This is a genomic window from Streptomyces sp. NPDC020845, from assembly GCF_044334165.1.
GTDB lineage: Bacteria > Actinomycetota > Actinomycetes > Streptomycetales > Streptomycetaceae > Streptomyces.
In genome coordinates this window covers 114299-229641 of sequence record NZ_JBIRSJ010000004.1, presented here as the reverse complement: position 1 = coordinate 229641, position 115343 = coordinate 114299, and the positions used below count along the sequence as shown (strand labels likewise).

Here is a 115343-nt window from a genome sequence, read left to right as displayed (position 1 = left end):
GTGAACGGGGTGAAGCGCTCGCCGAGGCCGTACACGGTCTCGCCGACGCCGAGCGACATCTTCGCCAGCATGTGGTGGCGGTCGTCGGCGTCGGTGACAAAGCCCATGTCGCGGGGGCCGAGCGAGGTGATGACCTTGCCGTCGGAGACAAACCTGAGGTTGCAGGAGCCCTCGGTGTCGGCTTTGAGGGACAGCGCGCCCGAAACGAGCTCGACCGCCGAGCCTTCGCGTACGGTCTTCGCATGCCCACCGTCCGGGTCGGCGGTGAGGGTGAACGCCGGGGTTCGCGGGCGCCTGCCGCCGTGGTGCCACAGCCGTACGCCGATGACGCCCTCGGCGGGTGACCACGCCTCCACGGTCACCAGCGGACCGTTGAGCGTGTCGCCGCGGTGCCGGATGCGGGTGACCGGCGCGTAGAGGGTGAAACGGTCGTCGGCGACGTCCACGTCGGCGACGGAGGTGGCATAGCGGGCCGTCACGCCCGGCCGCAGCTGCCAATAGCCGTCGGTGAACTTCATTTCAGTGCTCCTGCGTGGACGCGCGGTTGACGGTGATCAGCTCACGGAACCAGTGGTAACTGTCCTTGGGCGTACGTTCCTGGGTCTCGTAGTCGACCCGTACGATCCCGAAGCGCTGACCGTAGCCCCGGGCCCACTCGAAGTTGTCAAGGAGCGACCAGCAGTAGTAGCCGCGGACGTCCACTCCCGCGTCGATGGCGGCGGACACGGCCGCCAGGTGGTCGCGCAGGTAGGCGACCCGGTCGGTGTCCCGCACGGCTCCGTCCGGCGAGACGGTGTCGGCCTCGGCGGAACCGTTTTCCGTGATGTAGACGGGTGGCAGGTTCGGGTACCGCGCGGCCAGGTCCACCAGCAACTCGGTGAAGGCCGCGGGGACGACGGGCCAGCCCATGGTGGTGTGCCGGGTGCCGTACGGGTCGCTCTCGGCGACCCGGATGTCCATCGCGGTACGCCGAGACGCGTGGGCCTCCGCGTACGGTGCGTCGGAGACGGTCAGCGGGCGGTAGAAGTTCAGCCCCACGAAATCCAGTGGTGTGCCGATGGTGTCCAGGTCACCGTCGCGCCGGTACGAGCCGTCGGCCAGCTCGCCCCAGGTTTCCGACTCACCGGTGGGATACCGGCCGTTGAACAGAGGCTCCGTCCAGACCTCGTTGTGCAGCGTCTCGGCGCGGCGCAGCGCGGCCAGGTCGGCCGGGGAGGAACTGGCCGCGTGAATACGGTCGAGATTCAGTGTGATGCCGATCTGGGAGGCGCCGGCCTCGCGCAGCACCCGCACCGCGTTCCCATGAGCGAGCAGCAGGTGGTGCGCGGCGGCCAGGGCTCCGGTGCCTTCGCGGGCGCCGGGAGCGTGCCGTCCTTCCGCGTATCCCACGAAGGCGGAGCAGAAGGGCTCGTTGAGGGTGATCCACCGGCCCACCCGGTCGCCCAGTCGCTCCACCACCAGCCGGGTGTACTCGGCGAAGGCTTCGGCGGTCTCCCGGACCCGCCAGCCACCCCGTTCCTCCAGCGCCTGCGGCAGGTCCCAGTGGTAGAGCGTGACGGCCGGGGAGACACCGGCTTCGAGGAGCGCGTCGGTGAGCCGGTCGTAGAAGTCCAGCCCCTTCGCATTGGCCGGGCCGGTGCCCCGCGGCTGGATCCGCGGCCAGGCCACGGAGAAGCGGTAGGAGTCGACACCGAGCCGGCGCAGCAGTTCGACGTCCTCCCGGTAGCGGTGGTAGTGGTCGCATGCGGTGTCACCGGTGGCACCGCCCTGGGTGCGGCCGGGAGTGTGGCTGAAGGTGTCCCAGATCGACGGTCCGCGGCCGTCCTCGTCGTGCGCGCCCTCGATCTGGTAGCTCGCGGTCGCGGTCCCGAAGACGAAGCCGGGTGGGAGGACGGGAAACCGCGCGGTGTCCGGTGCCTGAGGGGAGGTGCTGCTCATGCTGTATTGCGGACCTTCCGGGTGTTGAGAGGTGTGCGTACTACTTGACCGAACCGCCGGTGATGCCCGCGGCGACGTACTTCTGGGCCAGTATCAGCAGGATCGCCGCCGGGACGGCGGAGACGACGGCCGTGGCCATGACCGCGCCCCAGTCGCTGACGTGGGCGCCGATGTACTCGTACATGCTGAGGGTGATCGGCTTGACGTCGTCCGTCGTGTTGAGCGTCAGCGCGAACATGAAGTCGGACCAGGCGAAGAGGAAGGTGAAGAGCCCGGCCGTGATGAGCGAGTTACGGCTGATCGGGAGCACGATGCGGACGAAGGCGGTGAAGCGGTTCGCACCGTCGACCATCGCCGCTTCCACGATCTCCTTCGGGATCGACACCATGAACGCCCTCAGCAGCACGATGGAGAACGGCAGTCCGAGCGAGGCGTCGGCCAGGATCAGCCCGGGGAGCGAGTTGACCAGGTGCAGATCGACATAGGCGCTGTAGAGCGCGTTGGCGATCACGATGCCGGGCACCATCTGGGTGATCAGGGTGCCGAACACGATGGACCGGCCGCCCCGCACACCGAGCTGGGCCAGGCCGTAGGCGGCGGGCGCCGCCATCGCGAGACAGACGACTACCGCGCCGAGCGCGACGACCAGGCTGGTCACGAGCGAGCCGCCCTGGCTGTCCAGCGCCCGCTCGAAGTTCGACCAGCCGGGCGAGGTGGGGAACCAGCTGGTCGAGGCGAGACTTTCGCCCGGCTGAAGGGCGATGTTGAGCATCCAGTACAGGGGGAAGAGCAGAATGGCCAGAACGACCAGCGCGATGACGGTGTTACTCCACCGTCGCACAGTGCGGGCGGACATGGCGATCACTTCCCCTGACCGAAGTCGGACCGGTTGGCCCGGAGATAGAACACGGCGAACACCGCGCTGATGAGGATGAGGACGTTGCCGACCACGGCGCCCTGCCCGAAGTCGAGTTGTTGGAAAGACAGTTGGTAGGTGGCGGTGCCCAGAGTCTGCGTGGAGTCGGCCGGCCCGCCGCCGGTCAGCGCGAGGATCAGGTCCAGGATCTTGATCGTCGACATGAAACCGAGGACCAGGACCACCGTGATCACCGGCCGCAACTGCGGCAGCGTGATGCTGCGGAACGTACGCCAGGGACCGGCGCCGTCGAGCGAGGCGGCCTCGTACATCTCACGTGGGATCTCCTGGAGCCCACCGTAGAGGATCACCATGTTGAACGGGATGCCGACCCAGATGTTGACCAGGATCGCCGACAGCAGGGCGACGCTCGGACTGCTCAGCCAGGGCACCGGCTCCGAGGTGAGGTGCAGGTTCATCAGCAGGGTGTTGAGCACCCCGGTGTCCTGGTCGAGGAGTTTCCGCCAGACGACCGACGAGACGACCATCGGGATGAGCCACGGAAGCAGCAGCACCGCACGGGCGAAGCCGGACAGCCGGAACCGGCGGGAGAAGAACACGGCCAGCGCCAGGCCCAGCACGAACTGGCCGAACAGTGACCCCAGCGTGAAGAGGGCCGTGTGCCAGAGAGATTTGGTGAACAGCTCATTGCCGAACACCGCGGTCCAGTTGTCGAGGCCGTTGAACGGTGCCTCGCCGGTGAAGAAGGTACGCGGTGTGTAGTGCTGGAAGCTCATGACGACGTTGCGTACGAGCGGATACCCGAAGAAGGCCAGCATGTAGAGCACGGCGGGCGCCACGAAGAGCCAGCGTGTCAGCGCGGCGCGGGACGCTCGCCGGCCCGGGACCGCGGGGCTCGCCGCCGCGGACTTGGCGGGCACGGCAGTGGTGGTACTCATGAAGGCTCCTCACTCTCCGCCGGCCGTGGCCTGCGACTGGGCACGCTTCAGCGCCGCTTCGGGCGAGGAACTGCCGGTCAGAACAGACTGGAAGGCGCCCGCCAGGGCGTTGGAGACGGCCGGCCAGCGGGCGCCGACCTTGGCGGTACGGGAACGGGCGGTGGCGACTGTGTCGGCGAAGCCCGCGAGCTTCGGGTTGTCGGCCTTGTACTCGGCGGCGGCGGAGGCCCTGGTGGGGATGTTGTTCACGCCCGCACCCCAGCCCACCTGGTTCTTGCGCTCGTTGAGGCAGTTGAGGATCTTGGCCGCGGTGGCCTGGCGCCCGGTGTCGCCGGTGCGGGGCAGGGTCATCACGGTTCCGCCCATCGGCGCCACCGGAGCCTTGCCGGCCTCGGGCACCGGGATGGTGGTGACCGCCCAGTGCAGGGACTTGTGCTGGCTGAGCACGGGAACCTGCCAAGGGCCGTTGACCATCATGGCCGTCCGGCCCGCGATGAACTGATCGTTGACGTCCTGCTGGTTCCAGGTGACCACGGCACTTGACGCGGACCGGTCTTTGACCAGGTCCTTCCACAGCTGGACCGCCTTTTCGCCCTTGCCGTTGTCGATGTGGGCCTCGTCGCCGCCCGCGGACCAGAAGAAGGGAAGGAACTGGTACACCCCGTCGGCGTCGGGTGTCGCGCTGAAAGCCATCCCGAACGTCTTGCCCCGGGTGAGCTTCTTGGCCGCCACCTTCAGCTCGTCCCATGTGGTGGGCGGCGCCACCCCCGCCTCCTTCAGCACATCCGTGTTGTAGAACAGCGCCAGGGTGTTGACCGAGCGGGCGATGCCGTACGCGGTGCCCTTGAAACTCCCCATGCTCACCGCCCCTGGCGAGAGCCCGTCCACCCTCACGCCCGCTGTCTTCAGCGGGACCAGGCCACCGGTGTCGGCGAACTGCGGCAGCTCCGATCCGTCCAGCTCCAGGATGTCGGTCATCGAGTGCGACGACGCCATCCGCAGCGCCTTGGTCGCCACTTGGGCGGCGGGAACACTGGTCTGCTCGACCTTCACCCCCAGGGGTTTGGCACACCGGTCGAAGAACTTCTGCTGCTGGTCGTGTTCATGCTGGTCCGTGGCGGAGTTCAGCACCGTGATGGTGTTGGGGTCGGCCTCCTGCGCGCATCCGGTGAGGCCGGCCGAGGCCACAAGGAGGGGCAGGAGCAGGACCGGCGCCGGCGGGCGGCGGCGAAGCAATGGCATGTGGGTGTCTCTCGGTTCGGGCAGCGGCTCTGGCTCCGGCTCCGGCTCTGGTTCTGCGAGGAGACGGGGGTCGTACGAGGTCGGTGTTCCGCGGTGGCCAGTGCGCCGGAACATCGCGTCGAATCGATTCGACGAAGTGGACTGCAGTGATGTTAAGGGCAGGTATCCGATGGCGACAAGAGTCTCAGGAGAGGAAAACAGCCACGGCTGCGCCGGGCGGGCCCACGGGATCCGGCGAGGCAGGCCCGCAGGGAAGGCCTGCGGAGTTCAGCCCCGCGGGGCGGTGAGCGGCGCGTCCCCCGGCAGCAGGGCCGGGGCGATCAGCAGATGCCCGACGGCGTCGGCGAGCAGCCGGGGACCGGCCTCCGCATCCCCCGCGGCGGTCTCGTGCAGTGCCGTGGCCGCGGCCACGGCGAGCCGGGTCACCTCGCCGGCCAGCGTTTCCACCGGCAGTTCGACACGAGGCAGCCGACGGCCGGCCGGGTCTCCGGGCAGGGCACCGATCACCACGACGGTGAGATCCTCGGGTATACGGAGCCCGGCATCGGTCACGGACGTCAGGATGTGGTGATGCGCGGAGGGGTGCTGCACGATCAGCGCGGTCGGCCGCCCGCCAGCCCCGCCGTCCGCGCGCTCCGCGAGCAGCACCCGGAGCCGGCGGGCCAGCCCGGCCGGATCGTTCACCGCATGGGCCACCGTGACGGCGGCGCCGGTGCCCCGGGCGCCACGGGTCGCTCCGGCGATACCCCGGAGCGCGTAACTGCGCCTGGCAACCACTTCCGCCTTGGTGGGCGCGAGGTAGACCATCTCGCGGTGTCCCGCGGCGGCCAGCTCGGACACCACCAGGGCGGCGGCCTCCTCCCAGTCCAGGTCGGTCCACGGCAGGGCGTCCTCGTCGGCCGGCCGCCCGATGAGCGCGGCGGGAAAGGCCAGCTCCCGCACGACATCGATCCGGGCGTCCTCCATATCGACGGCCATCAGCACCGCCGCGTCGGCGAGGCCGCTCAGCGCCACCCGGCGCAGCCCCTCGGCCTTGTCCTGGGACGTGGTGAGCAGCAGGTCGTAGCCGAGTCTCACGGCCGCGTCGCTGATCTCGATCGCGAAAGGGCCGTCCACAGCGTTCCGCCGGCCGGCCGGTCGGGGCAGAGCGAGCGCGATCACATGGGTGCGGCTGGAGCGCAGGGTCCGGGCGCTGGCCCGCGGGTGATACCCGAGCGCGTCCACGGCCTCCTGCACACGTCGGCGCGTCTCATCGGAAATGGGCCGGGAGCCGTTGAACACGTAGGAGACGGTGCTCGGCGCGACCCCTGCGTGCTGGGCGACATCCCTGATGGTTGGCAACCTCGACCCCTCGGTGATGCGGGCACGACGACGAAAGGCCCGAGCGGCAAACCCCATCATATATGCGACGCCTCACCTGCATAAATGCGACGGCTGCCGACACCGCGAAGTCAGACCACTCAGACCACGGAGAGCCGCAGATCTGTCACATACCAGCGGCCTTCCCTGACGCCAACCTCGATCCTGACAACGACCTCGTCCTCCTCCACTCCGGTGGAGTTCGACAGGACGATGGCCTTCAGCGTCTGACCGTCCACGGTGATCTGCTCACCGTCGACCGTCGCCTTCTTGTCCGTGACCGGGACCTCGGCGACCTTCACCGTCGGGGGATTCTTCGGCTGGTCGGGGGTGAACGCGGTGTGCACGCGGTGGACTTGTTCCTTCATCTCCTTTGCCTCCTCCCCGTTGCCCGAGCACATCTCCGCGGTGTTGGGCGTCGGGGGAGCCCCGTCCATGCCCGGGTTCGCCATGGCCAGGCATGCCTCCTTGGCACGGTCCTGGACGACCGCGGTGACCCACGTGGCCACCGCCCCCCGCGCCGAGGACTGATCGCCGGCACCGGACTGCCCCTTCTGGGACGGGGTGGCATCGGCGGTCGAGGCCGAGCCCTTGGTGTCCGTTGCCTTCGTCGAGTCCGTCTTCGTCGAGTCCGTCGAACACCCCGTGAGGACTGACACCGCGGCCATCACACAAAAGCCGGCGATCCAGCCGACAGCAGTCTTCTTCGACCTGATCATTTTCACTGCGCTCATGCTTCCCTAACCCTGGGGATTCAGCGGAATGGCGGCGGATCTGATGCTCCGACATCAGAAAGACGCCGTTGACCTGCGAGGATGCGAGTGTCTACATCGAATCCGTTACAGAGGGCAGGCCTTGCTGGTGGTCGAGAGTAACAGGGTGGGACCGTCGGCTGTCCGCGGTGGCCGACGGGACGATGCCGGTCGGGCTCATATCCGCGATCGGGCTGCTGTAGGACCTCTCACCTGCACTTATTGCTTCGACACTGTCCGGTGACGCTCATATTCCACAACATTGACGCTGTGGTTCAAGCGTGCGCCGCGCCACCCTCCTTAGGCTGCGCCGAGACCCGTAGTAACGGGGGTTGCCGGGAGTAACGGGGGTTGCTCCGGGCCCCTCGCATACCTCGCCTGACAGCCGCCACCACAAGGAACACCTGATGAAGCACGTCTCTCCGCCAAGATCCACAGTGGGCCCCTTCCCCCGCGAAGAGGCAGTTCGTCTCCATGACGGTGCCCGCTTCGCTGCCCGCCATCGGCGGTGACAGCGATCCAGGCCCCGCCGCGCAACCTGGGCGAGCCGTACTCCGGCCGCCCGTCAGTACATCGGGGGGTACCTCGGCAGCCGTTCGCGGTGTGCCAGGAGGTGAGCGAACAGCATGAATTCAAGTCACGAACAGACCAGGCGATACGCCATACTCGGTCCGGTCGAGGTCCTGCACGGTGAGACGCCGCTGGATCTGGGGCCACGGCAGCGCCGGGTACTGCTCACGCGCTTGCTGATCGAGGACGGTCGGCCCATCTCGCTGCCACAGCTGTGCCGGGATCTGTGGCAGGGAGACCAGCCTGCGGCGGCGGCCTCCTCCGTACGCGCGCACATCAGCAGGCTGCGCTCGGTACTCGACCCGGTGCGCCAGGGCCGGTCCACCGTGCTGGTGAACGGACCGGCCGGCTACGCCCTGAAGGTGCCCCGTGAGGCCCAGGACACCGTACTCTTCGAACAGTCCCTGGCCAGGGCTCGCGAGTTGCTGCGAAGCAATCAGTTCGCCTCGGCTCACACGGAGTTGGAATCCGCGCTCGGACTGTGGCGTGGTGATGCCCTCGGTGAGTCCGCCGAGTATGCCTTCGCGGCGCGTGAGGCGGCACGGCTCGCCGCCGCCCACCACGATGCCAGAGAGCTGCAGGCTGCCATCCTCATCGAACTGGGCGATCTGGAGCGGGCGGTCGGCATCGCCGAAGATCTCGTCGTCAAGGCCCCGCTCCGCGAGGCATCCTGGGCGCTGCTGATGCGCTCGCTGTACAAGATGGGCCGGTCGGTCGAGGCGCTGCATCAGTACGGGCGGTTCCGCACCTTGCTGGCCAAGAAACTCGGTCTGGACCCCAGCCCCGGGCTGAACGACCTGCACACCGCCATCCTGCGGCATGACACCGCGGTCCTCGGTAGCCCCCGTCACTCCCGCTCCGCCACCACCCTGTCCCCTGGTCCTGGCGTCACCGCGGAACCGCTGGTGGGCCGGACGGCGGAGACCGCCCATCTGACCGCCGTCCTCCAGACCGCGGCGGCGGGCCGCACCCAGTGGGTCGTACTCTCCGGTGAGCCGGGGTCCGGAAAGACCCGGCTGCTGGACGAGATGTCGGCGCAGGCGGAGGCCGCCGGGTTCACCGTCACCCGGGCCGTCGGGGGACAGACGCTGAGCGAGAGCGAGGAGATCTCGGTGGTGTGCCCCGCCACTCAACTCCTGGACGGCCTGCGCCAGGAAGGTGCCGGAACACCGACGCACGACGGTACCGGCGGGGGGCAGCTCACCGCGCTCCTGCGGGAGCTGAAGCAACAGCCCACCGTGTGTGTGATCGATGATCTGGACTGGGCCACACCGGACTTCCACGCCCTGCTGCGCCGGCTCGCCATCGTACTGCGGGGCGCCCGCGTCGCCGTCGTCTGCGCCCTGAGGAACGCCGATGACCCCATGGCCAGCGGGCTGCTCGCGGAGCTGGCCCGGCACGGCGCCACCAGGCTGCATCTGGAGCCGCTGTCGGTGGCCGACGTGGCCGAACTGCTCACCACCCGCGGGGAAAGCGCCTCGCCCGATGAGGCATCGCCGTTGCACCGGCGCAGCGAGGGCAATCCCTTCACCCTCGGCGAGCTGTTGAAGCTCCCGCCCGACCGGCGCAGCGGACCCTCGGCGCGGGTACCGGCCTCGGTGCGCAGCGTCGTACAGGCACGGCTGGCGGAACTGCCGGCCGCGGCCAGAACCATGCTCACCTACGCCGCAGCCGACGGCGAAACGCTGGACATCGGTCTGCTCGCCGATGTGCGGGGCATGGCACGGGACCGGCTGCTGCCGCTGGCCGACGCCGCCGTCACCGCCCGCGTCCTGGTCTGGGACGCCGGCCCCGATGAGCACTCCACGGGCCGTTACCGCTTTCCCGAACTGCCCCGGGAGGTGGTGCTGTCCACTCTCACGCCCTCTTCCAGACATCTGCTGCACGCCGCGCTCGCCCATGAGCTGGCCGGCAGGGGCGGTGCCGACCCGGTGCGGGTGGCCCGCCATCTGCGCGCGGCGGGCCCGATGGCCCAGGTTGCGCAACCCGGCCGGGACCGCAGTCCGGCGCCGGACCAAGGGTGCTGACGCGTTCCCTCATCCCGTCACCAACCCCACCCCCGCCGCCGGACCCGTGTCCGTGGCCAGAGGAGAAGTACATGTCCGATCCGCACAAGGCCACCGGTGAGCCCGCCACCACCGGCGAAGGGTCCGCCACCGCCTCCGGCGACGCCGCGAGCGTCGAGGCACATCTCACCGGCAACGACGCCCCCACCGTTCACCTCGCCGGATCCGCGTCCGGGTCCGCTCGGCCCGGGACCGGCAGGACCACCGACCGGGACGCGTCCGCCAACGAGGAGGTGAGGATCGCGAGCGCCGTCGAGGAAGTCACCGCCATCCCGCGGGGGGCCCCGCGAAGCGGCCTGGCCGCCCGTCCCACCTCCAGGCCGAGGACCGCTGTCGACAGCGACGGCGTGCAGACGCCGAGGACATCCGAGACCTCGGCGGCCCAGAGCGACGGCGAGGCCGAAGCCGCGACCAGCGCGGAACCGGCGGGCGACGCACGGGCCAGTGGCGGCATCCGCGGCTGGGCGTCCCGCCTGGGCAGGGACTCGGTGGCGACGGCGGCCGCCGATGGGAGGGCGGACGGTGTCGGCGCGACGGCCACCGCCGCGGCGGGTTCCGGTCCCGATTTCCCCGACCCGGACGGGGATTCCCCTGGCCGCCCCAAGAAGCCCGTGCTCGCCGGTGCGGCCATGGCGGGGGCCATCCTCATCGCCGTACCGCTGCTGGTCATGGCCACCGGCAAGGACGATGACGACAAGAGCGAGAAGGTGAACTCCGCCCGCTCCGCCGACACCGTTCTGGACGATGACGGCTCCAAGTCGGGTGCGTTCGTCGCCGAGTCACCGACTCCTTCGCCCAAGAAGTCAAAGTCCGGCAAGGAGAAGGAGACACCGAAGAAGACCGCCTCCCCCGCGGCGGAGAAGGCGGCCGCGAAACCAACCCCCAGCCCCTCGCACTCGGCGAAGGCCACGAAGAAGAAGCACACGGCGTCCAAGAAGGCGACAGCCGCCGGCAACCTCCCGTCCGTGCTGACCCGTGTGCTGATCAAGAACAACACCAACGGCACCTGCGTCGACATCCCCGGCTTGGGCAGTGGCCCCGTCAACGGCCCCGTCCACCAGTCGGACTGCACCAACAGTTCCGCCGACAACCAGGTGTGGAACCTGGAGAAGAAGTACGACAGCGCCGGTCCCGGCGGGGCGCCCCTCTTCCTGATCCGCAATAACGTGGACTCCCACTGCCTGGATCTGCCCGGGTACGGCAGCGTCGGCAACGCCACGAAGGTGCAGGAGTCCATCTGCGACGGCACGACCGCCGACAACCAGCTGTGGTGGCTGGACGAGCGGGCGGAGGGCAAGTTCTGGATCCGCAACCTCGCCAATGACAACCAGTGCCTGGACTCGTACGAGCGGGACAGCGACATCCGTGACCTGATCATCTGGCCCTGCGCACAGGAAAACCTGAACAACCACGAGTGGATCTTCACCCGCGGGTGAACCGCCACCAGTGAGCTCGCTCTTATGGCCCCGGCGGTTTCTTCCGCCGGGGCCACTGCCGTGACATCAGGTAACTTTCCCCAGCCCGAAGCCGCCCCCGCCCGCCGCCTCGAACCGCTCCAGATCGGCCTTGCTCGACCGCAGCGCACTCACCTCGACAAGCTGCGCCACCGGCGCGGAGGAGCTGAGGAACAGCACCTCCTTCCCCTCAGGCATCCGGTCCAGGAGATCGGGCACCGACATGACCTCGTGTGGGGGCAGCTTGTCCTCCTCCAGCTCCGGTGACGCCGAGAAGACCGGCACCGCGGATGTTCCATCAGGCGCCTCGGTGACGGCCGGCTCGCCCTTCTCGTCGAGGCAGACGGCCACTTCGGCGTCCGCGAGCGCCAGCGCAAACTGGTCCTCCGAGCCGTAGCCGGTGGCGACCAGCTGCACGGCGGCGTCCGCCGGGCTGACCGGCCGGGCCCAGCCGTAGGCGTCGGGTGAGGGACGGTACTCCCCTGGAGCCGATCCCGGTCGGTGCCCACGGCCCCGTCGGTGGTGGGATCGGCCGAGCCCAGCTCCGCCCACCGGCCCGCTGCCACGGCCCGATCCCAGACCTCGCGCGCCATCACCCCAAGCTGCTCGTTGGCGGCTCGGTGGTCGCCCAGGTACCGCCCGAGCCGTTCATCGAAGCGCTTCGCCTCTTCCTTGTACCGGATGCGGGCCAGGGCCCAGCCCGGCGCCCGTCGCTCCCCGAGCCGGCGCCGTACGGACAACGGCGCGGAGGACACCGCATCCACCACCCTGCGCAATCGCTCCTGGCTCTGGCCGGTGGTGTCGCCCGGCCCGTGCGGAGGTCCGGCGAGGTAGCGGTCACCATCGCGGACGAGAAGGGCGGACACCGCGCCCTCGGCTTCTGTGCCCTCGGCCGGGCCACCGTGGAACGCCGTCTCCCCGTCCGGACCCACCACGGCCACCCGCGCGCCGAGCCCGGAGGCGGCCGTCGCCACGAGCAGGTCCATCGGCAGCTCCGCGTCCTCGGTCGCGACGAGAACTACAGCACCGACGAACTGCTCACCATCATGGAACGGCACGCCGAGGAGTCCGGCTACACCTGCCCGGCGGCCACCTCAAAGGCGCTGCACACCCACATCGACGCCATTCCGCGCGACCGCTCCTTCGGTAACGCGCGGCTGGCCCGGCAGCTGCTGGAGACGATGATCACCCACCAGGCCCGGCGGCTGACGGCGCTGCGCCAACCGAGCGTGGACGATCTGCGGACGCTGCTGCCGGAGGACCTGCCGACTGCCGGGCCGGGCCTGCGCGGATGAGGAGGACGAGGGCCAGGGCGAGGCGGGGCAGCTCTGGCCCCACGGTCAGGGATGCCGGAGGCGAGTTGACGCCATAGACGCGCGACGACAGGATTGTTGACCGGTCAAGCAGTGACAGCCGACAGTGTCGTCGTTATCGACGACGACGGCGGTCCGTGAAGCGCCCTATGGCGAGGGCGCCTCCGTACTCACACGACAACACGAGCCGAAAAGCGGTGTCGGAGCGATGCATGGAGGTGGATCGGAAGGTGATGGACGGCGCCGGCGCGGAGACTGACGGCTCGTACGGGGCGTTCGCCCTGGACTCCACCATCCCCGGCGCTGTACCGGAAGGATACGACGCCTTCCGGCGCGAGTGGGAGACGCAGATAGGCGCGGCCTTCCCTGTGTCGAAGTTCAGTCCGGCCACGACCGGTGACCTCCGGGCCAGGACCCGCGTGGCCAAACTGCGCGACGTGGTGGTCACCGATATCCACAGCGTGTCCTCCCTCCGGACCGCGACTCCTCCGGGTGGCGTCGAGGATCAGGTGTTGCTGTACGTGGTGGGGGGCGGTGCGTGGACGCTGGGTGAGCTGCCCGACCGAAGCGACCACACCGTATCGGCCGGGCAGTTCCTCCTCCGCCACGTGGGCCGGCCCCTGCACTTCCGGACTGCCCCGCACACCACGACGGAGATCCTGGTCCTTCCCTCCGCGACGTTCGCACCGCTCCTCGGGAACCGGCGCATCACCGGGTCGACGGACACGGCCGAGGTACGCCTGCTCACGGCCCACGCGAACATGATCCACGCAACCATCGCCGACCTCAGCCCGGCCGGTGTCCACGCCGCCCACAGCGCCCTGATCGAACTGGCCAAGGCCGTGGCCAGACGCCGTTTCGACGACGTGGAGCCTCTTCTGGCTCCCGCGCTCGCCCAGGCCGCGAGGGACCTCGCCAACAGCCATCTCACCGATCCCGAACTCTCTCCCACGATGCTGGCGCGCGAGCTCGACGTCTCCATCCGCACCCTCCAGCGGGCCTTCGCCGCGACGGGAGAGTCGCTGACCGCCTACATCCGCCACCGGCGGCTGGAAGAGGCCCGGCTCGCTCTCACCGCGCCGTCCGCCCGGCTGACCGTCTCAGAGCTCGCCGCTCACCTGCAGTTCGCGGACACCAGCCACTTCACCCGGGCCTTCAAGAAGCGTTACGGCCAGACTCCCACCGAATACGCCCGCTCGGTCGCTTCAGAATCTCGTGCAACGGCCGTTCCTCGGTCCACGTTCGTGGTGCCGTGGCCGACGTCGTCACCGTCGAGGCCGGGCGCGAGGACGTCGAGCCGGGCGTACACACCGCAGCAGCCGGAGAAGGACTCGAACCGCAGCCGGTCGCCGTCGGCCGTCACCACCGGGTCGAGCGAGGCGCCGGCGCTCGGCCGGTAGTAGCGGGCGGCAGCCACGTCGGCGACCGCGAGCAGCGCCGTCGCCGCGGCGGCCGGCGCGGTCAGGAACCCGCTGAAGAAACGGGGGTTGGCCGCCTCCCCGGCCGGGGTGGCACCGCCGGAGGTCTCCAGCGCGAGATTGCGCCCGGCCGGGGAATCGTGCACGGCCGAGGGGCGTAAATAGGAGTAGATCTGCATGAGTTGGGGCACCCTCACAGGCTATGGCCGAGGACCGACACCGGGGCCGCAGGGGCACCGCACACCGCCGGGGCCCCTGCTGCGGCGAGGCACTGGTTTGCCGCCACAGCCCCGCCGCGGCGCACCCACGACGGCCCCGCCGGGCAAAGAGGCCGCGCGGTTCCGTCACCCTGCGCCCTTGCTACGGTCGGCACATGTCAGGTCGTCGCTACCACTCGCCCCGCCGCGCGGAGGCCGCTGCCGCGACCCGGCAGTCGATTCTGGACGCCGCCAAGGAGCTCTTCGCCACCCACGGTTACGTGGCCACCACGGTCACCCGGATCGCCGCCGCGGCCCGGGTGGGCACCAACACCGTCTACAGCAGCATCGGCGGCAAGCCGCAGATTCTGATCGACCTGGTCACCGCGGGCGTCGAGGACCCCGTCGCCGACCGAACCCTCGCGCGGATCGCGGCGGCCGACGACGCCCGTGACATCGTCGTATACGCCGTCGAGGGGGTCCGCCGCGACAGCGAGAAACACGCGGATGTCATCGAGATCCTTCTCGATGCGGCCTCGGTCGACGCGCACGCCGCCGAGGTGCTGCGCCTCGCCCAGGAGCGTTTCCGTGACGCGCTGCGTGCCACCGCCGACCGGCTCGCCGCGCTGGGCGCCCTGCGGGAGGGGCTCGACGCGGCGGACGCGACGGATGTGCTCTGGTACTACCTCGGCCTGTCGTCCTGGCGCGTGCTGGTGCGGGAGAACGGCTGGGACTGGGACACCGCCGAGCGGTGGCTGCGTAACCGGACCGTGGCCGCCCTGCTCACCGGGTGAGCGTGGCCTCCAAGATCGCGAACGGGCTGTCCACCGGCCCTGGGACGCGCCGGTCGAGGGTGAATCCGGCCCCGGCGAACAGCGCCGCGAACTCCGTCTCCCGGCGCTCGCGGCCCGACACCATGCCGAGCATGGTCAAGTCGAGCAGCTTGCTCGGATGCGGCTCGTCGCCCTCCGAGAGCACCGTCTCCAGCACCACCAGTCGGGCACCGTGGGGCGCCGCCTCCGCGATCCGGCCCAGGATGCGCGCACACGACACGTCGTCCCAGTCGTGCAGCACCGTGGACAGCAGATAGACATCCGCGGCCGGCACGCTCTCGAAGAAGTCACCGGCCTGCACCTCCATACGGTCGGCCATCCCCTCACCGGCCAGCCGCGCGTGTGCGGTGGGCACCACCTGCTCCAGGTCGAAGACGATGCCGCGTCGACCGGGTTCGTCGGCCAGCAGCCGGGCCAGCACGGAGCCGTCGGCGCCGCCGATATCGGCAACCACCTCGCCGGGCGGGAGCCGGTAGCCGGCCAGTGCGGCGTCCTTGGGGCCGTACGTCAGGTTCGCCATCGCCGACGCCATGACGGGTATGTGCTCCGGGTGGGCGCCCAGCCACTCCGCGAAGGGCTGCCCGAAGTGCGCCGTGGCCGCCGGGACGCCCGTGCGGATGGTGGTGCGCAGCTCGGAGAAGGGCGCGTAGTGCGTCTCCATCCACATGATCGCCATGTCACGCACCGAACCGGGCACATCCGCCACCAGTGTGGAGCCGAGCGGGGTGAGCGCGAACGCGTCCGCACCGTGATGGGCCACCACCCCCATACCGGAGAGAACATGCAGCAGCCGCCCCAGCGCGTCGGCGTCCGTCCCCGTGGTCTTCGCCAGCTCCGCGACCGTCATCGGACCGCCGTGCAGCGCCGTGGCCACATCGAACTTGGCCAGCGCGTACAGCGCCTGGGACTGCTGGAAACCGGACAGCAGACGCAGCATCTCCATGGATTGCTCGGACGAGGGAGTGGGCGCGGGGGGCATGGGCCTCTCCAGAGTGTGCAGAAATTCGCGGTAATACGACTACCGCGAAACGCTATCGCACCCTGCTTGCAGTAATGTTGTCAACTTGCTGGCAGGCTGGGGAGGTTGGGATGCTCCGGAGTCCGGCGAGGCTGGGTGCCGACCGAGCGGGCGTATTCGGTGGGTGTCCGGCCATAGCGCTTCTTGAAGGCCCGGGTGAAGTGGCTGGTGTCCGCGAACTGCAGATGGGCGGCGAGCTCCGAGACGCTCAGCCGACCGGACGGCGCGATGAGAGCGAGCCGGGCCTCCTCCAGCCGCCGGTGGCGGATGTAGGCCGTCACCGACTCGCCCACCACGGCGAACGCCCGCTGGAGGGTGCGTACGGAAACATTGAGCTCACGCGCCAGCATCCGCGGAGAGAGCTCGGAATCGGCGAGGTGACTGTTGGCGAGGTCCTTCGCGGCCTGGGTGAGCGCGGGAGCCAGTAAGGGTTCCACATCGTCGAAACGACGCCTGGCCACCGCCTTGGCCAGTTCGATCAGGGCGCTGTGGGCGGCGTGGACACCCGCCGGGCTGAGGTCGGCGATGGCTGTGTGGATCATGTTCGCGTGGGCCGTGAGCAGGCGTACCTCGGCCGTGTCCGTCGGCCCGATGATGATCCGGTTTCCCAGGAGTGGCCTGAACAGCGGGGCCGGAAGGACCAAGAGCTCCGCCGTGGTGTGCGGGGCCGTCTCGAAGTGCAGCGGCTGCCCGACGTGGCGGAAGAGGAACTGCCCCGCCGATACGGTGTGTTCACCGCGATCGGACGGCTCACCCAGCCTCCATGCACCGCGCCCCACCGCATACAGCAATACCTGATCCTCACCGCCACCCGGAGGAGTCGCAGTCCGGAGGGGGGACGCGAGGTGGATATCGGTGATCACCGCGTCACGCAGCTTGGCGACGCGGGTCTTGGCCCGGAGGTCACCCGCCGTGGCCGGACTGAAGTTCGGCAGCGGGAAGGCAGCCCCTACCTGTGTCTCCCACTCGTACCGGAAGGTGTCGACACCTCGCGGTACGGCGCCTGGGATGGTGGAGTCCAGGGAGAACATCCCGCGCGAGCCGTCAGTCCCCGCTCCAGCGCCGTCCATCATCTTCCGGTCCACCTCCATGCGTTCGATGCGTGTCTGGTCGTCATGCTTCTTGAAGGTCCGGATGAAGTGGCTTGTGTCCACGGACTGCGGACTGCCGGTGGGCAGCGAGTTCCGAGACGCTCAGCCGACCGGACGGGTGGTAAGAGCAAGCCGGGCCGCTACGGGTTGCCGACGACTGTTGTAGTTCAGTAACTCTCCCGCCGGGCAGTGCGAAAGGAAGGAATTCAGGTGGCGCTGGAGCTGGTCGTGGCACGAGCGTAGGCTTCGATCAGGGCGAGCGTGACGTCGGGCTGCTCGATGTGGGGCAGGTGACCGGCTTCGGGGATGACTTCGAGGTGGGCGTCGGCGAAGGCCGCGGCGTAGGCAGCGCCGTAGGCCGGTGTGACCACGCGGTCGCTCTCCCCCCACAGCAGCAGTGCCGGTATGTTCACACGGCTCAGCCGGCGCAGCAGTTTCGCGTCGTGCATGTACGGCTCGCCCGCGAGGACGCGCATGGTGGCCATGTTGGCCTGCCGGGTGGCGCGTTGGCCGGCCGGTATGGCGGCGGGGTCCACGTAGTAACGGTCCGGGTCGTGCCAGGAATGCTCCGCCACACCGCGGGCGTCGAGGGCGAAGAAGTTCGTGATCGGCTCGTCCGCGATGTGCACGCCTACCGCGTCGATCAGGACGAGGCCGCTGATAACACCCGCCGTGTCACGTACCGCCATCTCGGCTGCGATCCAGCCGCCGAGCGAGGAGCCGATGACCAAGACGTCGCGCAGGCCGCGGCCGTGCAGGAGCTGCAGGTAGGCCATGGCCAGATCGTCCACGCCGGTCAGCCAGCCGGGGCGAGGAGTCCCCTCCCAGCCGGGATGCACGGGTGTGAGGGTGTGCGTGGTGGACGAGAGATGTGCGGCGATGCCGGCGACCGTGGCGGGCCCACCACCTCCGTGCAGGACGAGCACCGGGCGGCCGGTGCCCGCCTCGGACAGGGTGAGGTCGAGGTCGTCGTACGAGGCGTCAGGAGCAAGGGAATTGATGTCCGTTGTCATGCCCCACACTCTAACTAAGCTTCTTTAATTAAGCTAGTTTCAATGCGGGTAGACTTGCAGCATGGATGCTGATCTGCAGGTTTTGGGGCGCGCGGTCAAACAGGCGCAGTACCGGCAGCACCGAGCGCTGGACAGTGCGCTGAGCGAAGTCGGTACGACGTTGGCGCAGTGGGATGCGTTGCGCGCCGTCAGCCGCCGACCCGGAGCGTCGGCGCGCGAGCTGGCCGCCGTGACGTTCCAGAGCGAGCAGGCGTTCGGAGCGCTCGTGGGCCGTCTGGCCGCCCAGGGACTGGTGAAGCGCACACCGGGCCACGGACGCCGCGTCGAACATCACCTCACGCCCGCCGGTGAACAGACTCTGGCCGCCGGCCACCGGGTCAGCGACAAGGTCCTGGAGGAGTGTTTCTCGCCTCTCCCGTCCGCGGACCGGGCAACTCTGCTCGGCCTGCTACGACAGCTCAACGGCGAGGGCCCTGATCAACTCGACCTCCAGAACGCATAGTTGACGTCGAGGGCAGCGGCCGGCCGACGGGTCAGCGGGCGTCGATGATCATGAGGGCGGTGTGCAGCGAGGTCCGTGACTCGGCAGACTCCAGCGAGACGTCAAGGATGCGTTCGATGGTCCGCAGGCGGCTGTAGAGGGTGGGGCGGCTCAGGCCGGTCAGCCGGGCGGTTTGCGTCTTGGAGCCCGCGCAGTCGAGGTGGGTGCGCAGCAGGGTCAAGAGGTTGTCGCCCGTGCGGGCGTCGTGGTCGAGGAGGCGGCCCAGTTCGGTCTCGGCGAACGCCTGGACGCGGTGGTCGTTGCGGAGGAGGGCGACGAGCCCGCGCAGGCGTACGTCGGTCGAGCGGTAGAGGCGGTTGGTCTCCGGCATGGTCAGCCCCACGTCGGCCACGTGTTCCGCCTCGGTGATGCCCTGGGCCGCCGCGATGAGACTCGGGGAGGCGGGTGCGGTACCGGCAGCCCAGCCGTCCGTGCCGCCTCGTCCGGTCAGCCGCTCGCGCAGCCCGCCGCATACGGCGCTCAGCGCGCTGTCGGCGCCCTTGGGGGGGCACGACAGGATCGCCGAGACGGTTCCTTCCCGGCGGATGGAGACGATCGCGCTCTGCCCGGCGGCGGCGACCGCCTGACGCACGGCGGTCAGCAGGCGGCGGTCGACTTCGCCCTGGGTCAGCGCGTCGGTGTCGGGCCGCCCGGGGACCCGTACGGACAGCGGTACGTAGTGTGTGCTCGGGGTGAGGCCGAGGGCGCTCGCCCGTGCCAGGGCCTCGGCGCCGTCGTTGATCCGGCCGCCCCGCAGATCGTCCAGGAGGCCGCCGTGCGCGTGGACGACGAGGGCGTCGCGCTCCTGCTGGATCATCCGGTGCAGTTGCAGGGACTGCGCGGCGCGTTCGAGGACCATGCGTGCGCGGGACGCGTTCGGTGTGCGGGCGGGCAGCACGAGTCGGCCCCATCGTTCGGAGCCGACGCCCACTGGGACGGCCGACCAGGCCGAACCGGTGGCGGAACCGGTGGCGGATCCGCTGGTGGGGGTGTCCGCCGAGGCGTGGAGGCGTGATCGTTCGGCCCACTGGTACAAAAGTTGCGCCGTCGGGGTGTCCACCGCGCAGAAGGCCAGCACATGCCGGCTGAGGTCTTCCAGCACCAGGGGGGCGCCCAGGGTCTGTGCCGCGCGGGTGACGATGTCCGTGGTGGAGGCGCGGGCGATGTTGAGCGAGGTGAAGACCTCGTGGGTGGTCCGGGCGAATTCCACCTCGTCGTACTGGTCCGCCACGATCAGCCGGTGTACCTGCTGGGTGACCTCGATGAAGCGGATCGTGGCGGACAGGACCGCCACCGGGAGACGGAGCGAGTCGGCCAGGGTCCCCAGATAGTCGGGCGCCGCCTTGAGGTGGGTGCCCAGTTCGATGACGAGTCCCGCCACGTCCTGCTCGGCCAGCATGGTCAGGTAGGCGGACGCCTGGCGGGCACCGCCGGACAGGGGCAGACCGGTGGTCAGGACGAGTTCACCGCCCTCGAGCAGATCGGTGAGGTCGGTGAGATCGCTGATGTGGACCCAGCGGACCGGTCGGTCGAGGTGATCCCGGCCGCCGATGACACGCGGGCGGCCCGCAGCCATGACGGGCAGCGCGAGGACTTCCCGGATCGTCAGCTGCATGGCCGAAGTGTAAACAGCCGGGCGGATATTTTTACAGTCTGTCGGCCCGGGCTCTGGCAGCCTCACAGCAAGCAGGCCGGCGGCCCTTCCCCGGCGCCGGGCCGGCAGCGTCGTGAACGAATCGAGCGAGGGCGAGGAATCAGTGGCGACCAGCGATCTTTCACGTATCGGCCATTGGGCGAACAACAAAGCTTTCCCCGGTACGAGCGGCCGTACCGCCGCCGTGACCAATCCCGCGACCGGTGCGGTGACGGGCGAGGTGGCCCTGGCCCATGTGGAGGACTGCCATGCGGTGATCGAGGCGGCCGCGGCCGCCTTCCCCGCCTGGCGTGACACCTCGCTGGCCAGGCGCACCGCGATCATGTTCCGGTTCCGTGAACTGCTCAACGAGCGCAAGGGCGAGCTCGCCGAGATCATCACCAGTGAGCACGGCAAGGTCCTGTCCGACGCGCTGGGCGAGGTCACCCGCGGCCAGGAGGTCGTGGAGTTCGCCTGCGGCATCCCGCATCTGCTCAAGGGCGGGTTCAGCGAGAACGCTTCGACCGGCGTGGACGTGACCTCGATCCGGCAGCCGCTCGGAGTGGTCGGCATCATCTCGCCGTTCAACTTCCCCGCCATGGTGCCCATGTGGTTCTTCCCGGTGGCCATCGCGGCCGGCAACACCGTGGTGCTCAAGCCGAGCGAGAAGGATCCCTCGGCCGCCCTGTGGCTGGCCGAGCTGTGGGCCGAGGCCGGACTGCCTGCCGGCGTGTTCAACGTACTGCAGGGTGACAAGGTCGCGGTCGACGAGCTGCTGTCCCACCGGGCGGTCAAGGCCATCAGCTTCGTGGGCTCCACGCCGGTCGCCCAGTACGTGTACGCCGCGGGAACCGCCGAGGGGAAGCGGGTCCAGGCGCTGGGTGGGGCGAAGAACCACGCCGTCGTGCTGCCCGACGCCGATCTGGACCTCGCCGCCGACGCCATGGTCAACGCCGGATTCGGGTCGGCCGGGGAGCGCTGCATGGCGATCTCCGCGGTCGTGGCGGTCGGGGCCATCGCCGACGAACTGGTCGCGAAGATCGCCGAGCGCACCCGTCTCGTCAAGACCGGCGACGGCACCCGGGACAGTGACATGGGGCCGCTGGTGACGGCCGCGCACCGGGACCGGGTCGCCTCCTACATCGACGGGGCCGAGCGGGAGGGCGCGGCCATCGTCGTGGACGGACGGCAGGTCGTGGCCGACGGCGGCCGGGACGGATTCTGGCTCGGCCCCACCCTGGTCGACCGCGTCACCACCACCATGAGCTGCTACACCGACGAGATCTTCGGACCGGTCCTGTCCGTCCTGCGGGTCGACTCCTACGACGAGGCCCTGGAGCTGATCAACGCCAACCCGTACGGCAACGGCACGGCGATCTTCACCAATGACGGCGGGGCCGCGCGCCGCTTCCACAACGAGGTCGAGGTCGGCATGGTCGGCATCAACGTACCGATTCCCGTGCCGATGGCCTACTACAGCTTCGGCGGCTGGAAGAGCTCCCTGTTCGGGGACACCCATGCGCACGGCACCGAGGGCGTGCACTTCTTCACCCGCGGCAAGGTCGTCACCACCCGCTGGCGCGGCCCCGACCAGGGCGGCCTCAACCTCGGCTTCCCGCAGACCGCCTGAGATCGCCTGAGCCCGCCTGAAGGAGAATGAAGGAGACACCCGTCATGACTCTCGTCCACCCCGAGCTCAACCGGCAGGCCGTCGCCCGGACCTACGAGCTCGACCGCCGCCATGTCTTCCACTCCTGGTCCGCCCAGGCCGAACTCACCCCCATGGTCATCACCCGCGCCGAGGGTTCCTACATCTGGGACGGCGAAGGCAACCGGCTGCTCGACTTCTCCTCCCAGCTGGTGAACACCAACATCGGCCACCAGCACCCCTACGTCGTGGAAGCGATCGCCGACCAGGCCCGCACCCTGGCCACCGTCGCCCCGCAGCACGCCAACGACCAGCGCTCCGAGGCGGCCCGCCTGATCTGCGAACGCGCCCCCGGCGATCTGAACCGGGTGTTCTTCACCAATGGCGGCGCCGACGCCAACGAACACGCCGTGCGCATGGCCCGGCTCACCACCGGCCGGCCCAAGGTACTGAGCCGCTACCGCTCGTACCACGGCGGAACGCAGACCGCGATCAACCTGACCGGGGACCCGCGCCGCTGGCCCAACGACGAAGGGACCTCCGGCGTGGTCCACTTCTTCGGCCCGTACCTCTACCGCAGCCACTTCGACGCGACGACCGAAGAAGAGGAGTGCCGGCGGGCGCTGGCACACCTCGAGCAGGTCATCGAACTCGAGGGGCCGCAGACCATCGCCGCGATCCTGCTGGAGGCCATCCCCGGGACGGCCGGCATCATGCTGCCCCCGCCGGGCTATCTGGCGGGCGTAAGGGCGCTGTGCGACCAGTACGGCATCGTGTTCATCGTCGACGAGGTGATGACCGGCTTCGGCCGCACCGGCGCGTGGTTCGTCTGCGACGACGAAGGCGTGGTCCCCGACCTGCTGACCTTCGCCAAGGGTGTCAACTCCGGATACGTCCCGCTGGGCGGTGTCGTCATCTCGGACCGGATCGCCGAGCACTTCGCACACCGTCCCTACCCCGGCGGGCTCACCTACTCCGGGCACCCGCTGGCGTGTGCGGCGGCCGTCGCCGCGATCACCGTCATGGAACGCGACGGCATCATCGACAACGCCCGCCGCATCGGCACCGACGTGTTCGGCCCCGAACTCGTCCGGCTCGCCGCACGGCACCCCAGCGTCGGCGAAGTCCGCGGACGCGGTGTCTTCTGGGCCATCGAGCTCGTCACCGACCGGCACACCCGCCAACCTGTCGCGCCGACCGGGGGCAGCAGCCCGGTGATGGCCGAGGCCGTCCGCGCTTCGAAGGAGCTCGGGCTGCTGCCGTTCACCAATTCGGGCCGCATCCACCTCGTACCGCCGTGCACCATCACCGAATCCGAGGCCCGCGAGGGGCTGCACATCATCGACCAGGTGCTGAGCCGGGTCGACACGCTGGTAGCCCAGAGCTGAAACATCAGCGGTGCAGCACCATCAGGTCCGGCCGCTCGAGAAACCGGGCGATGTCGCGCAGGACTTGCGAGCCGAGCTCGCCGTCGACGAGGCGGTGGTCGAACGACATGGTGAGGGTCGTGGTATCGCGCAGCCGTATGCGGCCCTTGTGTTCCCATGGCGTTCGCCGCACCTGGCCGAAGCAGAGGATCGCGGCTTCGCCGGGGTTGAGGATCGGTGTTCCGCCGTCGATGCCGAACACACCGATGTTGGTGATCGTGAACGTCCCGTTTCTCATCCGCTCGGGTGGCGTCCTGCCGGCGCGGGCCTGATCGATGAGATCGGTGAGCGCCACGGCGATCTCCCGCAGGGAGAGCCGCTGGGCCGCGGCGATGTTGGGGACGATGAGCCCCCTGGGCGTCGCCGCGGCTATGCCGAGATTGACGTCGGCGTACTGGACGATCTCACCGGCCGCGGCATCCCACTTCGCGTTGATCTCGGGATGCCGTGCGATGGCGGTCAGCGCGGCCTTGATGACCAGACACAGCGGTGTCAGGCGCACACCGCCGAACGCCTTGTCGGCGCGCGCCCTCGCCAGCAGTTTGAGGGACCGCGTCATATCGACGGTGACCCACTCCGTGACGTGCGGAGCGGTGAAGGCGCTGGTGACCATGGCCTCCGCGGTGTGCTTGCGCACTCCGCGGATCGGCGTGCGCACCACGTCGCCGCGGAGGGCATCGGGGGTGTTCGGCGCGGTTTCCCGCTGCTCGGCGAGGCGGTACACATCCTCGCGGGTGATGCGTCCCGACGGGCCGGTGGCGGTGGCGAGGCTCAGGTCGACTCCGAGGTCGCGGGCGAGCTTGCGCACCGGCGGGGTGGCCAGGGATGTGCGGGCGGCGGGTGTGGCGGCCGGTGGCCCGGGCTTTGTCTTGCGCGGGCGGCGCGCTGTCCGCGCGTGTGCCGGACCGTAGCCGACCAGGACGGGCGCGCGGGCGGGGGCGGAGGGCTCCTCGACCTCGAACGCGATGATCGGCGCGCCGACGGCCACCGCCTCGCCGGCGGCGCAGAGGACTTCGGTGACGGTCCCGGCGTACGGGCTGGGCAGCTCCACCGCTGCCTTCGCCGTCTCGATCTCCACGATGATGTCGTTGACGCCGACCGGGTCGCCGGGTCCCACGCGCCACTCGAGGATTTCGGCCTCGGTCAGGCCCTCGCCGACATCGGGGAGGTGGAAGTGCTTGGTTACGGGCATCGTGTCCTCCAGATGAGATTCGCCGGACGGTTCAGGGGGCGCACACCCGGTCGACGGCGTCGAGAACTCGATCGAGATCGGGCAGGTAGTCGTCTTCGGCCCGGGCCGGCGGATAGGGGACGTTGTAGCCACCGACCCGTGCCACGGGGGCCTCGAGGTCGTAGAAGCAGTGCTCCATGACCGTCGCGGCGATTTCAGCGCCCAGGCCGACGTTGACGGGCGCCTCGTGTACGACCACGACGCGTCCCGTCTTCGCTGCCGAGCGGGTCAGTGCGGTGGTGTCCAGGGGCGACAGCGAGCGGAGGTCCAGGACTTCCAGCGAACGGCCTTCGGTGGCGGCGACCTCGGCCGCGTTGAGTGCGACGGCGACCGTGGGCCCGTACGCGACCACGGTGACGTCGGTGCCCTCGCGCAGGACCCGGGCGCGCCCCAGCGTGTCGCCGTCCACGGGGCGGCCGAGGTCGAGCTCGGCCCGGTCCCAGTACCGGCGCTTCGGCTCGTAGAAGATGACGGGGTCGTCGCAGGCGATCGCGGCGCGGAGCATGTCGTACGCATCCTGGGGATGGGCGCAGGCCACGACGCGCAGTCCGGCCGTGTGGCAGAAGTACGCCTCGTTCGACTCGCTGTGGTGCTCGACCGCGCCGATCCCGCCGCCCACCGGGATCCGGATGGTGACGGGAAGCCGCAGCAGCCCGCCCGACCGGGCGCGCATCTTCGCCAGTTGGCTGACGATCTGGTCGAAGGCGGGGTAGACGAACCCGTCGAACTGGATCTCGCACACCGGTCGGTACCCCCGCAGGGCCAGGCCGATCGCCGTCCCGATGATTCCCGATTCGGCCAGCGGGGTGTCCATGACGCGGTCGCCGAACTCGTCGGCGAGGCCGTCGGTCACCCGGAACACCCCGCCCAGGGACGCGATGTCCTCACCGAGCAGAATCACCCGCTCGTCGTCGCGCATGGCCTGGCGCAGGCCCTCGTTCAGTGCGCGTCCGAGCGTGGCCGTGGCCGCCGTGGTGGCTGTGGCGTTGGTGGTCACAGGAAGGACTCCCGATACGTCTCGAAGCCTTCGCGTTCGCGTCGCAGGGCCTCGGTCTCCTCACACAGGGTGTTGCGGAAGGTGTCGCTCAGGGACGGCTCCGGAAGCGCCCGGCAGGCCTCGCGCGTCCGCAGCGCAAGCTCCTCTGCTTCGGAGGCGACCGTGGCGAAGTAGTCCTCGTCGGCCCAGCCGCGCGCGGTGAGCAGCAGGCGTACGCGCTCCACGGGGTCGTGGGCCTGCCACCGGGCGAGTTCGGCGCTGTCGCGATAGCGCTTGGGGTCGTCGGATGTGCTGTGTCCGGACATGCGATACGTGTGCGCCTCGATGAACCCGGGCGCCCCACCACCGCGGACCCGCTCGGCCATGCGCTGGGTGGCGGCGTAGACGGCCAGTACGTCGTTGCCGTCCACGGACACCGCGTCGAGCCCGAATCCCCGCGCGCGTTCCCTCAGCGGGCCGGCGTACTGCTTGCTCGCGGGTGTCGAGATCGCCCATCCGTTGTTCTGGCAGAAGAACACGATGGGTGCCGATGTCACCGCGGCCCAGTTCAGCGCCTCGTTGGCGTCCCCCTGGCTGGACGCGCCGTCACCGAAGTAGGTGAACACGACGCTGTCGGCGGCGTCGTACCGTACGCCCATCGCATAGCCGACCGCGTGCAGTGTCTGCGTCGCCAGCGCGAGGCTGTATATGTGGAAGTGGTAGCGCTCGGGGTCCCATGAGCCATGGCTCGCGCCACGCCACTGTGACAGCAGCTCCGCCGGTGAGATTCCGCGGCACAGGGCTGCCACGTGTTCGCGGTAGGACGGGAAGACCCGGTCGTCCGTCCGGAGGGCGCGGATCGACCCGGCTTGTGCCGCCTCCTGCCCGAGGGACATCAGCCAGAGCCCGAGCTCGCCCTGGCGTTGCAGGGAGTACGCCTCCTGGTCGAAGCGGCGCCCGAGCACCATGTCGCGGTACAGCGTGCGTACCAGGTCATCGGTTACGTCGAGGATGCCCGCGGCCGTCTGTTCGTTCAGCGTCCCGGCGGGATCGACCAACTGCAACACGTCATCGGCCCGGGCCATGCGGTTCGTACTCATGACGGCCCCCAGGTCCGCGCGCGGTCCACGGCGGTGTATCGCGGCCGGGGCGGGCACGAGATCCGCAGCGGCGGCGCCGTCACGAGCTCCCGGATGGTGAAGCCGGAGAGCGCTTTGACGAGGGCGTCGACACGGGCGGGCTCCGCCGCGGCGAAGACGGTGCAGCGCGTCCGTTCGGCTTCCACGATCTCGGCGGAGAACGCCCGCGCGATGGCGAGGGCTTCGGGGAGTCGGCCTTCGGGGAAGGCGACCGTCACAAATGCCCCACGCCGGTGGTGCGACCTGTCGTCGGAGAGGCGGACGACCTTGACGACCTCGGGTGACCGGTTCAGGAACTTGACGAGCTGCTGCAACTTGATCTCGTCTGCCGTGTCCACCTCGATGGTGATCCTCCGCAGCCCGTCGACGGGCGCGGCGACGTCCATGGTGATCACGTCGAACTGGCGGTGCGCCAAGATCGACGCGACCCGGGCGACCGCCAAGGGCATGGCGACGACATCGAGTTGCAGCACGGCACCACCGGGGTGCGGGCCTGGTTTCACGGCTTCGGAGGGGGCAGCGCGGGTTGCTGATTGTGTCGCGGCTGACATGAGGGACACCGTGGCAAGGGCGCGATGGCGTCCACAACGAAAGTGCGCACAGCGATGCGAAGCACGCTCCTCCCGAGCAGTCCGCCTGGGGCGAAAGTGAGCGTTGCGGTAAGTGCTGCTTACACTTGGGGCATGTCGGCACCCGTACATCTCGACTCGGTCGATCTGCAGATCCTGGAGTTGCTGCGAGCCGACGGGCGGCGCACCGTGCGCGATATCGCACGTCTGGTGAAGCTTTCGCCGGCGCCGGTCCGCCGGCGCATCACACGCCTCGAGGAGTCGGGGGTCATCACCGGCTACACGATCACCACGGATCAGGCCAGGCTCGGTCAGGGCCTTCAGGCGGTCACCGAGTTGCGTTTCACGGGCGACACGGACATCCATGACATCGTGGAGTTCGCGTCGACCCTGCCCGAGGTCGACGAGGTGCTGACGCTCACCGGCGATGTGGACGCCTTGGTCAGGTTGCATGTGGACAACGTCGATGACCTGCAGAAAGTGGTCAATCGTCTGCGTCGTAAGGGGGTCGGTGTGCTGCAGACGAAGACACTGATCGTCATCGCCTCCTGGCAGCGTGGAGCACCCGTGCCCTGAGGTCGCAGGGACTCGGCGGTGTATATGTGATCAGTCGGGCCAGGAACAGCAGCCACGGTCGGAGGAGCGATGTCAGGTGCGTGTTGCGCCCCCGCCTCAGGGGGCGACCGGGGGCTCCCCGAGCCCTCCGCCGTTCGGCTCCAGGCCTCGGAGCGGGACCGGGCGCAGGGGCTGCGCGCCATGCTGCGCATCCCCGGAGGGACGTTTTCGATGGGGGGCGATGACGCCGACGCTTTTCCCGAGGACGGTGAGGGCCCGGTCCGGGCGGTGCGGCTGTCACCGTTCCTCATCGACGCCACGGCTGTCACCAACAGGCAGTTCGCGGCGTTCGTGCGCGGCAGCGGCTATCGGACCGATGCCGAGCGCTACGGCTGGTCCTATGTGTTCTACGCGCTCGTCCACCCCGAGGCCCGGCACCTGGTGCGCGACAAGGTGGCGCAGGCGCCCTGGTGGCTCGCGGTGGAGGGGGCGTGCTGGCAGGCCCCGTACGGGCCGGGGTCGTCATGGACCGAACTGTCGAACCACCCCGTCGTCCATGTCTCCTGGCGCGACGCGTCCGCGTATGCGGCCTGGGCGGGCAAGCGCCTGCCCACGGAGGCGGAGTGGGAGCGGGCGGCGCGTGGCGGTCTGGAGCGCTCCCGCTTCCCCTGGGGGGACGAACTGCTGCCCCGCGGGCAGCACCGCTGCAATATCTGGCAGGGGCGATTTCCGCAGGTCAACACGGGTGAGGATGGGTATCTGGGCACCGCGCCGGTCAAGACCTACCGGCCCAACAACTTCGGCCTGTACAACACCTCGGGCAATGTGTGGGAATGGTGCTCCGACTGGTGGAGCACCACATGGCATGCGGCCGACCGCCCGGAGACCCGCCAGGACCCGGCCGGGCCTCCCGCCGGGGAGGCGAAGGTGATCCGCGGCGGCTCGTATCTGTGCCATGCGTCGTACTGCAACCGCTACCGCGTCGCCGCGCGCACCTCCAACACACCGGACAGCAGCACCGGACACATGGGGTTCCGTTGCGCGGCTGACCTGCCCCGGACGGTTCGGTAGGCGAACCGCCGCCGCAGCGGGCCGGCTGGGGTGGCGATGGTTGACACCGCAACAGGTGCGGGCGAAACTTACTGCCCAGACTACTGGTAAGACCAGTTAACCTGAGCCTCCCTTGGTCAAAGGAGCGTCCTGGATGACCATCGCCTCCCCGCATCCGCCGTCCGAGAGCGGCACTTTCCAAGGCAAGATCGGCACCACCTACGAGGAGTCGACTCCCTGGTGGCCGGAGCCGCAGACGCTCCCCGAGGACACGCCGAATGTCGTGGTCATCGTGCTCGACGATGTCGGCTTCTCGGACCTGGGCTGTTTCGGCTCGGACATCGACACCCCGGCCATGGACGCCCTCGCCACCGATGGCCTTCGCTACGCGAACTTCCACACCACCACACTGTGTTCGCCCACCCGTGCCTCCCTGCTGACCGGCCGCAACCACCACTCCGTCGGCATGCGCATGCTGTCCAACTTCGACACCGGCTTCCCCAGCGGCCGCGGACGGATCACCAAGGCCGCCGCGACCCTGCCCGAGGTGCTGCGCGACAGCGGCTTCAACACCATGGCCGTGGGCAAGTGGCATCTGGCGCCGATGGAGCAGACCACCGCCTCCGGGCCGTACACCCAGTGGCCGCTGTCCCGCGGGTTCGAGCGCTACTACGGATTCCTGGAGGCCGAGACGGACAGCTTCTATCCGGAGCTGTTCTACGACAACCACGCCGTGGACCCGCCGAAGAGCCCGGAAGAGGGCTATCACCTCAGCGAGGACCTGGCCGACCGGGCGATCCAGTTCATTACGGACCAGACGTCGGTCACCCCGGACAAGCCCTTCTTCATGTATCTGGCGTTCGGCGCGGCACACGCCCCGCACCAGGCTCCCCAGGAGTACCTGGAGAAGTACCGGGGCCGGTTCGACCACGGCTGGGACGCCGAGCGCGCCACCCGCCACGCCCGCCAGATCGAACGGGGCATCCTGCCGCCCGGCACCGAACTGGCGCCGCGCAACCCAGGGGTCGTTCCCTTCGACGAGCTGTCGGACGACGAGAAGAAGCTGTCCGTACGCCTCCAGGAGGCCTACGCGGCGATGCTCGACCACACCGACCACCAGATCGGCCGGGTGATGGAGTTCCTGGAGCGGATAGGCCGGCTGGAGAACACCATCACCATCCTGCTCTCGGACAACGGGGCCAGTCAGGAAGGCGGGCAGAAGGGTTCGCTCAACCCCACCGCGTTCCAGAACGGCATCGCCGAGGACCTGGAGGAGATGGTCGCGCGGATCGACGACATCGGCACCACCCGCGCCCATGCCAACTACCCCTGGGGCTGGGCACAGGCGGGAAACACACCGTTCAAGCGCTACAAGCAGAACACCCACGAAGGCGGCGTCCGCTGCCCGCTCATTGTGCGGTGGCCGCGGGGACTGCCGCGCACCGGCGAGATCAGGCAGCAGTTCCACCATGTCACGGACATCGTCCCGACCCTTTTCGAACTGCTGGGTGTGCAGTCCCCCTCGGTCTACAACGGCATTCCGCAACTGCCGATCCACGGTGTGAGCATGGCCTACACCTTCGGCTCGCCGACCGCGCCGACACGCAAAGAAGCCCAGTACTTCGAGATGTTCGGACACCGCGCGATCTGGCACGACGGCTGGAAGGCAGTCTCCTTCCACCAGCGCGGTACGTCCTTCGACGCGGACCAGTGGGAGCTCTACCACCACGACACCGACTTCTCTGAGTGCGACGACCTGGCGCAGAAACGGCCCGAGCAGCTTCAGAAGATGATTTCCCGCTTCTGGGTGGAGGCGGGAAAGTACGATGTGCTGCCCCTGGACGACCAGGGGTTCGCCTACCGGGCGAAGATTCCGCGCCCCGGCTCTCCGCGGATGCGCACCACCTTCACCTACTACCCCGGTATGGCCCATCTGCCCATCGCCGCGGTCCCACCGGTGATGAACCGCGGACACCGCATCACCGCGTTCGTCGACCGGGCCGCCGCGTCGGACGAGGGTGTCCTGGTGTCCCTGGGCAATATCAGCAGCGGATACGTTCTGTACGTCAAGGACAACCGGCTGATCTACGAGTACAACTTCCTCGGCACCCGGTACACGGTGACCTCCACGGAAGAACTCCCGCTCGGCCCGGCGGAGCTGACCTTCGAATTCGTCAAGACCGGTGATATGCGGGGCACCGGACATCTGTATGTGTCGGGAAGGCCGGTCGGCTCCGAGCCCATTCCGCGGGTGCTCCCGCACTTCCTGGGCTGGCAGGGCCTCGACATCGGCCGGGACACCCTGTCGCCCTCTTCTTCCAGCTACGAGGGCGAATTCGCGTTCACGGGAGGGTTCGAGAAGGTGGTGTTCACGGTCGCTCCGGACGAGGAGGACACGGAGCCCTTCGAGCGAATCGACTGACCCCCGCCGCCATACGACTGGGAGCGACGCGGAGCCCTTCGGGGCCCGCGTCGCTCCCAGTTGGTCCATCCGGTCAGGTGGGCGGTGTGAAGCGCCCGTCGATCGCCGTCCAGCCACCGTCCACGAAGAGCTGGCTCCCCGTGACGAAGGACGACGCGTCCGACGCCAGGTAGACGACGGCGCCGGCCAGCTCGTCGGGGCGGGACCAGCGGCCCAGTGCGCTCTTCGTCGCGTAGGCCTCCGACCACTCGGGCACGGCCTTGATCTGCGTGGTCAGCGGGGTGTCCACGATACCGGGGGCGATGGTGTTCACCCGTACGCCCGACGGGCCCAGTTCGGCCGCCGCGGTCCGTACCAGCTGGACCAGGCCCGCCTTCGTGGCCGCGTACACCCCCTGTCCCGGCTCGACGGCCACCGCGCGGATCGAGCTGAAGCCGATGATGCTTCCCCTGCCGCGTTCGGCCATGCCACGGCCGAACGCGCGCACCAGGTCGAAGGACGCGCGCAGGTTGAGCGCCACGACCCGCTCGAATTCCTCCGCCGTGTAATCGAGCAGGCGCTTGCGCACGTTCGTCGCGGCGGTGAAAACGAGCACGTCGACGGGGCCGAGCTCCTCGGCGGCGCGCGCCACCGCCTCGCCGTCGAGCACATCGAGGGCGTACGGGACAAGGCCCGGCCCCATCGACGCCGACGCCGTGGCCGCCGTCAGATCACGGTCGGCGCACACCACCGAGGCGCCGTGCGCGGCCAGCGCCAGGGCGCTCTCGCGGCCGATCCCGCTGCCCGCGCCCACCACGACGGCCTTGCGGCCGTCGAGCCTGAACAGGCGGGAGTAGGCGTCCACCGCATCGGTGCGGTCCTTAGCTTGCATGGTCCTCACGGCTTCTTTGTCGTCGGAGTTGTCGTCGGACGGATCACTGCCATACGGGTGACGGTGAGCTCTTCGATGGCGAACCTCGGGCCCTCCCGTCCGGCCCCGGAGTCCTTCACGCCGCCGTACGGCATGACGTCGGAACGGAAACCGGGCACCTCGTTGACCACCACTCCGCCCACCTCCAGGCGGTCGAGAGCGGCGAACGCGGTGTCGAGGGAGCTGGTGTAGACGCTCGCGTGCAGTCCGTAGCGCGAGTCGTTGACCAGGTCGAAGGCCGTCTCCAGATTGGGGACGGACCGCACCGCGACCACCGGGCCGAAGATTTCCTCGCCCCAGACGGGCAAGGCGCGGTCCACGTCGAGCAGCACGGTGGGCTCGATCACCCCGTCGGTGACCTTGCCCCCGGCCACCAGCGACGCCCCCGCCGCCACCGCTTCGTCCAGCCATCCGCGGACCCGCTCGGTCGACCGCTGGTCGATGAGTGCCGAAACCCTCGTGTCCGGATCGCGGGGATCGCCCACGACCACCTGGGCCACCCGCTCCGCCAGACGGGCCAGGAACTCCTCGCGCACCGCGTCCACCACGATGACCCGCTGCACGCTGATGCACGCCTGACCCGACGCGTAATACCCGCCGCGCACCACCGCGTCGGCGGCGGCGTCGAGGTCGGCGTCGGCGGCGACCACCAGGGCGGCGTTGGAGCCGAGTTCGAGCAGCACCTTGGTGGGTGCCGCGTCCCGGGCGATCTGGTGGCCCACGGCGGCGGAGCCCGTGAAGGACACCGCCCCGATCCGGCGGTCGGTGGTCAGCGCCACGCCCACCTCGGGGCCCCCGGTCACCAGTTGCACCGCGGCCTGCGGCGCGCCGGCGGCGCGCAGGGCCTCGCGGAGGAGGTGCACCAGCCACAGGGTGGCCAGCGGCGTCTGCGGGGCCGGCTTGACGACGACCGGGCAACCTGCGGCCAGCGACGGCGCGACCTTGTGCGCGGCGAGCAGCAGCGGGTAGTTGAAGCCCGCGATGCCCACCACCACGCCGATCGGCTTACGGGTCCAGAAGCCGAGCAGCCCCTCCCCCGACGGCAGCAGGTCCAGCGGCACCGTCTCCCCGTGCAGCCGGGCCACTTCCTCGGCCGCCGTCAGCAGGGTCAGCAGGGTGCGGTCCACCTCGACACGGCAGTCGACCAGCGGTTTGCCGGTCTCCAGGACCAGGAGCCGTTCGAAGTCCGCGCGCTTGGAGGTGATCGCCTCGTGCGTGGCGAGCAGGGCCGCCCTGCGGGTGTGCGAGGGGAGCCGGCCGACCTGTTCGCGGACCGCGACGGCCGCGTCCACCGCGCGGCGCGCGAGGTCGGTGTCCCCGACCGGGGCCCGCGCGACGAGCGTCCCGTCGTAGGGGAAGCGGACGTCTTCAGCGGCGGGTGCCGCCACCCAGTGGTCGCCGATGGGCAACCCCGTCGGGAACTGGTGGAACTCCAACACCTGGGCGCTTTCGCCACCGGCGGGTTCGACGTGGGTAGTCACGGTCAGTACTCCCGGTTGAGGTCGGCCGCCGACACTCCGGACAGTGCCTTGCCCAGAGTCGGTACGGCGGCGATCAGCCTGCGTGTGTAGGAATGCTGCGGATCCTCGTACACCTGCTCCGTGGGCCCGGTCTCCACGATCTGTCCGCCGTTCATGACCGCGACCCGGTCGCACACATGGCGGACCACGGACAGGTCGTGGGAGACGAAGACCAGCGTGAGGGACAGCTCCTCGACGAGGTCGGCGATGAGGTTGAGCACTTGGGCCCGTACGGACACATCCAGGGCGCTCACCGGCTCGTCGGCCACGATGATCTTCGGGCGGGGGGCGAGGGCGCGCGCGATCGAGATGCGCTGCCGCTGGCCGCCGGAGAACTGGTGCGGATACCGGTCCGCCGCGTCGGCCCGCAGGCCGACGGCCTCGAGCAACTCGGCCACCCGCTCCCGGCGGTTCGGGTGCCCCTGTGCGACCAGCGGCTCGGCCACGATGTCACCGACGCGCATCCGCGGGTCCAGCGAACTCATCGGGTCCTGGAACACGAGTTGCAGCCGTTCGCGGACGAACCCGAGCTGTCTTTCCCTGAGCCCGGTGATGTCGCGGCCGTCGATCGCGACGCTACCGCTGGTGGGGCGGTCGAGCCCGGCCAGAATCCGCAGCAGGGTCGACTTGCCGCACCCCGACTCCCCCACGATGCCGAACCGCTGCCCCTGGGGGACGGTGAAGCTGACACCGCGCAGGGCGTGCACCGGGGGGCTGGGGTGGCGCAGCGAGGTACGAGGACGGTGGTAGACGCGCGTGATGTCGCGGACGCTGATGGCGGTCGGCTGCTCAGCCACGGCCGGCCTCCTGGTTCATCGGTGTGCCCTTCACATGTGCGCCACTTTCGGCTGCCGGACTCGCAGCCGCAGTTGCCGGGCTCTCGGATGCCGGGTGGAAGCAGGCGTAGCCGGAGTCCGGCCCGGTCGGGACCCATTCCGGCCTGGTGGCGCACACCTCGGTCGCATGGGCGCATCTGTTTCTGAAGACACATCCGGCGGGGAACTGGCCCGCCGGCGGCACCGATCCGGGGATCGTGGCCAGCCGGCCGCGGTCGTCGACCACCGTCAGGTCCGACGCGCCGATCAGGCCCTGGGTGTAGCGGTGCCGAGGACGGGTGAACACCTCCTGGACCGGTCCGGACTCGACCAGCCGCCCGCCGTACATGACCATGACCCGCTCACAGGCGGTGGCCACCACGGCCAGGTCGTGGGTGATGAACAGCATGGCCGACCTGCGGTCCTGGACACCTCGCACGATCAGGTCGAGCACCCGCGCCTGCACCGTGACATCGAGCGCGGTGGTGGGTTCGTCGCAGACCAGGAGCGCGGGGTCGTTCGCGAGGGCGATGGCCAGCACCACCCGCTGCCGCTGGCCTCCGGAGAACTGGTGCGGGTAGGCCTGCGCGGCGGCCGCGGGGTCGGGGAGCCCCACCTGGGCGAGCAGTTCCACGGCGGCGGCTCGCGCGGAGGCCCGGTCGGGCCTGGTCCGGTGGATCAGCAGCACCTCGGCGATCTGCCGCCCGATCCTCATCGTGGGGTTCAGAGCGGTCATGGGCTCCTGGAAGACCATGGCGATCTCCTTGCCCCGTACCCGGGACATCCGCGCCTCGTCGGCACCGACCAGGTCGTGGTCGACTCCGGCGAGCCGCACCGAACCCGTGGCCCGGAGCCCTTCGGGGAGCAGACCCATGACGCTCAGCGCGGTCAGCGACTTGCCCGACCCCGACTCGCCGATCAGGCCGACCCGCTCGCCGGCCCGGATGGTGAAGTCGACATCTTCGACGAGCTTGCGGCCGCCCACCGTTACGTCGAGGTTCCGCACGGCCAATACATCCTTGGTCATCGGCGGTCCTCCAGCTTGGGGTCGAAACGGTCGCGCAGGCCGTCACCGAGCAGGTTGAATCCGAGCACCGCCACCGCGATCGCGATGCCCGGGAACACGGCGAGCCGGGGGGCGGACGACAGCATCTCCTGGCTCTCCTGCAGCATCCGGCCCCAGGACGGAGTGGGGGGCGGGGTGCCGAAGCCCAGGAAGGACAGTGCGGCTTCGGCGAGTACGGCGATGGCGAAGCCGACCGACGCCTGCACGATGACGAGACTGCTGACATTGGGCAGAACATGCCGCACGGCGATCGCGAACGGGCCGCGGCCCGCCGCACGCGCGGCGGTGACGTACTCGGTCTTCATGACCTGCAGCGTGCCGCCGCGGATCAGCCGGGCGAAATTGGGGATGGACGCGATGCCGATGGCGACCATCGCGACCAGCGTGCTGGCGCCGTACACGGCGGCGAACATGATGGCCAGCAGGAGCGCCGGGAAGGCGAGCAGCAGGTCGTTGGCGCGCATCAGCAGCTCGCCGAGCCAGCGGGGCGCCATTCCGGCGGCGATGCCGAGGGGCACCCCGACCAGGGCGGCGACCCCCACCGCCACAAAGCCGACGAACAGCGTGGTGCGCGAGCCCACCAGGATCTGGCTGAACACATCACGGCCGAACTTGTCCGTGCCGAACCAGTACTCCAGCGACGGCTTCTCCAGCCGCGCCGAGGCGTTCACCAGAGTCGGGTCGTGCGGCGTCCATACGAAGGACAGCAGCGCCATGCCGAACACGACTGCGACGATGAGACCGCCCACCAGCAGGCTGCCCGTCACCGGGCGGCGCCGACGGCGGACGTCGGACACAGCGGACGCGGCAGCCTTGATGTCCGGAGCGGACTTGGTGTCCGGAGCGCTCATGACGCACCCGCCCCCCTGAGCCGCGGGTCGATCACCAGATACATGATGTCCACCAGGAAGTTCACCAGCAGCACCGCCATTGCGATGATCATGACCACGTCCTGCACCATGATGAGGTCCCGGTTGGAGACGCTGTCCAGCAGCAGGCTCCCGAGCCCGGGGATGACGAAGACCCGTTCAATGACGACGGCGCCCACCAGCAGCGTGGCGAGATGCAACGCCAGGACGGTGACCACGGGCACCGCCGCGTTCCGCAGGCCGTGCCGCAGCAGCGCCCGGGTCGGGCGGAGTCCCTTGGCACGGGCGGTGCGCAGATAGTCCTCCCGGAGGACATCGAGCACGGCGCTGCGGACATAGCGGGTGAGCATGGCCCCCTGCACCAGTCCGAGGGACAGCGCGGGCAGCACCAACTGCTTGAGGAACATGACCGGATCCTGCGCCGGGGGTGTCCAGCCGTTCGCCGGCAGCCACCCGAGCCCCACCGCGAACACGGTGACCAGGAGGATGCCCGCGAGGAAGGCCGGGACGGCCACGCCGACCTGGGACAGGGCCGAGAGAATGAGCCCGGACGGCTTGCGGTGCCGCACCGCCATGAGCGTGCCCATGGGGATCGCCAGGATGCAGGCGAGCGCCATCCCGGCGCCGACGAGCCACATGGTGACCTGGAGGCGGTCGGCGATCTGCGGGCCGATCGCCGTCTGTGAGATATAGGAGTTGCCCGGATCGAAGGTCACCAGTCCCTTGACCCAGCTGAAGTACTGGACCACAAGCGGCCGGTCGAGCCCGAACTGCTCGCGCAGTTGCGCCACCGCCGAGTCCGACGCGCTGACACCGAGGGCGACGCGGGCCGGGTCCCCTGGCAGCACCGCCATGAACGCGAACACCAATACGGAGCTCACGACAAGGCTGGCCAGGAGGATCCCGATCCGCTGCACCAGACGGACGATCATCGGTTGAGTCCGCCTTTCACGACCGGCCCAGGCCGGTGAGATCCAGCGACTCGGAGACGTTGTCCACGGGCAGGCCGGTGATGTCCTTGTCCGCCACCATCAGGTTCGGCAGCAGGAACAGCCAGTCGGCCGCGGCGTCCTTGGACAGCAGCCGGGCGGCCTCCCGCATGGCGGTGATCTGCTCCTTCTGGGTGCCCCGGTCCGCCTTCTTCAGCAACGCGCGGAATTCGGGGTTGTCGTAGTGGGTGTAGTAGCTCTTGTCCCCGAACACCGTCTGCATATCGCGGGGTTCCAGGTGACTGATGATGGACATGTCGTAGTCGCCGTTCTTGAACACGGTGCTCAGCCAGGCGGCGGGGAACTCCAGCTGATCGAGCTTGACCTTGAACCCGGCCTGTTCGAGCTGGCTCTTGACCACGGTGCCGCACGCGGTGGCATAGGGCAGCGTCGGAATCCGCAGCCGCAGCGTACTGCCGGCCTCACCGGACTCCTTGAGGAGCTTCTTCGCCTTGTCGCGGTCGTACGGATACTGGTTCGAGAGGTCCTGGTACCACGGGTCGGTCGGCGGGACCATGCTGCCGATGAGCTTGCCGCGCCCTGCCCAGCAGGTGTCCAGCAGGGCCTTGTGGTCGATGGCGTAACGGACGGCCTGGCGGGCCTTCAGATTCTTCAGCGGGCCCGAGCCGTTGTTGAAGGAGAGAAGCACCTCGCCGTTGGTCGTGCCCTCGATGACCTTGTACGTCGAGTTGTTCGCGAACCGGTCCAGAGAATCCGGGGTCTGCATCGTGCCGATCACGTTGATGGTGCCCGTGAGCAGCGCGTTGTTCATGGCCGTCGGGTCCTTGAAGTACTTGAGGGTGACCGACGCGAAATGCGGTTCGCTCCCCCAGTAGCCATCACGGCGGGCCAGGGTGATCGAGTCGCCGCGGGTCCACTTCTTGACCTCGTACGGGCCGGTGCCCACCGGCGCGGTGGCCAGCTTGCTCACACCGGTCCGGCTGAACATCACGCCGACGCGGGTGGTCATCCGGTACAGCCAGTCGTTGCTCGGCTCCTTCAGGGTGACCTTGAGTTCGGTCGGTGACACCGCCTGCACCGTGTCGACGACGTCCATCTGGGACTTCTGCGCGATCGTCCAGTCGGACTTGACGCGTTCGATGGAGAACTTCGCGTCCTCGGCGGTGAACGGCGCGCCACTGCTGAACTTGGCATCCTTCACCAACTGGAACGTGTACGTCTTACGGTCCTTGGACAGGCTCCACGACTTGGCCAGTTGGGGCTGGATCTTCCCCGACTGGTCCACCTTCACCAGGTTCTCGTAGACGTTGTAGAGCAGCGCCTGGGGAATGGCGGCGCCCGCGGTCTTGGTGATGTCGAGGTTGGCCGGCTCGGCGTTGAGGCCGATCTTCAGGGCGTCGTCGGTCTTCCCGGACTTGCCGCCGCCACCTCCGTCTGCCGTGGACCCGGCCGAGCAGGCAGCCAGCAGTAGGGATGCGAGCGTGGCCGCGACCACCCCGGTGTGCCGCGTCAGCTGCTTGTTGTCTCTCATAGGTGCTACCCCTGGCTTTCCATGGTGTGCAGGACAGCGGATGACACATCCGCTGTGGTGGCGTTTCCGCCGAGGTCGGCCGTGTGGTGCCGGGCATCTCGCAAGGTGCCCGCCACCGCGTCACGGATGCGGCCGGCCGCGCCGGTGTGTCCGAGATCGTCGAGCAGCAGCGCCCCGGAGAGCATGCATGCCACCGGATTCGCCACGCCCTTCCCGGCGATGTCGGGCGCGGAGCCGTGGACGGGTTCGTAGACACCCGGCACATCGGCGCCCGGAAGGACGTTGGCGCTGGGCGCCATGCCCATACCGCCGGCGAGCACCGCTGCGAGGTCGGAGAGGATGTCGCCGAACAGGTTGCTGGTGAGCAGGACATCGAGGGAGCGCGGAGCCTGGATCATACGGGCGGCCATGGCGTCGACCAACACGGTTTCCAGCCGGACCGCCGGGTACTGCTCGCCGACCTCGCGCACCACCCGGTCCCACAGCGGATAGCCGTAGCGCATCGCGTTGGACTTGGTCACCAGGCACAGCCTCCCCGACCGCCGGCCGGCCAGGGCGAAGGCATGGTGCGCCGCCCGCTCGATGACGCGACGGGAGTGCACCGCGATCTCGATGCCGAGATCGTGTCCGCTGCCCGCGTGCGCCACCCCGCCGGCGCCGACGTACTCGCCCTCGGTGTTCTCTCGGACGATGACCAGGTCCACACCATCGGTGTCGCGCACCTTGGTGGGGACGCCGGGGAACGCGCGCACCGGGCGGATGTTGACGGCGAGGTCGAGCTGCTGCCGCAGGCCGATGATCAGGCCCCAGACCAGTTCGTGATCCGGCACATCGGGGCGTCCGACGGCGCCGAACAACACGGCGTCCGTCTGCTTGACGAGGTCGGCCGCATCGGCCGGCATCGCCGCTCCCTGCCGGAGGAACCGCTCGCCTCCCCAGTCGAACGAGGTCACGTCGAGCCGGTGGCCGTCGGCCTCCAGCGCGGCCCGGAGCACGGGCACCGTTGCCGCGACGACCTCGGGGCCGATTCCGTCACCCGGTATGACGGCGAGCCGTACGACCTTGGTCTCCCTCGTCATAAACGCCACCTTCCCCTCTCACTGGCCTGACCAGTAAGCTCACTTGCCAGGTACCGTGACGACTGAGGCTGTACTTGTCAAGGGTTCGTATGCGACGGGTATCGCGAGGGGGCACCGCCCAGCGGCAGCTGGGGGATAGGGAGAGTGCAAGTGCTCACCGAACAGGGCCTGGCCACCATGCCGGCCGTCGAGATGGTGGCCGGATTCGCCGACCGCACGCTGTCGCCCGTGCAGGTCCACGACGCCGTCCAGGCGGTGATCGAGGCGCGCGAGAGTGTGCTCAACGCGTTCTGGGTGCGGGATCCGGACGAGTCCCGCAAAGCGGCCCTGGCCAGCGAGGCGCGCTGGGCGGCGGGTGAACCGCTCGGGCCCATCGACGGCGTGCCCGTGACGCTGAAGGAGAACGTCGCCCGCAGGGGCGTCCCCATGCCCTCGGGCAACGCGGGGACCGAGCCGGTCGTCCCCGAGACGGACGCGCCCATCACCGCGCGGGTCGTCGAATCCGGTGGGGTGGTCCTCGGGTCGACCGTGATGCCGGACTGGGGCATGCTCTCCTCGGGAGTCTCCAGCCGGCACGGCATCACCCGCAGCCCCTGGAACCCCGCCTGGACCACGGGCGGTTCCAGCTCCGGCGCGGGGGCCGCGGCCGCCGGGGGCTACGGTCCGCTCCACGTCGGCACCGACATCGGGGGGTCGATCCGGCTGCCGGGCACCTGGCTGGGGCTCGCCACGCTCAAGCCCAGCTACGGGAGGATCCCGCTGGACGCCCCGTACCTGGGGCGCGCCGCCGGCCCCATGGCGCGCACCGTGGCGGACGCGGCCCTGTTCATGAGTGTCCTGAGCCAGCCGGATCCCCGGGACTGGTCGAGTCTGCCGCCGCAGGACATCGACTGGTCGGCGCCGGCCGGCGAGGTGCGCGGGCTGCGGGTGGGGGTGCATCTGGACGCCGGCTGCGGGGAGCCCTGCGACGCCGAGATCCGTGACGCGGTGAACCGCGCCGCCGCGCTCTTCGAGGCGGCGGGAGCCGTCGTGGAGCCGGTGGAGCCGTTTATGAGCCAGGACCTCCTGGACGATCTGGATCTGTTCTGGCGGGTGCGGTCCTGGAACGACTTCCGCGCACTGCCGGCAGACGCCAAGCTACGCGTCCACCCCAGCATCATCCGCTGGGTCCAGGGAGGCGCGGATGTGCCGGGCACCCGGGTGCTCCAGTGCTACCAGCGGATCATGCGCATCCAGGAGCGGACCGTGGCGGCGACGCTCCCGTACGATCTGGTGCTTTCGCCGGTGGCTCCGGTGGCGGCGTTCCCCGCCGAGCAGCCGATGCCGTACCTGGAAGACGCGAAGACCATGGCCCACATCGGCTTCACCGCGCCGTACAACATGTCGGGCCAGCCCGCGGCGACCGTCAACTGCGGTCTGACTGCGGACGGTCGGCCCATCGGGGTGCAGCTCGCGGGCCGCCGCTTCGACGATCTCGGTGTCCTGCGGGCGGCGGCGTGGTACGAACGGAACCGGCCTGCCGAGGCGGTCCCGCACTGGCCGGACAGCGCCCCCAGGACGACCACCGGGGAGAAGGCGCCCACCGGGGAGAAGACGACAACGCTCGAAGGGGAGAATCCGTGAGTGACGGGGCACAGTTCCAGCAGGTCGCGCCGGTACGGCTCTACCAGCGGATCGTCGAGCAGATCGAGCAGGCGATCACGCGCGGGGACCTCAAGCCCGGTCAGCGCCTGCCGAGCGAACGAGAGCTGGTGACGCAGTTCGGGGCGAGCCGGCCCACCGTACGCGAGGCCCTGCGCGTACTGGAGAGCAACGGCCTGATCCGCTCGCGCCCGGGTGACCCGAACGGCCCGGAGATCCTGCCGTTCTCCTCGGCGGGCCTGACCAAGGAGATGACCCGGCTCGTCCAGTTCGACAATGTGTCGATGGCCGAGTTGATCTCGTTCCGCATGATCCTCGACGGCTCGGCGAGCATGCTGGCGGCCCGGCTGCGGTCCGAGGAGGAGCTGTCCGCCATGGAGCGGACGATCGCCGTCATGTCGGACGCGATCGAGAGGGGGTACGACGAGTTCAGCAAGGCGGACGTCGCGTTCCATGAGGCGGTGGCCGTGGCCAGCCGCAACTCCCTCATCGAGGTCTGCAACCAGGTGGTCCGGGGCGCGGTCCTCTCGCTGATCTCGGACAAGGTCGCCCATGCGCACAACCGCAAGGCGCTCATGCGCGAATCGCTCCAGCACCACCAGGAGGTGCTGGAGGCGATCCGGGCACGGGACGGTGCGGCGGCGGCGCGCATCTCGCGGCGCAAACTCCTCGACTACTACGCCGGCTACGTCCCCGAGGGCGAGCAGGGGCCGCTGCTCGCCCTCGTGGACGACGAGGAGGCCTGAACCTCCACCGTGACCGTGGTCAGACGTTGCGCCGGTACTGGCCGCCGACCTCGAAGAACGCCTCGGTGATCTGCTGGAGCGAGCAGACCCGGGCGGCGTCCATGAGGACGGCGAAGACGTTGCGGCCGCTCACCGCCGCGTCCTTGAGTGCCACCAGGGCGGCATGGGCCTGGTCGCGGTGGCGGGTCTGGAAGTCGCCCACGCGCTCCAGCTGGGACTCCTTCTCCTTCTCGGTGGCGCGCGCCAGCTCGATGGTGCCGGGCTCGACCGTGTCCGCATGCGGGTTGCGGAACGTGTTGACTCCGATGATCGGCAGGGTGCCGTCGTGTTTGCGCTGCTCGTACAGCATCGACTCGTCCTGGATCCGGCCGCGCTGGTAGCCGGTCTCCATGGCGCCGAGCACACCGCCGCGCTCGCTGATCCGCTCGAACTCGGCGAGCACGGCGGCCTCGACCAGGTCGGTGAGTTCATCGATGATGAACGAGCCCTGCAGGGGGTTCTCGTTCATCGCCAGGCCCCATTCCCGGTTGATGATCAGCTGGATGGCCAGCGCCCGGCGGACCGAGTCCTCGGTGGGGGTGGTCACCGCCTCGTCATAGGCGTTGGTGTGCAGGCTGTTGCAGTTGTCGTAGATGGCGATGAGCGCCTGCAGGGTGGTGCGGATGTCGTTGAAGTCCATCTCCTGGGCGTGCAGGGAACGGCCTGAGGTCTGGACGTGGTACTTCAGCTTCTGGCTGCGCTCATTCGCCCCGTACTTCTCCTTCATCGCCACCGCCCAGATGCGGCGGGCGACCCGGCCGAGCACGGAGTATTCGGGGTCCATGCCGTTGGAGAAGAAGAAGGACAGGTTCGGGGCGAAGTCGTCGATGTCCATACCGCGCGCCAGGTAGGCCTCGACATAGGTGAAGCCGTTGGCCAGGGTGAAGGCCAGCTGGCTGATGGGGTTCGCCCCGGCTTCGGCGATGTGGTAGCCGGAGATGGACACCGAGTAGAAGTTGCGGACCTTGTGCGCGATGAACCACTCCTGGATGTCGGCCATCATCCGCAGGGAGAACTCGGTGGAGAAAAGGCAGGTGTTCTGGCCCTGGTCCTCCTTGAGGATGTCGGCCTGCACCGTGCCGCGCACGCTCGCCAGCGCGTGTGCACGCAGCTCGGCGGCTTCCTCGGGTGAAGGGTCGCGCCCCTCGGCGGTGCGGAATCTTTCCGTCTGCTGGTCGATGGCGGTGTTCAGGAAGAACGCCAGGATGGTCGGCGCGGGTCCGTTGATCGTCATGGAGACCGAGGTCGTCGGCGCGACCAGGTCGAAGCCGTCGTAGAGGGCCTTCATGTCCTCCAGCGTGGCCACCGACACCCCGGAGGTGCCGACCTTGCCGTAGATGTCGGGGCGTTCGCCGGGGTCACGGCCGTAGAGGGTGACCGAGTCGAAGGCGGTGGACAGCCGGGTGGCGGGCTGGCCCTCGGAGAGCAGCTTGAAGCGCCGGTTGGTACGGAACGGATCGCCCTCGCCGGCGAACATCCGCGCCGGGTCCTCCCCGTCGCGTTTGAACGGGAACACCCCGGCCGTGAAGGGGAAGTAGCCGGGCAGGTTCTCCCGGCGCCAGAACCGCACCAGCTCCCCGTGGTCGGTGAACCGGGGCAGGGCGACGCGGGGGACCTTGTTGCCGGACAGGGACTCGCGGGTCAGCTTGGTGCGGATCTCCCGGTCGCGGACCTTCACGACCTGCTCGTCACCGGAGTAGGCGGCCACGACGGCCGGCCAGTTCCCGATCTGCTCCGTGACGTCGTGCGGAAGTTGCTTACGGGCATCCGCCAGCAGTGACTGCACGCTCCCGGCGTCGGAGCCGGCCTCGACGAGCTCGCCCCTGACCGCGTCCAGGCGCTGCACCCTGCGGGCCGCCCCGGCCAGCCGCTCGGTCTCCTCGTGATACCGGCGGACCGTCTCGGTGATCTCGGCGAGGTAGCGCACCCGGTCCGTGGGCACCACCTGCCGGATGCCCGAGGAGTGGCGTACGTCGACCGGCGGCAGCGTGCCCTCGGACAGCGGCAGGCCCCGCTCGGCCAGGGCGGTCCTCAGGTACTGGTAGAGCGCGGTGACACCGTCGTCGTTGAACGTGGCCGCCGAGGTGCCGTACACCGGCATGTCCTCGGGCCGCATACCGAACGCCTCGCGGTTGCGGACCAGTTGGCGGCCCACATCACGCAGTGCGTCCTTGGCGCCGCGGCGTTCGAACTTGTTGATGGCCACCACATCGGCGAAGTCGAGCATGTCGATCTTCTCCAGCTGCGAGGCGGCGCCGAACTCCGGCGTCATCACATACAGCGAGGTGTCGACGAACGGCACGATCGCCGCGTCCCCCTGGCCGATGCCCGGCGTCTCCACGACCACCAGATCGAACCCGGCCGCCTTGACCACGTCGATGACATCGGACAGTTGCTCGGGCAGCTCGCGGCTGCCGCGAGTGGCCAGGCTCCGGAAGAAGACCCGGTGGCCGTCCAGGGAGTTCATCCGGATCCGGTCGCCGAGCAGCGCCCCGCCGCCACGGCGGCGGGTCGGGTCGACCGCGATCACCGCGATCCGCAACTTGTCGTGCTGGTCGACACGGAACCGGCGCACCAGTTCGTCGGTCAGTGACGACTTTCCCGAGCCGCCGGTGCCGGTGATGCCGAGCACCGGTGTGACCCGTGCCGCCGCGGCGGCACGCACCCGTTCCAGCAGCTCCGGGGGCAGTTTGCCGAGCTCGGCACCGGTGATGGCGCGGGCGATCGCGAACCGGTCGCCGGCGAGTACGGCGGCGGCATCGGCCGGCTTGCCGTCCCAGAGGTCGAAATCGCAGTCCCGCACCACCGAGTTGACCATCCCGGCGAGGCCCAGCCGCTGGCCGTCCTCGGGAGAGAAGATCGTCACCCCGCATTCGCGCAGCCGGGCGATCTCCTCGGGCACGATGACACCGCCTCCGCCGCCCACCACGCGGACGTGGTCGGCTCCCCGCTCGCGCAGCGACGTGGCCAGGTACTCGAAGTACTCGACGTGTCCGCCCTGGTAGGAGGAGACCGCGACGCCGTGTGCGTCCTCCTCCAGCGCCGCGTCCACGACCTCGCGCACGGAGCGGTTGTGCCCGAGATGGATCACCTCGGCGCCCTGGGACTGGAAGATCCGCCGCATGATGTTGATCGACGCATCGTGCCCGTCGAACAGCGCCGAAGCCGTAACCAGGCGGACAGGGTGCACGGGACGGTGCAGATCGCTCATGAGGGCCTTCCCAGGCAGCTGAGGGGACGCTGACCAACAAGATACTAGGACGTCCTAGTAAATCACTGAAGGTGAGATCTGTGTGAAGAGCAGCACAGCGGGCGAACTCTCCCGGCTCACAGCGCGGCGACGAGCCGCCTCAGCATCTCGCGCGCCGGCAGCAGCGACGGGCCGTACCAGGTGATCAGCCGGCCGCTGACCAGGCGGGTCGGTGCGCGATGGAAGGCCTCGGGGCCGTCGCTCTCGGTGAACACATACGGCTCGTCGGGCAGCAGGACGACGCCCACGTCCGGTCGGTCGACCTCATCCAGCGCCATATGCGGATAGCGGTCCGCATGCTGGGCAAACGCATTGGCGATACCGGCCCGGCGCAGCAGGTCGCCAGTGAAGGTGGACCTCCCGACCACCATCCAGGGGTCCCGCCAGATCGGGACCGCCGCCGTGACCGCGATCTCGGGAAGGGGGCCCGACCAGAGCTCCCGCGCCGCGTCGAGCCAGTCGGGGACCGGGACTTGAAGCGCCTCGGCGAACAGCCGCTCGAGCGAGTCCAGGGCCTGTGGGACGGTCTCGATGACGGTCACCCACACCGGCACTCCGGCGGCGCGAAGCCGGGTGACGTCGAGTTCGCGGTTCTCCTCCTTGTTCGCGATCACCAGATCCGGCCGCAGCCGGGCGATCACCTCCCGGTCGGGGTTCTTGGTGCCCCGTACCCGCACCACGTCCAGATCGCCGGGATGGGTGCACCACTGGGTCGCCCCGACCAGCACCTCCGGATGGCCGGCGGCGACCGCCTCCGTGAGCGACGGCACCAGCGACACCACCCGGCGTGGCGGACGGGCCAGGTGCACAGCGGTGCCCATGTCGTCGTACAGCGGTGGCATGGCCGCTCTCCTCGCTTTCTCTCGTCCTCCCTGGCCTTCCAACTTAATGGGCACCCGTGGAGCTCGGCCTTCGGAGGAAAACCGAGGCAAAATCAGCACGATTTACAGGCTTTTCCAAAAAAACGCATCCCCCGGTTTTCTGCTACCGAATCTCCCCAAAAAGGCAGCGGAGTTGAACCCCAATGGATTGGCTGTTGTAACCTCTGCTTTCTCGTCCGGTCATCTTGTCGCCGAGAGGAATACACGTGGGTTTATCCCCTGGAATCAGGCCCTCTTCCGTCCGCGCCGCGGGGAAGGCACGTGCCATCCTCTACGTCGTCCACAACCGGGTCTCCCTGCGGACGCTGCGCCGGGTGCACCGGCTGCTGGCGGACGACGGACGTCTGTCCTTCGCCGCGACGCTGGCCCCGGACCGCTTCGGGCAGGGATGCGAGGCGGAGGTGGGCCGCTGGGGCCTGCCCCTGGTGCCGTTCGACGCCGCGACCGCCGAGCCCTGGGACCTGGCGGTCTTCGGCAACCACGGCGGAGCCCACCTGTTCACCGAGGCCGGGGCCCGGGTGTTCGTCCCGCACGGGGTGGGCGCGGGCAAACAGGCGCTGGGCCAGGACTTCACCTATGGCCCGGACTTCGTCCTGCGCTCGGGAGAGCCGATCTACACCGCCATGTTCGAAGCGAGCGAAGAGGGGCGGGAGCGGGCCGAGGACATCACCCCTCGGCTCGCCGGACGCATACGGGTCGTCGGTGATCTGGAGACCGACGAATTCCTCGCCGTCCTCGCGCGCCGCGCCACCGCCCGCGCCCTGCTGGGTGTCGGCCCCGAGGACCTTCTCGTGCTGCTCTCGGCCACCTGGGGCGATGCCGGAATGCTCGCGTGGCACGGCCCCACCCTGCTGAAGAGCGCCCGTCGGCTGCCCGGACACGTCCGAGTCGTCCTCAAACCACACCCCCACAACTGGGACCCGCGCGGACGCCCCCGTCCCCACCTCGCCCGCGCTCTCGCCGCCGCCCCGGAGACGGTCTGCCTCGTCCCGCCGTGGCAGTCCTGGATGGGCGCGTACGCCGCCGCCGACCTCGCGGTGTACGACTTCGGCTCGCTCGCCCTGCGCTTCGCCCTGCGGCCCAGGCCGATGGTCGCCGTCCCCGCCGAACCGGGTGCCGTCACCCCCGGGTCCCCGGTGGACGCGCTGCGCGCCATGACGCCCGAACTGGCCGCGCCCTCGCTGCCGCAGGCCCTCGAACTCGGCCTGGAGACGGGGGCGCCGCCGGGGCTCGCCGACCTCGCGCCCCGGTTCGTCAGCCACCCCGGTCAGGCCGCGCCGCGCACCCGGGGCGCGCTGTACGAACTGCTCGGCCTGGCCGTACCGGGCCCGTGGGAGGGAGGACGGGAGGAGGGGGCGCCGCAGGAAAGGCAGCTGGAGGCGAGCGGATGAGGGCCGTCGTCGCCGGCATCGCCAACCTGCAGACCCGGCTGCCCGTGGCGGGCTTCCCCCACCCCTACAGCCCCGCGCGTCATCTGCCCGGCGGGATCGAGGACACGGTCGGCGGGGTGGGCTTCAACGTCGCCGCGGGCCTCGCGCGGTTGGGCGCCACCGTCGAGCTGATCGCGCCGTTGGCCAACGACGCCCCCGGGCAGGCGGTGCTGGCCGCCGCTCACCGCATGGGCATCGGCACCAGCCTGTGCACCCGGTCCCTGGAGCGCACCCCGCGGTCCGTCGTCCTCGTGGACGCCGCGGGCCGTCGCCAGGTCAACACCGACCTCGGCGGGGCCCTGGCCGTCTCCTTCGACCCGGCCGCGTTCCGCGCCACCGCCGCCGGTGCGGACGTATGCGTCCTGGGCAACCTCGACTTCTCCCGCCCGCTGCTGCCCGCCGCCCGGGCGCTCGGCGTGCCGGTGGTGGTGGACCTGCAGGACGTACGCGGCCCCGACCACCCCTACGATCAGGACTTCCTCACCGCCGACACCCTCGTCATGAGCCACGAGCGCCTGTCGGACCAGGACTTGCCCGGCTTTCTGCGTGCGCTGCGGTCCCGCTCCCGCGCCTCGCTGCTCGTCCTCACCCTCGGCGCCGACGGCAGCCTCGCCATTGCGCCCGACGACGCCGACTGCCGGCACACCCCGGCCGTGGACATCGGCCCGGTTCCCGACACCACCGGGGCGGGCGACGCCTTCACCGCCGCCCTCGCCCATGCGCTCCACGGCCTGCGCCTGCCCGCCAGGAAAGCCGTCCGCGCCGCCACCGCCCACGCGGCCTGCCACCTCTCCCCCGGCGAGCGGCGGCGATGACGGGGCTGCGCGTACTGGTGGCGGCCCAGGCGGTGTCGCTGGCCGGCTCGGGGATCAACGCGGCAGCGGTGGCCTACCTGGTGACGGTCCGCTCCGGTGTCCCCGCCCTCGGCCTGGTGCAGGGGATCCCGCTGGTGGCCACCGTCGCGTGCGCGCCCTGGATCGGCGTCCTGGTGGACCGTCATGACGCCCGCCGTGGCCTGGTCGTCTCCTCGACGGTGCTGGCGGTCCTCACCGCCCTGATGCTCCACTACGGAGCCTGGTGGTACGCCCTGGTCCTGGCCCTCCGCACGCCGTGGGAGGTCGCCCTCTCCGGGTCCCTGACCCGCCTCCTGCCAGCCGCCGCCGCCCGCGCCGGTGTGCCCGTGGCCAAGGCCGGTGGGACGATGTCGCTCACCGGCCGGCTGGCCACCGCCATCGGGGTCGCCGCCGGCCCCTTCCTCGCCGGGACGCTGGGGCCGGCCGTCTTCGTGGCCGACGCGGTCACCTTCGCCGTCACCGCCATCGCCTTCCATGCCTTGCGCCTGCCGGCCCCGGCCACCGCCACACGCACCGGAGCCGGCGTGGCCCGCCAGTTCCGCGAGGGCCTGCGCTATCTGCACGGGCGGCCGCTGGCCCTCTACACGGCCGCGCTGTACACCGTCGCGGGCATCGCCTGGGGGGCCAAGGACACCCTGTACGTCGCCTATGTCGACGAGCGCCTCGGCCTGTCGGCGGAAGTGTGGGCCGGCCCTTACGGAGCCGCGGCCCTCGTCGGGGAGACCGCCGCCGCGGCCCTCATCGCCTCCGGCCGCCTGGGCCGACCCGAGCGGATTCCCGCCGTGGCCACAGGAGCGGTGCTGCTGCTGGGCGGCTGCCTGCTGACGGCCGCCGCGACCACCTCGCCGCCGGTGGCCTTCGCCGCCAAGGTGCTGGAGGGAGCGGCGACGAACGTGGTCGGGGTGCTGGCCGTGACCTTCGTGTCACTGCTGGCGGCCGAGCAGCTGCGCGGCCGGATGAAGACCCTGCTGACCACGGCCAACCGCGTCTCCCTGGGCGGCGCGAAGGGGGCTCTGCCTCCCCTTGCCGGAGGGCTGGGTGTCCAGAGCGCCTACGCCGCGGCGGGGGCGGTGGTCCTGGCCGGTGTCGCCCTGGCCGCTCTCCTCCTGCGCCGCCGCCCCGCTCCTCGACCCGTTGTGCAGCGATGAGGCAGGTCTCAGAGGGCCACCGGAAACTCGGCCTGAAGCCACCGCTGCTCGACACCGTCCGCCGCCGTGCGCAGCATGGCGATGGCCTGATCCAGCAGCGGGTTCGGGTCCGCGGCGCGGCGGACCGCGGAGACTCTTCGCACATGAGAGGGGTCGGCGAGACGGATCACATGGACATCCGAGGACTCGATCATGGCCAACTCCGGGATGATCGCGATGCCCAGGCCCTTGCGGACGAGCTCGAACGGAAGGTTGTAATCGTTGGTGCGGAAGAGCACATCGGGGTGGAAACCGGAGGCCGCGCAGATCCGGAACAGGGAGCGGGCCGCATCCGTGTCCTCCAGGAAGCAGATCCAGCGCTCATCGGCCAGCTCGCTGATCTGCACGCGCTTGCGGTGCGCCAGCCGGTGACCGGTGGGCAGCAGCAGATACAGCGGCTCTTCCAGGAGCGGCGTCAGGTCCAGGTCGCTCTGCCAGCTGCTGTGCGGCACCGTTCCGTATTCGAAGACGACGGCGAGGTCCAGCCGTCCGTCGAGGACGGCGGGCACCGTGACCGGTGGATCGCCTTCCTGGTAGCGGATGTCCACGTCGGGGCGGTCCCGTAGGAAGGCGGCGAGCAGCGCGGGGACGAGTTTGAAACCGGCCGACCAGAAGCTGCCCAGGTGAAGCCGGCCGCGCTGAGCCGAGGCGAACGAGCGCATCTCGTCCTCCGCCGCCGTCAGGTCCGCCAGCAACCGGGTGGCGCGGCGCGCCAGCTGGATGCCCGCCGGTGTGGGCCGCACGCTGCGCGGAGTGCGCTCGAAGAGCTTGACGCCCACCGCGCGCTCGATGGATGAGATCTGCTGGGAAACGGCCGATGGCGTGAATCCCAGTTTTCTGGCAGCCGTCCGGAGGGAGCCGGTGGCCACGACCTCGCGAAGGGCCATGAGCTGCGTCGGGGTCAGCATCGCCCGAACTTAACGCCTGGCGCGCCATGAGCACCATGGTCTGTTCCTCGAGCTTCTTCCGGCAGCTCCGCCCCGAACACGTCTGACGTGGCGGGGAGGGATCGACGGGGGCGCCGAGCATCAGCTCAACTGAACAACAGGGTCGCTAATGCTCATCCTGAACGACCTTGCGTCGGTGGTGGGCGTCCCGCACATTGTGGGGAGCCAAATCCAGCCAACCCGATGAGAGAGGGGCCCTCATGGCCGTTCGACGTGCGCTGATGTCTCTCGTCCTGGTAGGGCTCGCGGCCACGACGGCGTGCGGCCCGTCGGGCGGTGAGTCGAAGTCCACCGCCCCGAAGCAGAAGGTGGACCAGCGGCTGCACGATCTGCTGCCCGCGAAGATCAAGAAGTCCGGCAAGCTGGCCGTCGCGCAGGGCAACAACTATCCGCCGCTGGTCTTCCTCGACAGCGACAACAAAACGGTCATCGGCATGGAGCCGGACCTGATGAAGGCCATCGGCGAGCTGCTGGGCGTCAAGGTCGAATTCTCCCAGACCAGCTTCGACAGCCTGATCGCCGGCGTCCACGCCCACCGCTACGACCTCGCCATTCAGGCCATGCTGGACAAGCCGGAGCGGCGTGAGCACATCACCTTCGTCGACTACTTCAAGACCAGCAGCTCCATTCTGGTGCAAGCGCAGGACGCCACGGAGATCGGCTCGCTCGGCGATCTGTGCGGCAAGTCCGTCGCCGTGGAGCAGGGCACCGCCCAGGTCGACGACGCCAAGGCCCAGTCCGACAAGTGCCAGAAGGCGGGCAAGCCGGCGGTGAAGCCCCTGGTCTTCCCCGACACGGTCGGCTGTATCCAGGCCCTGTCCACCTCACGGGCGGACGCCTTCGTCGGCGGGACCCCCACCGTCGTCTACCACGCGGGGAAGTCCGCCGGGAAGCTGAAGAAGGTGGGCGAGCCCTACCGGTACCTGCCTTACGGAATCCTGGTCGACAAGAAGGACACCTCGCTGGTCAAGGCCGTCCAGGGCGCCCTGAGCGAGCTGATGCGCAACGGCACCTACCGAAAGATCCTCCAGGCCTGGAAGCTGTCCTCCGGCGCCCTCGACCGCGCCACGGTCAACGGCGGTGCCTCATGAGCGGACGGTCGCCGCAGTACACCACCGAGGTGCTGAAACAGGACGGTGGTACGGCAGCGCGCCCGGCCGACCAGGGCGTGCCGATCCGGGCCGTTCCGCTGCGCCACCCCGGCCGATGGTGCGCGTCCGCCGTGATGGTCTTTCTGGTGGTCTTCCTGGTCCAGGGGTGGGCGACCAATCCGCGCATGCAATGGGGCGTGGTGGGGGAATACCTCTTTGCTCCCGCGGTGCTCGAGGGACTGCGGACCACCGCCGTGCTGACGGTGCTGGCCATGGTCATCGGGATCGTGGGCGGCATCGTCCTGGCGATCTTGCGGATGTCGTCCAATCCGCTGCTGTCGGCGCTCAGCGGTTTCTACATCTGGGTCTTCCGCGGCACCCCGCTCCTCGTCCAGCTGTTGTTCTGGTACTTCCTGTCCGCCGTTGTTCCCACGGTGGGGCTCGGCATCCCGTGGGGCCCGACCTTCATCGAGGCCGACACCAACCAGCTCATCACCCAGATGACGGCGGCCGTACTCGGACTCGGGCTGCATGAGGCCGCGTACATGGCCGAAATCGTACGCGCCGGTATCGCCTCGGTGGACGACGGGCAGACCGAGGCGGCCCATGCGCTCGGAATGACGCGGCGCCAGACGATGCGGCGGATCGTCCTGCCGCAGGCGATGCGGGTCATCATTCCGCCCACCGGCAACCAGGCGGTTTCGATGCTCAAGACCACCTCGTTGGTGTTCGCAATCGCCGTGCCCGAACTGCTCACCTCCGTCCAGGGCATCTACTCCCGCAACTTCGCGCAGATTCCGCTGCTCACGGTCGCCTGCATCTGGTATCTCGTCGCCACCACCGTGCTCACGGTGGCCCAGCGCTACCTCGAGCGCGTCTTCCGGAAGGACAGCTCGTCATGACCGCGGTGGTGAGGGCCGAGGGGGTACGCAAGAACTTCGGGCCCGTGGAGGTGTTGAAGGGCGTCGATCTTCAGGTGGCCCAGGGCGAGGTGCTCTGTCTGGTGGGGCCGTCCGGATCGGGCAAGTCGACCCTCCTGCGCTGTGTCAACCATCTGGAGCGGGTGGACGCGGGCCGTCTGTACGTGCGCGACAGACTGATCGGGTACGAGGAGCGCGGAGGGAGGATCCATGAACTCTCCGACAAGGCGGTGGCCGAGCAGCGCCGTGGTATCGGGATGGTCTTCCAGCAGTTCAATCTCTTCCCCCACATGACCGCGCTGCAGAACGTCATGGAAGCGCCGGTACGGGTCGCCAGGGAACGCAAGGAGATCGCCAGGGCACGGGCGCTGAGGCTGCTGACCCGGGTCGGCCTGGCGGACAAGTGCGAGAGCTACCCCTCCCAGTTGTCCGGAGGCCAGCAGCAGCGGGTGGCCATCGCCCGGGCGCTGGCCATGGAACCAGAGCTGATGCTCTTCGACGAGCCCACCTCCGCCCTCGATCCCGAGCTCGTGGGCGAGGTCCTCGATGTGATGCGGGCGCTCGCCCGGGACGGCATGACCATGATCGTCGTCACCCATGAGATGGGTTTCGCGCGAGAGGTGTGCGACTCACTGGCCTTCATGGACGGCGGGGTCGTGGTGGAGTCGGGTCCGCCCGACGCCGTCATCGGTTCACCGCGCCACGAACGCACCCAGGCGTTTCTCCGCAAGGTCCGCTGAACCAGTCCGCCGACCCGCCGCCGCTGACACCTGGTCAGCTCTGATCAACCCTTAAGGAATCCACGTGTCCCGTGTCATCGTCCTCGGTGCCGGTGTGATCGGCGCTTCCGTCGCCTATCACCTGGCACTGGCCGGCGCCGACGTCACCGTGATCGAAGCGGGCGGCCCCGCCGCGGGAACGTCCAGCGCGACCTTCGCCATGGACGTCACCCACCTCAAAACCCCCGTCAGCTACTACGAGTTCAATCGTCGCAGCGCCGCCCTCCACGCCGAACTGACCGCGGAACTGGGCGGCGCCTCATGGCGCCATGCCGCCCCCACGGTGCAGTGGGCCGACACGGCGGCCGAACAGCGGTCGCTCCGGGACCGGGCCACCCGGCTGCGCTCCTGGGGCCACCCGTGCCGGATCGCGGACCCGGCCGAACTGCGCGAACTGGCGCCCACAGTGGACCCCGGTGCCTGCTCCGCTGAGGAAATCGTCGTCCACGACGGCACCGCCTGGTATGACGCTCCTCTGTTCGTGCGGTCACTGCTCGACCGGGCCGCCCTGCTCGGGGCGGACATCCACTACGGTCTGCGGGCCACCGGTCTGTCGCTCGACGGTGGCCGGGTGCGGGGTGTGCGGACCGAGTCGCGTCGTTGGGAGGCCGACTGGGTGGTGAACTGCGCGGGCCCGGACGCGGACCGGATCGCCGGCTTCGCGGGCGTGCGCCTTCCGATGGACCGCGTGCCGGGCCTGGTCGGTGAGACCACCCCGGTGCCCGAGGCTCGGCTGGAGGCGATTCTCACCACGCCCGAGGTGGATCTGCGGCCCGCACCCGGCGACCGGGTCTGCTCGATCTCGTGGTCCATTGACGCCCTGCTGCCCCAAGAGCCCGCTCCGGGTGACCGGCTCACGCCCCAGGAGCGCCTGCACCGTCATGGCCAGCGCCTGCTTCCCGCGCTCCGCTCCACACGGCTGGCCGGCGCCCGGATCGGCGTCCGCCCCGTCCCCACCGATGGCCTCCCCCTGGTCGGCACCAGCCCGGCGGCCCCGGGACTCTACAGCGTGGTGACCCACAGCGGCGTCAATCTGGCCCCGCTGCTCGGGCGGTTGGTGGCCGACGAGATCAGCCATGGACGGCCCCGTGCGGAGCTCGCCCCGTACCGGGTGACACGCGATGTGGCAGCCACCGTGCAGGATGAGAGCCTGCACCGGATGAGCGGTGAGAGAGCCGCCCTCCACTGAGGTTGTAGGCGTGTTGTCGCACCGGAGGCCGGTCGGCGACGCCGACAGGACAACCCGGATTCGGCCCTACGACGCCAATCCTTGCGTGTCGCGCCATTCGCGGGGAGCCACCCCGTAGGTGGCCCGAAAAGCCCGGCTGAAATGCGCGGCACTGCTGAAACCCCATCGGTGCGCCACTGCGGCGATCGTGGTGCCATTCGCGCGGTACGCCAAGTCGCGTCGGCACTCCTCCAGGCGACGCCGCTGGATCCACCGGCCGACAGTGGCGTCTTCGCTCTCGAACAGCTTGTGCAGATAGCGCAGGGATATGCGGTGGGCTCGGGCGATGGCCTGCGGGGTGAGATCGGGGTCTGCGAGATGACGGTCGATGAACGCCTGGATCCGCAGCAGCAGTGCCCGGTTCCCGCCGGGTGTGTCCGCGTTCGATCGGCCGAGAATCTCGCCGGCCAGCACACCGAGCAGGTCCACGACGTTACGGGCCATCCGCTCGCTGGTGCTTGGCGAGTAGGTTCCCGCGCCGTCCACGAGCCCGGCCAGGAAGGGCGAGAGCAGACCACCGAGGGGGGTGTCGGGGCCGAGCGGGGACGCCGTGACATGAGTCATGTCGGACTCGCTCAGGCCCAGAACGTCTCTCGGCATGACGAGGGACTTCGTCCGGAAGGACTGGGGAAGATTCAGCCGGACGGGGCGCGCCATGTCGTAGACGAAGATTTCTCCCGGTCCGAGGACCGCCTCACGGCCGTCCTGCTCCAGCCGGGCGACTCCCCTGTCCAGCAGTTTGACGACCACGTACTCGTCTTCACGGCCCTGTGCGACCAGTCGGCGGGTGCGCAGGGCGGACAGGCAGTCGCCGTCCACGGTGACGGCCTGGAGCCGGCCGAGCGGTGCCGTACGGATCGTGCCGGAATACACCTCGTCGGGGACGGTCATGTCCACGGCGCCGAACGTTTGGGACAGGGCTTCACGCCAGTACGACCGTCTGCGGGGGACGGGCAGCGATTCGGTGGTGTGGAAGCTGCCGAGGGCGCTTCGTTCCTGGACCAGCACGTCGGGCGACATCAGATCCGTCCGTCCCTCTCGGGACGGGGGTTCACGCGAGTCGGGAGCCGCGCGGGCTCCGGCCTCAATGAATCCAACGACATGATCCCTGCCCTTCAACCGGTGAGCCTTCCGAATCACCGTGCCAGCGGCGGCGGAGCGGCACATCGCGTGAATCCGCTAGATCACGGGTACGGGACCGGGACGGGCGGGACCCGCCCTCACTTGCCGACCCCCCTGGTGGCGCCGGCGGCGACATGGCGCTGAGCGACGACGAGCAGTACGGCGGCAGGGACGGACGCCATGACTGACGTGGCCATGACGGCGTTCCACTGGTTCGTATGGGCCCCCATGTATTGGTAGATGCCCAGGGTGATCGGCTGAACGGTATCCGTGGTGGTCAGTGTGAGAGCGAAGAGGAAGTCGCTCCAGGTGAAGAGGAAGGTGAAGACGGCGGCGGTGATCAATGCGTTTGTGCTCATCGGCAGCACCACGGAGGCGAAGACCCGCAGCCTGCCGGCGCCGTCCACGCCCGCGGCATCGATGATCTCTCTGGGAATGCTCCGCATGAACGAACGCATGATGATGATCGCGAAGGGGACCCCGGCGGTGGAGTCGGCGAGGATCAGCCCGGGGTAGGAGTTCAGGAGTCCCAGGTCGTTGTACGCGCCGTAGAGCGCGTTGGCCACGGCGATGCCCGGCACCATCTGTGTGATCAGGATGCCGAAAATCACGAGGTTGGTTCCGCGGAGCGGGAAGTGGGCCAGCGCGTAGGCCGCTGGTGCGGCGAGCCCGAGGCTGAGCGCCACGCTGCCGAGGCTGACGACGAGGCTGGTGACGAGGTTGCCTCCCTGATCGCGCAGTGCGGTGAGGTATCCGCTCAGGTCCGGGTGGGAGGGAAACCATCCTCCCTGGAGTGTGTTGCCCGCCGGCTGGAGGGAGGCGTTCACCATCCAGTAGACGGGAAACAGCATCACCGCGAGCAGGACGATCCCGACGATGGTGGACAGCCGGCCACGGCCCGGCGCGCGCTTCATGGAATCGCCTCTCAGACGGTACGGGCGCGACGGCCGGCGCGCAGGTAGACGAGGGCGAAGGCGAGCGAGATGACGATGAGCACATTGCTCATCGCGGCACCGCGCCCGAACTCGAACTGCTGAAAGGACAGTTCGTAGGACTGCGTGGCGATGGTCTCCGTGGCGTTGGCCGGTCCTCCGCCCGTCACCACGAGGATGATGTCCAGCACCTTGACCGTGTAGACCACGCCCAGCACCAGCACGACACTCACCACGGGCCGCAGCAGTGGCCAGGTGATATGGCGGAACAACGCCACCGGGCCCGCGCCGTCCAGCTTCGCCGCCTCGTACAGGTGCGCGGGGATGTCCTGGAGGCCGCCGTACAGGAGCGCGGTGTTGAAGGGGATTCCGACCCAGATGTTGATGAGAATCACCGACACGAGCGCCTGTGAGGTGCCGGTGAGCCAGGGGATGCCGGACGACGAGAGATGGAGGCCGCGCAGCACCGCGTTGACGACTCCCGTGTCGGGGTCGAGCATCCACTTCCATGTCGTTCCGGAGACGACCAGCGGCAACAGCCACGGCAGCAGCAGGAGCGATCGCAGAACGCCGCCGAGCGGGAAGCGGCGCTGGAAGAACAGCGCGAAGGCAAGGCCGAGCACGAACTGCCCGATGATCGAGCCGGCGGTGAACAGGACCGTGGTCAGCAGGGCCTTGGAGAACAGGTCCGACGAAAGGATCGCCGAGTAGTTCCGCAGCCCCACGAACGGCGCGGAACCCGTGTAGAACGTCGTGGTCGTGTACTGCTGGAAGCTCATCACGACGTTTCTGAAGATCGGATAGCCGAAGAACAGCAGCAGGTATGCCGCGGCGGGCACGATGAACATCCACTGGGCCGGGCGCTCCCACAAGCGCGCCCGAGCCGCGGCCCGCTCCCCCGCGGCGATGGCGCCGTCGTCCTGCCCGGTGCGGGACTTCGGCCGGGTCGGGGGCAGGTCAGTTACCGGTCGCGAACCGCTGCGCATGCCTGAGGGCTTCCTCCGGTGTCTGTTCGCCCGTCAGTGCGGACTGGATCGCGGTGTATATCCCGGTCGCCGCCTTGGGCCACCTGACGCCGAGCTCGCTGGTGCGGGCGCGCGCCGTCTCCACGCTCGTGACGAAGGGAGCCATCGACGGAACCTGCTCGGCGCGCCGGGCGGCCACCGCGGTGCGGGAGGGCACGGTGAAGTGCTGCTTGGCCAGGGTGACCATGTTCGAGGAGCTGTTCAGGCAGGCGAGGACCTGGGCGGCCTTCTGCTGCCGGGCCTTGGAAGAGCTCTGCGGGACCGCCCACACCTCACCGCCGAGCGGGGTGACCGGGGTCTGCCCCGCCCGGGGAACGGGGATGGGGGCAACCCCCCAGCGCAGGTTCTTGTCCTTGTTCAGGGCGGGGATCCGCCAGGGGCCATTGACCATCATGGCTGTTCTTCCGGCGATGAACTGATCGTGGACATCGGCCTGTGTCCAGTTCAGCACCGACCTCGACATGGATCCGCTCTTCACCAGGTCGACCCACAGCCGGAGTGCCTGCGCGGCCTGCGGGGTGTCCAGCCGCCTCTCGTCCCCGCCGTTGGACCACAGGAAGGGCAGGAACTGCCAGGTGCCCTCAAATGTGGCGTTCGCGTCGACCGCCATGCCGTAGCGCCCGGGACGGGTCAGCTCGGCCGCCGCCTTCTTCAGTTCGCCCCAGGTCCTCGGTACGGCGACTCCGGCCTTGGCGAGCATGTCCTTGTTGTAGAAGAGGGCGACGGTGCTGACGTAGGGGGCCAGTCCGTACACCTTTCCCTCGTATGTGCCCGCCGACAGGATGCCCTTGGCGAAGCCGCTGGAGTCGATGCCGAACCGGTCCAAAGGGGTCAGCGCGCCGGTCTGTGCGATCTGCTGGAGGTCGGGGTTGTCCAGCATCAACAGGTCGGGAAGGGTCCGCGACGACGCCTGCCGCAGGACCTTGGGGACGAGCGACGCAGGCGGAACACTCGTCTGCTCGACCTTCACACCGGCGGTTTTGCCGCAGGCGGTGAGCATCTCGCCCCACTGGGTGTGCTCGGGTTCGTCGGTGTAGTAGTCGAGCGCGGTGATGGAGGTCACCTTGCCGCCGCCGGACCCGGCGCCGGTGCCGCACCCGGTGGCGGCCACCAGCAGAGTGATGGCTCCGGTCAGGAGGGCGGCGATCCGCCGCGCCGGCGGTCTGGCCGGTGAGATCATGATGGTGCCTTTGCCGAGTGATGTCAGTGGCCGAAGCCGGTGTCGCGAGGGTGGACGACTCCAGGGCGCCGCCGAGATGGCCCATACCGGCATCTTTCGCTCGAACGCATGTTACAGGGCGGCCCTGACCGGCCGATGACATGGATCATTCGGCCCGGTGGTCATGGCCCTGTTCGGCGGCTTCCCGGATCATCGCCACCACGGCGTCGGGCTGCGACAGCACAACGGCGTGCGAGCCGTCCAGCGCGTATTCGGTGGCCGCCATGCGTTGCGCCATGAACCGCTGAGCGGTGGGGTTGAGTATCCGGTCGGCGGTCGCGATGGCGTACCAGGACGGCTTGGAGGCCCATGCCGGCGGGCCCGACCTGCTGGTCAGCGCCGCGCAGGCGATCGGGCGTTGCGCGACGGACAGCACCTCCTTGACGCCGGTCGGCAGGTCGGCGGCGTACACCTGCGGGAACTGTTCTTTACGGATGTAGATCTCGCGGTCCGGGTCGCCGGAAATCGGGGCGGGGAGAGCGGCGGTGAAGGTCGCGTCGGCCCCCGGCGCGGGGGCGAAGCGGTTCACGATGTCCAGGACACACTCGCCCGCGTCGAGGCCGAACGCGGCGACGTAGCACAAGGCCACGACATTGTCGGCGTCAGTGGCGGCGTGTGTGATGACCGCGCCACCGTAGTCGTGGCCGACCAGGACGACAGGGACATCGATCTCCCGCACCACGCTCCTGATGTAGGCGGCGTCCTGCACCAGACCACGCAGCGGGTTCGCCGGGGCACACACGGTCAGCCCGGCGGTGTGAAGCCGGCTGATGACCCCCGCCCACGACGAGGCATCGGTGAACGCCCCATGCACAAGCACGATGGTCGGCGGTACGGGGAGGGAGCTGCGCATGCCGGTGGCCTCCGACTGACTGTGGGGATACGCCAGCCAAGCGCGCTCAGGTGTGGCAGCGCATCGCGTGAACGTACCAACAGGTCCGCTCAGCCAGGTCCGCTCAGCTGTCGGGCAAGGTCATGACCAGGTTCGCGAGTTGAACCCGCGAGTTGATCGACAGCTTGTGGAAGACGGACGTCAGATGAGTGTTGACCGTATGCGGGGAGACGACGAGCAGGTCGGCGGCCGACCGGTTGGTGTGACCCGCGGCGACAAGGCGTGCGACTTTCTTCTCCGAGGCCGTGAGGGCCCCCCACCCCTGGACGGGGCGCTGCTTGGCCGCCGTCCCGGGGCTGCCTGCACCTGCCCCCTCCAGAGCGTGCTGTACGCATGCCGCCGCGGCGTGGGAGCCCGACTCGGCGAACGTGCCACGGGCGTGCGTCAGCGCGGCCACTGCCTCACGCTTCCGGCCTGCCGCCAGGAGTGCCTGTCCGAGATCGGCGTATGCGGCGGCCCGGACCAGCGGGCGAGGGCTTGCCTTCAGCAGCTCCGCGGAGCGTTCGAGCATGGCGAGGTCGTTTTTCACGAGCCCGAGGGCCTGCGCCGCGATGCCCGTGGCGGTCGGTACGGCGGCGTTGCGTTCGGCATGGGCTACGGCCTGTGCGCCAAGGTCCTCGGCGAGCTCGTGCTCCGCGCCGCGCAGGGCCATGCGTATCGCGGAATCGACCCAGTCGCGCAAGAGCCGCCAGCGCATGAAGACGCCTTGCTGCTGCACGTGTCGAATCTTGTCGACGGCAAGCCCGATGTCCCCGTCGGCCTCGGCATGGACCGCTTCCAGGAAGCGCACCGCGGCCGTGTTGCCCGGGTTCGGTTTGGCCGCCAGCCTTTCCTGCGCTGCGACCAGGTGCTCCCGCGCCGCTTCCCGGTCGCCGCGCAGCAGGGCGATCCGGGAGCAGATCACGCGACCGTTCACCTGCTGGACGGGTATCTGCACCTCGTCTTCCAGGCGCTCCATGGTCATGAAGTCGGCCTCGGCGTCGTCGAGTCGGCCGAGGCCCAGATCGCGCAGGCCCTGTGCCCACAGCATCATGGCCTGACGCATCGCCCCGGCATGGTCCGCCGCTTGCGAGAGCAGCCGTTCGCCGGCCTCGAAGTCGTCCATGTGCAGATGCGCGACGATCTCTTCGGGAAGGAAAGCGGAATCGATGGCGCTCAGCGCGGCAAAGCGCCCCAGCGCGACCGCGTTCTCACCCGCGTTCTGCGCGATCTCGCCGAGCCCGGACAGGGCCAGGATGTGTGCCTCCCGGTCACCGGCCGCGGTGGCGGCACGCAGCGCGGTCTCTCCGGCCTCACGCGCCGCGACGAGATCGTGATCCCGGGACAAGGCCAGGGCGTGCAGGGCGGCCAGCCTCGCCCCGATCTCCGGGGCGGCGCCGCCCATGGAGAGGGCGGTTTCGGTCCGGCGGCGCAATTCGCCGGCGAGATCCATGTTCCACAGCGCCCCGCCGAGGGCGGCCTGCAGCCGGCTGAACGCCTCCAGCGGCGGCCGGCCGGCCAGCAGCCGGTCACCTGCCGACAGCGCCTCGCGGTTCCTGCCGGCCCGTGTCAGGGAGAGGATCGTCCGCTCACCCACGGTGAACCTCAGCGGCAGTGCTGGCGGCACCAGTTCCAGAGCGCGTGTCATCAGGTCGGCCGCGAGGCCCGGCGTGACCGACAGTACGTCGTCGGCCGCTCGCTGCAGCAGCGCTACGGCTTCCTCGTCTCCGAGCAGGGCTCCCCTGAGGATGTGCGGCACCGCGTCGATCGGCTGGTGGCCCGCGGAGACAAGGTGGTGGGCAGCCTCTCGGTGAAGAGCCTTCCGGGCTGACGGCGGGATGTCGACGTAGACCGCCTGGCGCAGCAGATCATGCCGGAAGGCCAGTTGATCGCCGTCGTCGTCCAGGAGTCCGGCGCGCACGGCTTCCTCGAGCGCCTCGATCAATGTGGCGGCCGGCCGGCCGCAGAGCGCGGCGGCGTCGTGGAAACCGAAACTGCGTCCCAGCACCGCTCCCATCTGGAGGAAGCGCAGCGTGCCGGGCTGCAGGGACCTGAGCCTGCCCCGCACACCCACCACGAGCCCGGGGGGCACAAGCTCGCCGGGGGGCACGAGTTCGCCCGATGCCTCGGCGGTCCGCAGGCCCGCAAGCATCTCGACCGCCAGAAACGGGTTCCCGCCGGCTCCCTCGAGCAAGTCCCGTACCTGCTCGTCAACCGCTGCCCCGAGTGTGTCACCGACCAGTTGATCGATGGCCGCGCCGGACAGTGGCCCCAGGGGCACGGTGGCCGTCGGGAGGTTGCCGGTCGCGGCCGCGACGACCTCTTCCGCCGGGCCCGCGGGCTCCCGTCGCGCGGTCAGCAGCCACAGCACCGGCGAGGTCCGCAGGCGTGCCGGAAGCTGCTTCAGGGCAAACCGGCTCAGCGGATCGGCCCACTGCACGTCGTCCAGGCCGATCAGCACCGGCACGCTGCCCGCTCTGGCTTCGATCGCCTCCGCCAGGCGCTCCACCAGCCAGATGCGCTGATCATGATTGCGGGCGAGATCGGCAAAGGCATCGCCGGACAGCAGCGGCTGATCGCCGTGCAGGACGCAGGCCGCCAACGATGAGAGCGGCACGATGTGATGAAGCTCATCGGCCTTGCCGACACCGACTGAGAATCCCGCTGCCCTGGCCCCGGCGACGGCCTCGGCGAGCAGCGTGCTCTTACCGATGCCCGGTTCCCCCTGGATCAGGGCCAACCCGCCGCTTCCGGTACGGGCCACCGAGGCGATCAGTGCCTGAAGCTCTGCGAGCTCGACCTCTCGGCCGCGCAGACCCCTACGGGTCAGCGATCCGCCTGCCCTCGCCACTCACGTACCTTTCCTATCCGTACTCCCCGGCCGAGGCCGGGGCCTTTCGTGGGTCCTGTGTCGGTGAGTGGCTGGAAGAACGATGGAATGCCTGGGACGGGTTTAGTAGCAGCATAACGGGTCACACCTCCCCCGCCGCCGGGCGCCCATCGACCCCAAAATGACCCTATGTTTTCAACTTGGCACTTAGCGCCACCGTCTTGTGATGTCGGCGCCGCTCAGAAGTCGCCGGCCTTGATCCTGTCGAACGCGGCAAGGAACTCCGGGGGGCCGTAGGCCAATTCGGTGTAGACGCCGAACGGGTCGACCGTGTCCGTGTAGGTGAAGCGGGCGTCCTCGGAGCGGCCCGACATCGCGATCGGGTGGCCCGCCGCCTCCATCCCCGCCACGGCTGCCTCGAACTGCTGGACACTGCCCATCAGGAAGCAGACGTGGTGCAGCCCAGGCCCTCTCTCGTCAAGCCAATCCTTGAATATGCTCTCCCCGGAGTCATGCTGGATCAGCTCCACCATAATGTCTCCGGCATAACCAAACGCACAGGAGAATTGAAATTCTCCCGGCCGCCCTCGGTATGTCTTCCCGGTAATCGTAGCGCCCAAGTCACGCCACACGAAGAATCGCGAAACGCCGAATGTGGCAGAGAACTGCTCGATTGCCTCATCGAGGTCCCTCACCACATATCCGAGCTGCTGGAGCTGACCGTCGGGAAACGGCGGCACGGCAGATATCATCACATACCCACCAACTGCTCCGTGATCTCTTTCAAGCGCAGCGCGTCCGCGACGTCGAACGCCTTTCCGCGGGTATTCACCGACTTCTTCTTCCAGTATGCGGCGAAAGGTTCGGCGGGCGGGCTGTCGAGCAGTTCGACCATGGGCTTGATTGCCTTGTCCACCGACGTCGCCGCCACAGCGAACGTGGCCCTGGTCATGACCTTCATGGGGAGCGGCAAGGAATTCGGCATTCCCGTGGAGACCACGCCCGGGTTGTATCCGATGTAGGTCACGGAGCCTTTGTCGTAGGTCTCGGCGAAACCCACGCCCAGGAGGTCGTTGGCCCGGAAGGACTGCAGCGTGGCCTTGTTGCCGTTGTAGCCGCGCTCCAGTTGCAGGTCATCCCAGTGGATCTTGCCGAGACCCACGCCAGGAGTGCCCACATTCATGATCACCGGCCGCTTGGTGCACTCGAGCGCGTCCCGCAAGCCGTAGCTCAATACGAACCGGCTCAGATAGGAAAGGGCGAAGCTGTGCTCGAACCCCTCCGCCGTCACCGAACGCTTACCGAAGAGTTTGTAACGCTGAGCACACAGGACGAGTTTGTCCACGGACGCGTACGTGTTCTCGATTTCTTCCACCAGACGCCTCGACGGCGGCTTGCCACGAACCGGGGTCGCTGCCGGTGAGCGCCACGAAGTCGGCGAAGACGACGAACCCCGTCAGCTGGATGTCCAGCGTGAGCTCGTGGAGGTGGCGCAGGGCGGCCCCGCCACCGGTGTGGAGGACGACGCTCAGTGGTGTCTCGTCGCCGGTGTCCGCGAGGGCGGCGGCGAGCGCGGTGCGGTCGGACGGGTCCGCGGCGTGCAGCCGTACGATCGCTCCGCGCGCCTCGAGTTCGGAGCGCAGGGCGTCGGCCGCGGCGGTCGCGGCGGGCACGGTTTCGCTCTCGGTCTCGGCCTCGGGGACGAGGAGCAGGAAGTGATGGTGGCCGGCGTCGGCGAGTGCGAGCGCAGCCGCCCGGCCCGCGGTGGCGCCCGCCCCCGTGACCAGGACGGTGCCGTCGGCGGGAGCCGCGTCCGGCTCCGGCACCGGCCAGGGCGCGCGTAGCAGACGACGGACATGGCGGCCCGAGGGCCGTACGGCGAACTCGTCCTCGCCCTCGGCTGAGGCGAGAACACGCGTCAGCTGGGCGACGGTGACGGAGTCCAGGGCGGCCGGGAGGTCGATCGTGCCGCCCGCGCCGTCGGACGGGCGGAGCCCGGGAATGCGGCTCAGCCCCCACAGATGCCCCTGCGCGGGGTCGGGTGACGGGTCGCCAGGTCCGGTGGAGACAGCTCCGCGCGTCAGGGACCACAGCGGAAGGTCCTCCCCGAGCACCGCCAGCGCCTCCACGACCCGGGTGGTCAGGGCGACCCCCACGGGGATGGCGGGGTGCTCCGGATGCGGACCCTTCGCGGCGGCCAGCGCGGACAGAACACCGGCTGCGCCGCCGTCCTGCCGGAGGCGGTCCAGCGCCTCGCCGAGGCGCTCGGCGACCGATGCGTTCTCGTCGTCGGGGTTCACGGCGAATCGCGACACCCTCACTCCGGCGGCCGACAGCGCCTGATGGAGGTCCGACCGCTGTTCCTCGTCCTCCTGCCGCGGCTCCACCAGGAGCCAGCCGGCGTCGACGGCGGGGGTAGCCGCGTGCAGGCCGGTGCTGGTCTCCGGCAGCCGCCGCCACTGCCACTCGTACGTCCAGCCACGCTGGCGACGCCATCCTGCGAGCGTGGACTGCAACTCCGCCAGCAGCCGCCGTTCCTCGTGACCGGCGCCGAACGTGCGGGCCACGACGGCGGGATCGCCGTGCTCCACGGCCGACCAGAACTCCTGGTCGTCCACCGACGTCCACCCGTCGTCCGTACCGGTGCCCGCCCTCGGCGCCCGCTCCGACGTGGCCTCCAGCCAGTACGGGCGGTGCTGGAAGGCGTACGGCGGAAGCCTGAGACGTCCCGCCGTCGCGCTCGGAGCGGTCGGAGCGGTCGCTTCGGGTAGCAGTGCCCGCCAGTCCACGGCCCTGCCGTGCGTCCACGTCTCGGCCAGGGCGAGGAGCAGAGTGCCGGGCTCGGCGCGGTCCCGGCGGAGCGTGGGGGCGAGCACAAGCGGCTCGGAGCCCAGGCAGTCGCGGGCCATCGCGCTCAGGACGGCGTCCGGGCCGATCTCGACGAAGAGGCGCACGCCGTTCTCCTCCAGGGTGCGCACCCCGTCGTAGAAGCGCACGCCCTGCCGGATGTGCCGGGCCCAGTAGTCGGGGCTCATCAGCTCATCGGCGATCGCCACCCGGCCGGTGACGTTGGACACGACCTCGATGTCCGGCGCCCGGTACGTCAACCTGGCTGCCACGGTGCGCAGTTCGGCCGCGGCGGAGTCCATGTGCGGGGAGTGGAAGGCGTGGCTGACCCGGAGCCGCTTGGTGCGTCGGCCCCGGCCCCGCCATGCCTTGGCCAGTTCGGCCACGGCGTCGGCGTCGCCCGAGATCACGGTGGCGGACGGGCCGTTGACCGCGGCCACGGCCACGGCCACGGCCACCTTGCCGTCGTAGGGGGCAAGCGCCTCGCGCACCTCGCTCTCTGGTGCCTCGATGGCGGCCATCGCGCCGTCCGCGCGTACCGCCTGCATCGCCCTCCCGCGCGCGGCGACCAGTTCACAGGCGTCGTCCAGGCCGGAGACACCGGCGACATGGGCGGCGGCCAGCTCACCGATGGAGTGGCCCATGACGAAGTCTGGCCGCAGTCCGGTGCGTTCCAGCAGCCGGTAAAGGGCGACCTCTATGGCGAACAGGGCGCACTGGGTGTAGAGCGTCTGGTCGAGCAGCTTCGCCTCGGGCGAGCGGGGCGCGGCGAGCACGACATCACGCAGGGGATGTTCCAGGTGCCGGTCGAAGTGTGCGCACAGGTCCGCGAACAGTTCGCCGAAGCCCGAGAAGGACTCACTCAACTCCCTTCCCATGCCCAGTCGTTGGCTGCCCTGCCCGGTGAAGAGGAAGCCGAGGCGCGCGTCCTTGTCGCTGCTGCCCGTCGCCGTCGTGGGTCCGCTCTCGCCTCGGGCCACAGCCGCGACGGCACGCAGCAGCCCCTCCTGGTCACCGCCGACGGCGACCGCGCGATGGTCGAAGGTGGTCCGCTCGGCGAGGGACCGGGCCACCTCCGCGGGCCGGGGTTCGTGCCGCTGATGCCGAAGGAGGAGACGGCACACCGCCGGGGACGGTCGTGCTCCGGCCACGGCCGCGCCTCGGTCAGCAGCCGCACCTGTCCGGTCTCCCAGTCGACCTGCGGGGTGGGCTCGTCGACGTGCAGGGTGCGCGGCAGTACCCCGTGCCGCATGGCCTGCACCATCTTGATGACTCCGGCGACACCGGCGGCGGCCTGGGTGTGCCCGATGTTCGACTTCACCGAGCCGAGCCAGAGCGGGTGCCGGACATCCCGGTCCTGCCCGTACGTCGCCAGCAGCGCCTGCGCCTCGATCGGGTCGCCGAGCGTGGTGCCCGTGCCGTGCGCCTCAACGGCGTCCACGTCCGCGCTCGTCAGGCCGGCGTCGTCCAGCGCCTGCATGATCACCCGCTCCTGCGAGGGACCGTTCGGCGCGGTCAGACCGTTGCTGGCGCCGTCCTGGTTGACGGCCGAGCCCCGCACCACCGCCAGCACCTCGTGCCCGTTGCGCCGCGCGTCGGACAGCCGCTCCAGCAGCAGCACGCCGACGCCCTCACCGAACCCCGTGCCGTCCGCGTCCGCGGCGAACGATTTGCAGCGGCCGTCCGCGGCCAGCCCGCGCTGCCTGCTGAACTCGATGAACAGGCCGGGCGTGGACAGCACCGTGGAACCGCCCGCGAGCGCGAGCCCGCACTCGCCTCCGCGCAGCGCCCGCACCGCGAGATGGAGTGCGACGAGCGAGGACGAGCAAGCGGTGTCGACCGACAGGGCCGGGCCCCGCAGGCCCAGGACGTACGACACCCGGCCGGAAGCGACGCTGGCCGCGCTGCCGTTGCCGAGGAACGGCTCGTACTCCGGCGGTACCGTGTGCAGGCGGGCGCCGTAGTCGCTGTACATGATCCCGGCGAAGACGCCCGTGTCACTGCCCCGCAGGGCCGTCGGGTCGATCCCGGGCATCGCGGCCCCCACTGGGCAAGTGCGCGACTCTGGAAGCCGGGCGCGGTCTGTCGGCGCGGGAATGGCGGGAATGAACGGGCCCGGCGACCAGCCGGGGGATGTACCGGTCGCCGGGCCCGCTTTTCGCACCGCCCCGTCCCCACGGATCGGTGCGAACCCGGAAGCTCATCTCCGCTGGATGAGCGGTTCCGGGTCCCGGGCCGCGGGGCGTGTCGTCCGCGGCGGCCCGGGACGTGTGCTGGATGCCGAGTGGCGGCGGCTCGGCCGGTCCGGGCCGAACCGGCCGTCGGTGTCAGACGTGGACGGCCGCCTCACCCGTGGCACTGGAGCCGCGCCGGGTCAGCAGGGCGAGTATCGCCCCGCAGCCCGCGATGACGGCGGAGATGGTGAAAGCGAGCCCCATCCCGCTGATGAAGCTGTCGTGCGCGACCTTCGTAATGGTCTTGCCGACTTCCGCGGGGGTGCCTTCGGGTACGGGCGCCAGCCCGACGGAGATGGCGTCCTTCATGGCTTCCTGCTGCTGCGCGTCGACCTTCGGGAGGTCGGCGGCCGCCCACTTGCCAGGCAGTTCGTCACCGACCCGGGAGGACATCACCGCTCCTAGTACGGCCGTGCCGAGGCTGCCGCCGACCTGCATCGCCGCCTGCTGGAGGCCGCCCGCGATACCGGCGTGCTCCTCGGGGGCGTTGCTCACGATCACATCGGTGCTGGCAACGATGACCGGGGCGAGTCCGAGGCCGAGGAGGACGAACCACAGGGACATCGAGAGGGTGCTCGCGTCGGTGTCGAGGGAGCCGAGCCCGAGGATGGCGGCTCCCGAGAGGGCCATGCCGCCGGCCAACGGGAGCTTGGGACCGTACTTCGACATGAGGGCGCCGCCGATCGGGGACCCGATGATCATCATCGCGGTGACGGGCAGCAGGTGGACGCCGCTGTCCACCGGGCTCATGCCGTGCACGTTCTGCAGGTAGAAGGTGATGAAGAACAGGCCGCCCATGAAGGCGAAGGCCATCAGGACCGTGACGACGGTGGCCGCCGACAGGGAGACGGAGCGGAACAGCCGGAGCGGGATGAGCGGGTCGCGGGCCTTGGTCTCCCAGACCGCGAAGACGATGCCGAGGACGATCGCCGCGGCGAGGAAACCGATGGTCTTGGCGCCGGTCCACCCCCACGCCTCGGCCTTGATCAGGCTGAAGATCAAGCAGAACATCGCCCCGGACAGCAGCACGACGCCGGGAAAGTCGAACGCGCCGCCGGCCCGCTTCTCGGCGGGGGGCTTACGCAGCACGACGAGGCCGAGCGCGAAGGCCACGACGCCGACGGGGATGTTGAGGAAGAACACCGACTCCCAGTTGACGTGCTCGACGAGCACGCCGCCGATGATGGGGCCCGCGGCGATCGAGGCGCCGATCACGGCACCCCAGATGCCGATCGCCATGTTGAGTTTCTTCGCGGGGAACGTCGCGCGCAGCAGGCCGAGTGCGGCCGGTTGCAGCAGGGAGCCGAACATGCCCTGCAGGACGCGGAAGGCGATGACGAGACCGGGGCTGCCCGACAGGCCGATGGCGGCCGACATCGCGGCGAAGCCGACAACTCCGACCAGGAAGGTCTGACGGTGACCGAAGCGGTCACCCAGCTTGCCGGCGGTGATCAGCGAGACGCCGAGGGCGAGCAGATAGCCGTTGGTGATCCATTGGATCTGTTCCAGTGACGCCTTGAGGTCCTGCTGGATGGCGGGATTGGCGACGGCGACGATCGTACCGTCCAGGGTCACCATCATGGCCCCGATGCCGACGGTGAACAACGTGAGCCAAGGGTGCCCGCGCAGGCCGCGGCCTGGCCTCGAAGAGGCTGTTTCAGTGGAGTTCTGTAAGGAGGTCTGGGCCATGACGGCTCCGATCGAGTGATGTCGTAACAGACAGCGAGGGCAACTCAGCAACCCAGGCCGAAGATATGGCAGTCACTGACAAACGTCAACGCCTGCCAGTAGACATCTTGTGCCATGATTTTCTGGCACAATGGTCCCCACATCGGTCGCGGTACGGATACCTCAACCGGCGTCGTCGCCACGGGGATCGCGGCGGCAGGTAAGCCCATCAGGTGATCACTAAGGAGTTGGCCACAGGTGAAGCTGGGAGCCGAGGCGGGCGAACCCGGACTGCGGGAACGGAAGAAGCAACTCACCCGCGACGCGCTGATCCGCTCCGCGATCAGCCTGTTCACAGAACAGGGTTACGAGAAGACGACGGTGGACGAGATCGTCACCGCGGTCAACGTGTCACCGCGCACGTTCTTCCGTTATTTCGTCGGCAAAGAGGACGTCGCCCTCGCCCCCGTGACCGAGATCGACGAGCGCGTCCTCGAACTGCTCGCCCAACGCCCCCCGAGCGAAGGGCCTCTGGAGGCGCTGCGCGGATCGGTGCGGGAGACCTGGGCAGACGTCAGAGAGCAGACCGAGCGGATCAGCGGGGTCACCGCACTCGCCAGGATCCTGCGCATCATCGAGACCGCTCCGGGCCTTAGCGCCGCGCACGCGCAGCGCACCATGGCGTTCGAGGAACGCCTCGGCCGGGAAATCGCCCGAAGAGAGGGCGTCGACTACGACACCGATCCCCGTCCCAAGCTGGTGGTGGCCATCTTCACCGCGGTGACACGAGTGGCCAGTCGCTGCTGGGGCCTTGACGAGGATGCCGATCTCGACGCGGTCGCGCAGACGATCGAGGAGCACTTCGACCTGCTCCTGCCGACACTCGAGGGCCCGTGGGCCCCACAGGCTCCGCACTGAGCGCGCCTCCTCCGCCCCCTTCACCGAGCCGTCGTCGAACCGCCGGGGGCCTTCGTGCACAAAGTCTCAACTGCGCAGTTCCTCCCGCAGGCGCCGCTCGACCGGAGTCAGCGGGCGCTCAGGACAAAGCCGTTCAGGGTGGCGAGGGGCCGGGCCCTCGCCTGGCGGCGTAACGGTCGACGCCGGGACGACCTGCGGGAACTGGACCCAGAGACCGCCGAAGGTCACCAGCATGTCCCAGGCCATGCGCAGACAGCAGGCACCGCGCGATCGCTCCATACGCGCCATTCGCTCACGCTCCTCGCTCGCAGCACCGCCATCGAGGCAGGCACTGTTGGGGTGGGCAGTACCGTGCCGGTCGTCGCTTAAGGCGCACTGAATGACCAAGCCGCAACTGCGCCAGCGAACCGATGAGTTCCGGCCCCATCCACGCAGGCGAGGTGTTCCTCCTTCGCACACTGTCAGACAATGGGCGGGCATTTGACCCAGAGGAGCCCGTCGCACGCTCGCGGGACCCGGCGGCCGCCCGGACATCCACGGAGGAAACCGTGCTCGACGACCGGTCCGTCTCAGTGCACTGCTTCACCCTGATGCCCCGGCCGAAGTTTCAGCTCGTGTGCTTCCCGCCTGCCGGGGAAGGGATGTCGTACTACCGGTCGATATCGGAAGCACTGGCACCGTCCACCGAAGTTCTGTCGGTGCAGTACCCGCAGTCGGCTCCGGAGCCAGCGGGCGGGGATGCGTTGCAGTCCCCCGCGCCGGCGCACCTCATCGCCGAAACACTCGTCGACCGGCTGGACAGCCCCACGGTCCTCTTCGGTCAGGGGCTGGGCGCTACCGTCGCCTTCGAAGTGGCGCAGACACTCGAACTGACCTTCCTGCTCAACGACCGGAGCGGAGGCAGACTGGCGGCCCTGCTGGTGTCCTCCCAACCCGCACCCTGCCATTCCCTGGCCAAGGATGCCGCGATCACCTGCCCCATCGGCGTCTTCCTGGGTGACGCCGACCCATGCCTGTCCTACGACGAGGCAACCGCCTGGGCGTACCACAGCAAGGAACGGTTCGACTGCCAGATGCTGCACGGCGGCAAGGACTACTTCAGGGACCGCCCTACCGAACTCGTCAACGCGATATCGGACTACCTGCTCATGCTCGGCTGACCCGGCTCGGGCCACACAACGACAGCGACGAGCGGGTCGCAACCTCGTCTCAGCCGTCGGTGCCGAGTCCGCCGTCGAACGTTTCCAGACCGTCCTTGATGTCGGTCAATACGTCGGCGGCCTCAGCACCGTCGATCACACGGTGGTCGAAGGCGAGGCTGAGCCGCATCACCTTGGCGATGTCCACCTGGCCACCACGGACGACCGGACGGTCCGCCGCCCGCCCGACCCCGAGCGTGATGGTGGTACCGCCCACCGAGTGGAAACCGTCCACCGGCCGGTGGCCCAGTGAGGTGACGGCGAAAGTACCCATGAAACGGGCCCGCGTCTCCAACGGCCGCACCGTACGCCGGAACAGCGCCCGCCCCACCGGACCGGGCAGCCGGTGCAGCAGACGCACTCCCCCGAACTCCGGCGCCTTCTGCGGATCCATGTCCTTGACGTGGTCCAACTGCTTCTGGATGTCAAGGAGCCCCTGGGAGTCGAGCCCGGGAAGGACCGCGGACAGCACCACCCGCCGACCACCCATGGTCTTGTCGAGAGTGACCTTGGCGTTCGCAGCGGCGTATCGTGCGATCTGCGGCCGCAGCCGCCCCTTGATGGCGGCGTTCGCCTCCGGGTGGGCCACGAGAACCCGAGATGACACGTGCAGCACATAACTGAGCACCGAGTACGGCTGCCCCGACTCGCGCGCCACGGCACGGTGCTGCATGACGCGGGTCATGTCGACCTCGGTGTCGAGGAAGACGGGCGAGAAGGAACGGATCTCCCGCAGGAAGTGCAGCGTGTGGCGGCGCTCCGGCGCGATGGGCACCACCGCTGCACTCCTGTCGGACCTCTTGATCGCAGTGTCGGCCACAGCCCTTTCCTCCCTTGCGCCGCACGTTCAGCCGTCCGGGGAAGCCTCTCTGACGGGCCTTAAGCCTCTCTTGGCTCAGCTCATCTCCGGCGGCCGAGCGGGAGCTGTAGCCCAGGTCGCTGAACTCCGGGTCAGGCCCCGCTCCGGCCCAAGTCGGCCCGTAGTGCGTAGGCACCAGGACACGTGAGTGGCTGGTCCGGGTGCACCAGAGGAAGACGGCGGCCAGGGACGATGCCCGGCGGGGCGATGGAGGGAAGGGTTGGACGCGCGTGAATCCCGCGCATTCCCCTTGCCCAGCGGCGTCTGGGTGATCAACAGGTGGCGACTGAGCGGGGAGCACACATCAAGCAGGTCCACACGCTTGCTCGCAACCAACGATGAAAAGGACGTCCATGTCCGAAGCTGTGGTTTCCCCGGTCCGCATCGAGAGGCTGTCGATCGGCGCTCTCGGCATCTTGGCACTCGCCCTCGGCACCCTGCAGTCAGTGGTGGAGCCTGCGCTCCCGCTGCTGCAACGTGAGATGGGGGTCAGTCCTGCCGAAGGGGCTTTGATCGGCAACACGTTACTCGTCACCGGCGCGGTCGTCGCACCCGTCGCAGGCAAACTCGGCGACCGCTACGGCGGAAAGCGGGTGCTGGTCCGGCTGATGGCCGTGGTCTCGGTTGGTGGTCTGTTGGCCGCTCTGGCGCCGAACCTGCCGGTGTTGTTGCTCGGTCAGGTATTGCAGGGCGTCATGGTGGGTGCGCTGCCCCTCTCGTTCATTCTGGTGCGCAAACACCTCCCGACAGGAGAGTCACAGCTGGCTCTCGGGGTGGTCATGGCGCTGTTCACGGGCGGCGGCATGGTCGGAACGCTGTTTGCCGGGCCGATCGCGGAAGGGCTGTCCTGGCATTGGATGTTCGCGCTGCCGACGATCGCGATCATCGCGATGACGTTGGTCGTGGCTCGGCTGATGCCGCATGATCCGCCGGTCCAGTCGGACAACAGGATCGACTGGCCTGGTATGGCTCTGCTGAGCGGCACGTTGCTCGCGTTCATGCTCGGGCTCGTGAAGGTGACGGGCGCCGGACTGCCGCCACTCGCGGTCGGTGCCATCGCGGTGGTCGTGGCCGCCCTCGCGACCGGATGGGTCGCCGTCGAGCGCCGCGCGGCCTCGCCGATGGTCGATCTGCGCATGCTGGCGAAGCCTGCGATGTGGCATTCGTGCGTGCTCACCCTCGTCATCACCACCAGTTTCGGGATGGTGGCCTTTCTGCTCCCGCAGCTGTTCGCGGTATCGGCCGACGGGTACGGCTTCGCAGCCGGCACCACCGACATCGGGCTGTTCCTGCTGCCCGGCGCCATCGCCGGGGCGGTGAGCGATTCGGTCGGCGGGATCGCGGCGCGGCGTTTCGGTCTGCGTGCCGTGCTCATCGCGGGCGCCGTCGTCACGGTGGCCACGATGATCGCTGTGGTGTCGCTGCACACCGCGGAGTGGCAGCTCGTCCTCGCGAAGGTGCTGGCCGCCATCGGCGCGGGCATCGGTACCACGGCGTTGCTCACCCGAACCGCCACCGCCGTCGAGACCAGGGACACCGGCATCGCCACCAGCCTGCTCGTGGTGACACGCGTGATCGGCGTCGCCGTGGGCTCCCAGGTCGCCGGCGCGATCCTCGACGCCGGGGCCGACTCGATGACGGGCCGGCCGACCGAATCGGCCTTCGTCACAGGTTTCGCCGTCGCCGGCCTCGTCGCCGCACTGTCACTTCTCGTTGTCCGTATCACGAAGAAAGGAACCCAGGCATGACACCTACGGATCTGCCGATGGACGTGAGTACTCCCGCGAAGCGCAGAGTGCTGATCTCCGGGGCCAGTATCTCCGGGCCCGCCCTTGCGTACTGGCTGCACCGGTCCGGATGCGCGGTCACCGTGGTGGAGAAGGCAGGAGCACTGCGCGACGGTGGATACCCGATCGACGTCCGCGGTACCGCGATAGAGGTGGTCCGACGGATGGGGATACTGCCGCAACTGCGGGACGCGCACATCGACTCGCGTCGCTGCACTTTCCTCAACGCCGATGGCAGTGAAGTGGCCTCGCTCAGCCCGCGCGCCGTTGCCGGCGGTGTCGAGGGACAGGACCTCGAGGTGCGTCGTGGGGATCTGGCCGCGCGCCTCTACGCGATAGTTCGCGACGACGTGGAATTCCTGTTCAACGACTCCATCGACACCCTCGACCAGTCCGAACAAGGGGTCGACGTTACTTTCCGCAGTGGGCAACGGCGCACGTTCGACCTGGTGGTCGGCGCCGACGGGATGCACTCACACACCCGGGAGTCCCTGTTCGGCCCCGAAGAGCAGTTCCACCGCTACCTCGGCTACTGCTTCGCCATTTTCACCATGCCGAACACCTTCGGGCTCTCCCACGAGCTCATGATGTGGAACACCCCGGGGAAAGCCGCGGCCCTCTACGCCGTCGGGGACAACGACGAACTGCACGCCTTCCTGAACTTTCACCAGCCAGAACCGCCGTTCGATGCCCTCCGGAACCCCGACGCCCAGCGGGACCTGGTCGCCACGGTCTTCGCAGACGCGGGATGGGAGGTCCCCGGCATGGTCAACGCCATGCGCGACGCGGATGACCTGTTCTTCGACACGGCCGGTCAGATCCGCATGCCCCACTGGTCCAGCGGCCGCGTCGTGCTCGTCGGCGACGCCGCGTACGCACCCTCGTTCCTTACCGGACAAGGCTCAAGCCTGGCGCTGGTCGGTGCCTACATGCTCGCCAACGCCCTGGCCACGAACCGGGACCACACTGCGGCCTTCGCCGCCTACGAACGCGACGTTCGCGAGTTCGTAGCCATGAATCAGGCATTGGTCGACAACGGTGCGGCCGCCCTCTTCCCCACCACGGTGCGGGCCCTGGAGCAACGCAACACCATGCTGCGTGGCCTCGTCACCATGCCCTCCGCGACACCACGACCGGCCCACTCAGCCCTTACGCTGCCCGAATTCGCCCCGGCGCCGTGACCTGATACGGGGGCACCGACCGCCTGTGGGACTACGACAAGCGGTCGGTGCCGCCGTCGGGGGTGGCGTGGGCCAGGCCCGTCCGGTAGGCGATGACGACGAGTTGTGCCCGGTCGCGGGCCTCCAGTTTCGTCATGGCGCGCTGCACATGGGCGCGGACGGTGAAGGGGCTGAGGAACATCCGCTCGGCGATCTCCTGGTTGGACAGGCCGGTCGCGACCAGAGCCACCATCTCGCGTTCGCGCGGGGTGAGCACGGCGAGCTGTTCGGGGTGGTGCGCCGGGGCGTCGTCCGGTGTGGCCAGGAAACGGGCGACCAAGGAACGGGTCGCGGCGGGGGACAGAAGAGTGTCGCCGTCGGCGATCGTACGCACGGCGTCCAGCAGGTCCTCGGCCCCGATGCCCTTGCCGATGAAGCCGCCGGCCCCCGCGCGCAGCGCCTGAGCGACGTACTCGTCGGTCTCGTACGTGGTGAGGATCAGGATGCGGCTGGCACGCAGTTCCGGGTCCGCGCAGATCTCCGACGTGGCGGTGAGACCGTCCACCTCTGGCATCCGGATGTCCATGATCACCACGTCCGGGCGCAGCTCCCGGGTGAGTCTCACCGCCTCCCTGCCGTCGGCAGCCTCGCCGACCACGGTGATGTCGTCGGCACTGTCGAGAAGCATCCGGAAGGCACCGCGCAGCAGGGCCTGATCGTCGGCGAGCAACACCCGGAGCGTCACGGCGCGTCCCCGGCCTCTCCGTCGCCCGTCCGTCCGTCGGCCATCTGCCCCTCGTTGGTAGTCGCTCCGTCAGTCTTCCGCGCCGTGTCCTTGGCGGGCGGGAGGGGCAGCTGGGTGGAGACGAGGAAGCCGCCCTCCGGGCGCCTGCCTGCGGAGAGGTGTCCCCCGACCGCGGTGGCACGTTCACGCATCCCGATCAGACCGTAGCCGGGCGGACGGTCCGCCGCCGCGGACGCGGTCGGCGCCGTACGGGCGCCCCCTCCGTCGTCGGCGACGGTGATGGTGACGCGATCGCGCTTCCAGGCGAGGCGTACCCGGGCGCTACCGGTACCGGCGTGCTTGGTCACGTTGGTCAGGGCCTCCTGGACGATGCGATAGGCGGTGAGGTCCACTCCCGGCGGCAGCGGCCTGGCCATGCCCTCCTGGTGCACCGACACCTCCAGACCCGCCCGGCGGAAGGACTCGAGGAGCGTGGGAAGCCGGGCCAGTCCGGGCGCCGGTTCGCCGGTCGCCGCCGTGTCCCCGGACTGACGCAGCAGACCGACCGTGGCCCGCAGTTCGTCGAGCGCGTGGCCGGTGGTCTCGACGAGCTCCTTCAGGCTCTTGCGGGTCTGCTCCGGGCGGGCGTCGAAGAGGTGGGCGGCGACCGTGGCCTGCGCGTTGGCCAGGGTGATCTGATGGGCCACGAGGTCGTGCAACTCCCGGGCGATGCGCACCCGTTCCTCGGATACTCTCCGGCGCGCCTCGCTGTCCCGGCTCTGCTCGGCCCGCCGGGCCCGCTCTTCCACTGCCGCCAGGTAGGCCCGTCGGTTCTGTGCCGAGTGCCCGAGTACGCCGGCCACCAGCGGGAACGCCGTCACCGCTGCCACTCTGCTCGCGTCCTTCCACGAGAGGGCCCCGAACAAGGGGGCGGAGGCGACCAGCAGCGCCGCGGAGGTGAGCGCCACCGCGCTCGCCGCGTGCCGTTCGGTGCGCGCGGTGAGCGAGTAGGCGGTGATCACGGCGGGGGCCACGATGAGCGGGCTCAGCAGGAGACCCAAGGGCGGCACCAGCATGCCGCTCGCGGTCGTGACCGCCATGGCGGCCAGGGGCGCCCGGTGCCGCACCGGCAGCACGGCACAGGACACCACGGCGATGAAGTAGGCGGCGGCAGGCGGCGGTGACAGCGTCCTGCCGTCGTCCCGCAGCACGCCGCCGAGCAGACAGAGCGCGAACGCCGTCGCCGTGACCGCTGCCTCCCGCCCCCACGTGCCGCGTGGTCGCGGGCCACCGCCACCCGTGTTCGTCATGGCCGGATCAGTGCCGGTGCCGGCCGACGGGGAGCCGCGGCACCGCCGCGTCCAACTCGGCCGCGGAGGCCGGGACATGCCTGCTCAGTTTCTCACCCTCGATATCCACATTCGGCAGCACACGGTTCAGGATAGGGGGCAGCCACCAGGCCCGGTGGCCGAGCAGTGCCAGGACCGCGGGTGCGATCGCCATCCGGACCACGAAGGCGTCGAAAGCGACGGCGGCGGCCAGGCCGACGCCCATCGTCTGGACGGTCGGGCTGCTCATCCCGATGAATCCGGCGAACACGCTGATCATGATGATCGCCGCCGCGGCCACCACACGTCCGCTGTGCCGGAAACCGTTGACGATTGCCTCGCCGGGGGACGCGCCATGGACATACGCCTCCCGCATCCTGGTGAGGAGGAAGACCTCGTAATCCATGGCGAGGCCGAACACTATTCCGATGATGAGAATCGGCATCAGCGACATGACCGGTCCGGTCTGTTCGATGCCGACCAGGTCTGCCGCCCAGCCCCACTGGAAGACGGCGACGAGGACGCCGAAGGCGGCACCCACCGACAGCAGGAAGCCGAGCGCGGCCTTGACCGGGACCAGGACCGAGCGGAAGACCACCATCAGCAGGAGCACCGCCAGGCCGATGACCACGGTCAGATAGGGGATGAGGGCGTCGGACATGGCTTCGGAAATGTCGATGTTCATCGCGGTGGTGCCGGTCACCAGGATGTCGGCGCCCGTGTCGGCCTCGACGCCGGAGACCGCGCCCCGGATCGCGTGCACCAGGTCCTTGGTCTCGCCGCTGTTCGGCGCGGTCCGCGGGACGGCGGTGAGGACGGCCGTGTCCTTGCCCCGGCTGAGAACCGGATCACCGACCGACGCGACCCCGTCCACTCCCCGTACGGTCTTGGCGACCAGGTCCGTGGTGGCCCGGGTGTCCCCAGACCCCGAAGACGCTGACGTGTCCACGACCACGGTCAACGGGCCGTTGAAACCGGGACCGAAGCCTTCTGACAGCAGGTCGTAGGCACGGCGCTCGGTGGTCTCCACCGACTTGGACTCGTCTCCGGGCAGCCCGAGTTCGAGGCTCAGCGCCGGTACGGCGACGGCGCCGAGACCGAGTCCGGCGATCAGCAGCACGGCCGCCGGCCGGCGCAGCACGAACCGCGCCCAGCGGGTGCCGAGCCCGGGCCGGCCGACCGCGGTGGGCGCCGGGTGCGGACGCTCGCTTCCCGGGCGTTCACTTCCCGGGCGCTCGTGTCCCGGGCGCTCGTGTCCCCGGCGCTCGTGTCCCCGGCGCTCGTGTCCCGGGCGCTCGCTTCCCGGCCGGGTGGCCTTGCGGACGGCGCGGGACAGTACCCTCCGGCCGAAGAAGCCGAACAGCGCGGGTACGAGGGTCAGTGCGACGAGTACGGCGAGGGCCACGGCGCCCGCGCCGCCCATGCCCATCTTGGTGAGTTCGGGGATTCCGACGACCCCCAGCCCGACCAGGGCGATGAAGACGGTCGCGCCGGCGAAGACGACGGCGGATCCGGCCGTGCCCACCGCCCGCCCGGCGGCCTCCTCCGGCTCGCTGCCCTGGGCGCGTTCGTCGCGGAAGCGGGAGGTGATGAAGAGTGCGTAGTCGATGCCGACCGCAAGCCCCAGCATCAGCGCCAGGATGGCGACGGTGGACGTCAGGCCAAGCGGCACGGCCAGCGCGGAGACCAGGCCGAAGGCGATGGCCACGCCCACGAAGGCGGTCAGCAGCGACAATCCGGCCGCGACCAGCGACCCGAGGGCGAGGACCAGCACCACCGCCGCCACCGCCACGCCGATGATCTCCGTCGTACCGCCCGGTTCCTCTTCCGAATCCAGGGCCGAGCCGCCGATCTCCACGGTCAGCCCCGCGTCCCGGGCCCGGCTCGCGGCCTCCTCGAGGGCGCTCTTCGTCGGCTCGGCCAGGTCGACGGCGTCCGCGGTGTAGGTGATCGTGGAGTAGGCGATGGTGCCGTCCTCGCTGACCGCGCCGGTCTCATAGGGGTCGGTGGTCGACGCGACCTGATCGCCCCGGTCCAGCGAGCGGAGCGTGTCCTCGACGGCCGCCTTGTTCTCCCTGGCCGTCACCCGCTGCCCATCCGGGGCCCGGAACACCAAGCGGGCCTCGGCGCCTTGGGAATTGCTCTGGGGGAAGCGCTCGTCCAGCAGGTCGAACGCCTTCTGCGACTCGGTACCGGGCATGGAGAGGTCCTCTTCCTTCCCCTCCGGCGCCATGGCGGCGGCGGCGACGGCCAGCACCAGGACACCCAGCCACAGACCACCCACGAGCCGACGGCGCCGGAAGGCCCACCGTCCGATCCGGTAAAGAAATGTCGCCACCTGTTGATCACTCCAGACACCGCTAGGCAAGGGGGAAATGCGCGGGATTCACGCGCCTCCAACCCTTCCCTCCGGCGCCCCTTCCGGGCATCGTCCCTGCCGCCGTCTTCCCCTGGTGCACCCGGACCAGCCACTCACCTGTCCTGGTGCCTACGCACTACGGGCCGACTCGGGCCGACTTGGGCCGGGGCAGGGCTTGACGTGGAGCGGTCAGCGCACCGTCAGGCGCCGCAGGCGTGACACCGGCGCATGTGCCGACCCGTCGGCCTCGAGGCTGACGTAGCGGGCCGTCTCGGAGGCGGTCAGCCGACGCGTGCGGCCCCGGCCCGTGAGGGTCCCGGCGTCCCGGTAGGTGATGCCGTCCATGCTGAAGGCGACCTTCGCGCCCGGCGCCGCGCCCGCCGTCCACTCGGTCTCCACCAGGCGGACCGGGCGGGCCGCGCCGAGGTCCACGACCATGCGGCCGCGCGTGCCCGGCTGCCACGCCGTGCCGGCGTCGCCGTCCACCGCCGCCGCGGGGTCGGACATGCCCTCCGGCAGTGGGCTCGTGGGGAAGACGGTCCTGCCGAGGGCCAGGTCGTCGTACGGGTGGGCGGCCGCGCCGGCCAGGACGACGGTGATCGTCCGGCCCGCTCTGACGACGGCGACCCTGCTGCGTCCCTGGGCCCGGACGCGCAGCGCGCACGAGGCCCCGGACAGGCGCACGGTCGCGCCGTCGACGACCTGGACCCGCAGGCCCGACGGCAGGCGTCGGCTCGTGAGGGGGGTGAGCGTGAAGCGCGGGGCCAGCACGACCGCCGTGGCGGCGGGCAGCGCGGCCTCGAAGGACGTGCCGTCGGCGGTCAGCCTCTGCGTGCCCTCGAAGACCACCGTGTCCGTGCCGGTGCTCGGGATCGTGATCCGCGTCCTGACGGGCTCGCCGGAGAGGTTGAACAGGGTCAGGTGCCCGTCCGTCAGCGTCGTGCGCACCTCGGCGGCCTCCGCCGTGGGCGCGGTCCCCCGGGCGGTCGCGCGCAGGTTCCCGGCCGACGCGGCGGGGAAGCCCTCGACGAGGAGAGGTGCCGCCGGTCCGTCGCTGAGGACGATCTTGTCGTCGTAGACGCCGATCGGGTTCCGGCCGTCACGCACCACGAGCCCGGCGCGTCCTTCGACGTCGAGCCAGCCGCCGCGGCTGCTCACCGCCGGCCTCGGCCCGGTCGCCAGATCCCTCCAGTCCCGGCCGTCCGTGGAACCCTGGATGCGGTAGGCGCGGCCGGCCGCCGATTCCCAGCGCAGGGTGACCCGGTCGATCCGGCGCTCGGCGCCGAGGTCGACGGCCAGCCAGCTGTCGGCGCGCGGACGGTCGGCCCTCGACACCGCCCAGCGGGTGGCCGCGTCGCCGTCGACTGCGAGCGGCGCACCCTTCCCGGCGTCGGCCGACGAGGCGGTGGCGGACCCGCCGCGCGCGAGGTCCGCGCCCTGGGCGCCGTCGCGCACTTCGAACGCGTACAGGGAGTACCCGTAGGCCGGGTCGGGCCGCACACCGAGCATGCGGACGTGGCGCACCGTCGTGGGTGTGAAGCCGAGGTCGTCGACCCGTACGGCGGGTGTGTCGGTGGAGGTGTCGCGGGCGCGGACGGTCGCCTCGCCCTCCTCGAAGCGGTAGGTGCGCGCGCCGTCGAGCCCCGGCACGCCGGGCATCGTCAGGTTGTGCACGTCGAGGTGGCCCTCCGCGTCGGCGGTGCCGCTGCTCGCGTAGACGACGGCGCCCGTCGGGAGCGTCGCGAACCCGGCCCAGCCGCCGTCGAGGCGCAGGAGCGTCGCGCTGCCGTCGAAGCCGTCGCGCAGGGACTCGTACACGCGCACGGTACGGCTCTGGATCTTCGCGGCGGTGGCGGGCAGGAACATCGGGGTCGCGCCGCTGAGCCGGAACAGCCAGTCGTCGTGGCCCGGCTGCCAGGCGAACTTCACGAACCCGGACTTCGTCACGGCACCGGCCCACGCGGCCCGCGACTGGTGCGACACCAGTCCGGGGCCGGTCCCGAAGTCCGTGACACCGGAGGCCCGCGCGAACAGTTCCTCGCGCGACAGCGCCTCGACGGGCTGCCCGGACGCCGCCGCCCACACATGCAGCAGGTAGCTGATCGCGATTTCGGCGCGGGCCTCCGGCTCGTACTTCGGCTCCCCCGAGAACTTCGCCATCCGGTGCTCGGGCGGGTACTGCTGGTACGCCTCCAGCCGCGACGCCAGCTCCTGCTCCGCGCGTGCCGCGGCCCGGTCGCGCATCACCTGGGAGAGGAAGGCGAGTGGGATGACGTCCCTGCCGTAGAGGTGCTCGCGGTCGTTGACCATCGGCATCAGCGGTTCGCCCGCGTCGCTCATGACGCCCAGCAGCGTGCGCCACAGCGGCTGGGCGTTCGGCTGCCGCGCGAGGACCTGCGGGAGGGGGCGTCCGGCGGCCAGGAAGTGCGCGGCGTTGCGGCCGGAGGTGCGCCACAGCTCCTCTTGGTAGTGCGGGCCGAAGGAGCCGTGGTTCTCGACGATGAAGGTGTCGTACAGGTTGCGGGCGGTGTTCTCGGAGACGGCGACGCCGTCCACGCGGGCGGGGTTGGCGAGGTCGGCGGGCGGCATCCCCGCCTCGTTGCGCGACCAGATGCCGTACCACATGGCCCATTCGGCGGCGCGGCGGTCGTCGTGGGCCCATGCGAGCGCCGGTGCGAGGGTCTGCGCGTACAGGCCCATCTCTTCCAGCTTGGTGTCGCCGATGTGTCCGCCGCTCAGGCCGTTCGGTGTCCAGTCGCCCGAGGCGGGGTCGTCGCCTCTGCCCAACGACACGGTGTAGGCGGCCTGTTCGCGGACGATGGTCTCGACGTTCTGCTGCGTCGCGGTGTCGAGGTCCTTCCACAGCAGCCGGGCGGCGAGAACGAAGTACGACTGGAAGGTGGTGTCGAAGAAGAGCGTGCGGCCCCACTCGTTGCCGCCGGTGAGCCGGTTCGACGCGGCGAAATGACGGACAGTGGCGAGCGTGCGCCGCGTGAGGGTATCCCGGTCGATGCCCGCACGCGCCGCGTCGTAGGTGCCATGAGTGAGCAGGACCGCGTTGCCGAGGACCACGGCGAACCCGAAGTCCTTGGCCCGGTAGTGGCCCTGGGCCTCGTCCCACTGCGTCTCGGACCAACGGGTGTGGTCCAGGAGCACCCGCAGGTAGGTGGCCGCGACGGCGTCGGGCGGTGTGTCCGTGCGGCCGCGCGCCGCGTGGGCGCTCGCGGCTCCGGTGAGCGTGGGCAGGGCGGCCAGCGCGCCCGTGAAACCGGTGAGGTGCAGAAAGCGGCGGCGGTCGAGGGGCAGGGACTGGTGCGACACGGAACGACACCTCGAAGGCTGGACAACGTTGTCAGAGCAGGGGTGCCACACATTCTTCGACGGTGCCGGCCCGCGCGTCAACGGGTGTGACGTCAGCCCTCGTCGACCGGTGGGGGCAGGGCCGCCCACCGGCCGTGCCGGGGGTCGTGCGCAATGGCGTCAGACGGCGACGAGTTCCAGGCCGAAGTAACCGCCGCCCACGGGGTACGTCTTCGACCGGCGCCACCCCGAGGCCGCGAAGAGGGCGTCGAATTCGTCCAGATCGCGTTCCATGCCGTTCGTCGTGGTGAGCATGGCCATGTCCGACAGGGTGGCCAGATCGGGCCGGCCGATCTCGCCGACGACCATCTCGACGACCAGCGCGCGTCCCCCCTCGTTCACGGCGGACCTGCAGCGGCGCAGGATGGTCGTGCATTTGGCGTCGTCCCAGTCGTGCAGGATCGTCTTCACCAGGTAGAGGTCCGCCGGGGGAACCTCCACGAAGAAATCGCCCGCCACCGCGGTGAAGCGGCCCGACAGACCGCGCTTCTCGGCCTCGCCGCGTGCGCTCTCGACGGCGTGGGGCAAGTCGAGGACTTGCCCCCTCAGCTGGGGGTCGGCCTCCATCAGCGCCAGGACGAAATCACCGTTCGAACCGCCGACGTCGACAACGGTGGACACCCCGGCGGTGGAGAAGGCCGCCACGGCGCCCTGTGTCACCAGGCCGGACAGGTCCCCCATCGCCTGAGCGAAGAGAGCCGCTTCCTCAGCGTTCTCCGGCTTCGCGTAATACTCGAAAATGTCCATCCCCAGCGCCTTCTCGGTCTGGGTCCCCCCTTGCCGCACAGCTTCGGGGAAGAGGGCCCAGGACTGCCAGAGCGCTTGGCCGGTCTGAGCCAGCACCAGGGAGCGCATGGAGCCGGGGACCTCTGAACGCAGCAGTCGGCCTCGACCGGTGAGACCGAAACGATGGTCCCCTTCATGGCTCAACATGCCCATTGACGAGGCCGCGCGCATCAGACGGTACGTGGCCTGCGGATGACTGCCCTCGCGCTCGGCCACCTCCTCGGCCGTCATGGCCCCGTCGGAGAGGTGATCGGCTATGCGCAGCGCCGCCAAGCCCCTCAGGACCTGGGCCCGGACCAAGCCGATCAGCAGGTCGAAGACAGCGGCAGCGTCGGCTGCGGGGTCGCTCGACGCGACGTCAGCGCCGCGATTCACGTCAGACATCAAGGCCAAAACCCTTCAGGACTCACCATGGGGCGGAAAGCATGGAAGCAAGCGCGGGACGTTCGAACGTCCGGTGACGCGATGGCTCCATGACGGGCACCGCGCCGGCCCCGAGTTGCTGTCTGTCCGTTTCGGAAGAGGCGCAACTCAGTCTCCGCGCTCTGCGACATCGTCCGCGTCACTCACCTTAGGGAGATCGCCGCGGCGTGCGCTTGTACCTCAGCGTCACTCTGATGGAACGTGAGTGCCGGGAGGCGTACGCCGTGGTGGAATGAGGCCGCGAGGGGTGTGGGTCGTTGGCAAGGCGAGGCGTTGAAATGAGCGACACTGGACACACCGAGCCGCGGATCGGCGGACCAGGGAGGAACTTCTTCGTTGATGTAACGGCTCCGAGTACCGCGCGGGACGGCTTCGACGTCTTCCGGCGTGAATGGGAGTCGCAGATCGGAGAGGCCCTCCCCCTGCCGCCCCTGGAACCGCTCGGATCGGGTGGTTTCCGGGTCAGTGTCCGCGCGTCCAAGGTGCACGACGCGGTGATCGCGGGCCTCTATGGTGAGTCGATGGCCGGCGGTACCCGGGGCGCCTCCCACCACCTCGACGACCGAGTCCTGGTGCATGTGATGGAGCGTGGCGAGTGGCGCTTCGTCCGTCCGCGCAACCGGGGCGAGACCTCCGTACCGGCGGGGCAGTTCATCGTGCGGCACAACGGCCCTCCGGCGCGGTTCGAGGTGGACCCGCGCACGACAGCGAAAATACTGATCCTGCCGGCCTCGCAACTCAGGCCGCTGATCCGCGACCGGGCGACCGTCGGGCCGGCCGACTCGCCCGAACTACGTCTGCTCACGGCGTACGCCAAAGCCGTCGAGGCGACGATCAACGATCTCACCGCTGCCGGTGTGCGAGCCGCCCGCAACGCTCTGCTCGAACTGGTCAAAGGGGTGCTGATGCAGGCGTTCGACGACACCGAGCCCCTGCTGGCCCCCGCGTTGGCCCAAGCGGCCAGGGACATCGTGGACAGCCGCCTCACCGATCCCGATCTCTCCCCCGCGGCCCTGGCCCGCGAACTCAAGGTCTCCGTAAGGACGCTGCACCGGGCCTTCGCCGAGGCCGAGGAATCAGTGGCCGCGTATATCCGACGCAGGCGGCTGGAACAGGCCCGGCTCGAACTGGCGGCGCCGGTCGGCCGACCGAGCGTTTCAGAGCTCGCCGCACATTGGCAATTCGCCGACAGCAGCCACTTCATCCGCGCCTTCAAGAAGGAGTACGGCCAAACACCCGCCGAATACGCACGCTCGAGTCAGGATCTGTCCCTGGGGCGCAGTACGGGGCGAGCGCGTCGGCCGTTGTCCAGGTGAGGCGCCAGTTCGGCGACTGTGGGGGCCTCGAAGACGGTCTGTAGGTCAAGGCTGATCCCAAACCGCGCGCGGACGCGGTTGACCAGGAGCATGGCGAGCAGTGAGTGCCCGCCCAACTCGAAGAAACTGTCGTCCCGGCTGACAGCGGGTACCCCCAGGATGTCGGCGAAGAGCTTGCACAGGGCTTCTTCCCGGGCGTCGCGAGGGTGTTGCGAGGTCGAGGCGGCCGCCTGGCCGGGGGCGGGCAGCGCGGCACGGTCCAGTTTGGCGTTGATGGTCAGCGGCAGTGCCTCCAGTTGCACGAAGGCCGACGGCACCATGTACGTCGGCAGGCGCTCGGCGAGCCGGTCGGCGAGCGCGGCCGTGTCCAGTTCGGCGCCGGTGTCCGATGTCACGTAGGCGACGAGTCGTTTGTCGCCGGGCCGGTCCTCGCGCAGTGTCACCGCGGCACGCCGTACGCCGGGCAGGGCCGTCAGGGTGGCTTCGATCTCTCCCGGCTCGATCCGGAAGCCGCGGAGCTTGACCTGGTCGTCGGTACGGCCCAGGTAGAGCAGGTTGCCGTCGGCCGTCCAGCGGACCATGTCACCGCTCCGGTACATCCGTTCCCCGGCCGCGCCGAACGGGCACGCGACGAAGCGGGTGGACGTGAGTCCCGCGCGTCCGACGTATCCCCGGGTCACACCCGGGCCCGCGAGATACAGCTCGCCGTCCACTCCGGGCGGCACCGGCCGGAGGGCGTCGTCCAGGACGTATGCCTGGGTGCCGTCGATGGGTCCGCCGATGGTGACGGTGCGGCCCGGGGCCAGGAATTCGCCGGTGGATCCCACGGTGACCTCGGTCGGCCCGTAGAGGTTGTACAAGAAGTGGTCGACGGACCAGAGGTCGGCCAGCAGCTGCGGTACCGCCTCGGCCCCGGTGACGATCGTGGTTCCGGCCGGTACGGCGGCCAAGGGCAGCGCGGACAGCAGTGCCGACGGGATCATCGCGTGCGTCGCGCCGTGCGCGGGCGTGCTGCCGGGCTCGGCCTCGGCAAGTGCCTCCGGTCGGCAGAACCGGAGCTTAGCGCCGGTGAGCAGGGCCATGAAGATCTCCCACACGGACAGGTCGAAGCCGATCGAGGCCAGTTGCAGCACCAGGCTCCGCGGGTCGACTCCCAGGGCAGATGTGTGGGTGCTGATCAGCCGGGCGATCCCGGTGTGGGGGACCGCGACGCCCTTGGGCACCCCCGTGGAGCCGGATGTGTAGATCACGTATGCCGTGGAGGCGGTGTACAGCGGACCGAGCCGGTCGTCGTCGCTCACCTCCGTGGCGGGGAAGCCCGCCAGGTCGAGGTCTCCCAACACGATGGCCTCGACGTCCACACCGTCGAGCCGCGCGGGATCGTCCACCAGCGCCATCGTGGCCGCGGTGTCCGCCATCATGAAGGCCTGACGCGCCGACGGAGACGCCGGGTCGATCGGCAGGTACACCCCGCCCGCGGTGAGCACCGCCAGCATGGCCACCAGGAGGCCGGGGCCGCGCTCCGCAGACACGGCGACGGGAACCTCGGGACCCACCCCGCGCCCGATCAGATAGCGTGCCAGCCGGTTGACGCATCGGCTCAACTCGGCGTACGTGATTCCCCCGTCGCCGTCCTCGACGGCGACGGCGCCCGGTCGCTGCCGCACCTGCTCCTCGAACAGGTCGGGGATGGTCGCCGGCTCGACCTCGGTGCCACGGCCCCATTCGGCGAGGATCCGCTTCCTCTCGTCGGGGAGGAGCACCTGGTAGGTGCTGAGCCGGGCGTCGGGGGCGGCCGTCGCCTGCTCGAGCAGCTGGATCAGCCGCCGGGCCAGGCTGAGCGCGGTCGCGGGGTCGTAGAGGTCGTCCGCGTATCCGACGCTCAGCCTGAGCCCGGAGCCGCGGCGCTCGCTGAACTCGAATGCGAGGTCGAACTTCGCGACGTCCAGGGGAGCCGGGCCGGGCTCGCAGCGAAGGCCGGGCAGCTCGAGGGCGGCGCTGGTGGCGTCGGTCCAGACAAGTGCCGTCTGGAAGAGGGGATTGCGTGACGGGGAGCGAGTCGGCTGGAGTTCTTCCACGAGGCGGTCGAAGGGAAACTGCTGGTGTTCGAAGGCGGCCAGATCGGTCGCGCGGACCCGGGCGAGCAGATCGGAGAAGGCGGGGTCGCCGCTGGTGTCGGTGCGCAGGACCACGGTGTTGAGGAAATAGCCGACGAGGTCGTGCAGGGTGTGGTCGGGGCGTGCCGCGACGACGGCGCCCAGCGGGATATCGGTGCCGGCGCCCAGCTGGGTGAAGAGGGCGGCCAGGGCGGCCTGCGCCACCATGAAGGGGGTGACCCCGTGGGTCCGGGCCAGTTGTCGCAGCCGCTGGTCCAGTGCCTGGTCGATCGGCAGTTCGACCTGGCCGCCGCGGCGGGAGGCGCGGGCCGGGCGGGGCCGGTCGGCGGGCAGCGTCAGCTCCTCGGGCAGGTCGGCCAGGGCCGTACGCCAGTAGTCGAGCTGGTGGCTCTGCACACCGGCCGGATCGTCGGCGTCCCCGAGCGCGTCCTCGTACCAGAGCGCGTAGTCCGCGTACTGGACGGGCAGCGGCTCCCAGCCGGGGGCCTCACCCCGGGTGCGGGCTGCGTAGGCACGGGCCAGATCGGCGGTCAGCGGCCGCATGGACCAGGCGTCGATGGCGATGTGGTGGATGGTCAGGACGAGGGTGGAGTCCTGTGGGCCGGTGGTGATGAGTTCAGCGTGCAGGGGAAGGTCGGTGGACAGGTCGATGACGTGGGCGCAGGCTCGGGCGATGGCATGCTCCGCCTGCTCGGCCGTGGTGTCGGTGAACCGCGGCTGCGGCCGGGCCCGGTCGGCGGGAACGACGATCTGAACCGGCACCCCCTCGCGTTCGGCATAGAGCGTACGCAGGGCCTCGTGCCGCGCCGTGAGGTCGGCCAGTGCCGCGGTCAGTGCGTCGCGGTCCACCGCCCCCTGGATCCGGGTGACCATCGGGACATTGTGCGTCGCGTCGGGGCCGTGCAGCCGATGCAGGAACCACAGCCCACGCTGGACGGGGGACAACGGCAGCACCTCGGGGCGCGGCACGACCGCCACCACCCCCGGTGGTGTCCGGTCGGCCGACTCCTCGGCGAGGCGCGGGGCCAGTTGGGCGACGGTCGGCGCTTCGAACAGGGTGCGCACCTTCAGCCGGACGCCGAACCGGACACGGATGCGGTTGATCAGGCGGATGGCGAGCAGAGAATGACCGCCCAAGTCGAAGAAGCTGTCGTCGGGGCCGACCCGGGTCATGCCCAGCACCTCGGCGAACATCGCGCCCAGCGTCCGTTCGGGCTCGCCCAGGGCCGCTGGCCCATCGGGGCCCGGGGCGTGCGCCGGGGACGTCGGAAGGGCCTTGCGGTCCAGCTTGCCGTTCGGCGTGAGCGGCAGGGCGTCGAGGGCGACGACGGTGGACGGGACCATGTACTCGGGAAGCGCCGACCGGACGTGATCGCGGAGCTCGGTGGCGTTCGGCACCCGGCCCGGCGCGGGCACCACATACGCCAGCAGCCGCTGTTCATGGGCCACCACGACGGCGCGGGCCACCGACTCATGCGCGTCCAGCGCCGCCTCGATCTCCCCGGGCTCGATGCGGAAGCCGTGCACCTTGACCTGGTCGTCCACCCGGCCCAGGAACTCCAGCACGCCGTCGCGGGTCCGTCGGCCCAGGTCACCGGTGCGGTACATACGGGCGCCTGAGCCGTCGCCGTACGGGTCGGCCACGAACCGCCCCGCGGTCAGGCCGGGGCGGGACAGATAGCCATGGGCCAGCTGTGCGCCCGCGAGGTAGAGCTCCCCCACGGCACCCGGGGGCACCGGCCGCAGGGCCGTGTCCAGGACGTAGACCCGGGTGTTCCAGACCGGGCGGCCGATGGGGACCGGTTCCACGCCGGGGATGACCTGGGTGGCCGTCACATCCACCGATGCCTCGGTCGGGCCGTAGAGGTTGTGCAGCTCGGTGGCCGGCACGACCTGGTGGAAGCGTCCGACGAGCGACGCCGGCAGGGCCTCGCCGCTGCAGATGACGCGCCGCAGGGTGGTGCATCCGGCCGCTGACGGCTCTGCCTCCAGCGCGTCCAGAAACGCTTCGAGCATCGACGGCACGAAGTGCGCCGTGGTGATCCCCTCGGACTCGATGAGCTCGGAGAGATAGGCCGGGTCGCGGTGGCCGTCGGGCTCGGCCACGACCAGCGTGGCCCCGGTGATCAGCGGCAGGAAGAACTCCCACACCGACACGTCGAAGCTCGCGGAGGTCTTCTGGAGCACCCGGTCGGCGGCGCTCAGCCCGTACTCGTCCCGCATCCACAGCAGTCGGTTGACGATGCCCGCGTGCGGCACGACCACACCCTTGGGGCGGCCGGTGGAACCCGATGTGTAGATCACGTACGCCGGCAGGCTCGGAGCGTACGCCTTCGGCAACTCACCGGGCGGGCCGTCCGGGGCCGCCCCGTCCAGGACGAGGACCGGACGGGCGTCGTCCAGCATGAAGGCGGTCCGCTCGGCCGGATACTGGGTGTCCAGCGGCAGATAGGCCGCCCCTGTACGGTGCACCGCGAGCAGCGTCGCCACCAGCTCCACCGAGCGCGGCAGCGCGACCGCCACCGTCTCCCCCGGCCCCGCGCCTTTCCCGGCGAGCACCCGCGCCAACCGTTCCACCCGTGCGTCCAGGTCCGCGTACGTCAGCCGCTCATCCCGGAAGACCAGCGCGGTCGCGTCGGGTGTCCGCGCCACCTGCGCCCGGAACAGTTCCGGCAGGGTCGTGGACGGCACCTCGTGGGCGGTGTCGTTCCACCCGTCCACGGCCCACGCGCGCTCGTCCGCGACCAGCATGTCCAGTCGGCCCACCGGCTGTTCCGGGTCCGCCGCCACTTGCTCCAGCAGGCGGACCAGTCGCTGTGCGAGCGATTCGGCCGTGTGTGGGTCGAAGAGATCGCGACGGTAGGCGATCCGGCCGTGAAGGCGGCCGTCGGGCCCCTGTTCGGCGAGGTCGAAGGCGAGGTCGAACCGGAGGTCGTACGCGGCCGCCGCTTGCTGATCGATCGGGTAGGCCTCGTCGACGGCCGCGAGTGGGCCCACCATCACCTGGCAGAGCGGATGATGTGCTGGATCACGGCGGATGGCGTTGCCGGTCGCCTCGACCAGCTCCTCGAACGGCAGGTCCTGGTGCTCGTGGGCCGTCAGGAGCGTGGCATGGACCTGGGCGAGAAGGTCGTCGAAGCCGATGTTGCCGGCGAGGTCGATGCGCAGTACCAGGGTGTTCGCGAAGTGGCCGACCAGGTCCCGCGACTCTCCGTGGGGTCGGCCGGAGACCGGTATGCCGAGCGGGATGTCGTCGCCCGCGCCGACGCGGTGCAGCAGGGCGGCGACGGCTGCCTGCGCCACCGTCGACATGCTGATGCCTCGGCTGAGGGCCCATTCGCGCAGCGCCCGCGCCGGCTCCACCCCGACCGTGAAGTCCACGGTGGCGGCCTGCCGGCCGGGCACCTGCCCCCGAGGCCGGTCGACGGGCAACCTCAGCTCCTCGGGCAGGTCGGCCAACTGATCTGTCCAGTAGTCGCGTTGCCGATTCCCCAGCCGCTCGAGCCGGTTGACCGTCGCGGTCACGTGATCGGCGTAACGGGGCGCAGGGCCCCACTGTGGCGCCCTGCCACCCGTGCGCGCCGTGTAGGCGGTGTCGAAGTCCCTGAGCAGCGGGCGTACGGACCAGGCGTCGATGGCGATGTGGTGGATGGTCAGGACGAGGGTGGAGTGCTGTGGGCCGGTGGTGATGAGTTCGGCATGCAGGGGAAGGTCGGTGGACAGGTCGATGGCGTGGGCGCAGGCTCGGGCGATGGCATGCTCCGCCTGCTCGGCCGTGGTGTCGGTGAACCGCGGCTGCGGCCGGGCCCGGTCGGCGGGAACGACGATCTGAACCGGCACCCCCTCGCGTTCGGCATAGAGCGTACGCAGGGCCTCATGCCGTGCCGTGAGGTCCGTCAGCGCGGCGGTGAGCGCCTCCCGGTCCACCACGCCCGGGATCCGGGTCACCATCGGGACGTTGTGCGTCCCGTCGGGGCCGTGCAGCTGATACAGGGACCACGGGCCACGCTGCGCCGGGGACAACGGCAGCACCTCAGGGCGAGGTGCCGTTGACGCCGCAGGACCATGTGAGGACTTCTTTTCGGGCATTACCATCGACCTGCCAATCTTCGCTCACACTATGGCGTCAACTACTGGGGTCCGCAGCTTAATTGTGCTCTGTGGCACGTCGGCCGAGGATGCCGTCTGTGATGTTTACGGAATCGCGGGGCGCTCGAAAGGGATATATCGCAAATGAATGATTTCGAACCTCGTCTGATAGAGGCGCTGCAACCGGTGCGCCACTTCTTCCTGGCGCAGGCGATCGAGTTCGGCCTGACCTCTGGGCTGCTGGACGAACTGGCTGCCGACCGGACGACAGCCGACCGGTCGCCGGCGGATGTGGCGAAACGGTTGAGCATGGACCCCGACCGCCTCCTCGGCCTCCTGCGCTACTTCGCGGCCGAGGGCATCGTGCGCGATCCCGAGACCTCCCCACGGCTCACGCACAAAGGGGAGGAGGCGCGTCGGTTCCGGCCGTGGTACGAGCTGCTGATCGGCGGGTATTCCGCGACCCTTGGGGAACTGCCGGCCGTCATGGCCGACCCGAGGGCGTATGCGGGGCGTAACGGCGGCATGGTGGGCCTGGGCAGCTGCGGGATCAGCCGCCACGATGCCATACCTCTGGTACGGCGCCTGCTGGCGCTGCTGCCGGAAGAACCCGCGGTCGTGGTCGATCTCGGCTGCGGGGACGGCTCGTTCCTGCTCGAAATCCGCGCGGACGGGGGCCGGGGAATCGGCATCGACCCGGACGCGAGCAGTATCGCGCGCGCCCGTGCGCTCTCCCGTGAACAAGGACGCGGGGCGGAGATGGCGTTCGATGTGTCCACGGCTCAGGATTTCCTGTCCCGCAAACTCGATCTGCCGCACCGCTCGGTCTGCTTCATTACCGCGTTTTCCCTTCAGGAAGTACTGGAACAGCGCGACCGCGGGGCAGTGGTCGACCTTGTGCGCTCCGCTCTGGAGCAGGCGCCGGAGTCCTATCTGATTGTTGTGGAGGTCGACCATCGGCCTACCGACCCCGCTATCATGAGGCATGGCCTGGGGCTGGCCTACTACAATCCCTATTACCTGTTGCATCAGGTGACGGAGCAGCGGCTCGAGACCGCCGAATTCTGGCGGGACCTCTTCGCCGAAGCGGGTGGTTCGGTCGTCGAATGCCTGACCACTGACCCGGAGGTCGACTCGACCGGCCTTGAACTCGGCTTCCTTGTCCGGAAGGCCGGTTAGGTCTGCTGTCGGACTTCCCAAGCGGCCATGGCCCGGTCGAGCAGTGCGAGACCTTCCCGGATCGTCCGGGGTGCCAGTCCGGTGGGAAAGCGAATGAATCCCGGGATCACCGGAGCGTAGTTCTCCGATGTCGTGAGCACGAGCCGGTATTCGTCGAGAGCGAAGTCGGCGAAAGCCTCGACATCGGCCATCCCGAGGTCCATCCAGAGCTGGGTGCCACCGTTCGGCAGTGGGGCGTCTAGGAGGTGGTGACCGGCCGCGCTGCGCCGTATGGCGTCGCGGCCGGCCCGAACCCCGTCGACCAGCGCGGCATTTCCATGGCCGATGACCACCGCCGCGAGCTGCTGCGCCCGGCTGTTGATCGAAACGGCCTCCCACTCCAGACGGGGAACGATTCGGCCGACCGTCTCTTCATGCCCGGTGATCCAGCCGATCCGGTCGCCGGGCCGTCCGTAGTTTTTCGACAGGGAGTTCACCACGACCAGGTCGGTCCTGCTGACCGCCAGATCGACGGGAGCAGCACAGAATTCCGGCCCGAAGGAGAAGGAATCGTAGACGGCGTCGTAGACCACCAGGACGTCGTGCGTATCCGCGAACCTGCTCAGGAATCGCGGATACCCGGCACTCGCCGTGGCTCCTGTGGGGTTGTGCGGGAAGTTGACGTACAGGACCGTGGGCTCGCGGCACATCGGGGCGAGCACGCTCCAGTCCTCCGCCGACCCCGTGAGCGTGACCGTCTCGACCGCCAGCCCCGCCGCCAGCATCGCGTCGTGCACTCCGCGGAACACCGGAGCCTGGCAGACCGCCTTCCGGTATCCCCTGGCGACGCTGTCCCGGAACACAAGCCCCAGAGCGTGCATGCCGCCGGCGCTGATGACGATGTTCGACGGATGTACGGCCGCGCTTGCGGACATCTCGCGCTCGCGCCGGGCTATGGCCTCGCGCAGGACCGGCAGCCCCTGCGAAGGCGCGTAGAAGTACGGAGCGTCGTCGGAGTCCGGAGAAGCCGTACTGGATTCCGGCCGCTTCCCCTCCGGCCAGCAGGGAACATTCTCCACAAGAACCGACCATGGTTCGTCGGGCCGCGACTCGGCGATCGCCAGCCGACGCTGCAGGGCGGACACAGCCGGTGTTGCGAGGTTCTTTTCGATGAACTCCGGTCGCATCAGCGGTACGTCTCCAGTGTTCCGGTTCTGCGTATGTCGAGGGAGACGCAGTGGAACGATCCGCCCAGGGTGCGCGCGTGGGTGAGGCGCATCGGAAGGACGTCGATCCCGCGCTTCTCAAGAGCGCGGAGAAGCGCGGGCTGCCGCTCGTCCGCCACCACCAGATCGTCTCTGACGACCAGGAGATTCATGCCGACCCAGGGGGAACCGTAGGGGTACTCCCCCACATACTCGGTCTCGGTCATTTCCGGGCACCAGAGATGGTCCCAGCCGCGGAGGTAGTCCGGCATGTTCTTGTCGTTGACACGCTCAGGATTGAGGAGTACGAGTCCGGGCCGGAGCGGGACGATAGTGGTGTCGATATGGGTTCCGGTGTAGATGTCACGGCAGGGATGAACCGTGTAGGTGTCCCCCAGCGCCGACTGGAGCCATTTCCAACCCAGTTCGTTTCCGCTGTCCGACACCAGATACAGCAGATCGGTCCCGCAGCGCATCACGTTGGCCGCGTCGAATGCCGGTTCCAGGTTTCCGAGCCGCCGTCCGGGCTCGGCCTCCATGTCGTACATGTCGTCGCCGAGCCGCGGCTTCGGTGCCGATATCCATCGCGCTCCGCTTTCAAAGAACTCCAGCAGCATGTTCTTGTAGGCGAAGGGTTCCAGGAATCTTGACCGAAGAACCATGGGGGTCTCGATGACGGTGCTGCCCACGGTCAGAAAGACATCGCGCGGGCAGTAGTCGTAGAAGCCGTCGGTCTGCCAGTCCGGGGTGGCGAGCTTCGCCGCGTGATCGCGGGCCTCGGGCCGCCGGACCTTCACGCCGAGCTTCGTGAGCTCATCGCAGAGCATGGACAATTCATGCTCGGTCTCCTCGAGAATATGGTGCGCATACGGACCGGAAGGGATTTTGTCGACCGTGCCGTATTCCGGGTACTCCAGGGTGAACAGGCCCTTGTCGGGGCTCGGTACGCGGGCGCCGGTCGCGGTGCCGATGATGACTTCTTCGAGCGGATCCCACTCGTTGTGCACATCGACCAGACTAAACGGATTTGTCACGGCAAACCCCTCCCCGTCGCCCGCATACGCCGTCATGACTGCGGGCAATCTAGGAGATTCCGCGGCCCGGCGACAAGCCTTGCACATTTGATCTCGGCCCTGAAATCATGGCCGAATTATTTTGGGCGGTGGCAAGCGGGGGCAGGGGATGGCGTCGGCTGAAGCGGGTGAGACGACCGCGGGTTTGCGTCCGCTGCGCAGGAACTGGCGGTTTCAGATGCTGTGGGCAGGTTCCGCGGCATCGCTGCTCGGCTCCCGCATGTCCACCACCGCGTATCCGCTCCTGTTGCTGGCGATGACCGGATCGACGTTCGCCGCCGGAGCGTTCAGCGGAGCGCAGCTTCTGACGCAGGTGCTCTTCGGGATCCACGCGGGCACTGTCGCGGACCGTTACGACCGCAGGCTGGTCCTCATCGTGGCCGACGGGCTGCGATTCCTGGCGTCCCTGACCGTCCCCCTCGCCCTCGCGATGGACCGGCTGACCCTCACCCATATCCTTCTGGTCGCGGTGGTGGTCGGCGCCACCATGGCCTATGCGTTTCCGGTCCGGACGCTCGCGATTCGCTCGGTCGTGCCCAAGGCGCAGCTGCGGCAGGCACTCGCCCAGGACGGCTTGCGGACCAACGGTACGGGTCTGCTGGGGCCGCCGCTGGCGGGATTCCTCTTCGGGCTCGGCCGTTCGGCTCCGTTCATCGGCGCGGCTGTCGGTTCGCTGCTCTCGTTCGGCGCGGCCTGCGCGGTCCCGTTCGACGGCAAGGCGGAGACGAGCGGGGGGAAGGCGCGCGGCGGAGCCCTGGAGGGAATCCGCTTCCTGGCCCGGAGCCCGCTGCTGCGGGCCACGGTGGGCATCACCTTCGCGCTCTATCTGGTCTGTTCCGCCACGGTGCTGTCGTGCCTGGTGCTCCTGCAGCGCGAGGGGGTCGGCAGTGCCGGCATCGGCCTCGCCCTGTCCGGCGAGGCGGTCGGCGGGATCGTCGGGGTGCTCTTCGTCAGCCGGCTGCACCGGCTGATGGGCCCCGGGAAGCTGCTGATCGCCGCGTCCTGGCTGTATGTGCCGCCGCTCCTGGTGCTGCCGCTGTCCAGCAGCCCGGTCCTGGTCTTCTTCGTACTCGCGGTGATGTTGCTCAGTGACCCGTCGCTCGATGTGATGACCGATGTGCTGATCTTCCAACAGGTCCCCGACGAGCTGAGGGGCCGGGTCATGGCCGCGACCTTCATGCTCTTCACCCTTGGAATGCCCGCCGGAACGCTCGGCAGCGGCCTGCTGCTCGACTTCCTGTCGCCCGGCGCCATGTTCACACTGCTCGCGGCGGTACTGGCGGTCGCTCTGGTACCCGTAACCCTTAACCGCACACTGTGGGAGTCCGGGTGGCCGGCCTGATTCCGCTGTCCTTCGCCCAGCAGCGCCTGTGGCTCATCGACCGGCTGGAAGGGCCCAGCCCGGTCTACAACGTCCCCTTGGCGCTGCGATTCTCCGGCGCCGTGAACCATGCCGCCCTGGAGGCCGCCCTGCGGGATGTGGTGGTCCGCCACGAGAGTCTGCGCACGGTGTTCACCGAGACGGCGGGAGTGGCACACCAGGACATCCTCGATCCGGAGGCGCTGAGCGTGCCGTTCGAGGTGGGTGAGACGGATGAGGCGGCGCTCGCCCAGGACCTGGAGGAGTTCGGCGCGCGCCCCTTCGACCTGGCGCGGGAGATTCCTGTCCGCGCTCGGCTGTTGCTGCCGGCACCGGAGGAATCGGTACTGGCGCTGGTGATTCACCACACCGCCTGCGACGGCTGGTCCATCGGCCCGCTCTTCCGTGACCTCGGGACCGCGTACCGGGCGCGGTGCCAGGCGGATGGCCGCGCACCGCAGTGGGAACCGCTGCCGGTCCAGTACGCGGACTACGCCCTCTGGCAGCGGGAGATGCTGGGAGACGAGGACGACCCGGACAGCGAGGTGTCCCGCCAGTCCGCCTTCTGGTCCGCCGAACTCACCGGCCTGCCCGAGCAGCTGTCGCTGCCCGCCGACCGGCCCCGTCCGGCCGTGAGCGACTTCCGTGGTGGGGCCGTACCGATCGAGGTCGGCGCCGAGGCCCACCGCGGACTGACCCGGTTGGCACGGGACACGCGGGCCAGCTCCTTCATGGTGGTCCAGGCCGCGCTGGCGCTGCTGCTGACCAGGCTCGGGGCCGGCACCGACATCCCGATCGGCACCGTGACGGCGGGCCGCGACGAGGTGGCGCTGGAGGAACTGGTCGGCTTCTTCGCCAACACTCTGGTCCTGCGCACCGACACCTCCGGCAACCCCACCTTCCGGGAGTTGCTGGAGCGTGTGCGGAGCGGGACCCTGAAGGCGTACGCACACGGCGAGCTTCCGTTCGAGCGAGTCGTGGAACTCATCAGCCCCGAGCGGTCCCTGGCCAGGCATCCGCTCTTCCAGGTGATGCTGGTCTTCGAACCCGAGGGGGATGCCGTCCCCGAACTGCCCGGGTTGCGGGTCGGCCTCGAAGAGGTGGACACGCGGAGCGCCAAGTTCGATCTGACCGTCAGCCTGAGGGAGCGATTCGGCGGCGACGGTGAACCGGCCGGCCTTTCGGGGGAACTCCGTTACCGCACCGACCTGTTCGACCATGGGACGCCCGAGCGTATGGCCGCCCGTCTGGTACGGATCCTGGCCGCCGCCCCGCGGAACCCGGACCTTACCGTCGGACGCATCGATATCCTCGACGCCGCCGAGCGGCACCGTGTGCTGACCGAGTGGAACGACACCGGCCCGGGCGCACCCGCCCCGAGCCTCCCCGCGCTCTTCTCGGCCCAGGCCGCCCGGACCCCGGCCGCACCGGCCCTGTCCGACGGCGGCCTGGTGCTCACGTACGCGGAGCTGGAGGCGCGGGCCAACCGGCTGGCACACCTGCTGGCCGCACGCGGAATCGGCCCGGAGAAGCTGGTCGCGGTCGCCCTGCCCCGTTCGGCGCAGGCCGTCATCGCGCTCCTGGCCGTCCTCAAGGCAGGGGGCGCCTACCTTCCGCTGGACCCCGGCTATCCGGCGGAACGGCTCGGCGCCATGCTCCGTGACGCCCGGCCGGAGCTGGTCCTCACCACGGCACAGGCCGACCCGACGGCCGAGCCGGCCATCCCCCGGCTGTGCCTCGACAGCTCCTCGGCCCAGGCCGAGCTGGAGAGCCGACCCGCCGCCCATCCGGCCGTGCGAACACATCCCGGTCATCCGGTCTATGTCATTTACACCTCAGGCTCGACAGGCCGCCCCAAGGGGGTCATCGTCACCCACGGAGCTCTGGCCGACTACCTGGCCTGGGCACGCCGGGCCTACCCGGCGACCGCCGGTACGGTTCTGCTCCACACGTCGCTCTCGTTCGATCTGACGGTCACCGCCCTGTGGACGCCGCTGACGGTCGGCGGCTGCCTGTTCACGGCCTCAATCGCTGAGGTGGCGGAGCTGGCCGAGATGGCGGAGCCGGCCGGTATGGAGTTCACCTTCGTGAAGGCCACACCGAGTCATCTGCCGCTGCTGGCCGAGGCATCCGACCTCTGCGCGCCCACCGGTCAGCTGCTGCTCGCCGGCGAAGCCCTCACCGCCGAGGCGCTTCGCAGATGGCGCCGCAGGCACCCGGACATGACCGTGCACAACGTGTACGGACCGACGGAGACCACGGTCAGCTGCGCCGACTTCCCCGTGGAGCCCGGTGCCGAGCTCCCGCCCGGAACGGTGCCCATCGGCCGTCCCCTGGCCGGCACCCGGATCTATGTGCTGGATTCCGCGCTGGCTCCGGTGCCGCCTGGTGTCGTGGGCGAACTGTACGTCGCGGGCTCGGGCCTGGCCCGGGGATATCTGGGCCGGCCGGGCCTGTCGGCCGAGCGGTTCGTCGCGTGCCCTTTCGGGGCCCCGGGCGAGCGGATGTACCGCACCGGCGATCTCGCACGGTGGCGGCCGACCGGGGTGCTGGACTTCATGGGGCGGGCCGATCAGCAGGTCAAGGTCCGTGGCTTCCGTATCGAACCCGGCGAGATCGAGACCGTACTGGCCGCCGACCCGGTCGTGGGCCAGGTCTCGGTGGTGGCTCGGGAGGACAGGCGGGGAGACCAGCGGCTGGTGGCGTACGTGGTGCCCGTCGAGGGCGGGACCCCCGAGAGCATGGACGGCTCGGCCGTACGCGAGCGGGCGCGGCGGCTGCTGCCGGAGTACATGGTGCCCGCCGCCGTGGTGCCGCTTCCGGCGCTGCCGCTGACGCCGAATGGCAAGCTCGACCGTGCGGCGTTGCCCGCGCCACGGGCCGGCGCCGGGAAGTCGTGCCGGGGACCGGGCACGCCGGTCGAAGAGGTCTTGTGCGAGCTGTTCGCGGAAGCTCTCGGCGCCGAGGGGATCGGCGCCGACGAGGGGTTCTTCGAACTGGGCGGCCACTCGCTGCTCGCCGCCCGGCTGGTCGGCCGGATCGCGGCCCGGCTGGGCGTGGAGGTGCGACTGCGGGACCTGTTCGAGGCGCCTACGGTCGCCGCCCTCGCCAGGCGTCTGGGCAGGGTCGGCGAGCGCGACGGGGCGGCCTTCGACGTCCTTCTGCGGCTTACGGCGGGCGGTTCGGGCACCCCGCTGTTCTGTGTGCATCCGGGTGGTGGCATCAGTTGGTGCTACGCCGGGCTGATCCGCCATCTGCCACCGGATCTGCCGGTGTACGGACTGCAGTCCCGGGCGTTGTCGGCCGGGGCGACGTGCCCCGCGACCATCGAGGAGATGGCACACGACTACCGCGAGCAGATCGTCTCGGTGCAGCCCGTCGGCCCGTACCGGCTGCTCGGCTGGTCCTTCGGCGGCCTCGTCGCGCATGCCGTCGCCGTACAGCTCCAAGAGGCGGGCGAAGAGGTGCGGTTCCTCGGGATGCTGGACAGCTATCCGGAATTCCATGACGACGGCGACCGGCTTCCCCGGTGGGGGGAGGGCGACGCGGTGGAACTTCTCCACGAGGCGATCGGTGGACTCGACGGGCTCGCGGCGGACGAGATGCCGCGGGTGCTGGCCGCCCTGAGGCATCACCGTGCGCTGTGGCGGGGTTACGTACCCCGGCGGTACCGGGGAGATCTCCTCTTCTTCACCGCCGCCCTGGACCGGCCCGAGGGCCGGGACGCGGTCGGGGAGTGGACCCCTTTCATCGATGGGACGATCGAGGAGATCTCCGTCGAGTGCACTCATCCGGCGATGCTGTCCCCCGGACCGTCGGCCATGATCGGGAGAGCGCTGGCAGCCGCGCTCTCCCCCTGACCTGCCCGGCCCACGAGATCCACAGAGCCGTCGCCGCGCAGCCGGGCCCGGGCGCCGGTGCGGTACATCCGCCCGCCGGGCGGCCCGTACGGATCGGCCACGAAGCGCTCCGCGGTGTGGGCCGGTCGCCCCGGGTAGCCACGAGCAGGGCCCGGACCGGGCAGGTACAGCTCGCCGACGACGCCGGGCGGCACCCGTCGCCCGGCTCCGTCCAGTACGTAGGCCGGAGGCCGGTCGGCACTCGTGTCCGCGACCTGCCCGGCCGAGACCTGCCCGGCCGAACGGCGGGACGTGACGGTCACGCGGCCGCCACGCAGCAACTGCCCCCACCATTCCCATACGGTGAGGTCGAAGACGTCGCCGAGCCCGGGACAGGCACCAGCCCCGGTGATCACACGCAGCACGTCCTGGTGGGAGAGGACGGCCCCCAGGGGTTCGCCGTGCTCGCCCGCGGCCCTGACCACGCAGGCGGCGCCGGCCGGCTGTGGAGCCGGTGTGCGGAGGTGCGGCGGGGCGGCCGGCCCTGGTTCGCCGATGACCAGTGTGGGCAGGCCGGCGGGCAGGAACCAGGCATGGGCGCGGTCCGTGACGGTCAGGACGGGCGGGCAGCCGGTCGGCAGCAGTTCGAGGCGATCGTGCGGCGTGCCGGGGTCGAGCGGAAGACAGCAGCCTCCGGCTCTGAGCACGGCGAGCGTCGCGATCACCAGGTGGGCCGAGCGCGGGAGCGCCACCGCCACGGTCAGCTCCGGTCCCACCCCCGCCTCCCGCAGCACCAGCGCCATCTGGTCCACCCGCTCGCCGAGTTCGGCGTACGTGAGCTCGGTGGCGCCGTACACCACCGCGATCCGGTCGGGTGTGCGCCGGACCTGGGCGTCGAAGAGGGAGATGACGGTCTGCCCGTCGGCGGTCTGCCCGTCGGCGATCGGCGGTGGCGGGCACTCCGCGCCGGTCGGCGGTGCCGCGAGCGGGCGGGCGGCGGAGAGGGGCAGGTCGGACAGGCGGGTGTCCGGGGCTGCCGCCACGCTGTGCAGCAGCGTGCGCCACAAGGAGGTGATCCGCTCAGCGGTGTCCGCGTCGAAGAGTTCGCTGCGGTACGAGAGCACGCCCTGGAGCCCGGAGTCGGTCTCCCAGAGCTGCATGCCGAGGTCGAACTGTGAGGTGCGGACGTCGAACGGTACGGGCTCCACGTCAAGTCCGGTCAGTTCGGCGGTCTCCGGGGCGTTGTTCTGCAGTACGAAGAGCACCTGGGCCAGCGGATTGTGCCATGGGCTCCGGTCCGGGTTCAGCTCCTCGACGATCTTCTCGAACGGCACGTCCTGATGCGCGTAACCGTCCAGCGCCACTCGGCGTACCTGGTCCAGCAAGGATCGGAAGGTGGGATTACCGGAAAGGTCGGCGCGCAGCGCCAGGGTGTTGACGAAGAAGCCCACGAGACGGTCGAGTTCGGTACGGCCCCGGGCGGCGGTCGGCACGGCCACCACGATGTCGTCCTGACCGGTGAGCCTGCCCATCAGGCAGTGGAAGGCCGCGAGCAAGGTGATGAACACCGTGGCGCTCCCGGCCTGGCTGACGGCGCGGATCCCGTCCAGAACATCTGCCGGGACGCGGAATTCCACCACCCGTCCCGCCGAACTGCCGGCAGCCTCGCGAGGTCGATCGAAGGGCAGTTCGATGGCCGTCGGCGGGCCGGCCAGCCTTTCCTTCCAGTAGACCAGTTGGTGTGCGAGAACCCCGTCTCGCAGCCAGTCGCGCTGCCACACCGCGTAGTCGGCGTAGCTCACCGGCAGCTCGGCCAGGCCCGCCCGCTCCTGGTGCCCCCCGGCCGCGTAGAGGGCGGCCAGGTCCTCGAAGAAGACGCTGCCGGACCAGCCGTCGGTGACGAGGTGGTGCATGGTCAGCAGCAGGATGTGCTCGTCGGCGGCCAGACGCAGCAGCTCCGTCCGCATGAGCGGTCCCCGGACCAGGTCGAAGGGGCGCATGGCCTCCTCGCCGACCAGCCGCTCGGCCTCGCGCGTCCGCTCTCGCGCCCCCAGCCCGCTGAGATCGGTGAGAGCCAGTTCCCAGGACGGCACGGGCCGGATCTCCTGCCACGGCTCGCCGTCATCGGAACCGAAGACCGTACGCAGCACCTCGTGGCGTTCGACCATCGCCTCCAGACTCCGCCGCAGCGCCTCCCGATCGAGCGCGCCGCGCAGCCGCAGCGGAGACGCGATGTTGTAGGCCGGGCTGCCCGGCTCCAACTGGTCGATGAACCACAGGCGTCGCTGGGCGAACGACAGCGGGAGCCGCTGTCCGGCGACACGGGGCAGGGGCACGATCGGCGGCGTCGTCGGTGTGCCGGCCCGCAGCGACGCCTCGGCCCGTTCGGCGAGTCCCGCGATCGTCGGGCTCTCGTAGATCGCGCGAACCGGGAGCTCGGCGCCCAGATCGGTGCGGATCCGGGCGAGCACCTGGGTGGCCAGGAGTGAATGGCCGCCGATGGAGAAGAAGTTGTCGTGCACGCCGATGCCGCCGAGCCCGATGACATCGCTCCAGATGCCCCCGATGATCTCCTCGACCGGGTTGCGTGGCTCGGCGCCGCCGCCGACTTGGGCGGACAGCTCCTGTTCGGGGCTCGGCAGCCCACGGCGGTTGAGCTTTCCGTTGGAGTTGAGCGGCATGCTCTCCAGCAGAACGATCGCTGAAGGGATCATGAAGCCCGGCAGCCGCCCACGCAGGTGATCGCGCAGCCGGGCCCGGGTCTCTCGCTCCCACGTGGGCCGTGTTTCGCCCGAAGTCGGCCACCGTCCGGCGGCGACCGACGCATAGGCCACCAGATGCCGGTCCCCGGGGGCCTTGTCATGCACGATGACCAGGACGTCCTCGACATCCGGGTGGCCGCGCAGGGCTTCCCCGACCTCCCCCAGCTCGACCCGGAAGCCACGGACCTTCACCTGGTGGTCGGACCGGCCGACGATCTCGATCGTGCCGTCGGGGCGGTACCGGGTCAGATCACCGCTGCGGTAAAGCCGTGCCCCGGGGACCCCGCTGAACGGATCCGGAACGAAACGGGTCGCGGTCAGAGCGGTCCGGCCGAAGTAGCCGCGCCCGACACCGGCACCCCCGACATAGAGTTCACCCGCGACTCCGGGCGGGACCGGCTGCAGCGCGCTGTTGAGGATGTAGATCCGGCTGCCCGGCAGCGGGCGGCCGACCGGGAGGGCGCCGTCGGGGTCGTCGCCGGGGTGCCCCTCGGCGAAGTGGGTGTTGTCGATGGTGGACTCGGTGAGACCGTAGGTCCCGGCCATCACGGTCCCCGGGTGGCACAGCCGCCGCGCGCGCTCGAAGTCGCGTACGTACCAGACATCACCGCCCGCCATGAGGAAGTCCAGGAACTCCAGCGACTGCCCGCTCGCCTCGACATGGTCCAGGAACACCCGCAGCAGCGGCGGCACGAACTCCGCGCTGTTGACGCCTTCCTGGAGCATCAGGTCGAGCAGCTCCGGCGGCGACAGCGAGACCTCGCGCGGGCACACCACCAGCGTGGCGCCGGTGAACAGCGCGCGCATGGTGTCGCCCATGAACATGTCGAAGGAGAAGCTCGCCATCTGCACATGAGCCCTCAGGCGCCGGCTCAGGCCGTAGCGCTCCTCGAACGAGTGGAAGTAGTTGGCGAAGTTCGCGTGCGTGAGCATCGCGCACTTGGGGGTTCCGGTCGAGCCGGAGGTGTAGAGCATGCCCGCGAGATTCGACGGGAGTACCGCGGTTACCGGCGGCACTGTCGGCTGGGACCGTATCTCCAGGTCGTCCCTGTCGATCAGGAGGACGGGTACGGCGTCGGCTCCGGTCAGGGCCGCTGCCGTGGTGGCGTCGGAGATCAGCAGCGAGGCCTTGGAGTCCGACAGCATGAACGCCAGGCGCTCCGCCGGATAGTCCGGGTCCAGCGGGATGAAGGTGCCCCCCGCCTTGAACACCGCGAGAAGGGCGACCAGAGTCGCGGCCGAGCGCTCCAGGCAGATGCCGACACCGGTTTCGGCCCCGACCCCCCGGGAGCGCAGGGCGTGCGCCATCTGGTTGGCGCGCTCGTCCAGCTGCCGGTAGGTGAGCCGCTGATCCCGCCACACCACCGCGAGGGCTTCCGGCGTGCGGCGGACCTGCTCCTCGAAGAGGGTGTGCAGGCACCGGGGCTCACCTCGCTCCGAGCCGGTGTCGTTCCAGCTGGTCAGGATCTGCTCGCGTTCCGCCGGGGTGAGCAGGCGCAGCGCGCTGACGGGCCGGTCGGGGTTGGCCAGGGCGTCTTCGAGCAGCTGCCGCAGGTGTCCGGCCATGCGCCGGATCGTGGCGGGGTCGAACAGGTCGGTGCTGTATTCCAGCTCGCAGACCAGCCGTTCCCCCAGATGCCTGACACCCAGGGTGAGATCGAACCTGGCCGAGGTGCGCGGCAGGTCGATGCGCTCCACCGCGAGCGGGGCGAATTCCGGTGCTTCCTCTGCTTCCTCGCGCCCTTCCGACGCGCGGAAAAGCACCTGAAACAGTGGGGTGGAACTCGGATCACGTTCCGGCTGAAGGATTCTGATCAGCTCTTCGAAAGGCATGTCGCCGTGCACCCGGGCCTCCCGCACCGCCGCGTCCACCCGGCGGACGACCTCGCCGAAACCGGGCTCGAGCCGGGCGCCGGAAAGGTCGCTGCGGAGCACCACCGTGTTGGCGAAGTGCCCGATCGCGCTGTCCGGTTCGCCCTGGGGCCGGTTGGGCAGGATCGTGCCCACCGTAATGTCCCGCTGGTCGCAGTAGTGCGCAAGCAGGGTCTTGAACGCCGCGAGGACCGTGGTTGCCACGGTGGTCCCCCGGCTGTCGCTGAAGCCGGTCAGCCGGTTCGTCAACTCCTGGCCGAGCTCGAAGCTTTGGACCGCACCGCGTCCGCTCCGTACGGCGGGCCGACGTCGGTCGCACGGCAGCCGCAGCATCGCGGGCACGCCATCGAGCCGCTTCCGCCAGTATTCCAGTGAGGCGGCGTACGACCGGCCGCGCTGCTCGCGCGCGTAGTCGGCGTACCGCGGGGAGGGCGTGGGCAGCACGGGGGGCCGGCCGTCCCGGAACGCCGCGTAGACCTGCCCGAGCTCGCGAAGCAGTACCTCCATGGACGCGCTGTCAAGGACGATCTGGTGCGCGGTGACGGCCAGCGCGTGGTCCTCGCCGCACAGGCGCACCAGCCGCAACCGGATCAGCGGCCCCGACGCGAGATCGAAGGGAGCGTCGGCCTCCTCGCTCAACAGCCGCTCCGCCTCGGATTCCCGCCAGTCTTCCGGGAGCCCGCCGAGATCGGTGAACGACAGCGGAAGCTCCGCGCTGTCGGCCTGTACGCACACCGGTACGCCGGCTCTGTCGGGGAAGCGGGCCCGGAGTGTGTCGTGGCGCCGCACGATCTCGCCGAAGGCCCGACGCAGCGCCTCGATATCCAGGTCCCCCCGGATGCGCAAGGCGACAGCGACGCTGTGGACCGAGTTGCCCGGCCGCAGTCTGTCGAGGAACCAGAGCTGCTCCTGTCCGAAGGACAGCGGCAGATCGTGCGGGGCTGAGTCGGCCATAACCTCACCAGGAACCGATGGAGCACTGCCAAGGCGATGAGATTAGCGGATCATCAGCCAGCCGCATCGTCACCTGTGGCGACCGGCAGGGAGCGGTCGCGCCGACAAGAGGACCACCTCGCCCGGAGCGTATTTCACAAGCGGCGCCGGGCGACTCAGACCTCGGGAAGGGACGGATCGGGTGTCCAGGGGTTCGGTGCGGTGATGGCCCAGCGTTCGTGGTCCCGCCAGCCCCCGTCGATGTAGAGGTAGGCGGACGAAACCCCTTCGTAGCGGAAGCCCAGCCGCTGGACCAAGGCCAGGGATGCTTTGTTCGCCGACTGAATGTTGGCCTCCAGCCGGTGGAGCCGCAGGTCGGTGAAGGCGTACTGCAAGGTGACGGCGAGCCCTTCGGTCATGTACCCCTGCCCGGCGGACGGGGCGAAGGCCGCATAGCCGAGAGACGCGCCCTGGTAGCGGCCCCGGATAATCGAGTTGATGTTGACCGTGCCGGCGGCTGCGCCGGTCTCCCGGACACGGATCAGAAAGCCCCGGTTGGTGCCGTCGTCAAAGCGGTGCATCCAGGCCTGGAACTCCTCCGCGGTCGCGGGTAGCCGCATCCATGGCAGGTGCAGCTCGGAGCTGGCCTGCACGAGCGTGCAGAACTCGTCCTGGTCGGAGAGGGTGAGCGGGTGTAGTTCGACCCGCGGCATCTTGAACATGGACCAACGTTAGGGCCTGTGAGTGGTGGACCAGGCCGGCTGCCCCTGGCAGCCCGATGCATCCCTCACCTTCGGCGACCAGTGCGAGCGGACCGATCGGCTGCGCTCGACCCTGGCCGCGGTCGGTCTGGCCCTCGCGGGCCGGGCCGGAGCCCGCATTGCCCGCGTCCTCGGGGTGTCGGTGAGGCCCGCGTCCTCGGGGTGTCGGTGAGCCGCAGTACGATCCTGCGGCTGGTCGACGCTCTTCCCGAGCCCGAGGTCGCCGCCCCGTGTCTGGTCGGCGTCGACGGTCTACGCCGAAGGCGCCGCCGCCGACGCTCCGCAGGCCGTCCCCCCAGGGAGCAGGCCCGCGGTCAGCTGCCCTCGGACATGGCCGGCACCGATTGTCACAGGCGTGGTCTAGCCTCCCGAAATATGAACCTGGACCTGGCGGGACGACGGGCGATGGTGACGGGGAGCAGCGGAGGCATCGGCGCTGCAGTGGCCCAGCGGCTGGTCGATGAAGGGTGCGCCGTATTGGTGCACGGTCGCGATCCTGAGCGTGTCGGCGGGGTCGCAGCACGGCTTCGTGCTGCTGGCGGGGTAGTGGACGTCGTGCTGGGGGACCTTGCTGATGATGCTGCCGCCGGGACGGTGGCCGAGCAGGCCTTCGGGTGGGGCGTGGAGATATTGGTCAACAACGCCGGCCCATTCGCCGAGCATGACTGGGAAACGGCGGAACCGGCGGCGTGGTTGAACGCGATCAACGGGAACGTCGTGTCCGCCGTGCGGATGATCCAGGCCCTGGTGCCTCGGATGCGCGAGCGCGGGTGGGGGCGGGTGGTCAATGTGGGAAGCCGGGCCGCGACGACTCCGTTGCCGAACATGGTCGAGTATTCGGCGGCGAAGGCGGCGGTGGTCAACATGACGACCAGCCTGGCCCAGCATCTGGCCGGATCCGGCATCACCGCGAACACGGTGAGCCCCGGTGTCATCGTTACGGACGGCATGCGGCAGATGTTCGAAGACGGAGCGGCTGCACGAGGCTGGCCAGAGCAATGGACGGAGTTGGAACCGCTGGTGGTGGCCGAGTACGCCCCGAACCCGACGGGCAGGCTCGGCACTGCGGACGATGTCGCGGCAGCGGTCGCGTTTCTCGCCAGCCCGCTGGCCGGCTACATCAACGGCATCAACCTGCGCGTCGACGGGGGCATCGCGTCGGTGCCGTAGTGGCCTCGTCGGGCAACTTCTCGAGGCGATCAGACTGACGCCCGCCGACGGTGCTCAGCCACTTCTTCGCTGTACCGCGCAGGCTCCGCCGGGGTACGACGACGCGGGGCCTCTCTCCTTGGAGAGAGGCCCCGTGCCGTTCGGCGCTGTTCGCGGTCTACCCGACGTTGATCTTGAACGTGCTGGTCGTGTTGCGGATGTCCTGGGCGTTGCCGCTCATCCGCAGGTTGCGGAAGGTGGCTTCGCCGACGGCGGGGCCCTGACCGGGTTCCGGGAGTTCGTTGGCCCAGATGCCGAACCCGGACTTGGCGTCGAACGCGTCTCCGCTCTTCTTGGAGTTGGTGATGGAGATATCAGTGAAGATCGTGTCCTTCACCGGGAACTGCGGCTGACCGCCGACGTAGTTGGTCTGGAACATCACGCCTCCGTAGGTGGAGTCGTCGATGTCGACGTCGTTGACGCGGATACCCTGGAAGACCTTGGAGGCGGAGAAGGCCCAGATGGCCGGGAAGACCTGCGAGCCCCAGAAGTGGCCGCCCGTCCTTTCCAGGGAGACGTTCTCGATCGTCGTGGGGTCGGTCCCGAAGCCGTTCATCGGGTAGCCGAAGTCCAGCGAGGAGATCGTGATGCCGGAGTAGACCAGGGTGTCGGCGACGCGGATGTTGCGGAAGGTGTTGTTGTAGCCGCCGTAGACGGCGATTCCGGCGGCCCGCCAGGTGAGTGTGGACGTCAGGTTCTCGTAGAGGTTGTTCTTCTCGTCGGCTCCGCCCGCGTCGATTGCCGAGAAGAGGGCGAAGCTGTCGTCGCCCGTGGCCCGGGCGTCGTTGTTGACGACGTGGTTGTCCGTGGAGCCGTTCGTCATGTTGATGCCGTCGGCGAACATGTCCCGGATGCGGGAGTTCTGGATGGTCATGTAGTCGGTGTTGGCGCCCCAGTAGAGGCACACCATGTGCTCGACCCAGATGTTGTCGATGGTGATGTCGGAGACGCCTGCGAAGTCGAACACCTTGCCCGGGCCGTCGATGCGGGACGTGTAGTTGCCGAAGTAGGCGAATCCGGCGAACGTCGAGCCCTTGGCTGTGGCGTCCGCCCGGAAGCCGATGTCGGTGTTCTCCTGCGAGGAGGGCGCGTGGAAGCGGGTGAACCATGGTCCGGCTCCGACGACCTTGACCGCCTTGCCGTAGACCTGGAACTTGCTGGAGGTCTCGTAGTCTCCGGCGGGCAGGTAGACGCCGACGAGCTTGCCCGTCGTGTCCATGCGGACCTTGTCGAGCGCGTTCTGCACGTCCTGCTGCGAGAAGCCGGCCGGGACCGCATAGCCGGCCGGGTCCGGGTTCGCAGCCGCGGTCGCCTGCTCGGTGTTGATGAAGTCGATGGCGTAGGAGGAGGTGTTGGCCGCGTCCTTCTGGAGCCGGATCTTGGAACCGGCCGGAACGGTCTTGCCGAGCAGCAGGTTCGCCTCGTCGTAGATATGGCGGGGCGCACCGGAGCCGGGCGAGTTGCCGGGTGCGGTCTCGTTGCCGTACAGCCAGGCGTACTTCGAGGTCAGATCGATCGCCTTGAGGAACTGGCCGTCCACGTAGACGTTCAGCGTCGTGTTGGTGCCGTCGGGGATGGAGAAGCGGGTCACCAGGGTGTTGGTGGCCGCTCGGGTGGTCCACTCGACGTACTGGCCGGTCGCGCTGAGAGTGACCGCCTTGCGGCCGCTGGCCTCGCCGGCGATGTCGCCGATGGTCCGGTTCGGGCCGACGACCTTGGCTCCGCCGCCGACCGTGCCGTCCTCGGCCTCGTACATGTCGTACGGCATGTCCGCGCCGCGGCCGACGAACAGGGGCTGCGTGGTGGTGTTGTTGGCCCGTTTGACCGGCAGTTCGTTGGCGTCGTCGGCAATGACGGTCTTGACGGTGTACTTGCCGTTGACCGCCGTCCACGAACCGAGGCTGACGGGTGCGGTCGTCTGACCGGCCGCGATGGCACCGCTATAGGAGCCGGTCAGGGTCTTGACGGTGGCGCCCTTGGAGTCCTGGATCGTCAGCGTCACGTCGTGGGCACCCGAGGCCGAGGCCGTCGTGCCCTGGTTCTTGATCGCGACGGTGAATTTGACGTCGTCACCGGCCGACGCGCTGGACGGGGCCCACGAGACCGGTGCGGCGACCAGGTCGGAGCTGGAGACCGGCTTGACGACAAGGGCGTCGGAGCGGGTGAAGACGTTGTTCGCCTCGTTCTGCTCGATGACCTTGTTCGACGGGTCCACCGCGGCGCCGACCGCGTAACTGCCCGCGTCCCGGGTCCCGATGCTCGCGGTGACCGCCTTCGACTCGCCGGCCGCGAGGGCCGGGACGTCCGCCGTGGCGGCCTTCGTGCCGCCGAGCGTGAAGTTCAGGTCGGTGGCCTTCGACGCCTTGGTGCCGCCGTTGGTGACGGTGGCCGACAGGCTGACAGCGTCCGTCTCCAGCGGGGCGGCGGGCGTGTTCGTGATGCCGGTGACCTTGAGGTCCGGGTTGGCGGCCGGGGTGCCGATCACCTGGAACTCGGCGACCTGCGCGCCCGGAGCGCCGGAGTTGGCGGTGAACTTCAGCTGGATGTCCGCGGCCGCGCCGGAGACCGGGATCGTCACGGTGTTGCCGCTGGACGGGTTGAAGGTGTAGTCCTTCGCCGCCGCGAGGCTTGTGAAGGCCGTCGCGTCCTGGTCGCGGCCGAGCACCTGGATGTTCTGGGTGCGCGTGGACCAGGCCGCATCCGGGTTGAGCTTGACGACGACCTGGCTGAGGTCGGCGTTGGCGCCCAGCTTGGTGGTGAGGGTGGCCGGGTAGGCGCCGCCCGCGCTCTCCCAATAGGTGCTGGTCTGGCCGTCGTTGGCGTTGGCGGCGAGGTAGGTGAAGGTGTACGAGGATGCCTCGATGGGCTTGCCCTGGCCGAGGTCGGAGTCGGAACCGGAACCGGGCCGGGTGACGCTGTTGCTCGCCGCCGACACGTTCCCGGCAGCGTCCTTCGCCTTCACGTAGTAGGTGACCGTCGCCGCGGCCGACGGGGTGTCGGTGTACGTCGTGACGTCGCCCGCCACGGACTTGACGAGTTCGCCGCCCGCGTAGATGTCGTAGCCGGTGACCTTGACGTTGTCGGTCGACGCCTGCCAGGTGAGCTTCACATCGCTGCCGGACTGCGTGTAGGCGAGGTTGCCGGGCGCCGTGGGGGCCTGGGTGTCGCCGCTCGTTCCCTTGCGGGTGACGCTGTTGCTGTTGGCGGAGACGTTGCCCGCGGCGTCCTTGGCCCGGACGTAGTACGTGATGTCGCTGTCGGCCGGCTGGGTGTCCGTGTACGTCAGGACGTTCCCGGCGACGCTCGCCCGCAGCTGACCGCCCGCGTAGATGTCGTAGCCGGTCACGCCGGTGTCGTCGGTGGCCGCGTTCCAGGTCAGCTTGATCTGGCCGGTGGCCGGCTCGGTGTAGGTCAGGTTCGTCGGCGCGGTGGGTGCCTGGGTGTCACCGGTGGTCGGTCCATATACCTCGAGCTCGGACAACTGCCCTGCGGGCCAACCGGAATTGGCGGTGATCAGCACCCGCGCATAGCGCGTCGTGGTGGTGTCGAAGCCGATGGTCGCCGACTGGTCGTTGCCGCTGTCGAAGGTGTACGCCTTCGGGGCCGTCAGATCGGTGAAGTTCTGGTTGTCCGTCGAGCCCTGGATCTTGAGCGTCTGGCTGCGGCTCGGCCATCCGCTGGGCAGCCGCAGGGTCACCTGGTTCACCTTGACCGACGATCCGAGATCGACCTGGAGCCACTGGGGAAAGGCGTCGTTCTTGCTCTCCCAGTAGGTGGCCCGGTTGCCGTCACCGGCGTTGGCCGCCCCGTAGACGTCGGCGTGCCCGCTCTCGGTGAAGGTCTTGCCCAAGGCGAGGTTGGGGGTCGAGGCGGCGGCCGTGAAGACCTGCATCTCGCCGAGCTGGGCGGTGGGGGCGACCGAGTTCTTGCTGAAGTCGGCGCGCACGTACCGGGCGAGGGTCGCGGGGAAGGAGATCTTGACCGTGTTGCCGTTGCCGGGGCTGAAGACGTACTGCGCCGACGACTTGAGCGTGGCGAAGCTCTTGCCGTCGAAACTGCCCTGGAGGGCCAGCGTCTGCTTGCGGGTCTGCCAGTCGGCGGGCAGGCGCAGTACGACCTGGCGGACGCGCTCGGTCCGGCCGAGGTCGGTCTGCACCCACTGGGCGGACTTCTTTCCGGCCTGCCAGTAGGTGTCGGCGTCGCCGTCGGCGACATTGGCGGCCGAGTGGGTGCCGAGGGCGCCGCCGGACTTGGCCGGGGCGTCCGCGGCGGCGTTGGGACCGCCGGCCGCCTGCGCGCCGACGGCGGGCATGCCTAGAACCATGACAGTGGAGGCGAGCGCAGCAGTTGCTGCGCGCCGTCTCCAGGATCTCGGCTTGGGTCGAATCATGCGGGGTCACTCCCTGCGGAGGTTCGCGCGCGCCGGAGGGGCGGCGAGGACGGCTCTTTCCTGGGCAGAGTGGTGGCGCGGTACGACAGGGCGGCGGGATCTCTCCGTATGGAGGCAGGAGCTCTCCGTATGGAGAGGACGAGCTCACACGGATGCCGTGTTCATTTTTTTGCACCCTTTCCATCGGAATATTGCAGAGCGATGTGAGTGCGTCTACAGTCAGGACGACATACTTTTCACCCGCGCCTGTCGTCGAAGCTCCTCCTGAGCCTCAATGTCCCGCCCGGTGGTTGCGGAGCGACACCTTGTCCCGTGCGGCGCAAGCTCACGCAAGTAGCGCAAATTCTTGCGTACGGCGGCGCGCACGGCGGTACGGTGCGAGCTCGAAGGCGTAGTCCAGCACGCGGGTGACACCGGCCCGGGTGAAAACGGACTCCTGGACGGCCATCTCGTCCGGGAAGCCGCGGTTGAGCCGGCCGCCGACCTCGCTGTACTCGCCCTCCACGTTCTCGCGGACGACAACGAAGCCGACGTCGCCCGCCCGGGCGCAGCGCACCGGGCTGTCGATGCCCTCGAAGACGCGGATGGGCCGGAGGTTGACGTACTGGCGGAAGCTGCGCCGGATGGGGATCAGCAGGCCCCACAGCGAGACATGGTCGGGCACCCCCGGGTAGCCCACCGCGCCCAGCAGGATGGCGTCCTTGTCGCGGAGCTGGTCGATGCCGTCGGCGGGCATCATCGCGCCCTCCCGCAGATACCGCTCGCAGGACCAGTCGTCGTACGACGTGTACGACAGGGTGAAGCCGTGGCGGCGGCCCAGGACGTCGAGGATCTGCTGCGCGGGCGGCAGCACCTCGGCGCCGATGCCGTCGCCGGGAATCAGGGCAATACGGTGGTTCGTCATGCCGTCGATTCCAGCAAGGCGGCCGGCAGGGCGTCCAAGACTCAATCCGGATCTGCCTTATAACCGACGCCTATCTGTCAGGGGCCGGACGGGACCGCCGTCGTCCAGAAGGCCGCGGCGGCCGGCGACAGGACGCCACGGCGGCTGACGAGCGAGACCCGCAGCGCGGTCGCGGGTTCGATGTCCAGGACATCGGCCCCCGTCTGCCGGGCGATCTCCCGCCAGGACTCCGTCACCACCGCGAGCCCGACCCGGCCAGCACCAGAGGCAACAGAGCGACCCGGTGCTCGGTCTCGGCCGCCACGGTGAAGCCGATGCCCTGATCCCGCAGGGAATCGACGTACGCCCGCATCCCGGTCCCGGGCTGCCCCACGATCAGCCGCTGACCCGCCAGCTCCTCACTGCGTACCACCTGCCGGCCGGGGAAGGAGCCCGGCGCAGCCACCAGCACGAACCGCTGCTCACCCAGCGCATGCGAGCGGACCTCCTTGTCCGGCACCGGGCCGGCGGAAGCCAGCAGACCCAGCTCGACCGCCCCGGTCCGCACCGCGTCGATGACATCGCGGGCGGTGAAGGCCGCCTTCACCGCCACCGCCACGCCGGGATACCGCTCGGCGAAGGACCGGATCAGCGTCGTCAGCGGCTCGACCGCCTGCGACAGCATCGCCGCAACATCCAGCCGCCCCTCACGCAACTCCTGCGCCGCCGCCACGCTCGCTCGCGCCGTCTCCAGACACCGCGACAACGAGGGCTGCGACACGTCACAGCGCCGAAGCGGCCCGGTTGAACCCACCCCGGTCGACGACCGCCAGGGTTGGTGGTGTCGATGACGACCTTGCCGCGCAGCGGCACGGCGGCCGGCTCTCGACCGGGACCGTCCGGTAGGCGTGCGACGGTGCCGCCGATCAGTCCACTGCCGATCAATCCGATGGTGCAGCCGGACCCATGACCAGCACAGCAAGTCCGCGTACTGCGACGTACTGCGACACCAACGCCTGCGACACCAACGCCTGCGGCACCTCCAGCGCGACCGAGTAATCGTCAAGACCTGTGGATCAGTTAATTGCTTCAGCTTGCGTTGGCGGCGCGGCCTGATGGCGCTGGAGGGCCTCGGCTGCGGTGTAGGAGGAGGCGAAGGTGAACGCGCGGGGGGACGGCCCGTGCGCCCGCAGGTCCGCCAGCCGCTCCAGGGCCTCGTCGACGGTCGGGAGGTGGCCGACGGGGACCCACCAGAGCACCAGGTGCGCCTCGACGTGCCGTTCAAACCATTCGCGGCGCCGCTGCATGGCCTCCAGGTGCCCGCTGCGGTAGGTGAAGTCCCACAGGGCTTCCTGCGTCTCCCACACCGACAGGGTGACGATGACGTTCTCGCCCGCCGGGCGCAGGCCGGTGGCGTCGGCCGCCCCCTCCTCGACGAGCCGCCACACGAAGCCGGGCGCGGCGTCGGCGGAGGCGTTGACCGGGTCGAGCATCTCGACGAACGGCGCCGTGCGCGGGTCGTCAAGGGGGTGTCGGAGTTTGGCGACGTTGAGGTGGGCGAGGTGGGCGGCATGCGCGGATGCGGTCATGGCCTCATCCCAGCATGGCCCCCATTTCTATGTCAATCAATGTTGTTTTTAGAATTCTCGACCACCACGCAGCACTCCCCCGGCCGGGGGTCCATGCGGGCGCGGACGGGGCCGTCCGTGCCGAACAGCCCCT

Annotated in this window: 80 protein-coding genes and 6 pseudogenes (2 of these 86 running past the window's edge); 30 read left to right on the top strand and 56 right to left on the bottom strand. The window is 69.6% G+C overall.

Going from position 1 to position 115343, the window contains the following annotated elements; all coding sequences use genetic code 11:
- The 7 genes from yicI to ACH4U7_RS11060 all read right to left on the bottom strand — a co-directional run.
- Positions 1-518, bottom strand: partial view of an alpha-xylosidase gene (gene yicI, locus ACH4U7_RS11090; RefSeq protein ID WP_398527673.1) — the 5' portion only. Its footprint begins 1804 nt before the window's first position; the window shows 518 of its 2322 coding nt (coding positions 1-518); its start codon is at positions 516-518; its stop codon lies off the left edge, out of view.
- Position 519: 1 nt separating this feature from the next.
- Entirely contained in the window at positions 520-1938 is a 1419-nt protein-coding gene (locus tag ACH4U7_RS11085; RefSeq protein WP_398527672.1) for a GH1 family beta-glucosidase, read from the bottom strand.
- A gap of 40 nt (positions 1939-1978) precedes the next feature.
- A complete protein-coding gene (locus ACH4U7_RS11080; RefSeq protein ID WP_385617937.1) occupies positions 1979-2794 on the bottom strand; it encodes a carbohydrate ABC transporter permease in 816 nt (271 codons plus the stop codon).
- A 5-nt stretch (positions 2795-2799) separates the two neighbouring features.
- Positions 2800-3753, bottom strand: coding sequence for a carbohydrate ABC transporter permease (locus ACH4U7_RS11075; protein ID WP_398527671.1), 954 nt, complete (start codon positions 3751-3753; stop codon positions 2800-2802).
- Between the two features lie 9 nt (positions 3754-3762).
- Complete coding sequence (locus ACH4U7_RS11070) at positions 3763-4995, bottom strand: ABC transporter substrate-binding protein (protein ID WP_398527670.1); 1233 nt, start codon at positions 4993-4995, stop codon at positions 3763-3765.
- A 267-nt stretch (positions 4996-5262) separates the two neighbouring features.
- Complete coding sequence (locus ACH4U7_RS11065) at positions 5263-6336, bottom strand: LacI family DNA-binding transcriptional regulator (protein WP_398527669.1); 1074 nt, start codon at positions 6334-6336, stop codon at positions 5263-5265.
- A gap of 119 nt (positions 6337-6455) precedes the next feature.
- Complete coding sequence (locus tag ACH4U7_RS11060; RefSeq protein ID WP_398527668.1) at positions 6456-7088, bottom strand: hypothetical protein; 633 nt, start codon at positions 7086-7088, stop codon at positions 6456-6458.
- A gap of 644 nt (positions 7089-7732) precedes the next feature.
- On the opposite strand from ACH4U7_RS11060, the gene ACH4U7_RS11055 reads away from it, so the two are divergent.
- Both ACH4U7_RS11055 and ACH4U7_RS11050 read left to right on the top strand, forming a co-directional pair.
- A complete protein-coding gene (locus tag ACH4U7_RS11055; RefSeq protein WP_398527667.1) occupies positions 7733-9703 on the top strand; it encodes a BTAD domain-containing putative transcriptional regulator in 1971 nt (656 codons plus the stop codon).
- Positions 9704-9774: 71 nt separating this feature from the next.
- Positions 9775-11178, top strand: a complete 1404-nt coding sequence (locus ACH4U7_RS11050; protein ID WP_398527666.1) for an RICIN domain-containing protein — start codon at positions 9775-9777, stop codon at positions 11176-11178.
- Positions 11179-11244: 66 nt separating this feature from the next.
- Here ACH4U7_RS11050 and ACH4U7_RS11045 read toward each other — a convergent pair whose 3' ends face one another.
- Positions 11245-11748 (bottom strand): type VII secretion system-associated protein, encoded by a 504-nt coding sequence (locus tag ACH4U7_RS11045; RefSeq protein WP_398527665.1) that lies wholly within the window; start codon positions 11746-11748, stop codon positions 11245-11247.
- 461 nt (positions 11749-12209) lie between these two features.
- Here ACH4U7_RS11045 and ACH4U7_RS11040 point away from each other — a divergent pair.
- Together ACH4U7_RS11040 and ACH4U7_RS11035 are read left to right on the top strand one after the other, a co-directional pair.
- Positions 12210-12491 (top strand): annotated as a pseudogene (locus ACH4U7_RS11040) (hypothetical protein); the annotation flags it as partial.
- 167 nt (positions 12492-12658) lie between these two features.
- Positions 12659-13687: pseudogene (locus tag ACH4U7_RS11035) on the top strand (AraC family transcriptional regulator); the annotation flags it as partial.
- Positions 13688-13743: 56 nt separating this feature from the next.
- Here ACH4U7_RS11035 and ACH4U7_RS11030 read toward each other — a convergent pair.
- A pseudogene (locus ACH4U7_RS11030) lies at positions 13744-14106 on the bottom strand (SWIM zinc finger family protein); the annotation flags it as partial.
- Between the two features lie 194 nt (positions 14107-14300).
- On the opposite strand from ACH4U7_RS11030, the gene ACH4U7_RS11025 reads away from it, so the two are divergent.
- Positions 14301-14918 (top strand): TetR/AcrR family transcriptional regulator, encoded by a 618-nt coding sequence (locus ACH4U7_RS11025; RefSeq protein ID WP_398527664.1) that lies wholly within the window; start codon positions 14301-14303, stop codon positions 14916-14918.
- Here ACH4U7_RS11025 and ACH4U7_RS11020 read toward each other — a convergent pair.
- From ACH4U7_RS11020 to ACH4U7_RS11010, 3 genes are all read right to left on the bottom strand, one after another.
- Complete coding sequence (locus ACH4U7_RS11020; RefSeq protein ID WP_398527663.1) at positions 14908-15936, bottom strand: methyltransferase; 1029 nt, start codon at positions 15934-15936, stop codon at positions 14908-14910. The two genes, ACH4U7_RS11025 and ACH4U7_RS11020, sit on opposite strands and share 11 nt — an antisense overlap.
- Before the next feature lie 80 nt (positions 15937-16016).
- Positions 16017-17129 (bottom strand): helix-turn-helix transcriptional regulator, encoded by a 1113-nt coding sequence (locus ACH4U7_RS11015; protein WP_398527662.1) that lies wholly within the window; start codon positions 17127-17129, stop codon positions 16017-16019.
- A 143-nt stretch (positions 17130-17272) separates the two neighbouring features.
- Positions 17273-18079 carry an alpha/beta fold hydrolase gene (locus ACH4U7_RS11010; protein ID WP_398527661.1) on the bottom strand — a complete coding sequence of 269 codons (807 nt, stop codon included), beginning with the start codon at positions 18077-18079 and terminating at the stop codon, positions 17273-17275.
- Positions 18080-18140: 61 nt separating this feature from the next.
- On the opposite strand from ACH4U7_RS11010, the gene ACH4U7_RS11005 reads away from it, so the two are divergent.
- A complete protein-coding gene (locus ACH4U7_RS11005; RefSeq protein ID WP_398527660.1) occupies positions 18141-18581 on the top strand; it encodes a MarR family winged helix-turn-helix transcriptional regulator in 441 nt (146 codons plus the stop codon).
- A 31-nt stretch (positions 18582-18612) separates the two neighbouring features.
- Here the strand turns inward: ACH4U7_RS11005 and ACH4U7_RS11000 are convergent, their stop codons facing one another.
- Positions 18613-20235 (bottom strand): PucR family transcriptional regulator, encoded by a 1623-nt coding sequence (locus tag ACH4U7_RS11000; protein ID WP_398527659.1) that lies wholly within the window; start codon positions 20233-20235, stop codon positions 18613-18615.
- A gap of 142 nt (positions 20236-20377) precedes the next feature.
- Between ACH4U7_RS11000 and ACH4U7_RS10995 the strand changes: the two genes are divergently transcribed.
- Both ACH4U7_RS10995 and ACH4U7_RS10990 read left to right on the top strand, forming a co-directional pair.
- On the top strand, positions 20378-21883 hold the full coding sequence (locus ACH4U7_RS10995) for a CoA-acylating methylmalonate-semialdehyde dehydrogenase (protein WP_398527985.1): 1506 nt from the start codon (positions 20378-20380) through the stop codon (positions 21881-21883).
- 44 nt (positions 21884-21927) lie between these two features.
- Positions 21928-23289 carry an aspartate aminotransferase family protein gene (locus ACH4U7_RS10990; protein ID WP_398527658.1) on the top strand — a complete coding sequence of 454 codons (1362 nt, stop codon included), beginning with the start codon at positions 21928-21930 and terminating at the stop codon, positions 23287-23289.
- 4 nt (positions 23290-23293) lie between these two features.
- Here ACH4U7_RS10990 and ACH4U7_RS10985 read toward each other — a convergent pair whose 3' ends face one another.
- The 4 genes from ACH4U7_RS10985 to ilvN are packed head-to-tail and all read right to left on the bottom strand — an operon-like array spanning position 23294 to position 27147.
- Positions 23294-24520, bottom strand: coding sequence for a dihydrolipoamide acetyltransferase family protein (locus ACH4U7_RS10985; protein ID WP_398527657.1), 1227 nt, complete (start codon positions 24518-24520; stop codon positions 23294-23296).
- Between the two features lie 31 nt (positions 24521-24551).
- The gene (locus ACH4U7_RS10980; RefSeq protein ID WP_398527656.1) at positions 24552-25556 is read right to left on the bottom strand and encodes an alpha-ketoacid dehydrogenase subunit beta; all 1005 of its coding nucleotides are present in this window, start codon (positions 25554-25556) and stop codon (positions 24552-24554) included.
- Positions 25553-26635, bottom strand: a complete 1083-nt coding sequence (locus tag ACH4U7_RS10975) for a thiamine pyrophosphate-dependent enzyme (protein WP_398527655.1) — start codon at positions 26633-26635, stop codon at positions 25553-25555. Before ACH4U7_RS10975 ends, ACH4U7_RS10980 begins: the two co-directional genes overlap by 4 nt.
- On the bottom strand, positions 26632-27147 hold the full coding sequence (gene ilvN / locus ACH4U7_RS10970; RefSeq protein WP_398527654.1) for an acetolactate synthase small subunit: 516 nt from the start codon (positions 27145-27147) through the stop codon (positions 26632-26634). The genes ACH4U7_RS10975 and ilvN overlap by 4 nt, the downstream gene beginning before the upstream one ends.
- A 210-nt stretch (positions 27148-27357) precedes the next feature.
- Between ilvN and ACH4U7_RS10965 the strand changes: the two genes are divergently transcribed.
- The 3 genes from ACH4U7_RS10965 (at position 27358) to ACH4U7_RS10955 (ending at position 31270) form a co-directional block, all read left to right on the top strand.
- Positions 27358-27819, top strand: coding sequence for an Lrp/AsnC family transcriptional regulator (locus tag ACH4U7_RS10965; RefSeq protein WP_089507827.1), 462 nt, complete (start codon positions 27358-27360; stop codon positions 27817-27819).
- 69 nt (positions 27820-27888) lie between these two features.
- Positions 27889-28869, top strand: a complete 981-nt coding sequence (locus ACH4U7_RS10960; RefSeq protein WP_398527653.1) for a formylglycine-generating enzyme family protein — start codon at positions 27889-27891, stop codon at positions 28867-28869.
- Positions 28870-29002: 133 nt separating this feature from the next.
- On the top strand, positions 29003-31270 hold the full coding sequence (locus ACH4U7_RS10955; protein WP_398527652.1) for an arylsulfatase: 2268 nt from the start codon (positions 29003-29005) through the stop codon (positions 31268-31270).
- A 73-nt stretch (positions 31271-31343) separates the two neighbouring features.
- Here ACH4U7_RS10955 and ACH4U7_RS10950 read toward each other — a convergent pair whose 3' ends face one another.
- Genes ACH4U7_RS10950 through ACH4U7_RS10915 form a run of 8 tightly spaced genes read right to left on the bottom strand, consistent with a single transcriptional unit; the run spans position 31344 to position 40010 of the window.
- Complete coding sequence (locus tag ACH4U7_RS10950; RefSeq protein ID WP_398527651.1) at positions 31344-32141, bottom strand: SDR family NAD(P)-dependent oxidoreductase; 798 nt, start codon at positions 32139-32141, stop codon at positions 31344-31346.
- 5 nt (positions 32142-32146) lie between these two features.
- On the bottom strand, positions 32147-33661 hold the full coding sequence (locus tag ACH4U7_RS10945; protein WP_398527650.1) for an aldehyde dehydrogenase family protein: 1515 nt from the start codon (positions 33659-33661) through the stop codon (positions 32147-32149).
- Between the two features lie 2 nt (positions 33662-33663).
- The gene (locus ACH4U7_RS10940; protein ID WP_398527649.1) at positions 33664-34497 is read right to left on the bottom strand and encodes an ATP-binding cassette domain-containing protein; all 834 of its coding nucleotides are present in this window, start codon (positions 34495-34497) and stop codon (positions 33664-33666) included.
- Positions 34490-35542: an ABC transporter ATP-binding protein gene (locus ACH4U7_RS10935; protein ID WP_398527648.1), complete on the bottom strand. Its 1053-nt coding sequence runs from the start codon at positions 35540-35542 to the stop codon at positions 34490-34492. Before ACH4U7_RS10935 ends, ACH4U7_RS10940 begins: the two co-directional genes overlap by 8 nt.
- A complete protein-coding gene (locus ACH4U7_RS10930) occupies positions 35539-36432 on the bottom strand; it encodes an ABC transporter permease (RefSeq protein WP_398527647.1) in 894 nt (297 codons plus the stop codon). The genes ACH4U7_RS10935 and ACH4U7_RS10930 overlap by 4 nt, the downstream gene beginning before the upstream one ends.
- A complete protein-coding gene (locus ACH4U7_RS10925) occupies positions 36429-37382 on the bottom strand; it encodes an ABC transporter permease (protein ID WP_398527646.1) in 954 nt (317 codons plus the stop codon). The genes ACH4U7_RS10930 and ACH4U7_RS10925 overlap by 4 nt, the downstream gene beginning before the upstream one ends.
- Before the next feature lie 16 nt (positions 37383-37398).
- Positions 37399-38931, bottom strand: coding sequence for an ABC transporter substrate-binding protein (locus ACH4U7_RS10920; protein ID WP_398527645.1), 1533 nt, complete (start codon positions 38929-38931; stop codon positions 37399-37401).
- A gap of 5 nt (positions 38932-38936) precedes the next feature.
- Positions 38937-40010 (bottom strand): isocitrate/isopropylmalate dehydrogenase family protein, encoded by a 1074-nt coding sequence (locus tag ACH4U7_RS10915; protein ID WP_398527644.1) that lies wholly within the window; start codon positions 40008-40010, stop codon positions 38937-38939.
- 150 nt (positions 40011-40160) lie between these two features.
- Between ACH4U7_RS10915 and ACH4U7_RS10910 the strand changes: the two genes are divergently transcribed.
- Positions 40161-41633 (top strand): amidase, encoded by a 1473-nt coding sequence (locus tag ACH4U7_RS10910; RefSeq protein WP_398527643.1) that lies wholly within the window; start codon positions 40161-40163, stop codon positions 41631-41633.
- A complete protein-coding gene (locus ACH4U7_RS10905) occupies positions 41630-42397 on the top strand; it encodes a FadR/GntR family transcriptional regulator (RefSeq protein ID WP_398527642.1) in 768 nt (255 codons plus the stop codon). Before ACH4U7_RS10910 ends, ACH4U7_RS10905 begins: the two co-directional genes overlap by 4 nt.
- A 19-nt stretch (positions 42398-42416) precedes the next feature.
- Here the strand turns inward: ACH4U7_RS10905 and icmF are convergent, their stop codons facing one another.
- Together icmF and ACH4U7_RS10895 are read right to left on the bottom strand one after the other, a co-directional pair.
- Positions 42417-45647 (bottom strand): fused isobutyryl-CoA mutase/GTPase IcmF, encoded by a 3231-nt coding sequence (gene icmF / locus ACH4U7_RS10900; RefSeq protein ID WP_398527641.1) that lies wholly within the window; start codon positions 45645-45647, stop codon positions 42417-42419.
- Between the two features lie 116 nt (positions 45648-45763).
- A complete protein-coding gene (locus ACH4U7_RS10895) occupies positions 45764-46528 on the bottom strand; it encodes a helical backbone metal receptor (RefSeq protein WP_398527640.1) in 765 nt (254 codons plus the stop codon).
- 245 nt (positions 46529-46773) lie between these two features.
- On the opposite strand from ACH4U7_RS10895, the gene ACH4U7_RS10890 reads away from it, so the two are divergent.
- The 3 genes from ACH4U7_RS10890 to ACH4U7_RS10880 are packed head-to-tail and all read left to right on the top strand — an operon-like array spanning position 46774 to position 49999.
- Complete coding sequence (locus tag ACH4U7_RS10890) at positions 46774-47958, top strand: hypothetical protein (protein WP_398527639.1); 1185 nt, start codon at positions 46774-46776, stop codon at positions 47956-47958.
- Positions 47955-48812: a carbohydrate kinase family protein gene (locus ACH4U7_RS10885; RefSeq protein ID WP_398527638.1), complete on the top strand. Its 858-nt coding sequence runs from the start codon at positions 47955-47957 to the stop codon at positions 48810-48812. The genes ACH4U7_RS10890 and ACH4U7_RS10885 overlap by 4 nt, the downstream gene beginning before the upstream one ends.
- Positions 48809-49999, top strand: coding sequence for an MFS transporter (locus ACH4U7_RS10880; protein WP_398527637.1), 1191 nt, complete (start codon positions 48809-48811; stop codon positions 49997-49999). The genes ACH4U7_RS10885 and ACH4U7_RS10880 overlap by 4 nt, the downstream gene beginning before the upstream one ends.
- Before the next feature lie 8 nt (positions 50000-50007).
- Here ACH4U7_RS10880 and ACH4U7_RS10875 read toward each other — a convergent pair whose 3' ends face one another.
- Positions 50008-50946 carry a LysR family transcriptional regulator gene (locus ACH4U7_RS10875; protein WP_089507842.1) on the bottom strand — a complete coding sequence of 313 codons (939 nt, stop codon included), beginning with the start codon at positions 50944-50946 and terminating at the stop codon, positions 50008-50010.
- A gap of 239 nt (positions 50947-51185) precedes the next feature.
- Here ACH4U7_RS10875 and ACH4U7_RS10870 point away from each other — a divergent pair, with 239 nt between their 5' ends.
- From ACH4U7_RS10870 to ACH4U7_RS10855, 4 genes are all read left to right on the top strand, one after another.
- Positions 51186-52076: an ABC transporter substrate-binding protein gene (locus ACH4U7_RS10870; RefSeq protein ID WP_398527636.1), complete on the top strand. Its 891-nt coding sequence runs from the start codon at positions 51186-51188 to the stop codon at positions 52074-52076.
- Complete coding sequence (locus ACH4U7_RS10865; protein ID WP_398527635.1) at positions 52073-52978, top strand: amino acid ABC transporter permease; 906 nt, start codon at positions 52073-52075, stop codon at positions 52976-52978. Before ACH4U7_RS10870 ends, ACH4U7_RS10865 begins: the two co-directional genes overlap by 4 nt.
- A complete protein-coding gene (locus tag ACH4U7_RS10860; protein WP_398527634.1) occupies positions 52975-53736 on the top strand; it encodes an amino acid ABC transporter ATP-binding protein in 762 nt (253 codons plus the stop codon). The genes ACH4U7_RS10865 and ACH4U7_RS10860 overlap by 4 nt, the downstream gene beginning before the upstream one ends.
- 64 nt (positions 53737-53800) lie before the next feature.
- A complete protein-coding gene (locus ACH4U7_RS10855; RefSeq protein WP_398527633.1) occupies positions 53801-54964 on the top strand; it encodes an NAD(P)/FAD-dependent oxidoreductase in 1164 nt (387 codons plus the stop codon).
- Between the two features lie 66 nt (positions 54965-55030).
- On the opposite strand, the gene ACH4U7_RS10850 is transcribed toward ACH4U7_RS10855, so the two are convergent.
- The 11 genes and pseudogenes from ACH4U7_RS10850 to ACH4U7_RS10800 all read right to left on the bottom strand — a co-directional run bounded on the left by ACH4U7_RS10850 (position 55031) and on the right by ACH4U7_RS10800 (position 69772).
- Positions 55031-56023, bottom strand: coding sequence for a helix-turn-helix domain-containing protein (locus tag ACH4U7_RS10850; protein WP_398527632.1), 993 nt, complete (start codon positions 56021-56023; stop codon positions 55031-55033).
- A gap of 200 nt (positions 56024-56223) precedes the next feature.
- Complete coding sequence (locus tag ACH4U7_RS10845) at positions 56224-57039, bottom strand: carbohydrate ABC transporter permease (RefSeq protein WP_398527631.1); 816 nt, start codon at positions 57037-57039, stop codon at positions 56224-56226.
- An 11-nt stretch (positions 57040-57050) separates the two neighbouring features.
- Positions 57051-58043, bottom strand: a complete 993-nt coding sequence (locus ACH4U7_RS10840; protein WP_398527630.1) for a carbohydrate ABC transporter permease — start codon at positions 58041-58043, stop codon at positions 57051-57053.
- The gene (locus ACH4U7_RS10835) at positions 58015-59262 is read right to left on the bottom strand and encodes an ABC transporter substrate-binding protein (protein WP_398527629.1); all 1248 of its coding nucleotides are present in this window, start codon (positions 59260-59262) and stop codon (positions 58015-58017) included. The genes ACH4U7_RS10840 and ACH4U7_RS10835 overlap by 29 nt, the downstream gene beginning before the upstream one ends.
- 145 nt (positions 59263-59407) lie before the next feature.
- Complete coding sequence (locus ACH4U7_RS10830) at positions 59408-60154, bottom strand: alpha/beta fold hydrolase (protein WP_398527628.1); 747 nt, start codon at positions 60152-60154, stop codon at positions 59408-59410.
- Positions 60155-60257: 103 nt separating this feature from the next.
- A complete protein-coding gene (locus ACH4U7_RS10825) occupies positions 60258-63023 on the bottom strand; it encodes an AAA family ATPase (protein WP_398527627.1) in 2766 nt (921 codons plus the stop codon).
- A 218-nt stretch (positions 63024-63241) separates the two neighbouring features.
- Entirely contained in the window at positions 63242-63754 is a 513-nt protein-coding gene (locus ACH4U7_RS10820; RefSeq protein WP_398527626.1) for a VOC family protein, read from the bottom strand.
- A complete protein-coding gene (locus ACH4U7_RS10815) occupies positions 63754-64347 on the bottom strand; it encodes a short-chain dehydrogenase (protein ID WP_398527625.1) in 594 nt (197 codons plus the stop codon). The genes ACH4U7_RS10820 and ACH4U7_RS10815 overlap by 1 nt, the downstream gene beginning before the upstream one ends.
- On the bottom strand, positions 64301-65302 hold the full coding sequence (locus ACH4U7_RS10810; RefSeq protein WP_398527984.1) for a KR domain-containing protein: 1002 nt from the start codon (positions 65300-65302) through the stop codon (positions 64301-64303). Before ACH4U7_RS10810 ends, ACH4U7_RS10815 begins: the two co-directional genes overlap by 47 nt.
- 105 nt (positions 65303-65407) lie before the next feature.
- Positions 65408-67878: pseudogene (locus tag ACH4U7_RS10805) on the bottom strand (type I polyketide synthase); the annotation flags it as partial.
- Between the two features lie 298 nt (positions 67879-68176).
- Positions 68177-69772, bottom strand: coding sequence for an MFS transporter (locus tag ACH4U7_RS10800; protein ID WP_398527624.1), 1596 nt, complete (start codon positions 69770-69772; stop codon positions 68177-68179).
- Between the two features lie 237 nt (positions 69773-70009).
- Here ACH4U7_RS10800 and ACH4U7_RS10795 point away from each other — a divergent pair, with 237 nt between their 5' ends.
- Positions 70010-70669, top strand: a complete 660-nt coding sequence (locus ACH4U7_RS10795; RefSeq protein ID WP_398527623.1) for a TetR/AcrR family transcriptional regulator — start codon at positions 70010-70012, stop codon at positions 70667-70669.
- A 66-nt stretch (positions 70670-70735) separates the two neighbouring features.
- On the opposite strand, the gene ACH4U7_RS10790 is transcribed toward ACH4U7_RS10795, so the two are convergent.
- Complete coding sequence (locus tag ACH4U7_RS10790) at positions 70736-70903, bottom strand: DUF6059 family protein (RefSeq protein WP_398527983.1); 168 nt, start codon at positions 70901-70903, stop codon at positions 70736-70738.
- 314 nt (positions 70904-71217) lie between these two features.
- On the opposite strand from ACH4U7_RS10790, the gene ACH4U7_RS10785 reads away from it, so the two are divergent.
- Positions 71218-71829: a thioesterase II family protein gene (locus ACH4U7_RS10785; protein WP_398527622.1), complete on the top strand. Its 612-nt coding sequence runs from the start codon at positions 71218-71220 to the stop codon at positions 71827-71829.
- Positions 71830-71878: 49 nt separating this feature from the next.
- Here ACH4U7_RS10785 and ACH4U7_RS10780 read toward each other — a convergent pair whose 3' ends face one another.
- Entirely contained in the window at positions 71879-72646 is a 768-nt protein-coding gene (locus ACH4U7_RS10780; protein WP_398527621.1) for a 2-oxo acid dehydrogenase subunit E2, read from the bottom strand.
- A gap of 434 nt (positions 72647-73080) precedes the next feature.
- Between ACH4U7_RS10780 and ACH4U7_RS10775 the strand changes: the two genes are divergently transcribed.
- Positions 73081-74475, top strand: a complete 1395-nt coding sequence (locus ACH4U7_RS10775; RefSeq protein ID WP_398527620.1) for an MFS transporter — start codon at positions 73081-73083, stop codon at positions 74473-74475.
- Entirely contained in the window at positions 74472-75695 is a 1224-nt protein-coding gene (locus tag ACH4U7_RS10770; RefSeq protein ID WP_398527619.1) for an FAD-dependent monooxygenase, read from the top strand. Before ACH4U7_RS10775 ends, ACH4U7_RS10770 begins: the two co-directional genes overlap by 4 nt.
- A 31-nt stretch (positions 75696-75726) precedes the next feature.
- Here ACH4U7_RS10770 and ACH4U7_RS10765 read toward each other — a convergent pair whose 3' ends face one another.
- The 5 genes from ACH4U7_RS10765 to ACH4U7_RS10745 form a co-directional block, all read right to left on the bottom strand.
- Complete coding sequence (locus ACH4U7_RS10765; protein WP_398527618.1) at positions 75727-76419, bottom strand: response regulator; 693 nt, start codon at positions 76417-76419, stop codon at positions 75727-75729.
- Complete coding sequence (locus ACH4U7_RS10760; protein WP_398527617.1) at positions 76416-77708, bottom strand: sensor histidine kinase; 1293 nt, start codon at positions 77706-77708, stop codon at positions 76416-76418. Before ACH4U7_RS10760 ends, ACH4U7_RS10765 begins: the two co-directional genes overlap by 4 nt.
- A 7-nt stretch (positions 77709-77715) precedes the next feature.
- Positions 77716-80064, bottom strand: coding sequence for an MMPL family transporter (locus ACH4U7_RS10755; protein WP_398527616.1), 2349 nt, complete (start codon positions 80062-80064; stop codon positions 77716-77718).
- A 210-nt stretch (positions 80065-80274) separates the two neighbouring features.
- The gene (locus ACH4U7_RS10750) at positions 80275-83406 is read right to left on the bottom strand and encodes a discoidin domain-containing protein (RefSeq protein ID WP_398527615.1); all 3132 of its coding nucleotides are present in this window, start codon (positions 83404-83406) and stop codon (positions 80275-80277) included.
- Positions 83407-83565: 159 nt separating this feature from the next.
- The gene (locus tag ACH4U7_RS10745) at positions 83566-84615 is read right to left on the bottom strand and encodes a methyltransferase (RefSeq protein WP_398527614.1); all 1050 of its coding nucleotides are present in this window, start codon (positions 84613-84615) and stop codon (positions 83566-83568) included.
- 317 nt (positions 84616-84932) lie between these two features.
- Here ACH4U7_RS10745 and ACH4U7_RS10740 point away from each other — a divergent pair, with 317 nt between their 5' ends.
- The gene (locus tag ACH4U7_RS10740) at positions 84933-85970 is read left to right on the top strand and encodes a helix-turn-helix domain-containing protein (protein WP_398527613.1); all 1038 of its coding nucleotides are present in this window, start codon (positions 84933-84935) and stop codon (positions 85968-85970) included.
- On the opposite strand, the gene ACH4U7_RS10735 is transcribed toward ACH4U7_RS10740, so the two are convergent.
- Positions 85913-92110 (bottom strand): amino acid adenylation domain-containing protein, encoded by a 6198-nt coding sequence (locus ACH4U7_RS10735; protein ID WP_398527612.1) that lies wholly within the window; start codon positions 92108-92110, stop codon positions 85913-85915. The two genes, ACH4U7_RS10740 and ACH4U7_RS10735, sit on opposite strands and share 58 nt — an antisense overlap.
- Before the next feature lie 210 nt (positions 92111-92320).
- Between ACH4U7_RS10735 and ACH4U7_RS10730 the strand changes: the two genes are divergently transcribed.
- Positions 92321-93355 carry a 2-ketoarginine methyltransferase gene (locus tag ACH4U7_RS10730; protein WP_398527611.1) on the top strand — a complete coding sequence of 345 codons (1035 nt, stop codon included), beginning with the start codon at positions 92321-92323 and terminating at the stop codon, positions 93353-93355.
- Here the strand turns inward: ACH4U7_RS10730 and ACH4U7_RS10725 are convergent.
- Positions 93352-94521: a beta-methylarginine biosynthesis bifunctional aminotransferase gene (locus tag ACH4U7_RS10725; RefSeq protein WP_398527610.1), complete on the bottom strand. Its 1170-nt coding sequence runs from the start codon at positions 94519-94521 to the stop codon at positions 93352-93354. The two genes, ACH4U7_RS10730 and ACH4U7_RS10725, sit on opposite strands and share 4 nt — an antisense overlap.
- Positions 94521-95609 carry an inosamine-phosphate amidinotransferase 1 gene (locus ACH4U7_RS10720; RefSeq protein ID WP_398527609.1) on the bottom strand — a complete coding sequence of 363 codons (1089 nt, stop codon included), beginning with the start codon at positions 95607-95609 and terminating at the stop codon, positions 94521-94523. The genes ACH4U7_RS10725 and ACH4U7_RS10720 overlap by 1 nt, the downstream gene beginning before the upstream one ends.
- A 112-nt stretch (positions 95610-95721) precedes the next feature.
- On the opposite strand from ACH4U7_RS10720, the gene ACH4U7_RS10715 reads away from it, so the two are divergent.
- Both ACH4U7_RS10715 and ACH4U7_RS10710 read left to right on the top strand, forming a co-directional pair.
- The gene (locus ACH4U7_RS10715) at positions 95722-96954 is read left to right on the top strand and encodes an MFS transporter (protein ID WP_398527608.1); all 1233 of its coding nucleotides are present in this window, start codon (positions 95722-95724) and stop codon (positions 96952-96954) included.
- Positions 96942-100832, top strand: coding sequence for an amino acid adenylation domain-containing protein (locus tag ACH4U7_RS10710; protein ID WP_398527607.1), 3891 nt, complete (start codon positions 96942-96944; stop codon positions 100830-100832). The genes ACH4U7_RS10715 and ACH4U7_RS10710 overlap by 13 nt, the downstream gene beginning before the upstream one ends.
- Here ACH4U7_RS10710 and ACH4U7_RS10705 read toward each other — a convergent pair.
- Complete coding sequence (locus ACH4U7_RS10705) at positions 100760-106399, bottom strand: amino acid adenylation domain-containing protein (protein WP_398527606.1); 5640 nt, start codon at positions 106397-106399, stop codon at positions 100760-100762. The genes ACH4U7_RS10710 and ACH4U7_RS10705 overlap by 73 nt on opposite strands.
- Before the next feature lie 155 nt (positions 106400-106554).
- Positions 106555-107100, bottom strand: coding sequence for a GNAT family N-acetyltransferase (locus ACH4U7_RS10700; protein ID WP_398527605.1), 546 nt, complete (start codon positions 107098-107100; stop codon positions 106555-106557).
- 22 nt (positions 107101-107122) lie between these two features.
- Here ACH4U7_RS10700 and ACH4U7_RS10695 point away from each other — a divergent pair, with 22 nt between their 5' ends.
- Both ACH4U7_RS10695 and ACH4U7_RS10690 read left to right on the top strand, forming a co-directional pair.
- A complete protein-coding gene (locus tag ACH4U7_RS10695; RefSeq protein ID WP_398527604.1) occupies positions 107123-107311 on the top strand; it encodes a hypothetical protein in 189 nt (62 codons plus the stop codon).
- Between the two features lie 203 nt (positions 107312-107514).
- Positions 107515-108309 (top strand): SDR family NAD(P)-dependent oxidoreductase, encoded by a 795-nt coding sequence (locus tag ACH4U7_RS10690; protein WP_398527603.1) that lies wholly within the window; start codon positions 107515-107517, stop codon positions 108307-108309.
- Between the two features lie 157 nt (positions 108310-108466).
- Here the strand turns inward: ACH4U7_RS10690 and ACH4U7_RS10685 are convergent, their stop codons facing one another.
- From ACH4U7_RS10685 to ACH4U7_RS10665, 5 genes and pseudogenes are all read right to left on the bottom strand, one after another.
- Positions 108467-112738: a discoidin domain-containing protein gene (locus tag ACH4U7_RS10685; protein ID WP_398527602.1), complete on the bottom strand. Its 4272-nt coding sequence runs from the start codon at positions 112736-112738 to the stop codon at positions 108467-108469.
- A gap of 358 nt (positions 112739-113096) precedes the next feature.
- Positions 113097-113642 (bottom strand): annotated as a pseudogene (locus ACH4U7_RS10680) (isocitrate/isopropylmalate family dehydrogenase); the annotation flags it as partial.
- A gap of 77 nt (positions 113643-113719) precedes the next feature.
- A pseudogene (locus ACH4U7_RS10675) lies at positions 113720-114454 on the bottom strand (LysR family transcriptional regulator).
- A gap of 243 nt (positions 114455-114697) precedes the next feature.
- Positions 114698-115210, bottom strand: coding sequence for a DUF3291 domain-containing protein (locus tag ACH4U7_RS10670; RefSeq protein WP_398527601.1), 513 nt, complete (start codon positions 115208-115210; stop codon positions 114698-114700).
- A gap of 32 nt (positions 115211-115242) precedes the next feature.
- Positions 115243-115343: the end of a helix-turn-helix transcriptional regulator gene (locus ACH4U7_RS10665; RefSeq protein WP_398527600.1), read on the bottom strand. 589 nt of this gene lie beyond the right edge of the window; only the last 101 of its 690 coding nucleotides appear in the window; the start codon falls outside the window, past its right edge; its stop codon occupies positions 115243-115245.

What these genes read in the sequence shown, in the direction of transcription:
- ACH4U7_RS11085 (WP_398527672.1), bottom strand. Translation starts at nt 1,938, where the DNA reads ATGAGCAGCACCTCCCCTCAGGCACCGGACACCGCGCGGTTTCCCGTC.
- ACH4U7_RS11080 (WP_385617937.1), bottom strand. Translation starts at nt 2,794, where the DNA reads ATGTCCGCCCGCACTGTGCGACGGTGGAGTAACACCGTCATCGCGCTG.
- ACH4U7_RS11075 (WP_398527671.1), bottom strand. Translation starts at nt 3,753, where the DNA reads ATGAGTACCACCACTGCCGTGCCCGCCAAGTCCGCGGCGGCGAGCCCC.
- ACH4U7_RS11070 (WP_398527670.1), bottom strand. Translation starts at nt 4,995, where the DNA reads ATGCCATTGCTTCGCCGCCGCCCGCCGGCGCCGGTCCTGCTCCTGCCC.
- ACH4U7_RS11060 (WP_398527668.1), bottom strand. Translation starts at nt 7,088, where the DNA reads ATGAGCGCAGTGAAAATGATCAGGTCGAAGAAGACTGCTGTCGGCTGG.
- ACH4U7_RS11055 (WP_398527667.1), top strand. Translation starts at nt 7,733, where the DNA reads ATGAATTCAAGTCACGAACAGACCAGGCGATACGCCATACTCGGTCCG.
- ACH4U7_RS11050 (WP_398527666.1), top strand. Translation starts at nt 9,775, where the DNA reads ATGTCCGATCCGCACAAGGCCACCGGTGAGCCCGCCACCACCGGCGAA.
- ACH4U7_RS11025 (WP_398527664.1), top strand. Translation starts at nt 14,301, where the DNA reads ATGTCAGGTCGTCGCTACCACTCGCCCCGCCGCGCGGAGGCCGCTGCC.
- ACH4U7_RS11020 (WP_398527663.1), bottom strand. Translation starts at nt 15,936, where the DNA reads ATGCCCCCCGCGCCCACTCCCTCGTCCGAGCAATCCATGGAGATGCTG.
- ACH4U7_RS11010 (WP_398527661.1), bottom strand. Translation starts at nt 18,079, where the DNA reads ATGACAACGGACATCAATTCCCTTGCTCCTGACGCCTCGTACGACGAC.
- ACH4U7_RS11005 (WP_398527660.1), top strand. Translation starts at nt 18,141, where the DNA reads ATGGATGCTGATCTGCAGGTTTTGGGGCGCGCGGTCAAACAGGCGCAG.
- ACH4U7_RS11000 (WP_398527659.1), bottom strand. Translation starts at nt 20,235, where the DNA reads ATGCAGCTGACGATCCGGGAAGTCCTCGCGCTGCCCGTCATGGCTGCG.
- ACH4U7_RS10990 (WP_398527658.1), top strand. Translation starts at nt 21,928, where the DNA reads ATGACTCTCGTCCACCCCGAGCTCAACCGGCAGGCCGTCGCCCGGACC.
- ACH4U7_RS10985 (WP_398527657.1), bottom strand. Translation starts at nt 24,520, where the DNA reads ATGCCCGTAACCAAGCACTTCCACCTCCCCGATGTCGGCGAGGGCCTG.
- ACH4U7_RS10975 (WP_398527655.1), bottom strand. Translation starts at nt 26,635, where the DNA reads ATGAGTACGAACCGCATGGCCCGGGCCGATGACGTGTTGCAGTTGGTC.
- ACH4U7_RS10965 (WP_089507827.1), top strand. Translation starts at nt 27,358, where the DNA reads ATGTCGGCACCCGTACATCTCGACTCGGTCGATCTGCAGATCCTGGAG.
- ACH4U7_RS10960 (WP_398527653.1), top strand. Translation starts at nt 27,889, where the DNA reads ATGTCAGGTGCGTGTTGCGCCCCCGCCTCAGGGGGCGACCGGGGGCTC.
- ACH4U7_RS10955 (WP_398527652.1), top strand. Translation starts at nt 29,003, where the DNA reads ATGACCATCGCCTCCCCGCATCCGCCGTCCGAGAGCGGCACTTTCCAA.
- ACH4U7_RS10950 (WP_398527651.1), bottom strand. Translation starts at nt 32,141, where the DNA reads ATGCAAGCTAAGGACCGCACCGATGCGGTGGACGCCTACTCCCGCCTG.
- ACH4U7_RS10935 (WP_398527648.1), bottom strand. Translation starts at nt 35,542, where the DNA reads ATGACCAAGGATGTATTGGCCGTGCGGAACCTCGACGTAACGGTGGGC.
- ACH4U7_RS10930 (WP_398527647.1), bottom strand. Translation starts at nt 36,432, where the DNA reads ATGAGCGCTCCGGACACCAAGTCCGCTCCGGACATCAAGGCTGCCGCG.
- ACH4U7_RS10925 (WP_398527646.1), bottom strand. Translation starts at nt 37,382, where the DNA reads ATGATCGTCCGTCTGGTGCAGCGGATCGGGATCCTCCTGGCCAGCCTT.
- ACH4U7_RS10920 (WP_398527645.1), bottom strand. Translation starts at nt 38,931, where the DNA reads ATGAGAGACAACAAGCAGCTGACGCGGCACACCGGGGTGGTCGCGGCC.
- ACH4U7_RS10915 (WP_398527644.1), bottom strand. Translation starts at nt 40,010, where the DNA reads ATGACGAGGGAGACCAAGGTCGTACGGCTCGCCGTCATACCGGGTGAC.
- icmF (WP_398527641.1), bottom strand. Translation starts at nt 45,647, where the DNA reads ATGAGCGATCTGCACCGTCCCGTGCACCCTGTCCGCCTGGTTACGGCT.
- ACH4U7_RS10895 (WP_398527640.1), bottom strand. Translation starts at nt 46,528, where the DNA reads ATGCCACCGCTGTACGACGACATGGGCACCGCTGTGCACCTGGCCCGT.
- ACH4U7_RS10885 (WP_398527638.1), top strand. Translation starts at nt 47,955, where the DNA reads ATGAGGGCCGTCGTCGCCGGCATCGCCAACCTGCAGACCCGGCTGCCC.
- ACH4U7_RS10880 (WP_398527637.1), top strand. Translation starts at nt 48,809, where the DNA reads ATGACGGGGCTGCGCGTACTGGTGGCGGCCCAGGCGGTGTCGCTGGCC.
- ACH4U7_RS10875 (WP_089507842.1), bottom strand. Translation starts at nt 50,946, where the DNA reads ATGCTGACCCCGACGCAGCTCATGGCCCTTCGCGAGGTCGTGGCCACC.
- ACH4U7_RS10870 (WP_398527636.1), top strand. Translation starts at nt 51,186, where the DNA reads ATGGCCGTTCGACGTGCGCTGATGTCTCTCGTCCTGGTAGGGCTCGCG.
- ACH4U7_RS10865 (WP_398527635.1), top strand. Translation starts at nt 52,073, where the DNA reads ATGAGCGGACGGTCGCCGCAGTACACCACCGAGGTGCTGAAACAGGAC.
- ACH4U7_RS10860 (WP_398527634.1), top strand. Translation starts at nt 52,975, where the DNA reads ATGACCGCGGTGGTGAGGGCCGAGGGGGTACGCAAGAACTTCGGGCCC.
- ACH4U7_RS10850 (WP_398527632.1), bottom strand. Translation starts at nt 56,023, where the DNA reads ATGTCGCCCGACGTGCTGGTCCAGGAACGAAGCGCCCTCGGCAGCTTC.
- ACH4U7_RS10845 (WP_398527631.1), bottom strand. Translation starts at nt 57,039, where the DNA reads ATGAAGCGCGCGCCGGGCCGTGGCCGGCTGTCCACCATCGTCGGGATC.
- ACH4U7_RS10840 (WP_398527630.1), bottom strand. Translation starts at nt 58,043, where the DNA reads ATGCGCAGCGGTTCGCGACCGGTAACTGACCTGCCCCCGACCCGGCCG.
- ACH4U7_RS10835 (WP_398527629.1), bottom strand. Translation starts at nt 59,262, where the DNA reads ATGATCTCACCGGCCAGACCGCCGGCGCGGCGGATCGCCGCCCTCCTG.
- ACH4U7_RS10830 (WP_398527628.1), bottom strand. Translation starts at nt 60,154, where the DNA reads ATGCGCAGCTCCCTCCCCGTACCGCCGACCATCGTGCTTGTGCATGGG.
- ACH4U7_RS10820 (WP_398527626.1), bottom strand. Translation starts at nt 63,754, where the DNA reads ATGATATCTGCCGTGCCGCCGTTTCCCGACGGTCAGCTCCAGCAGCTC.
- ACH4U7_RS10800 (WP_398527624.1), bottom strand. Translation starts at nt 69,772, where the DNA reads ATGGCCCAGACCTCCTTACAGAACTCCACTGAAACAGCCTCTTCGAGG.
- ACH4U7_RS10790 (WP_398527983.1), bottom strand. Translation starts at nt 70,903, where the DNA reads ATGCTGGTGACCTTCGGCGGTCTCTGGGTCCAGTTCCCGCAGGTCGTC.
- ACH4U7_RS10775 (WP_398527620.1), top strand. Translation starts at nt 73,081, where the DNA reads ATGTCCGAAGCTGTGGTTTCCCCGGTCCGCATCGAGAGGCTGTCGATC.
- ACH4U7_RS10770 (WP_398527619.1), top strand. Translation starts at nt 74,472, where the DNA reads ATGACACCTACGGATCTGCCGATGGACGTGAGTACTCCCGCGAAGCGC.
- ACH4U7_RS10760 (WP_398527617.1), bottom strand. Translation starts at nt 77,708, where the DNA reads ATGACGAACACGGGTGGCGGTGGCCCGCGACCACGCGGCACGTGGGGG.
- ACH4U7_RS10745 (WP_398527614.1), bottom strand. Translation starts at nt 84,615, where the DNA reads ATGTCTGACGTGAATCGCGGCGCTGACGTCGCGTCGAGCGACCCCGCA.
- ACH4U7_RS10740 (WP_398527613.1), top strand. Translation starts at nt 84,933, where the DNA reads ATGAGCGACACTGGACACACCGAGCCGCGGATCGGCGGACCAGGGAGG.
- ACH4U7_RS10730 (WP_398527611.1), top strand. Translation starts at nt 92,321, where the DNA reads ATGAATGATTTCGAACCTCGTCTGATAGAGGCGCTGCAACCGGTGCGC.
- ACH4U7_RS10725 (WP_398527610.1), bottom strand. Translation starts at nt 94,521, where the DNA reads ATGCGACCGGAGTTCATCGAAAAGAACCTCGCAACACCGGCTGTGTCC.
- ACH4U7_RS10720 (WP_398527609.1), bottom strand. Translation starts at nt 95,609, where the DNA reads ATGACGGCGTATGCGGGCGACGGGGAGGGGTTTGCCGTGACAAATCCG.
- ACH4U7_RS10715 (WP_398527608.1), top strand. Translation starts at nt 95,722, where the DNA reads ATGGCGTCGGCTGAAGCGGGTGAGACGACCGCGGGTTTGCGTCCGCTG.
- ACH4U7_RS10705 (WP_398527606.1), bottom strand. Translation starts at nt 106,399, where the DNA reads ATGGCCGACTCAGCCCCGCACGATCTGCCGCTGTCCTTCGGACAGGAG.
- ACH4U7_RS10700 (WP_398527605.1), bottom strand. Translation starts at nt 107,100, where the DNA reads ATGTTCAAGATGCCGCGGGTCGAACTACACCCGCTCACCCTCTCCGAC.
- ACH4U7_RS10690 (WP_398527603.1), top strand. Translation starts at nt 107,515, where the DNA reads ATGAACCTGGACCTGGCGGGACGACGGGCGATGGTGACGGGGAGCAGC.
- ACH4U7_RS10685 (WP_398527602.1), bottom strand. Translation starts at nt 112,738, where the DNA reads ATGATTCGACCCAAGCCGAGATCCTGGAGACGGCGCGCAGCAACTGCT.
- ACH4U7_RS10670 (WP_398527601.1), bottom strand. Translation starts at nt 115,210, where the DNA reads ATGACCGCATCCGCGCATGCCGCCCACCTCGCCCACCTCAACGTCGCC.